Source organism: Pseudarthrobacter sulfonivorans, assembly GCF_024391045.1.
Classification (GTDB): Bacteria; Actinomycetota; Actinomycetes; order Actinomycetales; family Micrococcaceae; genus Arthrobacter; species Arthrobacter sulfonivorans_B.
This window is the reverse complement of sequence record NZ_JANFCZ010000016.1, coordinates 1-93,340: the sequence shown is the minus strand read 5'-3', so window position 1 is coordinate 93,340 and position 93,340 is coordinate 1. Positions and strand designations below refer to the sequence as shown.

General features: G+C 65.8%; 83 protein-coding genes, 2 tRNA genes and 1 riboswitch. Of the genes, 50 read left to right on the top strand and 35 right to left on the bottom strand.

The window, feature by feature from the left end; genetic code table 11:
- A partial coding sequence (locus NQJ30_RS12070; RefSeq protein ID WP_255770158.1) for a hypothetical protein occupies nucleotides 1-372 on the top strand: 372 nt, incomplete at its 5' end.
- A gap of 165 nt (nucleotides 373-537) precedes the next feature.
- On the opposite strand, the gene NQJ30_RS12065 is transcribed toward NQJ30_RS12070, so the two are convergent.
- Entirely contained in the window at nucleotides 538-1,581 is a 1,044-nt protein-coding gene (locus NQJ30_RS12065; RefSeq protein ID WP_255770157.1) for an LLM class flavin-dependent oxidoreductase, read from the bottom strand.
- A 179-nt stretch (nucleotides 1,582-1,760) separates the two neighbouring features.
- On the opposite strand from NQJ30_RS12065, the gene NQJ30_RS12060 reads away from it, so the two are divergent.
- The 5 genes from NQJ30_RS12060 to NQJ30_RS12040 all read left to right on the top strand — a co-directional run bounded on the left by NQJ30_RS12060 (nucleotide 1,761) and on the right by NQJ30_RS12040 (nucleotide 9,192).
- Nucleotides 1,761-3,524 (top strand): ABC transporter family substrate-binding protein, encoded by a 1,764-nt coding sequence (locus NQJ30_RS12060; protein WP_255770156.1) that lies wholly within the window; start codon nucleotides 1,761-1,763, stop codon nucleotides 3,522-3,524.
- A 274-nt stretch (nucleotides 3,525-3,798) separates the two neighbouring features.
- Nucleotides 3,799-5,484, top strand: coding sequence for a peptide ABC transporter substrate-binding protein (locus NQJ30_RS12055; RefSeq protein ID WP_255770155.1), 1,686 nt, complete (start codon nucleotides 3,799-3,801; stop codon nucleotides 5,482-5,484).
- A 126-nt stretch (nucleotides 5,485-5,610) separates the two neighbouring features.
- Nucleotides 5,611-6,540, top strand: coding sequence for an ABC transporter permease (locus NQJ30_RS12050; protein ID WP_255770154.1), 930 nt, complete (start codon nucleotides 5,611-5,613; stop codon nucleotides 6,538-6,540).
- A complete protein-coding gene (locus tag NQJ30_RS12045; RefSeq protein WP_255770153.1) occupies nucleotides 6,530-7,474 on the top strand; it encodes an ABC transporter permease in 945 nt (314 codons plus the stop codon). Before NQJ30_RS12050 ends, NQJ30_RS12045 begins: the two co-directional genes overlap by 11 nt.
- 11 nt (nucleotides 7,475-7,485) lie before the next feature.
- Nucleotides 7,486-9,192 (top strand): dipeptide ABC transporter ATP-binding protein, encoded by a 1,707-nt coding sequence (locus NQJ30_RS12040; protein WP_255770151.1) that lies wholly within the window; start codon nucleotides 7,486-7,488, stop codon nucleotides 9,190-9,192.
- Nucleotides 9,193-9,253: 61 nt separating this feature from the next.
- Here the strand turns inward: NQJ30_RS12040 and NQJ30_RS12035 are convergent, their stop codons facing one another.
- Nucleotides 9,254-10,087, bottom strand: a complete 834-nt coding sequence (locus NQJ30_RS12035; RefSeq protein ID WP_255770150.1) for an SGNH/GDSL hydrolase family protein — start codon at nucleotides 10,085-10,087, stop codon at nucleotides 9,254-9,256.
- Nucleotides 10,088-10,370: 283 nt separating this feature from the next.
- Between NQJ30_RS12035 and typA the strand changes: the two genes are divergently transcribed.
- A complete protein-coding gene (typA, locus tag NQJ30_RS12030; RefSeq protein WP_255770149.1) occupies nucleotides 10,371-12,299 on the top strand; it encodes a translational GTPase TypA in 1,929 nt (642 codons plus the stop codon).
- A gap of 129 nt (nucleotides 12,300-12,428) precedes the next feature.
- Here the strand turns inward: typA and NQJ30_RS12025 are convergent, their stop codons facing one another.
- Nucleotides 12,429-12,668 carry a putative acetyltransferase gene (locus NQJ30_RS12025; RefSeq protein ID WP_255770148.1) on the bottom strand — a complete coding sequence of 80 codons (240 nt, stop codon included), beginning with the start codon at nucleotides 12,666-12,668 and terminating at the stop codon, nucleotides 12,429-12,431.
- A 135-nt stretch (nucleotides 12,669-12,803) separates the two neighbouring features.
- Here NQJ30_RS12025 and fdxA point away from each other — a divergent pair, with 135 nt between their 5' ends.
- The 3 genes from fdxA to NQJ30_RS12010 all read left to right on the top strand — a co-directional run bounded on the left by fdxA (nucleotide 12,804) and on the right by NQJ30_RS12010 (nucleotide 15,804).
- Nucleotides 12,804-13,130, top strand: coding sequence for a ferredoxin (gene fdxA, locus NQJ30_RS12020; protein WP_013601705.1), 327 nt, complete (start codon nucleotides 12,804-12,806; stop codon nucleotides 13,128-13,130).
- 13 nt (nucleotides 13,131-13,143) lie between these two features.
- The gene (gene dapC, locus NQJ30_RS12015; RefSeq protein ID WP_255770147.1) at nucleotides 13,144-14,292 is read left to right on the top strand and encodes a succinyldiaminopimelate transaminase; all 1,149 of its coding nucleotides are present in this window, start codon (nucleotides 13,144-13,146) and stop codon (nucleotides 14,290-14,292) included.
- Nucleotides 14,293-14,520: 228 nt separating this feature from the next.
- Nucleotides 14,521-15,804 (top strand): citrate synthase, encoded by a 1,284-nt coding sequence (locus tag NQJ30_RS12010; RefSeq protein WP_255770146.1) that lies wholly within the window; start codon nucleotides 14,521-14,523, stop codon nucleotides 15,802-15,804.
- A 151-nt stretch (nucleotides 15,805-15,955) separates the two neighbouring features.
- On the opposite strand, the gene galE is transcribed toward NQJ30_RS12010, so the two are convergent.
- On the bottom strand, nucleotides 15,956-16,969 hold the full coding sequence (gene galE / locus NQJ30_RS12005) for a UDP-glucose 4-epimerase GalE (RefSeq protein ID WP_255770145.1): 1,014 nt from the start codon (nucleotides 16,967-16,969) through the stop codon (nucleotides 15,956-15,958).
- A gap of 65 nt (nucleotides 16,970-17,034) precedes the next feature.
- Here galE and NQJ30_RS12000 point away from each other — a divergent pair, with 65 nt between their 5' ends.
- Both NQJ30_RS12000 and NQJ30_RS11995 read left to right on the top strand, forming a co-directional pair.
- Nucleotides 17,035-17,646 (top strand): TetR/AcrR family transcriptional regulator, encoded by a 612-nt coding sequence (locus tag NQJ30_RS12000; RefSeq protein WP_255770144.1) that lies wholly within the window; start codon nucleotides 17,035-17,037, stop codon nucleotides 17,644-17,646.
- A gap of 91 nt (nucleotides 17,647-17,737) precedes the next feature.
- Nucleotides 17,738-18,349 (top strand): hypothetical protein, encoded by a 612-nt coding sequence (locus NQJ30_RS11995; RefSeq protein ID WP_255770143.1) that lies wholly within the window; start codon nucleotides 17,738-17,740, stop codon nucleotides 18,347-18,349.
- A 10-nt stretch (nucleotides 18,350-18,359) separates the two neighbouring features.
- Here NQJ30_RS11995 and NQJ30_RS11990 read toward each other — a convergent pair whose 3' ends face one another.
- Nucleotides 18,360-19,100 carry an aquaporin gene (locus tag NQJ30_RS11990; RefSeq protein WP_255770142.1) on the bottom strand — a complete coding sequence of 247 codons (741 nt, stop codon included), beginning with the start codon at nucleotides 19,098-19,100 and terminating at the stop codon, nucleotides 18,360-18,362.
- Nucleotides 19,101-19,145: 45 nt separating this feature from the next.
- Between NQJ30_RS11990 and NQJ30_RS11985 the strand changes: the two genes are divergently transcribed.
- Complete coding sequence (locus NQJ30_RS11985) at nucleotides 19,146-19,814, top strand: arsenate reductase/protein-tyrosine-phosphatase family protein (RefSeq protein ID WP_255770141.1); 669 nt, start codon at nucleotides 19,146-19,148, stop codon at nucleotides 19,812-19,814.
- Between the two features lie 39 nt (nucleotides 19,815-19,853).
- Entirely contained in the window at nucleotides 19,854-20,279 is a 426-nt protein-coding gene (locus tag NQJ30_RS11980) for an arsenate reductase ArsC (protein WP_255770140.1), read from the top strand.
- Nucleotides 20,280-20,286: 7 nt separating this feature from the next.
- Here the strand turns inward: NQJ30_RS11980 and NQJ30_RS11975 are convergent, their stop codons facing one another.
- Together NQJ30_RS11975 and dapD are read right to left on the bottom strand one after the other, a co-directional pair.
- A complete protein-coding gene (locus NQJ30_RS11975; protein ID WP_441339095.1) occupies nucleotides 20,287-21,138 on the bottom strand; it encodes a hypothetical protein in 852 nt (283 codons plus the stop codon).
- A gap of 4 nt (nucleotides 21,139-21,142) precedes the next feature.
- On the bottom strand, nucleotides 21,143-22,171 hold the full coding sequence (dapD, locus tag NQJ30_RS11970) for a 2,3,4,5-tetrahydropyridine-2,6-dicarboxylate N-succinyltransferase (RefSeq protein WP_255770139.1): 1,029 nt from the start codon (nucleotides 22,169-22,171) through the stop codon (nucleotides 21,143-21,145).
- Nucleotides 22,172-22,222: 51 nt separating this feature from the next.
- Between dapD and dapE the strand changes: the two genes are divergently transcribed.
- Complete coding sequence (gene dapE, locus NQJ30_RS11965) at nucleotides 22,223-23,359, top strand: succinyl-diaminopimelate desuccinylase (RefSeq protein WP_255770138.1); 1,137 nt, start codon at nucleotides 22,223-22,225, stop codon at nucleotides 23,357-23,359.
- Between the two features lie 63 nt (nucleotides 23,360-23,422).
- Here dapE and NQJ30_RS11960 read toward each other — a convergent pair whose 3' ends face one another.
- From NQJ30_RS11960 to NQJ30_RS11945, 4 genes are read right to left on the bottom strand one after another with little or no spacing between them, the layout of a single operon-like run.
- Nucleotides 23,423-24,274, bottom strand: coding sequence for an amino acid ABC transporter permease (locus NQJ30_RS11960; RefSeq protein ID WP_255770137.1), 852 nt, complete (start codon nucleotides 24,272-24,274; stop codon nucleotides 23,423-23,425).
- A complete protein-coding gene (locus tag NQJ30_RS11955) occupies nucleotides 24,271-24,918 on the bottom strand; it encodes an amino acid ABC transporter permease (protein WP_255770136.1) in 648 nt (215 codons plus the stop codon). The genes NQJ30_RS11960 and NQJ30_RS11955 overlap by 4 nt, the downstream gene beginning before the upstream one ends.
- Before the next feature lie 60 nt (nucleotides 24,919-24,978).
- Entirely contained in the window at nucleotides 24,979-25,878 is a 900-nt protein-coding gene (locus NQJ30_RS11950) for a glutamate ABC transporter substrate-binding protein (RefSeq protein ID WP_255770135.1), read from the bottom strand.
- A 55-nt stretch (nucleotides 25,879-25,933) separates the two neighbouring features.
- A complete protein-coding gene (locus tag NQJ30_RS11945; protein ID WP_255770134.1) occupies nucleotides 25,934-26,689 on the bottom strand; it encodes an amino acid ABC transporter ATP-binding protein in 756 nt (251 codons plus the stop codon).
- A gap of 116 nt (nucleotides 26,690-26,805) precedes the next feature.
- Between NQJ30_RS11945 and NQJ30_RS11940 the strand changes: the two genes are divergently transcribed.
- From NQJ30_RS11940 to NQJ30_RS11925, 4 genes are all read left to right on the top strand, one after another.
- Complete coding sequence (locus tag NQJ30_RS11940) at nucleotides 26,806-27,591, top strand: TIGR00730 family Rossman fold protein (protein WP_255770133.1); 786 nt, start codon at nucleotides 26,806-26,808, stop codon at nucleotides 27,589-27,591.
- A gap of 23 nt (nucleotides 27,592-27,614) precedes the next feature.
- Complete coding sequence (locus NQJ30_RS11935; protein ID WP_255770132.1) at nucleotides 27,615-28,034, top strand: DivIVA domain-containing protein; 420 nt, start codon at nucleotides 27,615-27,617, stop codon at nucleotides 28,032-28,034.
- The gene (locus NQJ30_RS11930) at nucleotides 28,031-29,278 is read left to right on the top strand and encodes a hypothetical protein (protein WP_255770131.1); all 1,248 of its coding nucleotides are present in this window, start codon (nucleotides 28,031-28,033) and stop codon (nucleotides 29,276-29,278) included. The genes NQJ30_RS11935 and NQJ30_RS11930 overlap by 4 nt, the downstream gene beginning before the upstream one ends.
- Nucleotides 29,279-29,511: 233 nt before the next feature.
- Nucleotides 29,512-29,679: a DUF3117 domain-containing protein gene (locus tag NQJ30_RS11925; protein WP_009357720.1), complete on the top strand. Its 168-nt coding sequence runs from the start codon at nucleotides 29,512-29,514 to the stop codon at nucleotides 29,677-29,679.
- A gap of 59 nt (nucleotides 29,680-29,738) precedes the next feature.
- Here NQJ30_RS11925 and NQJ30_RS11920 read toward each other — a convergent pair whose 3' ends face one another.
- On the bottom strand, nucleotides 29,739-30,371 hold the full coding sequence (locus NQJ30_RS11920; RefSeq protein ID WP_255770130.1) for an O-methyltransferase: 633 nt from the start codon (nucleotides 30,369-30,371) through the stop codon (nucleotides 29,739-29,741).
- Between the two features lie 229 nt (nucleotides 30,372-30,600).
- Here NQJ30_RS11920 and sigE point away from each other — a divergent pair, with 229 nt between their 5' ends.
- The 3 genes from sigE to NQJ30_RS11905 all read left to right on the top strand — a co-directional run bounded on the left by sigE (nucleotide 30,601) and on the right by NQJ30_RS11905 (nucleotide 32,549).
- Nucleotides 30,601-31,215 (top strand): RNA polymerase sigma factor SigE, encoded by a 615-nt coding sequence (gene sigE, locus NQJ30_RS11915; RefSeq protein ID WP_255770129.1) that lies wholly within the window; start codon nucleotides 30,601-30,603, stop codon nucleotides 31,213-31,215.
- Nucleotides 31,216-31,223: 8 nt separating this feature from the next.
- Nucleotides 31,224-32,072: an anti-sigma factor family protein gene (locus NQJ30_RS11910; RefSeq protein ID WP_255770128.1), complete on the top strand. Its 849-nt coding sequence runs from the start codon at nucleotides 31,224-31,226 to the stop codon at nucleotides 32,070-32,072.
- A 66-nt stretch (nucleotides 32,073-32,138) separates the two neighbouring features.
- The gene (locus NQJ30_RS11905; RefSeq protein WP_255770127.1) at nucleotides 32,139-32,549 is read left to right on the top strand and encodes a Sec-independent protein translocase TatB; all 411 of its coding nucleotides are present in this window, start codon (nucleotides 32,139-32,141) and stop codon (nucleotides 32,547-32,549) included.
- Nucleotides 32,550-32,567: 18 nt separating this feature from the next.
- Here the strand turns inward: NQJ30_RS11905 and NQJ30_RS11900 are convergent, their stop codons facing one another.
- The 3 genes from NQJ30_RS11900 to NQJ30_RS11890 all read right to left on the bottom strand — a co-directional run bounded on the left by NQJ30_RS11900 (nucleotide 32,568) and on the right by NQJ30_RS11890 (nucleotide 35,762).
- Nucleotides 32,568-33,695, bottom strand: a complete 1,128-nt coding sequence (locus tag NQJ30_RS11900; RefSeq protein ID WP_255770126.1) for an Mrp/NBP35 family ATP-binding protein — start codon at nucleotides 33,693-33,695, stop codon at nucleotides 32,568-32,570.
- Nucleotides 33,696-33,706: 11 nt separating this feature from the next.
- Complete coding sequence (locus tag NQJ30_RS11895; RefSeq protein WP_308215216.1) at nucleotides 33,707-34,354, bottom strand: DUF1003 domain-containing protein; 648 nt, start codon at nucleotides 34,352-34,354, stop codon at nucleotides 33,707-33,709.
- Nucleotides 34,355-34,478: 124 nt separating this feature from the next.
- On the bottom strand, nucleotides 34,479-35,762 hold the full coding sequence (locus NQJ30_RS11890; RefSeq protein ID WP_255770124.1) for a magnesium transporter MgtE N-terminal domain-containing protein: 1,284 nt from the start codon (nucleotides 35,760-35,762) through the stop codon (nucleotides 34,479-34,481).
- Nucleotides 35,763-35,838: 76 nt separating this feature from the next.
- Here NQJ30_RS11890 and NQJ30_RS11885 point away from each other — a divergent pair, with 76 nt between their 5' ends.
- Nucleotides 35,839-36,759, top strand: coding sequence for a general stress protein (locus tag NQJ30_RS11885; protein WP_255770123.1), 921 nt, complete (start codon nucleotides 35,839-35,841; stop codon nucleotides 36,757-36,759).
- A gap of 188 nt (nucleotides 36,760-36,947) precedes the next feature.
- Here the strand turns inward: NQJ30_RS11885 and NQJ30_RS11880 are convergent, their stop codons facing one another.
- The 4 genes from NQJ30_RS11880 to NQJ30_RS11865 all read right to left on the bottom strand — a co-directional run bounded on the left by NQJ30_RS11880 (nucleotide 36,948) and on the right by NQJ30_RS11865 (nucleotide 42,054).
- Nucleotides 36,948-37,781 (bottom strand): carbohydrate ABC transporter permease, encoded by an 834-nt coding sequence (locus NQJ30_RS11880; protein ID WP_255770164.1) that lies wholly within the window; start codon nucleotides 37,779-37,781, stop codon nucleotides 36,948-36,950.
- Nucleotides 37,782-37,861: 80 nt separating this feature from the next.
- Entirely contained in the window at nucleotides 37,862-38,848 is a 987-nt protein-coding gene (locus NQJ30_RS11875) for a carbohydrate ABC transporter permease (protein ID WP_255770122.1), read from the bottom strand.
- A 33-nt stretch (nucleotides 38,849-38,881) separates the two neighbouring features.
- Nucleotides 38,882-40,252, bottom strand: coding sequence for an ABC transporter substrate-binding protein (locus tag NQJ30_RS11870; RefSeq protein WP_374113255.1), 1,371 nt, complete (start codon nucleotides 40,250-40,252; stop codon nucleotides 38,882-38,884).
- Nucleotides 40,253-40,455: 203 nt separating this feature from the next.
- Complete coding sequence (locus NQJ30_RS11865) at nucleotides 40,456-42,054, bottom strand: aminopeptidase P family protein (protein WP_255770120.1); 1,599 nt, start codon at nucleotides 42,052-42,054, stop codon at nucleotides 40,456-40,458.
- A gap of 81 nt (nucleotides 42,055-42,135) precedes the next feature.
- Between NQJ30_RS11865 and NQJ30_RS11860 the strand changes: the two genes are divergently transcribed.
- The gene (locus NQJ30_RS11860) at nucleotides 42,136-42,984 is read left to right on the top strand and encodes a PHP domain-containing protein (RefSeq protein WP_255770119.1); all 849 of its coding nucleotides are present in this window, start codon (nucleotides 42,136-42,138) and stop codon (nucleotides 42,982-42,984) included.
- Between the two features lie 8 nt (nucleotides 42,985-42,992).
- Here NQJ30_RS11860 and NQJ30_RS11855 read toward each other — a convergent pair whose 3' ends face one another.
- The 4 genes from NQJ30_RS11855 to thiE form a co-directional block, all read right to left on the bottom strand.
- On the bottom strand, nucleotides 42,993-43,865 hold the full coding sequence (locus tag NQJ30_RS11855; RefSeq protein WP_255770118.1) for a DNA-methyltransferase: 873 nt from the start codon (nucleotides 43,863-43,865) through the stop codon (nucleotides 42,993-42,995).
- 8 nt (nucleotides 43,866-43,873) lie between these two features.
- A complete protein-coding gene (locus NQJ30_RS11850) occupies nucleotides 43,874-45,580 on the bottom strand; it encodes a DEAD/DEAH box helicase (RefSeq protein ID WP_255770117.1) in 1,707 nt (568 codons plus the stop codon).
- 291 nt (nucleotides 45,581-45,871) lie between these two features.
- A complete protein-coding gene (locus NQJ30_RS11845) occupies nucleotides 45,872-47,374 on the bottom strand; it encodes an RNB domain-containing ribonuclease (protein WP_255770116.1) in 1,503 nt (500 codons plus the stop codon).
- A gap of 63 nt (nucleotides 47,375-47,437) precedes the next feature.
- A complete protein-coding gene (gene thiE, locus NQJ30_RS11840) occupies nucleotides 47,438-48,181 on the bottom strand; it encodes a thiamine phosphate synthase (protein ID WP_255770115.1) in 744 nt (247 codons plus the stop codon).
- Nucleotides 48,182-48,208: 27 nt separating this feature from the next.
- A riboswitch (TPP riboswitch) is annotated at nucleotides 48,209-48,328 on the top strand.
- Nucleotides 48,329-48,380: 52 nt separating this feature from the next.
- Here thiE and thiO point away from each other — a divergent pair.
- The 4 genes from thiO (at nucleotide 48,381) to NQJ30_RS11820 (ending at nucleotide 51,469) form a co-directional block, all read left to right on the top strand.
- Nucleotides 48,381-49,637: a glycine oxidase ThiO gene (gene thiO, locus NQJ30_RS11835; RefSeq protein WP_255770163.1), complete on the top strand. Its 1,257-nt coding sequence runs from the start codon at nucleotides 48,381-48,383 to the stop codon at nucleotides 49,635-49,637.
- Nucleotides 49,634-49,870, top strand: a complete 237-nt coding sequence (gene thiS, locus NQJ30_RS11830) for a sulfur carrier protein ThiS (protein ID WP_255770114.1) — start codon at nucleotides 49,634-49,636, stop codon at nucleotides 49,868-49,870. The genes thiO and thiS overlap by 4 nt, the downstream gene beginning before the upstream one ends.
- Before the next feature lie 93 nt (nucleotides 49,871-49,963).
- Nucleotides 49,964-50,734: a thiazole synthase gene (locus tag NQJ30_RS11825; RefSeq protein WP_255770162.1), complete on the top strand. Its 771-nt coding sequence runs from the start codon at nucleotides 49,964-49,966 to the stop codon at nucleotides 50,732-50,734.
- Nucleotides 50,735-50,791: 57 nt separating this feature from the next.
- Nucleotides 50,792-51,469 carry a 4a-hydroxytetrahydrobiopterin dehydratase gene (locus tag NQJ30_RS11820; protein WP_255770113.1) on the top strand — a complete coding sequence of 226 codons (678 nt, stop codon included), beginning with the start codon at nucleotides 50,792-50,794 and terminating at the stop codon, nucleotides 51,467-51,469.
- Nucleotides 51,470-51,504: 35 nt separating this feature from the next.
- On the opposite strand, the gene NQJ30_RS11815 is transcribed toward NQJ30_RS11820, so the two are convergent.
- The 3 genes from NQJ30_RS11815 to NQJ30_RS11805 form a co-directional block, all read right to left on the bottom strand.
- The gene (locus NQJ30_RS11815) at nucleotides 51,505-51,807 is read right to left on the bottom strand and encodes a hypothetical protein (RefSeq protein WP_255770112.1); all 303 of its coding nucleotides are present in this window, start codon (nucleotides 51,805-51,807) and stop codon (nucleotides 51,505-51,507) included.
- A 74-nt stretch (nucleotides 51,808-51,881) separates the two neighbouring features.
- Nucleotides 51,882-52,106 (bottom strand): DUF3107 domain-containing protein, encoded by a 225-nt coding sequence (locus NQJ30_RS11810; RefSeq protein WP_255770111.1) that lies wholly within the window; start codon nucleotides 52,104-52,106, stop codon nucleotides 51,882-51,884.
- A 50-nt stretch (nucleotides 52,107-52,156) separates the two neighbouring features.
- Complete coding sequence (locus tag NQJ30_RS11805; RefSeq protein WP_255770110.1) at nucleotides 52,157-52,822, bottom strand: TetR/AcrR family transcriptional regulator; 666 nt, start codon at nucleotides 52,820-52,822, stop codon at nucleotides 52,157-52,159.
- An 86-nt stretch (nucleotides 52,823-52,908) separates the two neighbouring features.
- Between NQJ30_RS11805 and moeB the strand changes: the two genes are divergently transcribed.
- Nucleotides 52,909-54,108 carry a molybdopterin-synthase adenylyltransferase MoeB gene (gene moeB / locus NQJ30_RS11800; RefSeq protein WP_255770109.1) on the top strand — a complete coding sequence of 400 codons (1,200 nt, stop codon included), beginning with the start codon at nucleotides 52,909-52,911 and terminating at the stop codon, nucleotides 54,106-54,108.
- Between the two features lie 92 nt (nucleotides 54,109-54,200).
- Here moeB and NQJ30_RS11795 read toward each other — a convergent pair whose 3' ends face one another.
- On the bottom strand, nucleotides 54,201-55,523 hold the full coding sequence (locus NQJ30_RS11795) for a glutamyl-tRNA reductase (protein ID WP_255770108.1): 1,323 nt from the start codon (nucleotides 55,521-55,523) through the stop codon (nucleotides 54,201-54,203).
- 159 nt (nucleotides 55,524-55,682) lie between these two features.
- Between NQJ30_RS11795 and hemE the strand changes: the two genes are divergently transcribed.
- From hemE to hemL, 10 genes are all read left to right on the top strand, one after another.
- Nucleotides 55,683-56,801: a uroporphyrinogen decarboxylase gene (gene hemE / locus NQJ30_RS11790; protein ID WP_255770107.1), complete on the top strand. Its 1,119-nt coding sequence runs from the start codon at nucleotides 55,683-55,685 to the stop codon at nucleotides 56,799-56,801.
- A gap of 5 nt (nucleotides 56,802-56,806) precedes the next feature.
- The gene (locus tag NQJ30_RS11785; protein WP_255770106.1) at nucleotides 56,807-58,279 is read left to right on the top strand and encodes a protoporphyrinogen/coproporphyrinogen oxidase; all 1,473 of its coding nucleotides are present in this window, start codon (nucleotides 56,807-56,809) and stop codon (nucleotides 58,277-58,279) included.
- Nucleotides 58,280-58,380: 101 nt separating this feature from the next.
- Complete coding sequence (locus tag NQJ30_RS11780) at nucleotides 58,381-59,262, top strand: hypothetical protein (RefSeq protein WP_255770105.1); 882 nt, start codon at nucleotides 58,381-58,383, stop codon at nucleotides 59,260-59,262.
- Nucleotides 59,263-59,409: 147 nt separating this feature from the next.
- Nucleotides 59,410-60,111: a hydrogen peroxide-dependent heme synthase gene (hemQ, locus tag NQJ30_RS11775; protein ID WP_255770104.1), complete on the top strand. Its 702-nt coding sequence runs from the start codon at nucleotides 59,410-59,412 to the stop codon at nucleotides 60,109-60,111.
- Nucleotides 60,108-61,373 carry a ferrochelatase gene (locus NQJ30_RS11770; RefSeq protein WP_255770103.1) on the top strand — a complete coding sequence of 422 codons (1,266 nt, stop codon included), beginning with the start codon at nucleotides 60,108-60,110 and terminating at the stop codon, nucleotides 61,371-61,373. Before hemQ ends, NQJ30_RS11770 begins: the two co-directional genes overlap by 4 nt.
- Nucleotides 61,370-62,353: a hydroxymethylbilane synthase gene (hemC, locus tag NQJ30_RS11765; protein WP_255770102.1), complete on the top strand. Its 984-nt coding sequence runs from the start codon at nucleotides 61,370-61,372 to the stop codon at nucleotides 62,351-62,353. The genes NQJ30_RS11770 and hemC overlap by 4 nt, the downstream gene beginning before the upstream one ends.
- Nucleotides 62,340-63,221, top strand: coding sequence for a uroporphyrinogen-III synthase (locus tag NQJ30_RS11760; protein ID WP_308215213.1), 882 nt, complete (start codon nucleotides 62,340-62,342; stop codon nucleotides 63,219-63,221). Before hemC ends, NQJ30_RS11760 begins: the two co-directional genes overlap by 14 nt.
- Complete coding sequence (gene hemB / locus NQJ30_RS11755) at nucleotides 63,218-64,198, top strand: porphobilinogen synthase (protein ID WP_255770101.1); 981 nt, start codon at nucleotides 63,218-63,220, stop codon at nucleotides 64,196-64,198. The genes NQJ30_RS11760 and hemB overlap by 4 nt, the downstream gene beginning before the upstream one ends.
- Nucleotides 64,199-64,334: 136 nt before the next feature.
- Entirely contained in the window at nucleotides 64,335-65,363 is a 1,029-nt protein-coding gene (locus NQJ30_RS11750) for an LLM class flavin-dependent oxidoreductase (RefSeq protein ID WP_308215212.1), read from the top strand.
- A 110-nt stretch (nucleotides 65,364-65,473) separates the two neighbouring features.
- Nucleotides 65,474-66,793 carry a glutamate-1-semialdehyde 2,1-aminomutase gene (gene hemL / locus NQJ30_RS11745; RefSeq protein WP_255770099.1) on the top strand — a complete coding sequence of 440 codons (1,320 nt, stop codon included), beginning with the start codon at nucleotides 65,474-65,476 and terminating at the stop codon, nucleotides 66,791-66,793.
- Nucleotides 66,794-66,969: 176 nt separating this feature from the next.
- Here hemL and NQJ30_RS11740 read toward each other — a convergent pair whose 3' ends face one another.
- The 4 genes from NQJ30_RS11740 to NQJ30_RS11725 form a co-directional block, all read right to left on the bottom strand.
- Complete coding sequence (locus tag NQJ30_RS11740) at nucleotides 66,970-67,707, bottom strand: amino acid ABC transporter ATP-binding protein (RefSeq protein WP_255770098.1); 738 nt, start codon at nucleotides 67,705-67,707, stop codon at nucleotides 66,970-66,972.
- The gene (locus tag NQJ30_RS11735; RefSeq protein ID WP_255770097.1) at nucleotides 67,704-68,468 is read right to left on the bottom strand and encodes an amino acid ABC transporter permease; all 765 of its coding nucleotides are present in this window, start codon (nucleotides 68,466-68,468) and stop codon (nucleotides 67,704-67,706) included. The genes NQJ30_RS11740 and NQJ30_RS11735 overlap by 4 nt, the downstream gene beginning before the upstream one ends.
- Nucleotides 68,469-68,481: 13 nt before the next feature.
- Nucleotides 68,482-69,432, bottom strand: a complete 951-nt coding sequence (locus tag NQJ30_RS11730; RefSeq protein ID WP_255770096.1) for an ABC transporter substrate-binding protein — start codon at nucleotides 69,430-69,432, stop codon at nucleotides 68,482-68,484.
- A gap of 308 nt (nucleotides 69,433-69,740) precedes the next feature.
- The gene (locus tag NQJ30_RS11725) at nucleotides 69,741-70,451 is read right to left on the bottom strand and encodes a 3'-5' exonuclease (protein ID WP_255770095.1); all 711 of its coding nucleotides are present in this window, start codon (nucleotides 70,449-70,451) and stop codon (nucleotides 69,741-69,743) included.
- A 63-nt stretch (nucleotides 70,452-70,514) separates the two neighbouring features.
- Here NQJ30_RS11725 and NQJ30_RS11720 point away from each other — a divergent pair, with 63 nt between their 5' ends.
- From NQJ30_RS11720 to NQJ30_RS11710, 3 genes are all read left to right on the top strand, one after another.
- Nucleotides 70,515-70,931, top strand: coding sequence for an MGMT family protein (locus NQJ30_RS11720; protein ID WP_255770094.1), 417 nt, complete (start codon nucleotides 70,515-70,517; stop codon nucleotides 70,929-70,931).
- Nucleotides 70,932-71,026: 95 nt separating this feature from the next.
- Nucleotides 71,027-74,377 (top strand): ATP-dependent helicase, encoded by a 3,351-nt coding sequence (locus NQJ30_RS11715; protein ID WP_255770160.1) that lies wholly within the window; start codon nucleotides 71,027-71,029, stop codon nucleotides 74,375-74,377.
- Entirely contained in the window at nucleotides 74,374-77,907 is a 3,534-nt protein-coding gene (locus NQJ30_RS11710; RefSeq protein WP_255770093.1) for an ATP-dependent helicase, read from the top strand. Before NQJ30_RS11715 ends, NQJ30_RS11710 begins: the two co-directional genes overlap by 4 nt.
- Here NQJ30_RS11710 and NQJ30_RS11705 read toward each other — a convergent pair.
- Nucleotides 77,894-79,276 carry a macrolide 2'-phosphotransferase gene (locus NQJ30_RS11705; RefSeq protein ID WP_255770092.1) on the bottom strand — a complete coding sequence of 461 codons (1,383 nt, stop codon included), beginning with the start codon at nucleotides 79,274-79,276 and terminating at the stop codon, nucleotides 77,894-77,896. The two genes, NQJ30_RS11710 and NQJ30_RS11705, sit on opposite strands and share 14 nt — an antisense overlap.
- Nucleotides 79,277-79,444: 168 nt before the next feature.
- Between NQJ30_RS11705 and nudC the strand changes: the two genes are divergently transcribed.
- The 3 genes from nudC (at nucleotide 79,445) to NQJ30_RS19055 (ending at nucleotide 83,406) form a co-directional block, all read left to right on the top strand.
- A complete protein-coding gene (gene nudC / locus NQJ30_RS11700) occupies nucleotides 79,445-80,512 on the top strand; it encodes an NAD(+) diphosphatase (protein WP_255770091.1) in 1,068 nt (355 codons plus the stop codon).
- Between the two features lie 111 nt (nucleotides 80,513-80,623).
- A complete protein-coding gene (locus tag NQJ30_RS11695; RefSeq protein ID WP_255770090.1) occupies nucleotides 80,624-82,759 on the top strand; it encodes an ATP-dependent DNA helicase UvrD2 in 2,136 nt (711 codons plus the stop codon).
- Nucleotides 82,756-83,406, top strand: a complete 651-nt coding sequence (locus tag NQJ30_RS19055) for a M48 metallopeptidase family protein (protein ID WP_308215211.1) — start codon at nucleotides 82,756-82,758, stop codon at nucleotides 83,404-83,406. Before NQJ30_RS11695 ends, NQJ30_RS19055 begins: the two co-directional genes overlap by 4 nt.
- On the opposite strand, the gene NQJ30_RS11680 is transcribed toward NQJ30_RS19055, so the two are convergent.
- Nucleotides 83,403-84,911: a zinc-dependent metalloprotease gene (locus NQJ30_RS11680; protein WP_255770089.1), complete on the bottom strand. Its 1,509-nt coding sequence runs from the start codon at nucleotides 84,909-84,911 to the stop codon at nucleotides 83,403-83,405. The two genes, NQJ30_RS19055 and NQJ30_RS11680, sit on opposite strands and share 4 nt — an antisense overlap.
- Before the next feature lie 132 nt (nucleotides 84,912-85,043).
- Here NQJ30_RS11680 and NQJ30_RS11675 point away from each other — a divergent pair, with 132 nt between their 5' ends.
- The 5 genes from NQJ30_RS11675 to NQJ30_RS11655 all read left to right on the top strand — a co-directional run bounded on the left by NQJ30_RS11675 (nucleotide 85,044) and on the right by NQJ30_RS11655 (nucleotide 90,781).
- Entirely contained in the window at nucleotides 85,044-86,237 is a 1,194-nt protein-coding gene (locus NQJ30_RS11675) for a YlbL family protein (RefSeq protein ID WP_374113253.1), read from the top strand.
- Nucleotides 86,238-86,373: 136 nt separating this feature from the next.
- The gene (locus NQJ30_RS11670) at nucleotides 86,374-89,358 is read left to right on the top strand and encodes a UPF0182 family membrane protein (protein ID WP_255770088.1); all 2,985 of its coding nucleotides are present in this window, start codon (nucleotides 86,374-86,376) and stop codon (nucleotides 89,356-89,358) included.
- Nucleotides 89,359-89,435: 77 nt separating this feature from the next.
- Nucleotides 89,436-89,509: transfer RNA gene (locus tag NQJ30_RS11665), tRNA-Met, on the top strand.
- 132 nt (nucleotides 89,510-89,641) lie between these two features.
- A tRNA-Met gene (locus tag NQJ30_RS11660) sits at nucleotides 89,642-89,718 on the top strand.
- A gap of 130 nt (nucleotides 89,719-89,848) precedes the next feature.
- Complete coding sequence (locus NQJ30_RS11655) at nucleotides 89,849-90,781, top strand: cytochrome b/b6 domain-containing protein (protein ID WP_255770087.1); 933 nt, start codon at nucleotides 89,849-89,851, stop codon at nucleotides 90,779-90,781.
- 28 nt (nucleotides 90,782-90,809) lie between these two features.
- Here the strand turns inward: NQJ30_RS11655 and NQJ30_RS11650 are convergent, their stop codons facing one another.
- Nucleotides 90,810-92,258 carry a cryptochrome/photolyase family protein gene (locus tag NQJ30_RS11650; RefSeq protein ID WP_255770086.1) on the bottom strand — a complete coding sequence of 483 codons (1,449 nt, stop codon included), beginning with the start codon at nucleotides 92,256-92,258 and terminating at the stop codon, nucleotides 90,810-90,812.
- A gap of 128 nt (nucleotides 92,259-92,386) precedes the next feature.
- On the bottom strand, nucleotides 92,387-93,178 hold the full coding sequence (locus NQJ30_RS11645; protein ID WP_255770085.1) for a PspA/IM30 family protein: 792 nt from the start codon (nucleotides 93,176-93,178) through the stop codon (nucleotides 92,387-92,389).
- Nucleotides 93,179-93,340: the final 162 nt, after the last annotated feature.

The following is a 93,340-nucleotide window of genomic DNA, read 5'->3' as shown; positions in this document are numbered from 1 at the left end:
GGCCAGGAAGACATGCGAGAGCGCGAGCGCATGCGCAACGCGATCGTCCTACGACTGAACCCCTACAAGGATCAGAAAGCGGTCTGCCTGCTCAACAAATACGTCCTGACACCGACCCCCGAGGCTGGACGTGAGTTAGTTGAGCACTTCCACGAGATGCTCAAGCTCGAGTGGCAACGTGCGAAAAGAGAGTCCGGACTAATTCCATGGGGGGCGGGCTGGAGGGCCGGCCGTAGTGTGGAACGACAGAAGCGGCGAGTCGCGAGCTCCGGTTCCAGTGACGCGACCGACACGGCCTCCTCGCAGGTGACAGGTGCATCGGAGAGGCCCGAGCGCCGTACCCCCAACGCGGTTGTCAGTCGGACGATCTAGGCAGCAAAGCATACGTCCGTGCTCAGCCCTGTCGCCTCGGAACCATCTACTCCAAAGGTTATTCAGCTACGGAACGTGGTGGAGTTTCGCTTCAACGTCTAGCCACGGCTTCGAGAATCGCGCCCCGGCACAGCCCGGGGCGCGATTTTCGTACTCAGAACCAGCTCAGTGCCCTGCCGGACTCCATCCCAGGGCCGGCCCCAGTTTGGTGGCGATGTCGGTGAGGATCTGGACATAATCCTCATGCTCGAAGCTGAAGGGCAGCGCGAACGCCACTTCGTCGACCTCCTGAAACCCTGCGTGCGCGTACAGCTGTTCCGCAATCTGATCGCTGGTGCCCAGGAGGTCAGGGGCGAACAGCATGCCCCGGGGCCCCTGCGGCGCGTGGGTCCGGGGCGTGCGTTCATCGACGTACCGCTGGTATTTTTCCCGTTGTTTCGATGACGCCGAATCGGTCGGGATCACCACCAGGCCCTGCGAGGCCCTGGCCGGTCCGTGCGGCTGGGCTGCCGCGGCGGCCGCCTCGCGGTAGGCGCGGATCTGTGCCTGCTGGATCCGGCCAAACACGGGCTCCTGGTCCGCATCCGGGAAGATCACGCTGCTGGAGAGCAGGTTGAATCCGTTCGCCCCTGCCCACACCGCCGATTTCATGCTGGCTGCCCCATACCAGAGCCGTCCACGCAGCCCGGACGAGTGCGGTTCGACGCGGTTGGAGAATTCCTCGACCACCCCCTGCTTGCCGGAGAACTCGCGGACCGGTTCGCCCGCAATCAACCGCGCCAGACGATTGACCCGTGCGTAGCTGAAGTCCTCCAGTTCGGCGGTATCCGGGTACAACTCGTGCTTTACGGTCTCGTAATGCATTGGTTCACCCACGCTCAGGCCCGGATTGATGCGCCCGCCAGCCAGCAGATCAACGGTGGCCAGATCCTCCGCCAGACGCAGCGGGTTTTCCCAGCCCATCGGGGTCACGGCAGTTCCAAGCTCAATCCGGGAGGTGCGCTGGCTGGCCGCGGCCATAACCGCAATGGGGGAGGAGATCCCGAACTGCAGGTGGCGGTGGCGCAGCCAGGCGCTGTCGAACCCAAGACGTTCGCCGAGTTCGATGACCTGCAACGTCGATTCGTGCCCCTTGGCCGGATCCGCCGGATCGAACAGGCCAATGGTGAGGAAGCCAAGCTTGCGCAAAGGTTGTGGAGACTGGGGCATGGGCTTCCTTCGGGTCGGTGTGGGGCTGATCCTCATGATATCCAGGTGCCATTACGTTGCCGCCGGGGCAATTCCCTGAGCCGTTAGAATTCAATGAAAACAACGAGACTCAACGGCGTGTGGGTTGAAGAAGTATGTTCCGCGTCAACGTCTGATCCGGAACTGGCAAAGGAGACTGCGTGCCGCTGAGGCGTCTGATTCAGGTCATTACCGCTGCTGTGGCCGCGGCCCTTGTCATGTCGGGATGCTCCGGTCCGGGGGGAACCGCGCCTGTGGTGGTGGGCGAGACGAAACGCGGCGGCAGCGTCACTGTGGCCGAGGTGAACGCCTTCACCTCATTCAACCCGTTCAGTGCCGCGGGCAACACGGACATCAACACCAAGATCGGCCAGATCACCCATTCCGGGTTCTACTACATTGACAACACCGAAAAGGTGGTCCGCAACGAGAAGTTCGGCCGCTTTGAGAAGGTGTCCGACAGGCCGTTGAAAGTGAAATACACCGTCAACGAGGGTGTGAAATGGTCCGACGGCGCCCCCATAGACGCCGGGGACCTCCTCCTGGCATGGGCGGCCGGCTCTGGCTATTTTGACGACGCGAACGCCAAGTCCGGGACGGGCACCAGGTACTTTTCTGCCGCTTCCGACAGGACCGGCCTGGCTGCCACCGCGCTCCCGGAAATCGGGAGCGACGGCCGTTCGATCACCCTTGAATACCTGTCACCGTACGCGGATTGGGAAGTAGCGTTCGACGTCGGCCTTCCGGCCCATGTGGTCGCCGCCAAAAGCGGCCTGAACGACGAAGGCGACCTCATCGAGTTGCTCAAGGACTCGCCGCGCGGTGACCCGGACCGCCCCGCGGCGAATGCCGCATTGAAACGCGTCGGCGATTTCTGGAACACCGGCTTCGACACCAAATCACTGCCGCAGGACCCGGCGATGTACCTCTCCAGCGGTCCCTACATCGTCCGGGATATTGTTCCGGACGCGTCCATCACGCTCGTCCGGAACAAGGACTACGTGTGGGGAGCCGAGCCCTATCTTGACCAGGTCACCGTTCGCTTCACCGGTTCTGCCGGGGCCGCCGCAGAGGCACTCCGCGCGGGGCAGGCAGACATTATTGCGCCGCAGCCGAGCGCCGGAACCGAGGCCCTGTTTGACGGGCTGGCGGCGCAGGGAAACACCGTGGAACGGTACAACCAGTCCGGCTATGACCATCTGGATCTGAAGTTCTCCGGCCCCTTCGCTGAGAAGGATGTCCGTCAGGCGTTCCTCAAGACCGTTCCACGGCAGGAGATCGTCAACGACGTGGTGGGGGGCCCGGTGGCTGACGCGAAACCGCTGGATTCATACGTCTTCCTCCCGTCGCATCCCAAATATGCGGACACCGTCAAGAACAATGGATCCGCTGACTTTATAAAGGTCGATATCCAGGCCGCAGTTTCGCAGCTGCGCGGCGCGAGCCCGACAATCCGGATCCTGTACAACAAAGACAACCCCAACCGGGCCCGGGCGTTCTCCCTCATCCGGGACTCGGCCCGCGCCGCCGGCTTCACCGTTGAGGACGCAGGCCTGGGCAATGCCGACTGGGCGGCGGCACTGAACAAGGGTGGCTACGATGCCGCAATCCTCGGATGGATCGGCCCCAGCGTGGGTGTCAGCCGTGTTCCCCAGATCTTCAAGACCGGCGCCGGAAGCAACTTCAACGGGTTCTCCGACAACGAAGCGGACAAGGCAATGGATGACCTGGCAAGCACCACGGACCTGGGAAAACAGGACGAACTGCTGGCCAGCGTGGACAAGCGGATCTGGCAAAGCGCCTACGGCCTCCCGCTCTACCAAACCACCGGAACGGTCGCATACAGCCACCGAGTGACCGGAATTGTGCCAAGCTCCGGTCCGCTGGGCGTGTGGTGGAACGTGTGGGAGTGGCGCCTCAAATAGGCGGGGCAGCGGCCAACACGAAAGCCGGGGGAGCCCGGCAGGGCCGATTTCACGCTCAGTCCTACCAGCGAGTAGCATGTGACTTGCGCAACTTTCCGGGACAAGCTAGTTATTGGCCGTTAACTGATTACGGTTTGGCAACGGTGTACCAGTATTTGGACTTTGTGCAGTTAGGCTACTCATCATGGGCTGCGTCACAGTGTAATTCTGCGATGCGGCTGCCGGGGAGCAAAACGATTTCCCCGAACATCTCCCACAACTCATAGGAGGCGGAATGCGTTTCACGCGCACTTCCAAAGCACTCGGCATGGTGGCGATCGCCGCCCTTGCCCTGACCGGCTGCGGCGCTGGAGGCGGCAGCAATGACGGTGCCAGCCAATCTGCCGGTGACCCCAACAAGGTCATCACCGCTTACAGCAACGAGCCTCAGAACCCGCTGCTGCCGGCAAACACTAACGAAGTTTACGGCGGCCGCGTCGTTGAACTGCTGTTCGAAGGCCTCCGCAGCTACGATGCCGACGGCAAGCCGGTCAACGCACTGGCAGACTCCATTGAGTCCACTGACGCCCAGAACTGGACCATCAAGGTCAAGCAGGGCCACAAGTTCACCAACGGTGAAGCCATCACGGCCAAGACCTTCGTTGATTCCTGGAACTTCGCTGCGAACTCCAAGAACCTGCAGAACAACGGCTTCTTCTTCGAGTCCATCGCGGGCTACGAGGATGTCTCGGCTGTAACCACGGAGAAGGCTGCGGACGGCAAGACCACCACCACGCCCGCTCCGACCGCCGACACCATGTCCGGCCTGAAGGCCACCGACGACTCCACCATCACGGTCAAGCTGGCTCAGCCTGAAGCCGACTGGTCGCTGCGCCTGGGCTACTCTGCCTTCTACCCGCTGCCCTCCGCAGCACTGACGGACCCGAAGACCTACGGCGAGAACCCGGTGGGCAACGGTCCTTACAAGCTGGAAAAGGCCGGTGCGTGGGTTCACGACCAGTCCATTTCGCTCGTGAAGAACGCTGACTACGATGGTCCCCGCGCTTCCAAGAACGGCGGCGTAACCTTCAAGTTCTACACCGATCCGGGCCCCGCGTACACGGACCTGCAGTCCGACAACCTGGACGTCACGGATGTTCTTCCGTCCAATGCCCTGAAGACTTACACCACGGACTTCCCGGACCGTAACTCCACCAAGGCCGTTGCCACCGACTCCACGCTCAACATCCCGGGCTACAACCCGAATTTCCAGGGTGAAGCCGGCAAGCTGCGCCGCCAGGCACTGTCCTACGCCATCAACCGCGAAGAAATCGCCAAGGTGGTCTTCAACGGTACCCGTACCCCGGCCAAGGCCTTCGCACCGCCGGTCATCGATGGTTTCAAGGCCGACCTCAAGGGCAGCGAAGTCCTCAAGTTTGACGCCGCCAAGGCCAAGGACCTGTGGGCCCAGGCTGACAAGATCAAGCCGTACGACAGCTCCAAGCCGCTCCAGATTGCCTCCAACACTGACGGCGGCAACAAGGAATGGATCGACGCTGTAGCCAACGGTTTCAAGAACAACCTCGGCATCCAGGCTGAAATCCAGCCGTTCGCCAAGTTTGCCGAAGTCCTGAACCTGCGCAAGTCCCAGCAGCTCCCCGGCCTGACCCGCGCGGGCTGGCAGGGCGATTACCCGTCGCTGTACAACTTCCTCGGACCCGTCTGGGCAACCGGCGCATCCTCCAACTACGAGAAGTACTCGAACCCGGAGTTCGACAAGCTGCTCAAGGAGGGTCTGGCTGCCAAGACCACCGAAGAGGCGAACGCAAAGTTCAACCAGGCACAGGAAGTCCTCTTCCAGGACCTTCCGGGTCTGCCGCTGTGGGACCAGGCACGGCCGATCGTGTGGAGCAACAACGTTACGAAGGCCGAGACCGGCTGGAATGGCGGAATTCTCTACTACAACATCACCGCCAAGTAGTCTCCAGGATCTAAACTTGCCGTCAGGCAGATTGGGGGTCCGGCGTCAGCCGGGCCCCCATTGTCCTGTACGGCAGGAAGGCACACATGAAATCCCCCTCTTCGTTCCCCGAAAGCTGGTGATCCGGTGGTCCGCTTTATTCTGCGTCGACTCCTCCAGGTGATCCCTGTCTTCATCGGCACCACGCTTTTGGTCTACTACATGGTCTTCGCCCTACCCGGCGACCCCATCGCAGCCCTCTTCGGTGACCGCCAGCCCCCGCAGGCCGTCATTGACACCCTCCGCAGCCAGTACCACCTCGACCAGCCCTTCTGGGTCCAGTACGGACTGTTCCTGCAGAACCTCTTCACCTTCAACCTCGGTAACGACTTCACCGGGCAGCCCATCGCAGCCAGCCTGGCGCGCGTCTTTCCCGTAACGGCCATGCTTGCCGTTGAAGCGCTGGCCATCCAGGCCATCTTCGGCGTCGCCTTTGGCGTTTTCGCCGGCCTCCGCCGCGGCGGATGGTTTGACTCCACAGTCCTGGTGGCCTCACTCGTGGTCATCGCCGTGCCCACCTTCGTCCTCGGCTTCGTCTTCCAGCTGGTTTTCGGTGTCCAGCTGGGCTGGGCCAAACCCACGGTCGGCGCCAATGCCGACTGGGGCAGCCTGCTGCTGCCCGCAGTGGTCCTGGGCCTCGTGTCATTTGCCTACGTTCTCCGCCTGACCCGTGCTTCGGTGAGCGAAAACATGAACGCAGACTATGTGCGGACCGCCACCGCAAAGGGCCTGTCCCGGCCGCGGGTCGTGATTGCACACATCCTGCGCAACTCCCTGATCCCGGTGGTGACCTACCTCGGCGCCAACCTCGGCGGGCTGATGGGTGGTGCCATCGTGACGGAGGGCATCTTCAACGTTCCCGGCGTCGGCAACAAGCTCTATCAAGCGGTGCTGCGCAGCGAAGGGCCAACCATCGTCTCCATCGTCAGCGTCCTGGTGCTGGTCTTCGTGGTGGCCAACCTGCTCGTTGATCTCCTGTATGCCTGGCTAGACCCGAGGATCCGTTATGACCAGTAATAACAGCCACTTCGTGGCGCCCATCGACGAGACACCGCTGCTTGCAACGGATGCCGTCAAAACCGACCATGCGCCCGTGAGCCTGTGGTCGGATGCGTGGCGCAAGCTCCGCCGTCGGCCGCTGTTCATCATTTCCGCGCTGCTGATCCTTGCGCTCCTGGTCGTGGCGCTGTTCCCCGGCCTCTTTTCGTCCGTTGCACCGAATGACGGTTGCGAACTGTCCAACTCCGAAGGCGGTCCCTCCGCGGGCCACCCGTTCGGCTTCACATTCCAGGGCTGTGACATCTACTCCCGCGTCATTCATGGCACGCAGGCGTCCCTTTCCGTGGGTGTGCTTTCCGTGCTGTGCGTGCTTGTTATCGGTGTGACGATCGGCGCCATCGCCGGCTACTACGGCGGCTGGGTCGACTCTGTGCTTGCCCGCCTGGGTGACATTTTCTTCGCCCTGCCTTTGATCCTTGGCGCCCTGGTCATCACCCAGCTTCCGCTGTTCCGGGAAAACCGGAGCGTCTGGACGGTGGTTTTTGTCATCTCCCTGCTGGCATGGCCCCAAATGGCGCGCATCACCCGTGGCGCGGTCATCGAGGTGCGCAATGCGGACTTCGTGACGGCGGCCCGCTCGTTGGGCGTTTCGAGGTTCGGCGCCCTGGTCCGTCACGTCCTGCCGAACGCGCTGGCCCCGATCATTGTCCTGGCCACCTTGGAACTGGGTGTCTTCATCGTGGCGGAAGCTACCTTGTCCTTCCTGGGCATTGGCCTGCCGCAGGGCATCATGTCCTGGGGCAACGACATTGCGGGTGCCCAGGCATCCATCCGCACACATCCCCAGATCATGCTCTACCCGGCAGCCGCGCTGTCCATCACCGTGCTGAGCTTCATCATGCTCGGCGATGCCGTCCGGGACGCGCTTGATCCGAAGAGCCGTCAGCGATGAGAGACAAAGAGATGATGACCCCAGAAATCCACATCGACGAGGCGGGACGTGCGGGCGTGAAGCCCCTGCTGGAAATCCGCGATCTGGCCATTACCTTCAAGACCGGCGGCGGTGATGTCCAGGCGGTCCGCAATGCGCACCTGACCATCATGCCCGGTGAGACCGTGGCCATTGTGGGCGAATCAGGCTCCGGAAAATCCACCACGGCCCTTGCCGCCATCGGACTCCTGCCCAACAACGGTGCGGTGTCCGGCGGGCAGATCCTCCTCGACGGGGAGGACATAGCCCACGCCACGGAAAAGCGGATGATCGAACTGCGCGGCAATACCATTGGTATGGTTCCGCAGGACCCCATGTCCAACCTCAATCCCGTGTGGAAGATCGGTTACCAGGTCAAAGAGACCTTGCGGGCCAACGGGCAGCCCAGCGGTCCGGATGACATCGCCAAGGTGCTGTCCGAGGCGGGCCTCCCGGACGCCCACCGTCGCGCCGGCCAGTACCCGCATGAGTTCTCCGGTGGTATGCGGCAGCGTGCGCTGATCGCGATCGGGCTGTCCTGCAAGCCGCGGCTGCTGATCGCGGATGAGCCGACGTCGGCCCTGGATGTCACCGTCCAGCGGCAGATCCTCGATCACCTGGAAACCATGACCGCAGAGCTCGGCACCTCCGTGCTGCTCATCACTCACGATCTGGGTCTGGCTGCCGAGCGGGCAGACAAAGTGGTGGTGATGTACCGGGGCCAGGTGGTGGAAGCAGGTCCCTCGCTTGAGCTGTTGCGGAACCCGCAGCACCCGTACACCAAGCGCCTGGTCGAATCTGCGCCATCGTTGGCGAGCCGGCGTATCCAGGTCGCCAAGGAACAGGGCGTGGAAGCATCGGACCTGTTGGCGCCCGCCGCCGAGGTGGCTGCCGCGGACAACGTCCTGCAGATCCAGGACCTGCGCAGGGTCTACAAACTGCGCAGCGGATTGGGAAAGGCCACGGACTTTGCGGCCGTCGACGGTGTGAGCTTCGACGTCAGGCGCGGGACCACCACCGCGATTGTGGGGGAGTCCGGTTCGGGCAAGTCAACTGTCGCCAAAATGGTCCTGCAGCTCGAGAAGCCGACCGAAGGCAGGATTCTCTTCGACGGCGTCGACACGTCACTGCTCAAGCCCAAGGAGCTCTTCAAGTTCCGCCGCCGGGTGCAGCCCATCTTCCAGGACCCGTACGGTTCGCTGGACCCGATGTACAACATCTTCCGGACCATCGAGGAGCCCTTGCGGGTTCACAAGATTGGCGACCCTGCCAGCCGCGAAAAGAAGGTCCGCGAACTCCTGGATCAGGTGGCGCTGCCCCAGTCCACCATGCAGCGGTACCCGAATGAACTGTCGGGCGGGCAGCGTCAGCGTATTGCCATTGCCCGGGCACTCGCGTTGGATCCGGAAGTAATCATTTGCGATGAGGCCGTGTCCGCCTTGGACGTGCTGGTTCAGGCCCAGGTGCTCAATCTCCTGGCAGACCTGCAGGCCAACCTGGGGCTGACCTACCTCTTTATCACCCATGACCTTGCGGTGGTCCGGCAGATTGCCGACCATGTGTGCGTGATGGAGAAGGGGAAGCTGGTGGAAACGGGGTCCACGGATGACGTTTTCGAATCCCCCCAGCAGGATTACACCAAGGCCCTGCTCAACGCCATTCCCGGGGCGAAGCTCATGCTTCCGCCGGAAGTGGCCTGAGAAGCACAGGGAGTGAGCGGAGCCGGTGCCCGGAAGGGCGCCGGCTCCTGCGCTTAACGCCCTACAACTGAAGGTTGAGTTTCCGAAGGTTGTCCCCGAGCAGCCCGCCCAGTGTTTTGCGGCCTGCTGTGTTCATGTGGACGGCATCGGCCAGGTTCCTGGCGAGGTTGTACTTGGTCAGCCAGTCACCCACCCCAACAAACGGTATGCCGTTCCGGGCCGCCAGGTTCCCCAGCAGCGCATCCACCTGCGTCCTGCGGCCGCCCCCGTAGTTGGCACCGCGGGCCAGCGTTCCGATCATCGCGAGCCGGGTGGCCGGATAGCGCTCCCTGAGGGCACTGATCAGTCGCTCGGCGTTGGCCACGATTTGCGCGTCCGAAGCACCCTGGGCTGCATCGTTGCCGCCGCCCTGGATGACAATCAGGGCCGGCGTCCCGTAGGGCAGCTTCCAGTCGCCCCGCTGCAGGGCGTCGATGTAGTTGCCTGTCTTTCCGTTGGACGCCACAAAGCCGGTTCCGCCGAGGCCGCAGAAGTGGACTTTGTAGCCGACGGCGGCGAGGCCAAGACGCGGCCAGCCGTCGGCGGGTTCGGACTGTGAATCGCCGATCAGCAGCGCGGTATGCCTGATGTCCGGGACGACCACTTCGTCGCGGCCATTGGCGGGATTACGGACAACGGAACCGGCCGGCAGGCTTTCCGGATCAGCGCCGCGCTCAATGTAGCGGCCCGCAGCACCACCCGCCGCCCCCGGACCTGCCGCTGCAGGCGCGCCCGCGGCAGCAGCACCCGCTGCTTGCGTGGCGGACGCGGGGGACCCGGCAGGGGGTGCAGTTGGCTGCCCGCAGCCGCAGAGGAGGACGCCGGCAGCGATTCCCGATGCGACTAAGCGGGACATGGCCGAGGCGTTTCGCATCAGGGGCTCTCCGGGCTTGAAGTATCACAGCAATAATGAAGCATCAAGTCATGAAAATCCAGTGACTTTGCCCACGGCGCAGGAGCGCCGGTGAGTGATTCGCCGGGATTGCCGCGTCTTGGCCCTTGGTCGATTTTTAGGCGCCTTAGGCCGCAGCGTTTAGAATAATGGAAGGCGCCCTGTGTTAATGGGCCAATCCGTCGTGGACTCCGGTTGGAAATGCGGCGAAACAACAGCTGACTCACACTGAATCGAGCAATAACGCATGTCTGAAACCACCACCAACACTGCGGTAGCCACTGCATCACGCAGTGACCTGCGTAACGTCGCGATCGTGGCCCACGTTGACCACGGCAAGACCACCCTGGTCGATGCCATGCTCAAGCAGACCAACTCCTTTGCCGAACACAACCACCTCGAAGACCGTGTGATGGACTCCGGTGACCTGGAGCGCGAAAAGGGCATCACCATCCTGGCCAAGAACACCACCGTGGCCTACAACGGACCGTCCTCCCACGGTGAAACCATCACCATCAACGTCATCGACACCCCCGGCCACGCCGACTTCGGCGGCGAGGTGGAGCGCGGACTGTCCATGGTGGACGGCGTTGTCCTCCTGGTTGACGCGTCCGAGGGCCCGCTGCCCCAGACCCGCTTTGTGCTGCGTAAGGCTCTCGCCGCGCACCTGCCGGTCATCCTGCTGGTCAACAAGACTGACCGCCCCGACGCACGCATCGAAGAAGTTGTCCACGAGTCCATGGACCTGCTCCTGGGCCTCGCCTCGGACCTCGCCGACGAAGTTCCGGACCTGGACCTGGACAAGATCCTCAACGTCCCCGTGGTCTACGCCGCCGCCAAGGTCGGCCGCGCATCCTTGGACCAGCCCGCCGACGGCTCCGCCCCGGACAACGAAGACCTCGAGCCGCTGTTCAAGACCATCATCGACCACATCCCCGCGCCCACGTACAACCCCAACGGCGTCCTCCAGGCCCACGTGACCAACCTGGACGCCTCGCCCTTCCTGGGCCGTCTCGCCCTCCTCCGCATCTACAACGGCACCCTCCGCAAGGGCCAGCAGGTTGCCTGGGCGCGCGCCAACGGCGAGCTCAAGACCGTGAAAATCACCGAACTGCTCGCCACCAAGGCCCTCGACCGCGTTCCGGCCGAATCAGCCGGACCCGGTGAGATCGTCGCCGTCGCCGGCATTGAGGAAATCACCATCGGTGAGACCCTCACCGACGTCGAGAACCCGCAGCCGCTGCCGCTGATCACCGTGGACGATCCCGCGATCTCCATGACCATCGGCATCAACACCTCGCCGCTGGCCGGCAAGGTCAAGGGCGCCAAGGTCACGGCCCGCCAGGTGAAGGACCGCCTGGACAAGGAACTGATCGGTAACGTCTCCCTCAAAGTCCTGCCCACCGAGCGTCCTGACGCCTGGGAAGTCCAGGGCCGTGGTGAGCTCGCACTGGCCATTCTGGTTGAGCAGATGCGCCGCGAAGGCTTTGAACTGACCGTCGGCAAGCCCCAGGTGGTCACCAAGACCATCGACGGCAAGATCCACGAGCCGATGGAACACATGACCATCGACGTGCCCGAAGAGTACCTCGGCGCCGTCACCCAGCTGATGGCAGCCCGCAAGGGCCGCATGACCAACATGGCCAACCACGGCACCGGCTGGTGCCGGATGGAATTCATCGTCCCGGCCCGCGGCCTGATCGGTTTCCGCACCAAGTTCCTCACGGACACGCGTGGCGCCGGCATCGCAGCGTCCATCGCCGAGGGCTACGAGCCCTGGGCCGGCCCGATCGAATACCGCACCAACGGTTCGATGATCGCCGACCGCGCAGGTGTTGTGACGCCGTTCGCCATGATCAACCTGCAGGAACGCGGCTCCTTCTTCGTCAAACCCACCTCCGAGGTCTACGAGGGCATGATCGTCGGCGAGAACTCCCGCGCGGACGACATGGACGTCAACATCACCAAGGAAAAGAAGCTCACCAACATGCGTGCAGCCTCCTCCGATACCTTCGAGAACCTGACGCCGCCGCGCGACCTGACCCTTGAAGAGTCGCTCGAATTCGCCCGCGAGGACGAATGCGTCGAGGTGACCCCGGATTCCATCCGCATCCGCAAGGTCATCCTGGACACCAACGAGCGTGCCAAGGCCAACCGCGCCCGCGCCAAGGTCTAACAACAGGCCGCACAGCCCAACAGAATGCCACCGGCTCCCTCCCGGTGGCATTCTGCGTTGTACCGGCAGGGGCGCCGATCGCCGTGTCTTCAGATCGTACGGGCGGCCCCGGCGCTGTGAAAGCTGCCCTTAGCGCGCGGCCGTGCGCCGCGGCGGGGCGGGCGGGACCGCTTTCGCGGCGACCACGAGGTGCAGGGGGATCACGACGTCGGCCTTCCGCGTCCTGACTGTGCACTCGCCGTCGTCCGTGGTCACCAGGTGCCCCAGCGCGTCCGTCAGGCCGCCGTCGATCCGGTACCGCACCACCACCCTGGTTCCGGGCGTGGCCGCGGCCAGGAATTCACGGGGCGTAGGCTGGGCGGGACTCACCAGTTCATACTAAGGCGGCCCGCTAGGTTCGCGGGAACGGGCTGGGAGATAATAAGCTCAGTAGTCAATAGTCCGGATATTGCGCCGGATTCAAGTGCCGGCGGTCGCCGGAAACAACGTGGAGAGGCAAGGGACGTGACGTACGTAATCGCGCAGCCGTGTGTAGATGTCAAGGACAAGGCATGTATTGAGGAGTGCCCGGTCGACTGCATCTATGAGGGTGAGCGTTCGCTGTACATCCACCCCGATGAGTGTGTCGACTGTGGTGCCTGCGAGCCCGTGTGCCCCGTGGAGGCCATCTACTACGAGGATGACACCCCTGAGGAATGGGCCGACTACTACAAGGCAAACGTCGAGTTCTTCGATGACCTGGGCTCACCCGGCGGTGCCGCGAAGATCGGCAACACGGGCAAGGACCACCCGATGATCGCCGCCCTGCCGCCCCAGAACCAAGACCACTGAGCCGGACGCCCCGGTGACATCAGCGGTGAACACTTTTGGCCTGAGCCTGCCCGATTACCCGTGGGAGGCCATGGCACCGTATCTCGCCAAGGCGTCGGAGCATCCCGGTGGGGCCATCAACCTCTCCATCGGCACCCCCGTGGACCCGACGCCGGTCCTGATCCAGGAGGCCCTCAGGGCCGCCGCTGACGCCCCCGGTTACCCCACCGTGCACGGTACCGCCGGGCTGCGCGAAGCCATCGCGACGTGGTTCGACCGCCGCCGCGGCGTTGCGGGACTCGACCCCAAAAACGTCATGCCTACAGTTGGTTCCAAGGAACTGGTGGCGTGGCTGCCGCTCCTGCTCGGACTCAAGCCCGGCGACGTCGTCGTCCGCCCCAAGGTCGCGTACCCCACCTACGACATTGGCGCTACCCTTGCCGGGGTCACCTCAGTGGCGACGGACCACCTGGACGAGCTCGACGCCGCCACCCTCGCCCGGGTGCGCCTCATCTGGGTCAACTCCCCGGGGAACCCCACCGGAAGCGTGCGGGACGTCGAGTCGCTGAAGGCGCTGGTGGCCCAGGCGCGCGAACTGGGCGCTGTGGTGGCCTCGGACGAATGCTATGCGGAGCTGGGCTGGGGCGCCTGGGATGCCCAGCGCGGCGGCGAACCGGTCCCCAGCATCCTGGATCCCCGCGTTGCCGGCGGGTCCCATGACGGGCTCCTGGCCGTCTACTCCCTCAGCAAGCAATCCAACGTTGCCGGCTACCGGGCCGCCTTCGTGGCCGGCGATCCGGCCATCATGGCCAACCTCGTCAACAGCCGCAAGCATGCAGGCATGATCGTGCCCTACCCGGTGCAGGAAGCCATGCGGGTGGCGCTGGGCGACGACACCCACGTCCTGGCCCAGAAGGATCTCTACCGCGGACGGCGGGAACGCCTGGTGCCCGCACTGCAGCACTTCGGGCTCGAGATCAAGGAATCCGACGCCGGACTGTATCTGTGGTCCACCGCGGGGGAGGGCACCTGGGAAACCGTGGCGCGACTTGCCGGCTTGGGCATCGTGGTGGGTCCGGGCGTGTTTTACGGCGACGCCGGCAACGGTTTCGTGCGGGTGGCACTCACCGGAACCGACGAGCGCATCGACGCCGCGGTAGCCCGGCTGACCTCCGCTCCGTAACAATCTTATGACTCGCGCCACAAAGGTGGCGTTTTGGGGGGATTTCGGCAGCCGCCGATTAGTGCCACCAGTCCATCGGGCGGTACTTTTTAAGTGACTATCAATGGTGGCTTTCTACAAGAAGGCAGCCCGGGTGTTGGATTTCCTGGATGAACAGGGACAGTGCCACGGCTCACCGGTTGGATCAAGCTTTCGACAGAGGCCCAAGCGCCTCATGAAGGGGACTCCATGACTGAGACCAACAGCGCAACCCTGCACCATGCAGGAGGCGAGCTCAAGCTCCCGCGCATCAAGGTTGTTGAAGGAAACGAAGGATACGACGTTTCCAAGCTGCTCAAGCAGACGGGCGCAGTCACCTTTGACCCCGGCTTCATGAACACTGCAGCAACCACCTCCGCCATCACCTACATCGATGGCGATGCGGGCATCCTGCGTTACCGCGGATACCCCATCGAGCAGCTGGCGCAGCACTCCAGCTTCCTCGAGGTTTCCTACCTCCTGATCTACGGCAACCTGCCCAGCGCCACCGAGCTGGAAGCCTTTGACCAGAAGATCCGCCGCCACACCCTGCTGCACGAAGAACTCAAGGGTTTCTTCAGTGGCTTCCCGCGCGACGCCCACCCGATGCCCGTGCTGTCCTCGGCCGTCTCCGCGCTGTCGACGTTCTACCAGGACTCCCTGGACCCGTTCAACGCCGAGCAGGTGGAGCTGTCCACCATCCGCCTCATGGCCAAGATGCCGGTCATCGCCGCCTACGCGCACAAGAAGTCCATCGGGCAGCCCATGCTGTACCCGGACAACTCCCACAACCTCGTGGAGAACTTCATGCGACTGAGCTTCGGCCTGCCGGCCGAGCAGTATGAAGTGGACCCGGTCATTGCCAAGGCGCTGGACCTGCTGCTGATCCTGCACGCGGACCACGAGCAGAACTGCTCCACCTCCACCGTGCGCCTGGTTGGCTCCTCGAACGCCAACCTCTTCGCTTCGGTGTCGGCCGGCATCAACGCCCTCTTCGGCCCCGCCCACGGCGGCGCCAACGAGGCCGTGCTCAAAATGCTCCGCCAGATCCAGGCCGACGGCACCAAGCCCGAGGACTACATGGAGAAGGTCAAGAACAAAGAAGACGGCGTCCGCCTCATGGGCTTCGGACACCGTGTCTACAAGAACTACGATCCGCGTGCCAAGATCGTCAAAGCCACGGCACACGAGATCCTCAGCAAGCTCGGCGGCAACGACGAACTGCTGGAGATCGCCCTGCGCCTCGAAGAGAAGGCGCTGAATGATGACTACTTCATCCAGCGCAAGCTCTACCCGAACGTGGACTTCTACACCGGCCTGATCTACAAGGCCATGGGCTTCCCGGAGAAGATGTTCACTGTCCTGTTCGCGATCGGCCGCCTGCCTGGCTGGATCGCCCAGTGGCGTGAAATGATCACCGACCCCAACACCAAGATCGGCCGCCCGCGCCAGCTGTACATCGGCGAGCCGGAGCGCGACTACCCGGTCCGCTAACCTCCGCGCGTGGACTGACTGAATTACGACGGCGGCCGCTCACCTTTCACAGGTGAGCGGCCGTTTCGCGTTAACCACCATCCATTGCTGAGTAACTGCCCTTTTGGGGGCTCAAAGGGCAGTTACGGAGCAATCGATGGGGAAGGCAGGGTCAGGAGGCGTAGCCCTGGGGGTTGTTCTTCTGCCAGCGCCAGTGGTCTTCGCACATCTCGTCCACGGTTTTGGTGGTGGACCAGCTGAGGTCGGCCAGGGCGGAGGTGGCGTCGGCCCAGAACGCGGGGAGGTCGCCCGCCCGGCGCTCGGTGATCTCGTACGGAATGGGCTGGCCCACGGCCTTCTCGAAGGAGCGCAGGACCTCCAGGACGGAGGAGCCCTTTCCGGAGCCGAGGTTCCAGCGGAAGACGCCCGTGCGGTCGGCGACGTGGTTCAGGGCGGCCACGTGGCCTTGGGCGAGATCCACCACGTGGATGTAGTCGCGCAGGCAGGTGCCGTCAGGGGTGCCGTAGTCGCCGCCGAAGATCATGAGCTTCTCACGGCGGCCCACGGCCACCTGGGCGATGAACGGGACCAGGTTGTTGGGGATGCCCTGGGGATCCTCGCCGATCCGGCCCGACGGGTGGGCGCCCACCGGATTGAAGTAGCGCAGCAGGGCGATGTGCCAGCGGCTGTCCGCGGCGCCGAGGTCCGCGAGGATGTCCTCGATCTGTTCCTTGGTGCGTCCGTAGGGGTTGTTGGCGCCGATTTCCATTTTTTCCACGTAAGGGATGGGGTTGTGCTCGCCGTAGACGGTGGCGGACGAACTGAAGACGATGGAGCGCACGTCATGGCGGTCCATGACCCGGATCAGGTTCAGTGTGCCCACGAGGTTGTTGTAGTAGTACTTGAGCGGCTCGCGGACGGATTCGCCCACCGCCTTGAGTCCGGCGAAGTGGATCACCGCCTCGATCCCGCTGCCGGCGAAGACGGCGTCCACGGCGGCTTCGTCCACGAGGTCCACGTGGTGGAATTCCGCGGCCTTGCCGCTAAGTTCGGCGACGCGGCGCAGGGACTCCTCGCTGGAGTTCACCAGGTTGTCGATCACCACCACCTCATGGCCGGCTTCCTGCAGGGACAAAACAGTGTGGGAGCCGATGTAACCGGTGCCACCGGTGACCAGAATTTTCATGGGTCCAACGCTATCCCAAGTCGTCCGGTTCGCGGATTTAAGCACGGGTGTGCTAAATAATAAGGGTGCCTAAAATTGTTGACGCCGAAGCCCGGCGCGCGGAAATTGTCGACGCCGTCTTCCGGATTATCGCGGTGGACGGGCTGGAGCGCGCGTCCCTGCGCGAGGTGGCCGACGAGGCCGGGCTGGCCGTCGGTTCGGTCCGGCACTACTTCGCTGGCAGTGAGGCGATGCTCCGGTTTGCGTTTGCCACCGTCGTGGACCGGATCGTGGTCCGGCTCACGGCGGCCCTTCCGGCGATCGGGGCCAGCGGGCGCGGCACGGCCGCGCGGCACGAGGCCGTTTTAACCCTGCTGGGTGAATTCCTGCCGCTGGACGAGGAGCGGGCCGTGGAGGCCTGCGTCTGGATGGCCTTCAAAAATGCCGCCAGGATCCGGCCCTACCTTGCCGCGGAAGGTGACCGCAGCCACCGGGAGGTGGCCGCCGTTGTCGGGCAGGTGATCACGGCCCTGGTCAGCGACGACGTCGACGGTCAGCAGTCGCTGATTGTCGAGGCAGAGAGGCTCCTGGCGATGCTCGACGGGCTCTGCATGCACGCCCTCCTTCAGCCCGGCTGGATGACTGCGCAGATGTGCCGTGACGTCCTGGACCGGCACGTGAGGAGCTTGGCCGGCTGACATTACCGTCCGCTGGCATCGGGAATAGACTGGGATTCGGGGAAGCAGAGCGGCCGGACGCCGGAAACGGCAGGCCAGAGGAGGAATTGGGATGCAGCAGACAGGTGGTTCTGGTTGGCAGATCACGACGGACACGTCCGGGCCCCTGATGATCGCGCTCTTCGTCCGTGATGCGGCAGGCCTGGACGGCGCGGGCCACCCGGCAGTCTCACACGCAGCGCCCAAGGTTCGCCACGCCGACCACCAGCATCTCACCGCCGACGTGGGCGGTATGAGCGCCCTCAAAACCGAGTGGGAAGCTTGGTGGGAACAATTGCTCAAATCGCATCCGCAGACCGCGCCGGAACTCTCGCCGCCGGATTTTGAGGCCTTCGGCAACTCCCCGGCGCTCCAGCGCGTGCTGCAGGCGCACTTCGGCTCAGCCCTGGTCTGGGCGCGGGAACGCCGGAGCGAATACGCCCGGCTGGAGGCGGAACGGATAGCCAGCGGGTCGGACCAGCTGTTAGGCGACATGGTGGATGACCGCCTGATGGAGGTGGGCCGGGAGGCACGGGACTTCAACCTGACGATCATCGAATTGCCGTTGAACGAACAGCGTGCCTGGTACTTGGAACCGGACAAAATCATCATGAGCCACAACCTCATGTCGCAGCCGGAACTCTTCCGCAGCTACGTCCAGCCGGTGGTGGAAATCCTCGCCTAGGGGGAGCGGGCTACGAGCGGGCCGCTTGCGTTCCCTGCGGCGCAACCACGTCAGGATGGACGCGGTCAGCAGCCGGGAACAGGGCCAGCAGCAGCCCGGTGCCAACGGCTGCACCCACCAGCTGGGCGATCACGAAGCCGGGAACCGATGCGGGCGCGATGCCGGCGAACGTGTCGCTGAAGATGCGGCCAACCGTTACGGCGGGGTTGGCGAACGACGTCGACGAGGTAAACCAGTACGCTGCACCGATATAAGCGCCCACGGCGGGGGCTGCGAGGGCGCTCCGCCGGGTGGCTGCCAAGGCGAAGATCAGCAGGACGAGCCCCGCGGTGGCCACGATCTCTCCGATGAGGTGCCCCGTACCGGCCCGGTCTTTGGCTGAGATGGACGTGCCGACCTCGAACATCGCGTTCGCGACCACACTGCCGCTGATCCCGCCCACGGTCTGGGCAAGGACGTAGGTTCCCAGCTCCGGCAGGCTCAGGCCCGTCCCGTTTCGCCGGTGCAGGATCCAGTCTGCAAGGGACACCACGGGGTTGAAGTGAGCCCCACTGACTGGCCCCAGAACGAGAATCAGCACCGTCAGACCAAATACGGTGGCGGTGCTGTTTTGCAGCAGCTGCAGGCCTACATCATTGGGGGAGAGCTGCTGGGCGGCGATCCCGGAACCTACAACGATCATTACCAGCACGCCGGTGCCGAGCAATTCGGCCCCGGCGCGGCGCCACAGCGGTGGTTGGTGAGAAGTCATGCAAACAGCTTGACGGACAGAATTAGCTCAGTCAAAATTGAGGCAATGGAGACTGATGCAGCCTTTCGTGCGCGGGTGGCCAAACATGCGGCCCTCGCCGATCCGGCGCGCCTTCGCATCGTGGACCTCCTGACGCTGGGAGACTCTTCGCCCACGGAGCTGCAGGCCGAGCTGGGCATGGCCTCAAACCTGCTGTCCCATCATCTGCGCACCTTGGAGGGCGCAGGACTCTGCAGGCGCCACCGTTCGGAGGCGGATAAGCGCCGCACCTACATCCGGCTTGCCCCGGGTGCGTTGGACGGGCTGGTGCCTGGCCGCGACCATGCAGCCCGCCGCGTCCTGTTCGTCTGCACCCACAACAGCGCGAGGTCGCAGCTGGCCACCGCGCTCTGGCAGCAGATGAGCCACATTCCGGCAGCGTCCGCGGGGACGCATCCCGCAGACCGCATCGCCCCCGGTGCCATCAGCGTTGCAGGCCGCCACGGCGTCGAGCTCGCGGACGTGCCCCCGCGCCGGCTCGGCGACGTGGCCCGCGCTGAAGACTTCGTGGTGACCGTGTGCGACAACGCCCATGAGGAACTCCCGGACCTGGGCCGGATCCACTGGTCCGTCCCCGATCCCCTCAGGCTCAACACTGACGCGGCCTTCGAGGGCGCCTACGCCGACATTGCCGGCCGCATCAGCGACCTCGCGCCCAGGCTGCACGCCGCCTGAGCCCTCATCCGCCACCATCTATCGAGAAGGAGAAACCACGTGAGCACCGAGACCGCCAGGAAGCCCTCCGTTTTGTTTGTCTGCGTCCACAATGCCGGCCGTTCGCAGATGGCCGCGGCCTTCCTTACGACCATGGCCAAGGGCGACATTGAGGTCCGCTCCGCCGGGTCCCGGCCCGCCGGCAAGGTCAACCCGGCCGCCGTCGAGGCCATGGCGGAACTGGGCATCGACATGTCTGCTGAGATCCCCAAGGTTCTGACCACCGAAGCTGTGCAGGAATCGGACGTCGTGATCACCATGGGCTGCGGCGATGAATGCCCCTACTTCCCCGGAAAGCGTTACGAGGACTGGGTCCTGGAGGATCCTGCGGGCCAGGGCCTGGAATCCGTCCGCCCCATCCGTGACGAGATCAAGGGCCGGATCGAAGGACTCATCCAGTCCCTCATCCCTGCCCCTCGGGCCTGACCTCGCTCTAGGGCGCAGGCGCCACGGTGATCCGGACCTGTCCGTCCGGCGCGTCCGATTCCTCCCAGCCGGCCTGGTTCTTGCGGAGCCAGCGGTGCCCGGCGACATCGACCTGTACTACAGCCAGGTCCTTGGCGTTGGCCACAGCCCACTGGGCCACAGACCATGCCTGGCTGCCGCCGGCCTCCACCACCAGGGACCCGCCCTCCACAGCCGTGGTGAGCTCTCCATAGGCCAGTGACAGCTCCACGTCCACCGTATCCGGCTGGCCGGCCGCGTCGGGAGCACGCAGCGTACACTGCAGGGCAGCCGTGCTCTGGCCGGACAAAGCCGACGCGAACGACCGGGCCATCACCTCGTGCTGCGCATAAGCGGCGGGAAAGGCGGAGCGTTGGACGCGCTGGGCGGCGTCCGTGATGTCCAGGGATTCGTAGCCTGGTATTTTGACCAGGGCGTCGTAGAACGCATTGGCGGCAAAGTACGGATCCATAATCTGCTCCTGGGTTCCCCACCCCTGGGACGGACGCTGTTGAAACAGCCCGCGGGAGTCAGGTCCCGCCTGGTCCCCGCGGCCGATGTTGCGCAATTTCGATTCCTGCATCGCAGTGGCCACCGCGATGCTGGCTGCCCGCGCAGGGAGCCCCCGCCGGACCGCCACTGCCGTAATTAGGGCGGCATTGGCAGCCTGATCGGTGGCAAGCTCCGCTGACTGTGCGCCGGTGTCGGCCGTGCAGCGTTCCGAAACCAGTGTTTCGGAACGCTGCACGATGGCCACCACCGTGTAGACGCCGCCCGCTATCAGTGCCAGGGCAAGCAGAAGCACTGTGGCACGCCGGAAGCCACGTCCCCTCGGCGCCACCGCGTCAGTTGGCGTGGAGGGCGTCGTTCAGTTCCACCGTCTGACCCTTGCGGGGCAAGGCTTCGACGGCGCCGGTGGTGGAGTTGCGGCGGAAGAGGAGATTGGGAACGCCGGACAGCTCAGCCGCCTTGACGATCTTGGTGGTGTCCTCGCCCACTTCGTCCTTGGGTCCGGGAACGCGAACGCGGGTGCCGGCAGTCACGTAGAGGCCGGCCTCCACCACGGAGTCATCGCCGATGCTGATGCCTACGCCGGAGTTTGCGCCCAGCAGGACGCGCTCGCCTACGGCGATCCGCTCCTTGCCGCCGCCCGAGAGGGTACCCATGATGGAGGCACCGCCGCCGACGTCGCTGCCGTCGCCGGTGACCACACCGGCGGAGATGCGGCCTTCCACCATGGAGGTTCCGAGTGTGCCGGCGTTGAAGTTCACGAAGCCTTCGTGCATCACGGTGGTGCCTTCGGCGAGGTGGGCGCCGAGGCGGACGCGGTCGGCGTCGGCAATCCGGACACCGGAGGGTACAACGTAGTCCACCATGCGCGGGAACTTGTCGATCCCGTACACGGTGACGGCGCCGCGGCGGCGCAGCCGGGCCCGGGTCAGCTCGAAGCCTTCCACGGCGGCCGGGCCGAAGTTGGTCCAGACAACGTTCGGGAGCTTGCCGAAGATGCCGTCCAGGTTGATGGTGTTGGGCTGCACCAACCGGTGGGAGAGCAGGTGCAGGCGAAGGTAGGCGTCTGCCGTGTCGGCCGGGGCTTCATCGAGGTTGATCTGGACGAAGACCACTTTCTGCTCAGTGCCGCGGTCCTGGTCGATGCCGTCCTCGGCGAGCTGGACCAGGGCGGCGTCGGCGTTTTCCACGGCACGCAGGCTGTCGGCCGCGATGCCCAGGGCCGGTGCCGGGAACCATACGTCCAGCACCGTGGCATCGGCGGTGCCGGTGGTGATGGTGGCCAACCCGAAGCCGTACGCGGAGCGGTCGTCGGAGGTTGTGTTCTGGTCTTCGGGCGCGGCGGAGGTAGCGGTGTCAGTCATGCCCCCCAGTCTAGCGAGAGGCGGGCGCGCGGTTCGAACTAGACTGGCAACGTGACTGCCGAGACCGCTCCAGAACCGACCACCGATCCTTTGGACCTCCGCCAGGATGTCGCGGTGCTCACCGCCACCCTGATGGACATCAACAGTGTGTCCGGGAATGAGGGGGAACTGGCCGACGCCGTCGACGTGGCCCTGCGTGCGATTCCTCAGCTTCGCGTGGTCCGCGACGGTGACTCCATCATCGCCCGCACCGAACTGGGACGGACGGAACGTGTCATCCTGGCCGGGCACCTGGACACCGTGCCTTTGCCCGCCACCGATGGTGCCCGGGGCACCGTCCCTTCGATGTGGGAATCCGGCATCCCGGGGGAAGGCGTCCTCTATGGGCGCGGAGCGACCGACATGAAGGGCGGAGTCGCGGTGCAGCTTGCGCTCGCGGCCACAATGTTCGACGGCGGTGCCTCGCCGAAGCGGGATGTCACCTTTGTCTTCTATGACCATGAAGAAGTGGAAGCGGTCAAGAGCGGACTGGGCCGCCTGGTCCGCAACCACGGCGACCTCCTGGACGGCGATTTTGCCATTCTCCTGGAACCGACACACGGCACCGTAGAGGGCGGTTGTAACGGGACCAGCCGCTTTGAGGCCACCACCGTGGGGGAGGCCGCCCATTCCGCCCGGGCCTGGATGGGCAGCAACGCCATCCACGCCGCCGCGCCCATCCTCGCCCGGCTGGCCGCCTACGAACCGCAGACCATCAACGTTGACGGGCTCGACTACCGCGAGAGCCTCAATGCCGTGAAGATCAACGGCGGCACCGCGGGAAACGTCATTCCGGACCGGTGCGTGGTGGAAATAAATTACCGCTTCGCTCCGGACAAGTCTCCCGACCAGGCAGAGGCAGTAGTCCGCGAGCTTCTGGCGGGCTTCGAGGTAGTGCGCACCGACGCCGCCGCCGGCGCGCGTCCCGGACTTAACCACCCCGCCGCCGCGTCCTTCGTGGCCGCCGTCGGCGCTGAGCCCAAACCCAAATACGGTTGGACCGACGTCGCGCGTTTCAGCGAACTGGGTATCCCGGCGGTCAACTTCGGCCCCGGCGATCCGCTGCTGGCCCACAAGGATGAAGAGCACGTCGACGCCGACGCCATTCGCGAATGCCTGCGGGCGCTCCGGAGCTGGCTCGCAAACTAAGCACGGGCAAGCAAAGGGCGCGGATCCTGAGGATCCGCGCCCTTTGCTTCTGTACTCCAGCCCCTAGACCTCCTGCGGGACAGCCGCCGCCGGAATAACGGCCGCGCCGGGTTTGCGCGACAGCCGCTTCTCGAGCCATTTGGCAAAGGCGGCCAGTATCAGGCACATGCCCACATACAGTACGGCGGCGACAATGGCGGCCGGGATGATCGGCGAGCCGTACTGGATCTGGCTGCCGAAGTATTTCGCCTGGAACAGGATCTCGTTGTAGGTAACGATGAAGCCCAAAGCCGTGTCCTTAAGGATGACCACCAACTGCGAGATGATCACTGGGAGCATGGCCCGGACGGCCTGTGGGAGCAGGATGCTGGTCATGACAGCGCTCTTGGGGAGACCGATGGCATAGCCAGCTTCGCTCTGCCCTCGCGGCAGTGACTCAATGCCCGCGCGGAATACCTCGGCCAGGACGGAGCCGTTGTAGAGGACCAGACCGGCCACTACAGCGGTAAATGGTGTGATCCCCTGGACGCCCACTGTGGGCAGGCCGTAATAGAAAATCATCATCAGGATCAGTAGCGGCACCGCGCGGAACAGCTCCGTAAACCCGTAACAGGGCAGGCTGATCCATTTGCGGTCCGACAGGCGCCCGAAAGCCAGCAGAATGCCGAGGACCAGGCTCAGAACAGCTGCGGTGGCGAACGCGGACAACGTGGCACCCACGGACTGGGCGATGGTCTGCTGCACCAGCGGGAACGTAAATATTTGCCACTTCTTGGCGTCAAACTGGCCGCTTTCGGCGAAGCGCAGGATCACGAAGCCGATTATCAGCAGGATCACCAACGCAGTGAGAACACCGAGCAGCCGGTAGCGTGTCCGGGCTTTCGGGCCGGGGGCGTCGAAGAGAACGGAGCTCATCGGGTGACCTTCCACTTCTGTTCAAGTTTTCGCTGAAGCGCGGAAAGCATGAATACGAGGATGATAAAGACCAAGGCGACCCAGAGCAGCCCGGTCAGGGCAGGCTCTCCGCGTTCTGAAAGATTCGCCCGGATGGCGCCCGCTTCAAAGACCGAAAAACCTGCAGCGACGGTGGTGTTCTTGAGCAGCGCGATGAAGACACTGAACATCGGCGGAATCACTGCCCGGAACGCCTGGGGCAGGATCACCAGGGTCAGGGTCTGAGTGAAGGGGAGCCCGATGGCGCGGGCGGCCTCGGCCTGACCCACCGGCACGGTGTTGATTCCGGACCGGACTGCTTCTGCCACGTAGGTGGCTGTGTAGAGGCTCAAGCCGATGATGGCCGCCGTCGTGAAGTCGATGGGGACGAGTCCGAGCTTGGGGTAGCCGAGGGCGAAGAAGAAGAGCACCAGAGTCAACGGGGTATTGCGCACGATGTTGACGTACGCGGTGGCCACGGCCCGCATGGCCGGAACCGGCGAGACCCGGAGGCTGGCCACAATGGTGCCGAGAATCATGGCAAAGATCGCCGAGAAGAAAAACAGTATGAGCGTATTCCGAAACCCCGTGATGAAGAGATCAGAGTTATTCAGCAGCGTATTCACAGAATCGTCGCTTTCAGCAGGTGTTGTGGGGCGGCGCAATGGCCGCCCCACAACGTTGGTTTAGTAGTTATCTACTGCGGGCTGCTGGACTTTGGTGCCCGACTGGCCGAGGGTCTTGTCGTAGATCTTCTGCCAGACCGAACCGCCGTCGGTGAGCGTCTTATTGATGAACTGGCGAAGGGCGGTATCGCCCTTCTTGAGTCCCACACCGTACTTTTCGGTGGTGAACGGTTCGCCCACTACCTTCAGGTTGTCAGGTTCCTGGGCGGCGTAGCCGAGCAGGATGGCCTGGTCCGTGGTGACCGCGTCAACCTGGCCGCTCTTGAGGGCCTCGACGCACTGCGAGTAAGTGTCAAACTCAGTGGTCTTCGTGTCCGGGAAGTTCGCCTTGATGTTCTGAATGGGCGTGGATCCCGTGGCAGAACAAACGTTCTTGCCTGAGAGATCCTTTTCGGTCTTGATGGTTGAGTTGTCCTTCTTGACCAGGAGACCCTGCCCGGTGACAAAGTACGGCCCGGCGAAGTCGATCAACTGTTTGCGCTTGTCAGTGATGGAGTACGTGCCGACGTAGTAGTCGATGTCACCGTTGGTGATGGCAGACTCGCGGTTTGCCGAGGGAATCGGCTTGAACTCGATCTTGTCCTTGGCGAGTCCGAGGGAGGCTGCGATCCACTGCGCGATTTCAATATCGAATCCGGAGTATTCGCCGGTTGCTGCGTCCTTGAAGCCCAGCCCGGGCTGGTCCTGCTTGACGCCGATGCGTACCTTGCCGCTGGACTTAATGGTGTCAAACGTCGGGCTGCCGGTGATTGAGACGTTGTCGGCGACCTTGTAGGGAGCTTCGTCCGCGCCCGAGGGGGAAGTACCGCCGCCGGTTCCGCCACAGGCGCTGAGTCCGAGCGCCAAAGCCGCAGTTGCTGCCAGCAGCATCGGCCTCTTCCGGAGTGAAAATGTCTTCATCAGGTACCTTTCATTGGTGGCCGCCGGTAAGCGGCCGGGTGCGTGGGTGAAGCTGTCAGTGGGTGAGGAGCTTGGACAGGAAGTCTTTGGCCCGGTTGCTTTGGGGATTGGTGAAGAACTCCTCGGGCTTGGCGTCCTCCACGATCTGACCGTCCGCCATGAAGACCACACGGTCAGCAGCCTTCCGGGCGAAGCCCATTTCGTGGGTGACCACAACCATGGTCATGCCTTCCTTGGCCAACTGGACCATGACGTCCAAGACTTCATTGATCATCTCGGGGTCCAAGGCAGACGTGGGCTCGTCGAAGAGCATGACCTTGGGTTTCATGGCCAGGGCGCGGGCAATGGCCACGCGCTGCTGCTGGCCGCCGGAAAGCTGTGCCGGCAGTTTGGGAGCCTGCGCGCCAACCCCGACACGTTCCAACAACGCCATGGCCTCTTTGTCCGCCTGCGCCTTCGGCGTGCCCCTGACCTTGATCAGTCCCAAGGTGACGTTCTCAAGGATTGTCTTGTGGGCGAACAGATTAAAGGACTGAAACACCATGCCGACGTCGGCCCGCAGCCTGGCAAGCTCCTTGCCTTCGTCCGGGAGCACCTTGCCGTCAATGCTGATGGTGCCGCCTTCAATCGTTTCCAGCCGGTTGATGGCACGGCACAGCGTGGACTTGCCCGAGCCTGAGGGCCCGATGACAACAACCACTTCGCCCTTCTTGACCTGGAGATTGATGTCCTTCAGAACGTGCAGCTGACCATAATGCTTATTCACACCGTTCAGGGAGACGAGCGCGTCGCCGGGCACATGAGTAGTCATAAGAAGAATCTAGCGAACAAAGACCGCCTATGACGGGAATCACGCCATGTTCCCGCTGAATCGTGATTCAAGAGATACCTGCCGCCGGCACGGCACGGGGGCACTAGCCTAGGGGGATGAGCATCAACGCAGATCCGGCAAAATCCACTCAGCCGCGCCGTAAGGGTCCCCTCGAACTACGCCGCAAGCAGGCAGCTGTGGAAATGTCCGATCAGCATCTGCTCGATACCAAGGGCGCCGGGCAGTTCGTCCATTCTGATCCGTGGCGGGTGCTGCGGATCCAAAGCGAATTCGTCGAGGGTTTCGGAGCGCTCGCTGACCTGGGGCCGGCCGTGAGCGTGTTCGGGTCTGCGCGCACCAAACCGGGGAGCCCGTTCTACGAAATGGGCATGGCGGTGGGGCGGCACCTCGCAACCGCCGGCGTGGCGGTCATTACCGGCGGCGGGCCGGGCTCCATGGAAGCCGCCAACCGCGGCACCGTGGAAGGAAACGGCGTCTCTGTTGGCTTGGGCATCGAACTGCCCTTCGAACAGGGCCTGAACCAGTGGGTGGACCTCGGCATCAACTTCCGCTATTTCTTTGCGCGGAAGACCATGTTCGTCAAATACGCCCAAGGCTTTATTGTCCTCCCCGGCGGACTGGGAACCCTGGACGAACTGTTTGAGGCGATGGTCCTGGTCCAGACCCGGAAAGTGACGTCGTTCCCGATCGTGCTCCTGGGCGTTGACTTCTGGGGGCCGATGATCGAATGGATCCGCGGCACGCTGGTAGCTGAAGGGATGGTTTCCGAAAAGGACCTGGACCTGATCCAGGTGGTGGACGATCCCGCCGAGGCTGTGGAGCGTGTGCTGCACGGCACGGTCCGGGCGCCCTCAACCAACGGGGACCAGCGGCCCGAATAGCCGGGTCGCCCGGATCTGGCACGATGGGTGCTGTGAGTTTTTTCCTCGTCTTCCTCGCCGTTGTGCTCATCGGCGCCGCCCTGTGGGCCGGCACCGGTGGTTCCCGCGGCATCCTGAGCCGTGTCCGCCGTAACCCGGGCCGTGGCATCAATTCCGCCGCCGCCCCCGCGGACGAAGACTCTCCGGCGGCGGGACTGCTCTACGCCGGGTTCGCCCAGCCCCCGGCCAACCTTCCGCCGGTGTTGTTGCCGGCGGAAGCCGCACCGGCGGACGTCGATCACATCAGGTTCTCCCTGGGTCTCCGCGGCTACCGGATGGACCAGGTGGACCAGGTCCTCGACGAACTGCGCGACCAACTGGCAGCCAAAGACGCGGAACTGGGAGAGCTCCGGACCAGGCTGCTGGAAGCCGAACGGGCGGCGCCGCCGGAGACCGGCACTTGAGCACTCGAACCGGTGACAGGACAGGCCCGACGGCGTCCCTCACCGCCCTTGGCGCCCGCGCCACGGGTGCCGTCCGCGGCTGGCCGTGGTGGCTGCAGGTAGCAGCCCTTTACATCGCGGCCCGCCTGGTCAGTGCCTGCATCTTTATCGCCGCCGCCCGGCACCAGGGACCAAATCCCTGGTTTCCCCCCAACCCTGATTACTGGAACTTCATCAACATCTGGGATGCCCGCTGGTACGCCCGGATCATCACTAACGGATACCCCTCCACCCTGCCCACGGACGGCGCGGGCAACGTGCAGGAAAACGGATGGGCCTTCTACCCGCTCTTCCCTGCCCTCGGCCGCGGGCTGGCAGGCCTGACGGGAGCCAGCCCGGCCGCGGCGCTGACGGTGGTGGCCATGGTGTCCGGACTTGGTGCCGCCCTGGCCGTGTATTGCCTGTTCAGGCACAAGGCACCGCACGCTACGGCGATGTGGGGAACGGCGTTTTTCGCGACTTTTCCCGTCTCGGCCATCTTGCAGGTCCCCTATGCCGAACCCCTCACCATCTTCCTGCTGGCCACCACACTGTTGCTGGTGCTCCGGCAGCACTATCTGTGGGCCATGCCGGCAGTGGTGCTCCTGTGCCTTTCCCGCCCGGTGGGCGTCCCGTTGGCAGCCATGCTGGGAATCCTCCTGATCGCCAGGGCGGCGCACCGGGTCCGAACCGGGGCGGCAGGATCCCATAGCGTTCGCGAACTGGTTTCCCTGGCCGGCCTCACCGCCGTGTGCAGCGCCGCCGCCTTGTCGTGGCCGGTGGCGGCCTGGATTTCCACCGGCGACATCGCGGCCTACACCAAGACCGAAACGGTGTGGCGGGGGCAGGACCTGGTGCCCTTCAAGCCGTGGTTTGACACCGGCGTGGACCTTTTCGGCCCGGTCCTGGGCATCCTGGCCCCGTTCCTCTTCGCGGGCCTCTTTGCGCTCCTGCTGTTCACCAAACCGGTGGTGCGGCTTGGCCCGGAGCTGCGCCTGTGGTGCGCCTGCTACATGGGGTACCTGCTGCTGTTCCTGCACCCGCAGACCAGCACCTTCCGGATGCTCCTTCCGTTGTTTCCGCTGGCGCTCGGGGCAGCGCTGGTGTCCCGCTCGCGGGCGTTCCGCGGCACAGTCGTGGTGATGTTTGTCCTGCTCCAGGTCGTGTGGATCGTCTGGCTGTGGGCGTGGGCGCAGCTTCCGGGCGGCGGCGATTATCCGCCGTGACGGTCCACTGCACCGGGCCCGCAGCTCAGGGAATCCGACGCGGCCGCAAATGTCCATCGATTAGCTACGTGCGGGTAATTACAGGATAATAGGGAGTAAGCAGGGACAACAGGATTCAAAATGTTCAGCAATGGCGGCATCAGTACGGGCCGCCACGGCGGCTTGATTTGACCATGCGGACACAGCCCGCCCGGGCTGCTATGTCCTGGGACTAAATGGAGGGGAAATTCCTCATGGCGGCTATGAAACCACGCACGGGCGACGGCCCTATGGAAGTCACCAAGGAGGGCCGCAGCCTGATCATGCGCGTACCGCTCGAAGGCGGCGGACGGCTTGTGGTGGAACTGAACGCTGCGGAGGCGGCCAACCTTAAGGAATGCCTCGTGGGCGTTACCGAATAACTTCGGGACCGGAAAATCCAGTGGGACAGGGTGCGCGGCTACAGGCTGCGGGCCCTGTCCTATTTCTTGACGGCGACCAGCAGGCCGCTTCCGGTGGGCAGCATCGCTGAGGCGAGCCTGTCGTCGTCGCGAATTGCCTTCCCCACCTGGCGCAACACCACCGTATTGGCATCCCGGGCGGCAGGGTTGGCCACCCGGTCCTTGTCCAGGGCGTCGTTGATGATCAGCAGTCCGCCGGCCTTCAGGAGCCGGGTGGCCTGCTCCACGTAACCGGGCAGGCCGGGCTTGTCGGCGTCGATAAACACCAGGTCATAGGCGGCATCGGTGAGGCGCGGCAGGACATCGCCCGCACGGCCGGAGATGGTCCGGGTACGGTTGGCCGGGCTGCCGGCCTCCGAAAACGCCTCCCGTGCGGCCTTCAGGTGCTCCACATCCACGTCGATGGTGGTGAGTACCGCGTGCGGACCAAGGCCGCGCAGGATGCAGACCCCGGAGACGCCGGCCCCCGTTCCGATCTCCACCGCGGTCTGGGCCTTGGACCCGGCAGCGAGCACGGTCAGGACCGCGCCAACGCCCGTCCCGATGGGGGTAACACCCAGTTCGAAGGAACGCTCCCGGGCACGCAGCATGACCTCGTCCTCGGCGGGCAGATCTTCTGCATAGGACCAGCTCGTGGACTTGTCGGCGCTCATGGGGAATTCGCTTTCTGGGCGGCAGGGGAGTGTCTAGTACAGCCTACTGTGTCCGGTGGTGCCAGCCGCGGAAGGAATCCGTTGCGCCGTCGGCTGAAGGGCCCCGCCGATCAGGAAATTCCCAGCCAAATTTGAAATGATGGAGATCCGCTCATCCGCGAGGTGGTCGGCGCCGAACCAGAGATGTCAACAGTATCCGGGCGATAGCAATCCACGAGGGGAGTGGACGATGTCATCAGATGTGGCACCTGTCCCTGCAACAGAACTTTCCGCCGCCGCATGGGTCCGGCCCACCTGGGAAGAAGTGGTGTCCAACCACTCCGCCAAGGTGTACCGCCTCGCGTACCGCCTGACCGGAAACAAGTTCGACGCCGAGGACCTCACCCAGGAAGTCTTCGTGCGGGTCTTCCGTTCCCTGGAAAACTTCAAGCCCGGAACCCTCGACGGCTGGCTGCACCGGATCACCACCAACCTGTTCCTGGACCAGGCGCGGCGGAAGAGCCGCATACGCTTCGACGCGCTGGGCGAAGACGCGGAATCCCGGATCCCCGGGCGCGAGCCAGGTCCTGAACAGAGTTTCGAGCTAAACAACCTCGACCTGGACGTCCAGGCCGCCCTCGAGGAACTGCCGCCGGACTTCCGCGCCGCCGTCGTGCTCTGCGACCTGGAAGGCCTGTCCTACGACGAAGTGGCCGCCGCGCTGGGAGTGAAACTTGGCACGGTGCGTTCGCGGATCCACCGGGGCCGCACCATGCTGCGCGAGAAGCTGGCACACCGTGACCCCCGCCCGCAGCAAGGCCGGAAGCCAAAGCTGTCGCTGCCGCGTATCGCCGGCATCCTCTGATCGGCACCATGACGATCCAGAACCCCTTTGGCCGCCGGCACAACCGCGGCTCTGAACACCTCCAAGGCTGCCCCGAGTGCGCGGCGGCCGTAAAGCGCGAACGCCAGTACATCGAGCGGCTCCGCGAGGCAGCCGTGCCGCCGGCCAGCGACGACCTGACGGCCCGCCTCCTGGCCAGGACCGAGCTCCTGGCCGCCACTCCGGAGCCAGCCCCGAGGCCGCACCCCGGCGTGCGGGCACTTGCACTCACGGCCGGCGGCACGGCCGCCGCAGCCGGAATGCTTGCAGTCAGCGCCTTCGCGCTGGGCGGGGACGCGCTTCCGGCGGCAGGGGCTGCCATGAACGGTAACCTGATGCAGCACGCAGCCCAGCTGCCCGCGGACGGCAGTGCGCTCACTCTCGGGCAGCTGTCGGCGCTCCGCACGGAGGGATGGGTGTGCCCGGGCTTCGAGTCACTTGGCTTTCAGATCCGGAGCGCCAACGCCGTCACCGTCAACGGCTTGCCGGCCGTGGAGCTGCACCTCTCCGACGGGCAGCATTACGCAACGGTGGTGGAACAGCATCATGCCGCGGCGGGGCCCGGGACCGGAAACGCGGTGGTCAGCAGCCTCGCGCCCTGGACGGCCACTTATGCCACGGCCGCAGCCACGTTTACCGTGGAGTCCGACCTCCCCGCCGACCAGGCGGACGACACGCTCCCGGTGCTCCGGCAGCTGAGTTCCGTCGCCGCTGAGGGCATCGACGCAGGCGCCAGTGCAGCGTCCGGCACCGGCCCCGCAACGGCCGCGGACGAATCGCCGGCGGCGCGGATGGAACGCGGAATACACAAAATCGGGGAGATGCTGGCAGGGCAATGACGGCAGGTTTTCAGCCCGCCAGGCCCGAATCGTCAGAGCGGCTTCGGAGAGGGTAATCTTCCTAAAGTGTTTGGAATCAACGGCCCCGAGTTCTTCCTGCTCCTGATCATTGGCATCTTGGTGATCGGTCCCAAGAGGCTGCCCGAATACACCCAGAAACTGGCGAACCTGGTCAAGGAAGTCCGCCGGATGGCTTCCGGTGCGCGGGAGCAGATCAAGGAAGAAGTCGGGATCGACATCGAGGATGTCGACTGGAAGAAGTATGATCCCCGGCAGTACGACCCCCGCCGCATTATCCGGGAAGCCCTCCTGGACGACGACACCAAGCCGGTCAGCCCCGGGGCGCCCGCCGCTGTGGCCGCCGTCGCAGGCGCCGCTGCCGCCGGCAGCACGCCAGGAGCTCCGGCCCGGCCCGAACGGGTGGTTCAGTCCCTGCCGCCGGGCGTGCCGGCTCCGTTCGACACCGAGGCCACCTAGCGGACCGCGGCCGCCGCCTCAGCGGGGCTGCAGTCCCAGTTTCAGGCCCGCCAGGCCGCGTGGCTTGGCCGCAAGTTTTCCGGCGATCCCGTTCAGGGCAATGGCGGCCGGTGTTTCCGGCCGGCCAAGCACAATGGGAGTACCGGCGTCGCCTCCCTCGCGCAACAGGATGTCCAGCGGGATCTGCCCCAGCAAGGGAACATCGGCGCCCACCGTCGCCGTGAGCCGCTCGGCGAGGACAGCCCCGCCGCCGCTGCCGAACAGTTCCATCCGCCCGCCGTCGGGCATTTCCAGATAGGACATGTTTTCGATGACGCCGGCCAGGGACTGCCCCGTTTGGGTGGCGATGGCACCGGCGCGTTCGGCGACGTCGGCTGCCGCGGCCTGCGGGGTGGTGACCACCAGGATCTGTGCCTTGGGCAGCAGCTGCGCGACGGAAATCGCGATGTCCCCGGTGCCCGGCGGAAGGTCGAGGAAAAGGGCGTCAAGATCACCGAAGTAGACGTCGGTCAGGAACTGCTCCAAGGCTCGGTGGAGCATCGGGCCACGCCAGGCAACAGGCTGGTTGCCGGTGACAAACATGCCGATCGAGATCACCTTGACGCCGTATGCCACCGGCGGGAGGATCATGTCGTCCACCCGGGTGGGCGCCTGCGTAATGCCCATCAGGGCAGGAACCGAGAAGCCATGGACGTCAGCGTCCACGATCCCCACGCGGAGCCCTTGCGCGGCGAGGGCGCAGGCCAGGTTGACCGTGAGGGAGGACTTCCCCACGCCGCCCTTGCCGCTGGCAACCGCGTACACCTTGGTCAGCGACCCGGGCTCGTTGAAAGGAATGCCGCGCTGGCCCCCGGGCCCCCGCAGTTGCTCCTTCAGGGCATCCCGCTGGGCCTGGTTCATCACCTTCAGTTCAACCTCGACGGCGGCCACTCCGGGAACGGCGGACAGGGCACGTTCGGAGTCGGCTGTGATGGTGCCCCGTAGGGGACAACCGGCGATGGTGAGGAGGACGGCCAGCCGGACTGTTCCGTCACTCGTGATGTCCACCGACTCCACCATGCCCAGTTCCGTAATGGGGCGGCGCAGTTCAGGATCGATGACGGTAGCCAGCGCAGCGTGGACTGCCTGCTCCAGGGTGGCGCTCATTCGGGCAGTGCTCAGCTTTCGGAGGTAGGGATGTGTTTCGGGGCGGTGGGTTCCTTGGCCCCGCCCGTGGCGGGGCCTGTGGCGACGTGGCTTGGCTTCACTTTCGGTATCTGCTGCGTGCGGGGGCCCCGCTGTTTGTCGCGCTTTTCCTTGAGTCTTTCCTTGACCTTGTCGCGGGGTGACTCGTGGCTGCCGGACCCGGCGGGGTCATGCGTGCGCAATTCCTCCTGCGCTTCGAGCATGTCTTCCAGGAGTGAGCGCAGTTCCGCCCGGACGTAATCGCGGGTGGCCACTTCGCGCAGGGCAATCCGCAGCGACGCCAGCTCCCGGGTGAGGTATTCGGTGTCGGAAAGGTTGCGTTCGGCCCGCTGCCGGTCCTGCTGGAGTGAGACGCGGTCGCGGTCGTCCTGTCTGTTCTGGGCGAGCAGCAGCAGCGGGGCCGCATAGGAGGCCTGGAGGGACAACATGAGCGTGAGCAGCGTGTAGCCCAGCGCCTGCGAGTCGAACTGCCACTGCTCCGGAGCGAAGGTGTTCCATACCAGCCAGAAGACGCAGAACACCGTCATGTAAACCAGGAACTGCGGCGTGCCCATAAACCGGGCAAAGCCCTCGGTGGCGTGGCCGAACGCGTCAGGGTTGGGGGAGAACTTCGGCAGCATCCGCTGGCGGCCGCTCAGGGGTGTGTCGAGGCCGCCTTTGACCGGTGGTTTGGCAGCCCCGCGTTGGGCACCTTTGGGCTGTCCGACACCCTTGGGCTGAACGGAATTCTTGGAGGGGCCGGTCTCAGCCAATGCGGCCTCCCAGTTTTCTTATCGGAACTTCGCCATCATTGGCTCGCCAGTCGTCGGGCAACATATGATCCAAAACGTCATCAACAGTCACCGCCCCCACAAGCCGGCCGTCATCGCTGACCACGGGAAGCGAATTCAGGTTGTAGGTGGCAAGCGTGCGCGCCACTTCACTGATATGGGCCTGGTCAGACAGCGGCTCCAGGTTCTTATCCACCAGGTTGCCCAGGGGCTCGAACGGCGGGAACCGCAGCAGTTGCTGGATGTGGACCACGCCCAGGAAGCGGCCGGTGGGGGTTTCCAGGGGCGGCCGGGCGACGAAGATGGAGGAGGCCAGCGCGGGGGACAGCTCCTCGCGGCGGACATGGGCCAGGGCTTCCGCGACGGTCGCCTCCGGCGGCAGTATGACCGGAACCGGAGTCATCAGGCCGCCGGCGGTGTCTTCGTCGTACTCGAGCAGCCGCCGGACGTCCTCTGCGCCCTCAGGTTCCATCAGCTGCAGCAGCTGCTCCGCCTGGGCGGAGGGCAGCTCGCCGAGGAGGTCGGCGGCGTCGTCCGGATCCATCTCTTCCAGGACGTCGGCCGCGCGCTGGACGTCCAGGGCGGACAGGATTTCCACCTGGTCATCCTCCGGGAGCTCCTGCAGCACGTCCGCGAGCCGCTCGTCCTGGAGTTCGCTGGCCACCTCAAAACGCCGTTTGTCGCTCATTTCCTGCAGGGCGTCGGCGAAGTCCGCAGGCTTGAGGTCCTCATGGTTGGCCACGAACTGGGTGGCGGCCTGCGGCTCAGTCCGTGCGCCCTGCAGGGCGTCGGCCCAGTCGATGATCATGGTCTCGTTGCGCCGCAAACGGCTCAGCGGGGAAAGCGAATGGCCGCGGCGGACAAACAGCTTGCTCACGAACCAGTCGCGGGAGCGGTGCTGGTCCATGGCGATGTCCTCGATGGTGGCGTCGCCGCTGCCGTCCCGGAGGGTGACGCGACGGTCAAACATTTCCGCGACCACCAACGTCTCCGCGCCGCGCTGCTCAAAGCGGCGAAGGTTAACCAGTCCGGTACAGATGATCTGCGTCTGGTCGATCGAGGTGATGCGGGTCATCGGCACAAAAACGCGCTTCTTGCCGGGAACTTCGACGACGATGCCCACCACGTGCGGGGCACCCCGGCTACCGCGGGAGAGCACCACAACATCACGAAGCCGCCCCAGGCGGTCGCCCAAGGGGTCGAAGACATCAAGACCCAGAAGGCGGGCCACAAAGACGCGCGAAAGATTTGTGCTCACGCCTACAGGCTACCGAGTCTGCTCTCTTTTAGCTGAATTTCAGGCGGCACACATGCTGATGGGCAACAATGGGTGTATGTCAAACATTTTTGGTGCCCCTAAGGCTGGCAGCCCCAACGGGCCGGACGACGCCCGCATGGTTCCGTCCGGTGACACCGTCGGCTCGTACACCTCCTATCTGGATGCCCAGAAGGCGGTGGACTACCTCGCTGACCAGCAGTTCCCGGTCCAGATGGTTTCCATCGTGGGCAACGAACTCAAAATGGTGGAGCGGGTAACCGGTCGCCTCAGCTATCCGCGGGTGGCACTGTCCGGTGCGCTCAGCGGTATGTGGTTCGGCTTGTTTGTCGGCGTCATGCTGTCCTTCTTTGCACCCTCGCCCGGCTACTTCTCGATCCTGGCGTCGGTACTGATGGGCGCGGCATTCTTTATGCTGTTCGGCATCGTCACTTACGCCATGCAGCGCGGGAAGCGGGACTTCACCTCAACCAGCCAGGTGGTGGCCACCAACTACGACGTCATTGTTTCGGTGGAGGCGGCCCATGAGGCCCGCCGGCTGCTCCAGCAACTGCCCATGACCCGATCCGACGCAGCCGGAGCTCCCTACGGACCGCAGGGTTACCAGAACCAGCACTACGGCCAGCCGGGCCAGCACGGTCAGCCGGGCCAGCAGCCCGGGCAGGCACCGGCACGCCCCGCGGGATGGAACGATCCCTACGGCCAGCAGGGCGCCGCTCCGGCACCAGGCACCCAGGGACAGCCTTCCGGCCACGCCGCAGAGCCCGGGCAGGGCATGCAGCCGGAGGGTGCGCAGCAGACGGCCAAGACGCCCGTGTCGGCGGTCCGCTACCCCGACCTTCCGGACGGCCGGCCCCAGTACGGGGTCCGCGTCAGCGAGCAGCCAGCCGCGGGAACTGCCGCCCAGGGGCAGCCTGCTTCAGCCGAGCACCAGGCGCGTAACGACTCCGCGGACAACGCCGGAGAACCTACACCGTAGTCGGCTACACCCTAAGCGGGGATGCTGCGGGAACCGGTTCACGAACCGGCGCCACGGCAGTGCCCACGCAAAAGAACTCCGTCCGAACCTGGCTGTCGCCGGTTCGGACGGAGTTCTTTTTGCCTGCTGGGACGTTCCCGCCTGTTTAATTGACACTGCTTATGTGACCGCCGCTTATTTGACGCTCCTTATTTGACGCTGCCCGCTGTCAGGCCGCCGACGAGGTACTTCTGGAACATGAAGTAGAGCACCACCACGGGTACGGCACACACCAGCGATGCCGCCATCATCTGCGAATACACGGGGATTGCGCCGCCTTCAACCGCCGATGCGAAGACCTGCAGGGCCACGGCCGCGGTGTGGGTGTCCGGGCGGGTGAAGACCGACGCGAACAGGACGTCGTTCCAGCCGAGTAGGAACGCAAAGATCGCGGAAACGATGATTCCGGGCCAGCTCAGCGGAATGATGATCTTGAACAGGATTCCGAGGTTGGAGGCGCCGTCGATGCGGGCCGCCTCCTCCAGTTCCCGTGGCAGGCCCCGGAGGTAGGTGACCATGACCCAGGTGGAGAACGGGAGCGCGAAGGTCAGGTAGGCGATGAACAGGCCCCAGAGGGTTCCAATGACTGTCACACCCAGGTAGGTTCCCGCAGATGAAAACAGCACGAAGACGGGGAGGAGCATCAGGGTTCCGGGGATGGACTGGAGTCCCAGCAGGCCACGCAACACGGTCAGGCGGCTCCGGAATTCAAACCGGACCAGCACGTAGGCCGTTCCGATGGCCATCAGGGCAGAAACAATCGCCGTGGCACCGGACACGATCAGGCTGTTCCCGATGGCCTTCGCCAGGCCCACCGAGTCCCAAATCTTGGTGTAGCTGTCCAGGGAGAAGCTGCTCGGCCAGAACTCGCCGCTGGCCACACCCACGTCCGTGTTCAACGAGGCCAGGAAGATGTAGAGGATGGGGATCAGCACCAGGGCGCACAGCAGGACCGTGATGATGGCCAGCAGCGGCCTCGGCATCAGGCGCGTGACTTCCAGGGCGGCATCACGCCGGATGGGCTGTTTAGCCTGCCGCTCGATCGGGTTCGCTGCGTCGATGGTCATTTCTTTCCTCCCTCGTGCACGTCAAGCCGTACCGCACGCAGGTAGATGAAGAGCGGAATGGCGATCAGGACCAGTGAAACGACAGCCATCGCGGCACTCAGCCCGAACCGGAAGCTCTGGAAGCTGGTGACGTAAACCAGGATGGGCAGCACGTTCACGTCCGACGGCGCCGGTGCGCCGAACAGGACATACGGGAGCGTGAAGTTGTTGATGTGGTTCAGTGTGGCGAGCAGGAAGGCGAGCGAGACCGGTCCCTTCAAATAGGGAAAGATCACGTAGCGCAGCTTGTTCCACCACAGGGCACCGTCCAAGGCTGATGCCTCGTGGACTTCATGGTCAACTGCCTGCAGGCCGGAGAGGGCAAGCAGGTAGATGAACGGCCAGGCCGCCCAGATTTCAACCCAGACCAGCGTCCAGTACGAGCTGGGGCCGTTGAGCCACAAACCGCCGTTCATGCCCATATTGGTCAGCGTCACGTTCACGATGCCGTCCGGCTGCAGCATGGTCCGCCACACGCTGGCCACCACGAATGACGGCAGGACGTAGGGGATAAGGAAGACCGAACGCACCAGGGCGCGGCCGCGGTAGGCGTTCTGGGTGACGACGGCGGCCGCCACGCCCAGCGGGATGGTCACCACCGTGGAGATCACCGCGAAGGACACGGACAGCCAGATCGACCGGAGCAGGTCGCTGCTCGTTGCCGCTTCGATGTAGTTGTGGATACCGATGAATTCGGCACTGACCCACCGGCGCAGGGAGTACTGGTCCAGGTCTATCACGGACATCCAGATGCCCATGGCCAGCGGGATGAGGATGACCACCGTCATCAGGAAGCCGCCGGGAATGAGCAGCCACAGAGGCCGGTTCTTTTCGCTTAGCCCCTTTCGGCGCTTATCGCCCGGCATGGGCCCGCCGGATCCGGCGGGCGCCCCGGCCGCCGGACTGCTGTCCGACGGCCGGGGCTCGGTAACGCTACTTGCCATGTTCCGTAACCTTCCGCGGTTGTCCGGCAGGTCTTACTTCTTGGCCCGGTCCAGGGCAGTCTGCGACTTCGCCTGTTCGTCCTTCAGCCGCTGGGAGAGGCTGGCATCGCTGACCGCGCCGGCGGAAAGGTCCGGAATGGACTGGACCACCACGTTGGTCAGCGACAACTGGACATCGCCCCAGGCACCGCTGAACGGCGTGGCGACGGATTTTGCACCGGAGTCAAGGGCAGGCGCGATCACTTCATTGCTGGCGAGCTCCTTGGCAGCGTCCGCGTTGGCGGGAAGCTGGCCGAAGACCTTGAAGTAGTTGAGCTGGACATCCTTGTCAGTGATCATCTTGATGAACGCGAAAGCGAGATCCTTCTGCTTCGAGTAGTCCGCAACCACCAGGTTGTCACCGGAAAGAATGCTTGACGCGGGCTTCCCACCGGACGGGTTGGAGGTGGCGCCCGGCGGAACGGTGGGCATCAGGGCGTACTTGTACTTGCCCTTGACTGCCGAGGCGTCCAGCGCGGGTATGGACAGCGGGGAGGTCATGGGGAAGTAGGCTGCCTTGCCGGCCGCGAAAGCGGCCAGGGCCTGCGGGTTGGCCCAGCCAACCGAGGCAGGGTCAACCACCTTGTCCTTGGTCACCCAACCGAAGTAGGTTTCGTAGGCCTTTTTGGTGATGGGATCGTCCAGGCGGACCTTGTCCCCGTCGATGAGGGGGTTGCCGGCCTGGATGGACATTCCCCAGATGTACTTCCACGGATCGAAGTTGTCCTTGTAGGCCACCGCGACGCCGTACTGGTCGCCCTTGGTGAGCTTCTTGGCCTGTTCGGTGAATTCGTCCCATGTGGTGGCCGGCTTATCGATGCCGGCCGCGGCCAGCAGTTCGGTGTTGTAGGCCATCACGAAGGGCCGGCTCACGAAGGGGATGCCGATCTGGTTGTCCTTGTCCGGGCCGGAAATGCCCAGGGCGGCGGGAACGAACTTGTCCTTGCCGCCAAGCTGGTTCCACTCGTTGTCACCGAGCTTCACGAAAGCCCCGGTGGAGTAAGCCGTGGGGGTGAACGTGGTGCCCAGCCCGTAGACGTCAGGGCCCTGGCCGGACACCACGGAGGTCTGGATCCGGGTCATCTCGTCGTTGGCGGTGGCGAACGTCTCCCATTGGATGTCGGCTCCCGTTTCCGCCTTGAACTTGGTGCTCATCTCCTTGAACCAGGCCTGCTGCTCCTGGGGATACTGCGCGGTCACGTTCATCAGGACGTTGAGCGTTTTACCGGCGCCATCCACCTTGCCGCCCGTGCCACCAGTGCTGGTGCCGCCGGACCCGCCCGAACCGCCGCACGCGGCGAGCAGCAGGACGGAAATTGTCGCGGCGGCAACAGCACCCAGGCGACGTGGTTTGGACATACCCATGAGACTTCTCCTTTGAAGGCATACGTTGCGGCAGAGACCCGAGACTTAGATCACAGTCTATGGTTTTCATTCTCCGCGGCTAGCGTATTCACCGGAGTCAAACTCTGGCAAGCGATTGCCAAAAACTGTTACCGGAGCTTCATCATGGGCAGGCGTTCCCCGGCAGGAGTTCCCTGTCGGGGAGGCGGGACGGCCACCTCCCGTTAGACGGCACCCCCGTGGGTGGCTGTGTGCTCCACCTCGGCGTAGATTCCCGCCATCCACGCTTCGACGTCGGCAGCCTTACGGGGGAGTTCGGCGCTGAGGTTGACCGGACCGTCGGCCGTCATGAGGATGTCGTCCTCGATCCGCACACCGATCCCGCGGTACTCGGCCGGGATGGCCAGGTCTTCGTTCTTGAAGTAGAGGCCGGGCTCGATGGTGAAGACCATGCCCGGAGTCAGGATGCCATCGAGGTAGAGCTCACGCTTGGCCTGGGCGCAGTCATGGACGTCGAGGCCCAGGTGGTGGCTGGTGCCGTGCGGCATCCAGCGCCGGTGCTGCTGGCCCTCCGGGCTGATGGCTTCCTCCACGCTGACAGGCAGCAGGCCCCATTCGGCAAGCCGTTCGGCCAGCACGGTTGTGGCGGCAGTGTGGATGTCGCGGAACTTGGTGCCGGGCTGCGCGGCGGCGAATCCGGCGTCCGCCGCATCCAGGACGGCTTCATAGATCTTCCGCTGGACATCGCTGAACGTGCCGTTGACGGGCAAGGTCCGGGTGACGTCGGCCGTGTACAGCGAGTCGGCCTCTACGCCAGCGTCCAGGAGGAGGAGTTCGCCGGCGTTGACCTGGCCGGTGTTTCGGGTCCAGTGCAGCACCGTGGCATTGTTCCCTGCGGCCGCGATGGTGTCGTAGCCGAGTTCGTTGCCCACTTCGCGGGCCCGTGCAAAGAAGGCACCTTCCACCACGCGTTCGCCGCGGGCGTGGGTCAGTGCCCGTGGAAGGGACTTGACTACTTCCACAAACCCTTCGGCCGTGGCTGCCACGGCCGTCTTCATCTGTTCGACTTCCCAGTCGTCCTTGAGGAGCCGGAGTTCGGACAGGGATTCGGACAGTTTCTCGTCGAGGGCATCCAGGACGGCAAGGTCCAGGTTCTCCGGATCCTTGGCCGTGTTGTAGCGGGCAGTGTCCACCAGGGCGTCGATGTTCTCGTCCACCTTGCGGACCAGCCGGATGGAGATGCCGCCAATCTCGGGAGCGCCCACGTTCTTGGTGATGGCGGTTTCCAGCTCATCGATGTGCGCGGTGGGCAGGCCCAGGCGGGTCTCGAACTCCTCAAGCGTGGGGCGGGCACCGATCCAGAATTCGCCGGACCTGGAGTCCGCATAGAACTGTTCCGTGTCCCGGCCGGCCAGGGGACGGAAGTACAGGGTGGCGCGGTGGTTCCCGCCGTCGTCGCCCGTTCCTTCCCCTGCCGGTTCCAGGATGAGGACCGCATCCGGCTCGTGGTCGAGGCCGAGGCCGGTGAGGTGGGCGAAGGCGGAGTGGGGGCGGAAGCGGTAATCGCAGTCGTTGGACCGGACCTTCAGCGGGCCTGCGGGGATGACCAGCCGTTCGCCTTTGAACTGGTCCGAGATAGCCTTGCGCCGGGCCGCAGCATAACCGGCCACCGCGTCGCGGGCCGGCATCGCCTGGCCGGTGGGCGCCCAGTTGCTGGCCATAAAGGCCTTGAAGGCATCGGAACTTGGCCGCTGCGAGCGGTTGTTGACGCGCTCGTCGAGGGGCTGGGAAGCAGAGTTTTGGGTGTTTTCGGCATCGTTCACGGCACCATCGTCTCACCAGCGGCCGGGCATGCGCGACAACGGAGCCAATACCGGGCAGGCACGGTCAACTAGGCTGGGCAGGTGAAGATTGACCTGCATGCCCACTCCAACGTTTCCGACGGTACGGAAACACCCGCCGACGTCATGGCTTCAGCTGCCCGGGCGGGCCTGGATGTCATCGCGCTGACGGATCACGACTCGACGGACGGCTGGGCAGAGGCCTCCCCCGCCGCGCTGGAAGAAGGCGTAGCCCTCGTCCCGGGGATGGAAGTCTCCTGCCGGACGGACCAGGGGATCAGCGTGCACCTGCTGAGCTACCTGCACGATCCGGCGCACCCTGGACTGCTTGAGGAGATTACCAAGTCCAAGGACGCACGCCTGACCCGGGCCGAACGCATGGTGACGCTCCTGGCCGAGGACTACCCCCTGACCTGGGACGACGTCATCCACCACGTCGCCCCGGGCGCCACGCTGGGGCGCCCGCACATCGCCGATGCCCTGGTGGCGGCGGGCGTTGTTTCGGACCGGTCGGAAGCGTTCAGGTCCATCCTTACCTCCCGTTCGCGCTACTTTGTCCAGCACTACGCACCCGACCCGGCCGCCGCCGTCGAACTTGTCCGCGCGGCAGGCGGCGTCCCCGTCTTCGCGCACCCCGTGGCGTCCTCTCGCGGACGGATCGTGGGGGAGCGCACCTACCGGGAGATGATCGACGCCGGCTTGGTGGGACTGGAGATCAACCATCGCGACAACCCGGAAGAAGGGCGCGAGTTCCTGCGCCGCCTGGCCGCCGAACACGGGCTCCTGATCACGGGATCCTCCGACTACCACGGCACCGGCAAGCCCAATCTGCTGGGGGAGAACCTCACCGCGCCGGCGGTACTCGACCGGATCGAGGCACTCGGCACGGGAACCGTCGTCGTCCGGCCTTAACCAGCGACCTACTTGGGCGGGAAGGACGTAAAGGTCGCGTGGGCACCCAACCGCTTGGCCATGACGTCGATGGCGGGCTGGTTCTGGTCCACGCAGACAAACTTCCGGCCGAGCTTGGCCGCCACCGCACCGAGCGTGCCGGAGCCGGCGAAGAAGTCCAGGCACCAGTCACCGGGCCTGCTTGAGGCGGCCACCACCCGCCGGATGAGGCCCTCGGGCTTCTGCGTGGGGTAGCCGGTTTTTTCCTTGCCGGTGGGGGAGACGATGGTGTGCCACCACACGTCGGTGGGCAGTTTCCCGAGTTCCCGTTTGGCAGGCGTGACCAGGCCGGGGGCCATGTAGGGCTCGCGGTCAACCTCGGCGCTGTCGAAGTGGTATTTCGACGGGTTTTTGACGTAGACGAGGATGTTGTCGTGTTTGGTGGGCCAGCGGTATTTGGCGCGTGCACCGTAGTCGTACGCCCAGATGATCTCGTTCAGGAAGCACTCGCGGCCGAAGATCGCGTCCAGCATCACCTTGGCGTAATGGACTTCCCGGTAATCCAGGTGGAGGTAGAGCGTGCCGTCATCAGCCAGCAGCCGCCAGGCCTCCACGAGCCGGGGTTCCAAGAAGGCCCAGTAATCGCTGAAGGCGTCATCGTAACGGTGCAATGCCCCCTTGATGGTGTCGTAGGAGCGGCCCTTGAAGCCCACGCGGTCGCCGTCACCGTCAGTGTTGAGCACCATCCGGGTTTCCTGGCGGGTCTGGGCCCGGCCGGTGTTGAACGGCGGGTCCACGTAAATGAGTGTGAAGGCGCCGTCCGGCAGCGAGGGGAGGTACTCCGCGTTGTCCGCGTGAACCACCAGGTTGCTGCCGTCCGGCGCCCAGACGGTGTCAGTCATCGAGGCTGTTAGGCCTCTGTGCTGCCGGGCTGCGTGCCTTTGTCGGCGCCGGCCACCACTTCGCCGTTGCGGCGGCGGGTGCGGGTCCGGCTGCGCCGGGCGCGGGGGTCCACTTCGCCGGCGGTCGCAGCCGGAGCCGCGGATTCGGCGGCCGGCCCGGTGCCGGCCGTCGCCGCATCAGACGTACGACGGCGACGCTCGCCTGAGCGGCTGCCCTCACCTGAGCGGCCACCTTCTGAGCCGCCGCGGCGGCTTCCTTCGCGCCCGCCTGAACGGCCGGCGTCGCGTCCGCGCTCATGCCCGCCGTTTTTTCCGCTGGCGCGGGAGTTCTTCTTGCCGGTTTCGCCCAGGTCCTCGAGGACTTCGGCGTCAACACCGGCGAGGGTGCGCTTGTTGCGGGGGAGACGGCCTTTGGTGCCCTCGGGGATGTCCAGCTCTTCGTAGAGGTGGGGCGAGGAGGAGTAGGTTTCCACCGGCTCCGGAACGCTCAGGCCAAGCGCTTTGTTGATCAGGCCCCAGCGTGGCATATCGTCCCAGTCAACGAAGGTCACGGCGGTGCCCTTGTTGCCGGCGCGGCCGGTGCGGCCCACACGGTGCAGGTAGATCTTCTCGTCCTCAACGCACTGGTAGTTGATCACGTGCGTCACGTCGTCCACATCGATGCCGCGGGCGGCGACGTCGGTGGCCACCAGGACGTCCACTTTGTTGTTGCGGAAGGCGCGGAGCGCCTGCTCGCGGGCACCCTGGCCGAGGTCGCCGTGGATGGCGGCGGCCGCGAAGCCGCGGTCCACCAGTTCCTCGGCCACCTTCGCGGCGGTCCGCTTGGTCTTGGTGAAGATGATGGTGCGGCCGCGACCCCGTGCCTGCAGGATGCGGGCAACAACTTCAACCTTGTCCATGCTGTGGGCACGGTAGATGAGCTGGCGGATATCGCGCTTGGTGAGGCCCTCGTCCTGGGGATCGGCCGCGCGGATGTGGGTGGGCTGGGTCATGTAGCGGCGGGCCATGGCAATAACGGGGCCGGGCATGGTGGCGGAGAACAGGAGCGTCTGGCGGACGGCGGGGGTGCCGGCGATCAACGTTTCCACGTCCGGCAGGAAGCCGAGGTCCAGCATTTCGTCAGCCTCGTCGAGGATGACGATCTTGACGTTCTTCAGGCTCAGGTGCTTCTGCTTGTACAGGTCAATGAGGCGGCCGGGGGTGCCCACCACAATCTCGACGCCCTTCTGCAGGGCCTCGACCTGCGGCTCGTAGGCACGGCCACCGTAGATGGTGGCGATACGGGCGTTGCGCTTGAGTGAGGCAGTCTGGAGGTCGTTGGCCACCTGGACCGCCAGCTCGCGGGTGGGCACGATCACCAGGGCCTGCGGCGCGCCCGGAACGGCGAGCTTATCGAAGCCGGCATCGTCCCGGCCCACCACGCGCTGAAGCGCGGGGATGCCGAAACCGAGGGTCTTGCCGGTGCCGGTCTTGGCCTGGCCGATGATGTCGTGGCCCGCCAGGGCCACCGGCAGGGTCATGGACTGGATGGGGAACGGGTGCGTGATCCCGGCGTCTGCCAGGGACTCGACGATGTCGGCGCGGACGTTGTAGTCGGCGAAGGACTTTTCCGCGATTTCGTGCGGCTTCTCGTCGGAGATGATGGTTTCTTCAGGTTCGATCGTTTCGACGCCGGAATCGTCCATTAGGAGCTGGTGGGTATGCAATTCACTCACAGGTGAGTTTCCTTATTCATTTGGGCATTGGCGCTGCCTGCTCAACGGGCCGGCCAACGCGGCCGCTCCGGAGCATGCTCAGGCGCACAAGCTAATCCAGTGGAAGCCGATCGCGGGCTATCTAAATGCTGGCACTGGTGACCAGCGGGTGTATCTCAAGATCGCGTAGGGGCGGGCTTGTTGAATTCAAAATCAAGGAAATCAACGACCGGGCATCCATTTCTACATCTTCAGTCTAGCCGTACGGATCCCGAATCCCGGCTTTTGGCCCTCGAAGCAGGGGCAGCCGGCTCAGGGCAGGAGCTCGAAGTGGACCTCTCGGGCGGCGATATCGGAGGAGATCAGGCGAACGCGGACCTGGGTACCGGATTCGAGGTCGCCGGCGCACCGGGCCGTCACGGCCGGCTCGGCGATCTGGACAATCCCCGAAGGACCGCTGCCGTTCTTGCCATTGCCGTTCTTCGCACCGTTGCCGTTTTTGGCGCCGTTGCCGTTCTCCTTCTGCGGCTTGGACCCCGAAATGACAATGGCATCAAACTCCTGGCCGATGTGGTTGACCAGGAGGGCGGCCTCCACCGTGTCCAGTGCCATGCGTTCCATGCGGCTTGCCAGCTGATCGGAGGCGGCCATGATTTCCGGGAGGGTGGGCAGAGCTTCCCGTGCCCAGTCAGGGACCGGCTTGCCGTTGCTGAGGGCTTCGCAGATCACCAGGACAAACCTGTCGATCAGCCGACGGAGGGGTGCCGTGGTGTGGGCATAGGCGGCCCCGATGGCCGACTGGATGGCGTCGTCAGGAACGGTACCGTCAAAGGCGGTGTAGCTGGCTCCGCGGAACAGCATGCCGGCGGAGTGCAGGATGGCCAGTTGCCGGGGTTCGGTGGGATCGAGGCTGCGAAGGTACTCGCCGTAGCTGATCTTCCCGTCCCATGGCTTGCCGAGGGCCACGGTCTGGAGCCGGAAATGCCGGAGCGAGCGCTCGTCCGGGGCGGGCATGGTGCGCAGGATGCCCACCTTCCCCGCCAGCATCATGTCCGCGGCCGCCATTCCGGTCATCAGGGAAATCTGGGCATTCCAGTCCTCCACCGGGAGCTGGGGCGCGGCGGCAATCCGGTAGCCGCCGTCGGGCAGCTGGACGATTTCCTGCTCCGGCATGTTCAGGCTGGCACCGCCGCGCTGGCGTTCCAGTTCAACGCGCTTGAGCCCCACTTCCTTCAGGAGTTGCAGCACGGGGTTGGCCGTTCCGGCATCGATCTGCGCCTGAACACCCTTGTAGTCCAGCTTTGACCGGCTGCGGATGGTGGCGCGCCGAACGGACACACTGCTTACGTGGGCGGCGTCGTCGAGCCCGAATTCCCAAACAAACGCGGCACACAGCTGGTCGGCCAGCAAGCTGCCGGCGCCCTCGCTGATCACCTCGGGGTGCAGCGGGATCCGGCCGTCCGGGGCGTAGAACGTCTGGCCGCGCCTGCGGGTTTCGGCGTCCAGGCTGCCGCCGGGACGGACAAAGGAGGGCACGTCCGCGATGGCGTACAGCACCCGGTAGCCGGCGTCGGAACGCTCGATGAACAGCGCCTGGTCAAGGTCCGTGGACGACGCCGGATCGATGGTCAGGAACTCCACGTCCGTGAGGTCCGTGGCGGGCAGCTGATGGGCGGCCACCGCGGCCTCTGCGTCACGGACCGCCTCAGCGGGGTAGGGTCCGGGCAGTTCCAGCTCGGTCCGCAGTGCGCTCAGGGCTGCCTCGAGAGCGTTCGTCTTCTCGTGGACGTTAGGGGCCAACCGATGATGGGACACAAAAGTCAGGTTAGCCCGATTCCCCGGGATCGCGCACGCCCCGCCCCGCCGCGGGCCGGATTCCTAGGCCGCGCCGGCATCCAAGGCGGCCAGGAGGGCCTGGGCCGCTGCGGCGGGATCGGCGGCTTCCGTGATGGCCCGCACCACAACAATCCGGCTGGCACCCGCCGCCACCACCTGCTCGACGTTGTCCAGGTCGATCCCGCCGATGGCAAACCAGGGCACGGCGCTTTGGGCATCGGCGCCGGGGGCGGCAGCAACGGCATCCGCTGCATACCGCACGAGGTCAAGGCCGACGGCGGCCCGGCCCGGTTTGGTGGGGGTGGCCCACACCGGTCCCACACAGAAATAGTCGAGGCCGCCGTCGGCGGTTACCGGGGACGACAACCGGATGGCTCCTTCCACCTGTTCGGCGGTGTGGGTGGAAAGCCCCACCACGGCGCCGGCGCCCAGCAGCGTGCGGGCGGAGGCCACGGGCAGGTCCTTCTGGCCGATGTGGAAGACCGGCGCACCGGACAGCATGGCAATGTCAGCCCGGTCGTTGACGGCCCACAGCCGTCCGTGGCGGGCGGCGGCCGCCTGCAGGACAGTCAGCAGCTCCAGCTCTTCGGCGGCCTCGATGTCCTTGTCACGGAGTTGGATGATGTCCACGCCGCCGGCAAACGCCGCATCCACAAACTCAGCAAAGTCCCCGCGGTCGCGGCGTGCATCAGTGCACAGGTACAGCCTGGCGTTTCGGGGCAGGCCGCCGGCGGGCTCTTGGGCGGTGGGGCTGGGGAGGATGCTGGGGCTGGAAGACACGTTCATGGAAACCACCATAGTTCCCCTAAACTGGGCGAGTACTGCGGGAGCCCGTTGCAGCCGTCACAAAGCGGCCGGGCTGAGAGGGCGTCAGAGCCGACCGCTTGACCTGATCCGGCTAGTACCGGCGTAGGGAAGGAAACACATGGTCCCTCCATCCGGCGGCGCGTCCGCCAGCACACCTGCGACTGCCGCGGGCAGCGAAATGAACAGCCCCACCGTCCTGCACGCCGACGTTGCGGTGATCGGTGGCGGCGTCGTCGGCCACTGCATCGCCTGGGAAGCGCGGCGCTCCGGCCGCTCCGTGGCAGTGATCGACGACAAACCGGGTTCGGGGGCCAGCTGGGCGGCCGCCGGCATGCTCGCCCCCGTCAGCGAGCTGCACTACCAGGAGGAAGACCTCCTGGAGCTGATGCTCGAGTCCTCTCACCTTTGGCCCGCATTCGCGGCCGGCCTCGACCAAGCCGGAGCAGGGGATTTTGGCTACCTGACGACGCCGACCCTCGCCGTGGGTGCCGACGCAGCGGACCGCCGCGCGCTGATGGACCTGCGGGCCGTGCAGCAGGCAAACGGCCTGGTCGTGGAGCCGCTGACGGTCCGGGAAGCGAGAGCCAGGGAACCGATGCTGAGCCCGGCCATCTCCTGTGCCCTGGACATTCCGGCGGACCACCAGGTGGACCCCCGCAGGCTGGTAGCAGCCTTGCGTCACGTCCTCGCCATCCACCAACCGGGCACCGGGACCGCCGTGACCGGCGCCCGTGACGGGTTCGCCGTTGAGGATTGCGCCACCGCACTTCGCTGGGAGAATGACCGGGTCAGCGGGGTTGAACTGGCCGGCGGCTGCACCATCCTGGCGGGGGAGACCATCGTGGCCAACGGCCTCCAGGCCGCGGCCCTGGGGAGCCTGCCGGACCGGATGCGGCTGCCCTTGAGGCCCGTCTACGGCGACATCCTGCGCCTCAACGTTCCCCGGCACTTGCGCCCGTTGCTGACGTCCACCGTACGGGGCCTGGTCCGCGGCGTGCCGGTCTACATCGTCCCCCGGCAGGACGGCACGGTGGTGATCGGCGCAACCCAGCGCGAAGACGACCTGCCCGCAAGGGGGGACGCAACCGCTGCCGTCTCGGCGGGCGGCGTGTACCAGTTGCTGCGTGACGCCCAGGTCCTCGTGCCGGCCGTTGCCGAGCTGGAGCTCCTCGAATGCACCGCGAGGGCCCGTCCCGCCACGCCGGACAACGCACCGTTGCTGGGCCGCGTCCCGGGTCCGGGGCCGGGACACATTTCGGGGCTGATCATTGCCACCGGTTTCTACCGCCACGGCGTGCTGCTGGCCCCGGCAGCGGCAGCCATCTGCCGCGACCTGCTGGACGGCCGGGAAGACCCGCGGTGGCAGGCCCTCAATCCGGACAGGTTTTCCGGCCAGCCTCAAGCCACGTTTCACTTCAGGAAGGAAACAGCATGAACATCACCCTTAATGGCTCGCCACATGCCGTGCCCGGCGACGCGTCCATCACCACCCTGGTGGTCCAAATCACCGGTCGTCCCCTCGCCGCCAACGGCCAGGCCGCCGACGGGCAGAAACTCGGTGTCGCCGTCGCCCGCAACTCGGAAGTTGTACCGCGCAGCCAGTGGTTCGCCACGGCGCTCGCCGATGGCGACACCATTGAACTCGTCACAGCAGTGCAGGGAGGCTGAACCATGACCGTCATAAACAGCTCTGGCACCGGGACCACCCCGGCGAAGACCGAAGTGCTTTCGGCCGACGCGCCTGTCGCCGGCATCCCTGCCATGGACGCGCTTGTCATCGACGGCGTGGAACTCGGCTCCCGCCTCATCATGGGCACCGGGGGCGCTCCCAGCCTCGACGGGCTCGGGGCAGCGCTGCTGGCCTCCGGAACGGAACTCACCACCGTGGCGATGCGGCGGTACTCGCCCGCCGAGTCCGGCTCGCTCTTCCAGCTCCTGGTGGACCATGGCATCCGCGTGCTGCCCAACACTGCCGGCTGCTTCACTGCACGGGACGCCGTTATGACGGCCGAACTGGCCCGGGAAGCCCTGGAGACGGACTGGGTCAAGCTGGAAGTCATTGCCGATGAGCAAACGCTGCTTCCGGACGCCGTCGAGCTCGTTGACGCCACGGAACAGCTCGTGAACCGGGGCTTCAAAGTGTTCGCTTACACCAACGACGACCCCGTGCTGGCCCTGCGGCTGGAGAACCTGGGTGCCGCGGCGGTAATGCCACTGGGGGCGCCGATCGGTACCGGTCTGGGGATCCTGAACCCGCACAACATCGAACTGATTGTGTCGCGCGCTTCAGTTCCAGTGGTACTGGATGCCGGCATCGGCACGGCGTCGGATGCGGCCCTGGCCATGGAGTTGGGCTGCGATGCCGTCCTGCTGGCCACCGCCGTGACTCGCGCGCAGAATCCAGCGCTGATGGGTGAAGCCTTCAAGCACGCCGTCATCGCCGGTAGGCTGGCGAGAGCGGCCGGCAGGATACCGCGCCGCGAGCATGCCTTGGCGTCATCGGCGATGGAAAACCGGGCTGAGTTCCTCTAGGCCGGTACCAGCTGCCGGCCGCCACGACTGCTCAGGGAACAAACCGAGGAGTCCGCTGTGGCCGGCACGCAAGATGTCCTTACCCGCGAACAGCTCGACGCCGCCCTGGCCGTGCTGCCGGACTGGCGGTACCGGCCGGGCGGGCTTGTCACCGTCTACAAAACGCCGACGGCGGCCGCGGCGCTTGAGCTGATTGCCGCCGTCGGGCGTTTTGCGGAAGAACAGAACCACCATCCAGACCTCGACTGGCGATACAACCGGGTGTTCATTCGCTACACCTCCCACGATGCGGGCGGAGAGGTCACTGAGCGGGACACCGCGGCTGCCGCTGCGGCAACCGCAGCGGCGGCCGAGGTTGGGGCGACTGCCCAGCCTGGCCTGTTCAGGACAGTGGAGGTGGGCATTGATACGGCGGACCCGGCGGCAATCGCGGAGGTGTGGCGGGTGGCGCTGGGCTATAAGGAAGGCCCGGGCGGTGACCTGGTGGATCCCTACGGCCGCGGACCGGGCATCTGGTTCCAGGAAACAGCGACACCCAACAGCAGCAGACTGCACGTTGACGTCCACTGGAGCCTTGCCGAATCGGAGGCCGCCCTCGCGAAAGTTACTGCAACAGGGGCCTTGATGAACCATGACCATGCGCCCGACTGGGTGGTGGTCACGGACGCGCAGGGAAACCGGCTGTGCATCTGCACCGAGGCGGGCCACCGGCCTGAGGCAGCGTCCGGACAATGACTGGGCCGGTACCGTGAGGGCTGGTGCCCGGCGGGCTACAGCTTCAGGGCCTGGGTGAGCCGCTGGACGTCGTGGCGTTCGCGGACCCGGCCCAGGTAGATGACGGCGCCGATGGCTGCCGCCGTGCCCAGGACCATTGGGAGGATCCAGGGGATCCAGGTCAGGCCGGGCAGGTAGCCAAAGCCTGCCGTCATGGCAATGATCCAGCTGAGCGCACCCACCGCGACGGCTACACCGGCGGGCAGCACCATGCCGTACCTGGTATGGCGCCTGTCATTTGCCCAGACAATAAAGCCTGCAGCGGCGGTGACCAGGACAACGATGGTCAGCGAAAGCATGGAATCTCCCTTGGAATGCAGAGGGCCACCGCCAGTTGGCGGTGGGCCCCTGCTTGTGTCTTACAGCTCCGGGCTTAGAACTGGCCGAAACCAACCTTGCGGGCTTCTTCGGCACCGATTTCCACGTAGCCCAAGGCGTTGCCGGGAACAATGATGATGCGTCCCTTGTCATCCTTGAGCCGCAGTTCGGTGCCCTTGGTGATGGCTTCTTCAACGATCGTGGCTACGGCGTCAGCATCCTCAGCCGATTCCAGTACGATTTCGCGGCCAATGTTCTGAATGCCGATTTTAATTTCCAAAAGGGGGCCTCCCAGCCAATCAACGTTTGTTCAGGTTCTCTATTTGTAGTCTAGGACTCTTTGGGAAAGCGCGAGATTCCGCGCCAAGCTAAACGGTAAATGAGGTCGCTGGCAACGTCGAGGTCCAGGTTCCCGTCCGTTTCCAGCCAGTAACGTGCGCTGACCTGCGCCATCCCGGCCAGCCCGCGTCCCAGCAGCTGCGCCTCCAGATGTGGAAGCTTGGTGTCCTCGGCAATGACGTGGGCAACGGCGTCGGCAAAGGTCTTATTGAAGGTTTCCAGCCTGGAACTGACATCGGGATCGTTGATGAGGTCAGATTCGAAGACCAACCGGTGGGCCTGGTCTTCGCTGGCGATGTAGCGGAAGTACGCACGCATTACGGCCTGGACCCGTTCGTCATTGTCCGACGTCGAATTCAGGGCGCCCAGCATCAGCTCGGTCAGGGACGTCAGGTGGCTGTCCAGCAGGGCAAGGTAAAGCTCGCGTTTGGACGGGAAATGCTGGTAAAGCACGGGTTTGCTCACATGGGCCGTCTCGGCGATCTCGTCCATGGCGGCACCGTGGTACCCGTTGGCAACAAACACCTCATGGGCAGCCGCCAGAAGCTGCGCGCGCCGTTCGTCCCGTGGCAGCCGTCCGGACCGCTGGCCCCCGCTGCGTTGAGGTGCGGGCGGTTCCGCGTCGGACGCCCGGTCAGCCCGTGTTTCATGCGCCACAGTATTGCCCTACTTTCACTTGCCGTTATATACACAATACTGCGCGGTAATATGACCGGGCGGTATCTCGGGGCCTACATTGAAGTATGGCTTCGACTTTGACCGTAAATGATTCCCCCGTCTCGCTTAAGCCCCTTGTAGAGCCCGCCGCCGAGCTCACACCGGCCGAAGTTGAGCGCTACTCGCGGCACCTCATCATTCCGGAAATCGGTACGGTGGGGCAGCGGCGGCTGAAAAACGCCAAGGTGCTGGTCATCGGCGCCGGCGGCCTGGGCTCACCGGCCCTGCTTTACCTGGCGGCCGCCGGGGTGGGGACCTTGGGAATTATCGACGACGACGCCGTTGACCTGAGCAACCTGCAACGTCAGGTTATCCACGGCGTGGCCGATGTCGGCCGCCCGAAGATCGAATCCGCCCGGGACGCCATCACGGCGCTGAACCCGCTGGTGGACGTCCGGCTGCATAACGTCAGGCTCGACGCGTCCAACGCATTGGATCTGTTCGCGGACTACGACCTGATCCTCGACGGGGCGGACAACTTCGCTACCCGCTATCTGGTCAACGACGCCGCCGCCATCCTGGGCAAACCGTACGTCTGGGGGTCGATCTTCCGTTTCGACGGCCAGGTGAGCGTCTTTTGGGAAAAGCACGGCCCCACCTACCGTGATCTGTACCCCGAAGCCCCGCCGGCCGGCTCCGTTCCGTCCTGCGGCGAGGGCGGTGTCTTTGGCATGCTCTGCGCTGCGGTGGGCTCACTCATGGTGACGGAGGCAGTCAAGCTGATCACCGGCGTCGGGCGTTCCCTCCTGGGCAGGGTGGCACTCTTCGATGCGCTCGGCGGCAGCTGGCGCGAGATCCGCGTGTCCAGGGACCCGGCCACGGCGCCCATCACGGAACTGACCGACTATGAGGCCTTCTGCGGTATCACTCCCGCCGTCTCCCCGGACACGGAGCACACGGTCACGGCGACGCAGCTGGCCACAATGCTCGCGTCGCGCAAGGCCGGCCTGAAGGACTTTGAACTGGTGGACGTCCGTGAGACCGGCGAGCACGACATCGTCAGCATCGACGGCTCGGTGCTGATTCCGCAGGGCAGGATTCTGGCCGGCGAAGCCTGGGCGGACCTGCCGCAGGACAAGGACATTGTGTTCCACTGCAAGGCGGGGACCCGGTCAGCGAACGTCCTCGAGGCCGTGCGGAAGGCCGGGTATGAGCGCGTCAGCCATCTCGACGGCGGGATCCTGGCCTGGGTGCGCGACGTGGAGCCCCAGAAGCCGGTCTACTGACACCTTTGCTCTATCACTTTTGGTCGTCAAAAGGCACGGTTGAGAGCCAGAAGTGATAGAGCAACCGGGGAGTGGCCCGGCGCCGGAGGAGGTCAGGCGGTTGCGGTTCCGCGGCGCCCGGCGGCGGGGACGGGGCATTCAGCCTGCGGGGCAGCGGCGGGCTGCTCCACGGTGATTCCGTAAAGCGTTTCGAGCGCCGAAACGTAGTCGTCCTGCTGGCCGTTTGCTGCGAGCTCGCGAGCGCGGACCGTGGGCACGTGCAGGAGCTGCTTGACCATCCGGCGGAGCGCGAACTCCACTTCCTCGGCGGCAGCGGTGCAGCCGTGCCGGGCACGGACACGCTCCATCTCGGCGTCCAGGACACTCATGGTGTGGCGGCGCAGCGCAACGATGGCGGAGTCCACAGAGCGGGCTTCCCGCTCCTGCTCAAAAGCCTGCGCGGCTCCGGAGACGATGCCACTGGCCTGGGCCAGGGACTCTGCCTGTTCCTGCGGGGCCGCCAGTCGAACGGATTCCAGCGTCAGCAGCTCAACGCCGTCGAGCTGGCCCACTTCGGGGTCAAAGTCATGCGTCAGGGCCAGGTCGATGGCAATCAGCGGCTGGGGGGATCCAGCGCGGACCTGGGCAAGTTCATCGGCTTCAACGCGGGTGTCTGAACCGCTGCAGCCAATCATTACGTCGGCCGCGGCCACCGCGGGCGAGAGGGTTTCGGCGTCCAGCGCGGTTCCGCCGCGGCTGGCGACGAAGGCTTCAGCGCGGCCTGACGAGGAGAAGACCGAGATGTCCGTGCAGCCGCGGTCGCGCAGCAGCGCCATGGTGGCGCCTGCGTAGGCGCCGGTGCCGAACAGGACAACTTTCTTGCCGGACCAGTCGGGATTCTCGGACAGATCAGTGGCAAGGTCCAGAGCCACCGAGACGATGGACAGGCCACGCGATCCGAGTGCGGTCTGGGCGCCAACCTCCTTGGCCGTCTTGGACGCGGCCTGGAACAGGCGGACCAGGCCGGCACTGGCAGTGCCCTCGTGCTGGGCGTTGATCAGGGCCCGGCGGACCTGTCCGGCAATTTCGCGTTCACCCACCACGGCGGAGTCGAGTCCGGAACTCACGGCGAAAAGGTGCTGGCTGACTTCCGGTCCGGTGCGCGTACTGAAGGCACGGGATACAAGCTGCTCGTTGAGCCCGCTCAGTCCGCTGATCTCGGAAACCAGGGCCGCGCGGGCCGCCTCGACGTCGTCAACATGGGGGGCTTCGCCGTAGATTTCGTAGCGGTTGCAAGTGGCCAGCACAACGGCGCCCGTCACTGCCGGCGATCCGGAGAGAGCGGACGTAGCGATCTCTGAAGCACCGTTGCTCAGTTGAGCGACGGTCTCTAGATCGATGTCGGCGTGTGTAGCCACCAATGAGAAAAGAACCACAGCACGTACATCATAGCTTTTTCGTGGCGCCGTAGAACAACCCCGGAGCGCAGTTCCCGGGTGTTGGGCCCGTGATTCGTGCCACCCCGGGCCCAACCACGCTGTACGTGGAAGGCTGTGCGTTATCTTTTGGATCCGTTTTTGGGCACAATCAGAGGCATGACTTCCAGCTCCGTCGCGTCCAACACCGCGTCCAACGCCCCGTCTAACGACGGCGCCCTTGCCGCCAGCCACCCGCTGATGGACGGCCGCACCGCCGATTCCCCGCTGATCACCGCCTACCGCGGCGGCAAGCCGTCGCGGCGGCCGGTGTGGTTCATGCGCCAGGCCGGCCGGTCCCTGCCCGAGTACCTGAAGGTCCGAGAAGGCGTGGCCATGCTCGATTCGTGCCTGCGGCCGGAGCTCGCTTCCGAGATCACCCTGCAGCCCGTGCGTCGCCATGATGTTGACGCGGCAATCTTCTTCTCCGACATTGTGATCCCGTTGAAGCTCGCCGGTGTTGGAGTGGACATTGTTCCCGGCGTGGGACCCGTTCTGGACAAACCCGTCCGCACTGCGGCGGACGTGGCGGCCCTGCCCCAGCTGACCTGGGAGGCGCTGGAGCCCATCCGCGAAGCCGTCCGGCTGACAGTGGCTGAGCTGGGAAAGACTCCGTTGATCGGGTTCGCCGGCGCGCCGTTCACGCTTGCCGCCTACATGGTTGAAGGCAGGCCCTCCCGGGACCACCTGGGCCCGCGCACCATGATGCACGCGGACCCGGAGACCTGGGCAGCGCTGGCCAACTGGGCCGCCGACGCGTCCGGATTGTTCCTCCGCGCCCAGCTCGAGGCAGGCGCCTCCGCCGGCCAGCTCTTTGACTCCTGGGCGGGGTCGCTGGGCCTGGCCGACTACACCAAACACGTTGCACCGGCCTCCGCCAGGGCCCTGGACCACGTCCGCCACCTCGGCGCGCCGCTGATCCACTTCGGCACCGGTACCTCGGAACTCCTGGTTGCCATGCGGGACGTCGGCGTGGACGTGGTGGGTGTCGACTATCGACTGCCGCTGGACGAAGCCAACCGCCGCCTGGGCGGAAGCGTCCCGCTGCAGGGCAACATCGACCCCGCCCTGCTGTCCGCCCCGTGGGAGGTCCTGGAGGCGCACGTTCGCGAAGTCATTGCTGCAGGGTCCTCGGCCCCCGGACACGTCCTCAACCTTGGCCACGGAGTGCCGCCCGAAACGGACCCCACGGTCCTGACCAGGGTCGTTGAACTCATCCACTCCATCTCCCCGGAGTAAAGCGCATGGGCAGCACCGCGACGCCGTCCCGGACCGCGATCGTTCTGGGCGGCGGCGTCTCCGGCCTCCTGGCGGCACGGGAACTGGCTGCGGCGGGCCACGCGGTGACCGTCCTGGAAGCCACAGCCGCCTGGGGCGGCTGCGTGGGCAGCCACGTGGTGGCCGGCCTCACCCTGGACAGCGGCGCGGAGTCCTTCGCCACCCGCTCCACCGCGGTGGCAGACCTCGCCGCCGAGCTTGGGCTTGCCGGCAGGATTGTTGCCCCGCGCCCGGGCGGTGCCTGGGTGCAGCTCCCGGACGGACCCCGCGAACTGCCCAAGACCGGGGTCCTGGGCATTCCCGCCAATCCATGGGATCCGGAGGTCCGACGTTCCCTTGGCCTTGCCGGCTCGCTGCGGGCGTCCCTGGACAAATACCTCCCGGCCCGCGTCGGTGCGTCCGCGGAAGTTACCAGCGTCTCGGCCCTGGTGCGGGCGCGGATGGGCCGCCGTGTGCTGGAACGGCTCGTTGCCCCCGTGGTGGGCGGGGTGCATTCCGCTGACCCCGGGCTCCTCGACGTGGACATGGTGGCCCCCGGGCTGCGCGCCGGAATCAGAGCGCACGGATCCCTGGCGGCCGCTGTGGCTGCGCAGCGTCGCAGCGTCGGCGGATCGGCGGCGAAGGCAGGTTCCGCCGTCGCGGGTCTCGAAAACGGCATGCACACCCTCGTTGCCGCACTGGTGGACGATCTCCGGGTGCGCGGCGTTGCGCTGCGCAGCGGCGCTGCGGCGAGTGCTGTGGAGCGGACCGCGGACGGATGGCGCGTCACCACGGGTGAGGGAACGTACGACGGCGGTCTGCTGGTAGTTGCGCTTCCGGGCCCCGCCGCAGTCGGGCTGCTTGAGGATGCGGTCCCCGCACTGGCGGGCAGGAGCCCGGGGCACGGGCCCGACGTCCGCCTCGTCACGTTGGTGGTGGACGTGCCTGAACTCGACCGCAGGCCACGCGGCACCGGCGTCCTGGTGGCACCGCAGACACCTGGCATCGAAGCAAAAGCACTTACCCATGCCACCGCAAAGTGGGACTGGCTGGCAGCAGCCGCCGGGCCCGGGACGCACGTGCTTCGGCTCTCCTACGGACGCCTGGAAGCTGCCGACGCAGCCCATCCAGCCGCCGCGGGCGGCGATGGCTCGCCGGTCTCCAGACCCGGTGATGCGACGCCTGTTGCAGACCGGGATCTGCTGGCCGCAGCCCTGCGGGACGCTTCCGCTCTCTTGGAGGTGCCGGTGCAGGACAAGGACGTGGTTGGCTGGGACGTCGTCAGGTGGCAAGGCGCCCTCCCCTTCGCAGCAGTGGGCCACAAAGCGCGGGTGGCCGAAATACGGACTATCTGCTCGGCCGAAGAAGGCCTCAGGATTGTGGGCGGCTGGGTTGCCGGCAACGGACTGGCCGCTGTTGTGTTCGACACACGCAAGGAAATCCGCGCCCTGCTCGGTTAAGCATCGCTCCTGTTCAGCGGAAGATCGTCCTGGCCCGTGCTCCGCAACGGCCGGGATTCCCGTTTCCAATCCGTCCGAGCCTGTGGCTAGGGTCGATGACTATGGTTATTCACAGGTCCGAGCCTTCCCGTGCCCAAACCAACGTCCAGGGGGGACTTCGACGCGGTGGGGCGGCAGCGGCCCTCGGAGTGGCCCTGGTGCTTTCTGCAGGCGTTCCGGCGTCCCACGCTGTCGAAGGAAATGACACGCCCGGCAGGCCGGCCCACGTCCAGGTCAGTCTGGACGACTCCGTCATCGGTGGGGTGCTGCGGGGTCTCCAGAACGGTTCGGCCAGCCGTTCCAATGCCGGCACGGCGCCCTCGGAACCGGCCCCGGCGTCTGCCAGCGCGGCACCTGCCAGCGCGGCCTCGTCCCGTCCGTCCCGGCCTTCGGACCCGGATCCGACCACCCCGGCCCGGCCCTCGGATCCCGCCACGCCCACTCCCACTCCTGTGGCCCCTGCGCCGGCGTCGCCCACGTCACCCGCCTCGCCCACCGCACCGGCAACAGCGCCGCAGGACGTCCCCACCCAGGGATCGCCTTCCCCGGGCACAGCGACCCAAGGTGCCGCGGCACCATCGGCGGCCGCCACGCCCACAAACACACCCAACGGTTCAGCGGCGGACGGAATGGGGCTGGACCGGTCCGCTGGAGCGCGACCCGGGGCAAGAACAGGACGGGGCGCAGAAACGGCCCGGCAGGAGCCCGGGGAACAGGGCCCGCAATCCGTCGCCTCCCAGAGCCCGGCCCCCACTGCTGACGAAACCACGGCCGGCGCCGCCGTTGCCGCCGGTCATCCCACTGCCGCTGCCGCGCCCTCCGCCCACCACGAGATGACCGACGGCGGACCCGCGCCGGAGACCACCAAGGTGTGGCTCGGCGTCGGCCTGGTCGGTTCAGCCGGAGCAGCCGGCCTCGTGTTTGCCCGGATCCGCAAGTTCTGAGCCTGGTCAAAAGGACCTGTCAGCCAGCGGAGGCTCCACAGACCGCCGGATCACCTACGCCCCAACACGTGTGAAATTACTCACTTCTACGTCTTGTAGAACTCGCCGGTTTCGACTTGGGGGTAGGTAACGGGCAAACTGGTAAGCATGAGCCACACTTCTGCCGAATCTGTCACTAAAACCGAAGAATCAGCCGAGCAGTTCTTCACTCTCTGGACGGTCTTCAAACGCTCCGAGCAGGTGGTGCGCAGCGTTGACGCTGCCGCCGACTTCGATGCCCTGCTCTCCCGCCTGGCCGACGGCGGGGTGACCCACCGCGGCAGCTATGACGTCTCCGCCATGCGCGCCGACGCCGACGTCATGGTGTGGCTCCACGGCCCCAAACCCGAGGACCTCCAGAAGGCCATCCGCGACATCCGCCGCAGCAAGCTCTTCGCGGGCACCGAGATCGTCTGGTCGGCCATGGGCGTGCACCGCGAAGCCGAATTCGCCAAAAACCACACCCCGGCCTACTCCCGTGGCGTGGCCCCGGCCGAGTGGCTGTGCGTCTACCCCTTCGTGCGGTCCTACGAGTGGTACATCCTCCCCGAGGCGGAACGCGGCAAGATGCTCCGCGACCACGGCATGCTGGGCCGGGACTTCCCGCAGGTCATCTCCAACACTGTGTCCTCCTTCGCGTTGGGTGACTGGGAGTGGATCCTGGGCCTCGAGGCACCGGAGCTCGTTGACCTTGTGGACCTGATGCGCCACCTGCGTTCCACCGAGGCACGCAACCATGTGCGCGAGGAAATTCCCTTCTACACCGGCCGCCGCGTCACCTCGACCGAGGTCGCAGAGGTCCTCGCATGACCGGGTCCGATCCCCAGGCGGCCACCTCGGTCACCGCACTCAACGCGGTCACAGAAGCCGGCCGCATGGCGCCCAAAGACTACGACGCAGTCCTCCTCGCGTCGTTCGGCGGACCCGAGGGCCAGGACGATGTCCTTCCGTTCTTGCGCAACGTCACCCGCGGCCGCGGCATCCCGGACGAGCGCCTTGAAGAGGTGTCCCACCACTACCGGGCCAACGGCGGCATCAGCCCCATCAACCAGCAGAACCGCGAACTGAAAGCTTCCCTCGAGGCAGAGTTTGCGGCGCGCGGCATCAGCCTTCCGGTGCTCTGGGGCAACCGCAACTGGGACCCGTACCTTCCGCAGACCCTGCAGGACGCGTACGACGCCGGACACCGCAAACTCCTGATGGTCACCACGAGTGCCTACTCCTGTTACTCCAGCTGCCGCCAGTACCGCGAGGACATCGGCGTGGCCCTGACGGAGACCGGGCTGGATGGCCGGCTGGAAGTTGACAAGGTCCGGCAGTACTTCGACCACCCCGGCTTCGTGGAACCGTTCATTGAAGGAACGGCGGCTGGGCTTGCGGACGTCCGCTCCCAGCTGGCCGCCGCCGGCACGCCGGAAGCCCCGGTCCACATCCTCTTCGCCACCCACTCCATTCCCACCCGTGACGCCGAAGCGGCCGGTCGGTCCGAGGGCGAGCCGCGCGAGTTTGAGGAAGGCTCGGCCTACGTGGCCCAGCACCTGGCGACAGCCACGGCGGTTATCGACAGGGTCCAGGCTGAGTCCGGCCTGACTGCGCCGTGGTCCCTGGTCTACCAGTCCCGCTCCGGCGCCCCGCACGTGCCGTGGCTGGAACCGGACATCAACGATGCCATCGAGGAGTTGGCGGCCCAGGGGATCAAGGGCATCGTCATCGTCCCGCTCGGCTTCGTCAGCGACCACATGGAAGTTGTGTGGGACCTGGACACCGAAGCCATGGAGACCTGCCGCAACCTGGGCCTCGCCGCGACGCGCGTTCCGACACCGGGTACCCACCGGAAGTTTGTGAACGGCATCGTGGACCTCATTTCGGAACGCACCCGCGCCAACAACATCAGCGACCGGCCTGCCATGACGGCCCTGGGCCCGTGGTACGACGTCTGCCGCCCCGGCTGCTGTGCCAACTTCCGCGGCGAAAAGCCGACCATCGCCGGAGCCGACACCACCGTTGGAACCGGACATGACGAGTACCCGGCAGGCAGCGCAGGCGCCGCCGGGGGAGAAGGCGCATCGTGACCGTACGGATCGGAACACGGGCCAGCAAACTTGCCCTGACCCAGACCCAACAAATGGCTGACCAGCTGGCCGCCGTGGGCGGCTTCCCGGTGGAACTGGTGCACATCACCACCGAGGGCGATGTCAAGACGGGCTCGCTGTCCCAGATGGGTGGCACCGGCGTGTTTGTGGCCGCGCTCCGCGATGCACTGCTGCAGGAAACCTGCGATGTCGCCGTTCACTCGCTCAAGGATCTCCCCACGGGCGCGGCCCTTGGCCTGACCATCGCAGCTACGCCCAAGCGGGTGGATGTGCGGGACGCCCTGTGCGCGCGCGACGGACTCAAGCTGGCCGACCTGCCCCAGGGGGCCAAGGTGGGCACCGGCTCACCGCGCCGCGCCGCCCAGCTTCGGGCTGCCCGTCCGGATCTTGATGTGCAGGACATCCGCGGCAACGTGGATACGCGCCTGGGCCGCGTGCCCGGCCTGCCCGGCAACGCTGAAACCGCGCCGGGCGACCTCGACGCCGTCGTCCTGGCAGCAGCCGGACTGGAACGCATCGGCCGCCTGGACGCCGTCAGCGAGTTCTTCGAGACGGACGTTATGCTCCCCGCACCCGGGCAGGGCTCGCTGGCCATCGAGTGCAGGACAGCCGATGGCCCGCGCAAGGCTGGCTCCACCGAAGGGTCCCAGGGTGTCCTTGCCCAGGCCCTGGCCGCGCTCAACGACGAGGACACTCGCCTCGCTGTGACCGCTGAACGTGCCGTGCTGGCGCGCCTGGAGGCCGGCTGCGCCGCCCCGGTGGGGGCCTTCGCTTCCCGCAGGGGCAGCATGCTGTACCTCGAGGCGGCGGTGTGCGCCGTGGACGGTACCAAAATCGTGCGCGAAAAGAAGGCGACCGACGGCCTGACCGAAGTTGGCGCCACCCTGCTTGGCATTGAGGTGGCCGAACTGCTGCTCGCTGCCGGCGCCGCGGAGATCGCGGACCTTGCCGCGTCCTGACGACTTTGCCATGGCCGGCGCTTTGGGTGGCAGGCGGGTCCTGATCACCCGGAGCGCCGACCGTGCCCGGCCGTTGGCGTCGCTGCTCAGAAGCCTGGGCGCCGAACCGGTTGTCCTGCCGCTGATCGATTTTGAACGGGCCACGGACCAGGCTGCGCTGGACGCCGCCCTGGATGATTTAGCGGCCGGAGCCTTCGACTGGCTTGTCATCAGCAGCATCACGACGGTGCGCATGCTCATCGAAAAGGCGGCCGGACGCGGTACCACGCCGGCTGCCCTGGTGCCCGCCGGAACGAGGGTGGCCACTATCGGGCCGTCCTCCCGGCAGGCCCTTGAGGCCGTGGGCATTCCGGTGGCGCTCGCCCCGGAGGACAACCAGTCCGCCGAGGGCCTGGTGGCGCTCTGGAGCGGAGCCCGGGAAAGTGTGCTGCTGCCGCAGGCAGACATCGCCGCGCCGGGTTTGCGCGATGGACTTGCCGCCGCGGGCGCCGACGTCACCTCCGTCGTTGCGTACCACACCGTGGATTTCCCGGCCCGGGCGGAACTCCGCCTGACAGCGGAACTGCCCGCCGACGTCGGCCGTTCCACCCACGCGGCAGCGCCCGAGCTGAGCCCGCCGCAGGTCCGGAGCGAGCTCGATGACGGCACCATTGACGCCGTCGTGGCCGCCTCACCGAGTGCCGCCCGCCGCATCGCCGCAGCATTAATGCCATTGAACGGCTGCCGCTTCATCGCCATCGGGCGTCCGACGGCGGACCAGGCCATTGCGCTCGGCATCCCGGTGGCCGCCACCGCCAAAGTACCCACCCCGGACGGAATAGTCGCCGCCCTGGAGACCGTATTCGCCAACGAAGGGAACACCCGATGAGCTTTCCGAACCACCGCCCCCGCCGTCTGCGCACCACGCCCGCCATGCGCCGGCTGACCGCCGAGAACCGGCTGGCCCCGGCGGACCTGATCCTGCCGGCGTTCATCCGCGAAGGCATCAGCGAGCCCAGCCCCATCACTTCGATGCCCGGCGTGGTCCAGCACACCACCGATTCGCTGAAGCGGGCGGCCGCCGAAGCTGTGGAACTTGGCATCGGCGGAATCATGCTCTTCGGCGTACCTGCCGTGCGGGATGCCCGCGGCACCGCGTCCCTGGATCCGGACGGAGTCCTCAACCAGGGCATCCGCGACATCCGTGCCGAGGTGGGCGATGACTTGGTCATCATGAGCGACCTGTGCCTGGACGAATTCACCGACCACGGCCATTGCGGGGTCCTCGACGCCGACGGCTACGTGGACAACGACGCCACCTTGGAAATCTACGGCCAGATGGGTGTGGCCCAGGCCGAGGCGGGGGCGCACATCGTGGGCCCCTCAGGCATGATGGATGGCCAGGTGGCTGTCATCCGCCAGGCCTTGGAGGACGCCGGCCACAAGAACACCGCCATCCTGGCGTACGCGGCAAAGTACGCTTCACCCTTCTATGGACCCTTCCGGGAGGCTGTGGACTCGCAGCTCACCGGCGACCGGCGCACCTACCAAATGGACTCAGCCAACCGCCGTGAAGCCATCCTTGAGGTGGAACTGGACCTTGAAGAAGGCGCCGACATGGTCATGGTCAAACCGGCCATGAGCTACCTGGACATACTGGCGGACGTTGCCGGAATGAGCCCGGTACCTGTCTCGGCCTACCAGGTCTCGGGGGAGTACGCCATGATTGAGGCCGCCGCCGCGAACGGCTGGATCGACCGGCGGGGTGCGATCATGGAGTCCGTCCTCAGCATCAAACGTGCCGGCGCCAACACCGTCCTGACCTACTGGGCCGCCGAGCTTGCCGGCTGGCTCAAGGAGTCCTGACCCGCGGGAATTCTCCCGGCGCGGGAATGATTCCGGCAGCCCGCACGTTTGAATGCGTATGCATGAAAACAGCGCAGCTTCCGGAACCAGTCCTTCTACCCAGGCCAACCCCACCGCCCCCGTAGGGGGAGACACCATGTTGCTTGGTGTCAGCACCTTCGGCGACGTGGACCTCACCGCCGACGGCACCCCCAAGCACCACGCCCAGGTGCTGCGGCAGGTGGTGGAACAGGCCAAGGTGGCAGACGCCGTCGGCCTCCACTCCTTTGGTGTGGGGGAGCACCACCGCAAGGACTTTGCCGTCAGCGCGCCGGACGTGGTGCTGGCCGCCATCGCCACGGCCACGGAAAACATCCGGCTGGGCAGCGCCGTGACGGTCCTGAGCTCGGACGATCCCATCCGCGTGTTCCAGCGCTTCGCCACGCTCGACGCCGTCTCCAACGGCCGTGCCGAAGTGATCCTGGGCCGGGGTTCCTTCACGGAATCCTTCCCGCTGTTCGGCCAGGATCTTGCCGATTACGACATGCTGTTCGAGGAGAAACTGGATCTTTACGACCGGGTCCGCTCGCAGAACCCGGTGAACTGGGACGGCCGCACCCGGGCAAGCCTCCACGGCCAGATGGTCTACCCCCACGTGGAAGGCAGGCTGCTGCCCACCTGGATCGGCGTGGGCGGCTCTCCTCAGTCCGTGGTCCGCACAGCCTCCTACGGCTACCCGTTGGTGCTGGCGATCATCGGCGGCGAACCGGAGCGCTTCCGTCCCTATGCCGACCTGTTCCGGCGCACCCTGGCCGAGACCGGCAAGGAACCGCAGGCGCTCTCCGTGCACTCGCCCGGGTACGTGGCGGACACCGACGAGCAGGCCCTTGAGGAGTACTACCCGCACTGGCTCGCCAGCAGGAACAGGATTGGCGCGGAACGCGGCTGGGGCCCGGCCGGACGCGGCGAGTTCGAAGCCGCTGCCGACGAAGACGGTGCCTTGTTTATCGGCTCTCCGGAAACAGTGGCCGCGAAGGTGGTCCGGCTCAAGGCTACGCTCGGCGCGGACCGCTTCGAGATGAAGTACAGCAGCGGCACATTGCCCCACGCCCAAATGATGCACTCGATCGAACTCTTCGGCACGAAGGTGGCCCCGCGCGTCGCGGACATGCTCGCTGGCAGCTAAGGCTTGTTTTCGAAGCTGAAGCCGGACCCGAGGCTGAACCCGAACCTGGAACCGGGGCCCGCGCGTGGCGTGGGCTCCGGTGGGTGCGGGCGGGATGGGAGAATAGGGGCATGACTCGTTCCGATGCCCTCTTCGCCCGTGCCCAGACCCTGATGCCCGGCGGCGTCAACTCGCCCGTCCGCGCTTTTGGATCAGTAGGCGGGACGCCGCGGTTCATGGTGTCCGCCAAGGGGCCCTACCTCACGGACGCCGACGGCACCGAGTACGTGGACCTGGTCTGCTCCTGGGGCCCGGCCCTCCTGGGCCACGCCCACCCGGCAGTGCTCGAGGCCGTCCATGCGGCCGTGGACCGGGGCCTGTCCTTCGGCGCCTCGACCCCTGACGAAGCGAACCTTGCGGCCATCGTCCAGGAACGTGTGCCTGCTGCGGAACGGGTCCGGATGGTTTCAACGGGCACCGAGGCCACCATGACGGCGGTCCGCCTGGCGCGCGGCTTCACGGGCCGGAACCTGATCATCAAGTTTGCCGGCTGCTACCACGGCCACCTCGACGGCCTGCTGGCCGCCGCCGGCTCCGGTGTAGCCACCCTGGCACTGCCCGGTTCGGCCGGCGTCACCGCGGCCACCGCGGCCGAGACACTCGTCCTGCCCTACAACGACCTCGCCGCCGTGGAGGCCGCCTTCGCCGCCCACGGGCCCAACATTGCGGCCGTCATCACCGAGGCCGCTCCGGCCAACATGGGCGTTGTCACCCCGGGGGAGGGCTTCAACCTCGGGCTGTCGCGCATCACCCGCGAGCACGGCGCCCTGCTGATCGTCGACGAGGTCCTGACCGGCTTCCGCACCGGCTACTCAGGATATTGGGGCCTGACCGGCGGTGCCGCGGATGCGGCCGAGCCGTGGACCCCGGACCTTCTTACCTTCGGCAAGGTCATCGGCGGGGGAATGCCGACGGCGGCCCTCGCCGGCCGTGCGGACGTGATGGACTACCTCGCACCGCTTGGCCCGGTCTACCAGGCCGGCACCCTTTCCGGGAACCCCGTGGCCATGGCAGCCGGCGTCGCCACACTGACGCACGCCACCCGCGGCGTCTACGAGTTCGTGGACGCCCGTTCGCTGGAGCTGTCCTCGGCTTTGTCCGAGGCGCTGGACGGAGCAGGCGTTGACCACTCCATCCAGTTCGCCGGAAACCTGTTCTCCGTGGCCTTCGGGACCTCGGCAAACGGCGTGCACAACTACGCCGATGCCCAGGCCCAGGAAACCTTCCGGTACGCACCCTTCTTCCACTCCATGCTGGACTCCGGGGTGTACCTGCCGCCCTCCGTCTTCGAAGCCTGGTTCCTGTCCGCAGCCCACGACGACGCCGCCATGAACCGGATCTTCGACGCGCTCCCCGCCGCCGCAAAAGCCGCAGCCGCGGCGAAAGCCTAGCCCCGGCAAAGCCTAGCTCCGGCACAGCCTAGCTTCCGGCACGACGGCGGGTGCCGCCGTCGTGCGCTGCTTGCTGGCTTGACTGACTGGCTTAACCGAAAATCCCCGCCTCCCGGACAAATCCCCTCGTATTGCGAGGGGGAAATGTCCGGGAAGCGGGGATTTTCTGCGTCGGGCTAGAGGACGTCGGAGAGGAAGCCTCTCAGGCGGTCGGTCCGGGGAGCCGTGAACAGCTGCTCCGGCGGGCCGGACTCCACCACGACGCCCGCATCCATGAACGTCACAGTGTCTGAAACGTTGCGGGAGAAGCCCATCTCATGGGTCACCACCACCATGGTCATGCCGCCCTTGGCGAGATCGGTCATGAGCGCCAGGACGCCCTTGACCAGCTCAGGGTCCAGAGCAGAGGTGGCCTCGTCGAAGAACATCACCTCGGGCTTCATGGCCAGCGCGCGGGCGATGGCCACGCGCTGCATCTGGCCACCGGACAGGTTCGCCGGACGCACATCGGCCTTGTGCTTGAGGCCCACCAGGTCCAGTTGGCCGAGCGCTTCTTCCCGGGCCTGGTCCTTGGGCATACCGCGCAGCTTCCGCAGCGCCAGGGAGACGTTCTCCACCACGGTCTTGTGCGGGAAGAGGTTGAACTGCTGGAATACCATGCCGATCCGCCGCCGCAGTTCATCCGGGTTGTCCTTCAGCACCGAACGGCCGTCCAGCAGGATGTCGCCCTGATCCGGTTCGATGAGCCGGTTCATCACCCGAAGGAGCGTTGACTTTCCCGAGCCCGAGGGGCCGATGACCGAAGCCGTGGTTCCCTTCTCGACGTGCAGGTCGATGCCGCGCAGGACCTGGTTCGACCCGAACGCCAGATGGATGTTCTTCGCCGTCAATGTTCCGGAAGCGAATTCGCTCATGCTTGGGCTCCCTTTCCGACGACGGCGGCTGCCTCGTCCGGTTCCTTCTTCTCCGGCCGTCCGGAGCGCAGCCTGCGGTCAATCCAGTTCACGACATGCGTCAACGGAACAGTAAGCGCCAGGTAGAAAACAGCAGCGGCAACATAGGGGGAAAGATTTCCGCTGTTGGACGCCGCGTCCTTGCCGATCTGGAAGATTTCGCGTTCCGCGGCGAGAAGGCCAAGCATGAAGACCAGCGAGGATTCCTTGATCAGGGCAATGAACTGATTGACCAGGGCGGGAAGCACCCGGCGAACACCCTGGGGTACGACCACCAGGCGCATGGCGGGGCCGTAGCCGAAGCCCAGCGCGCGGCTGGCCTCGAGCTGTCCCTTGTCCACACTCTGGATGCCGGAGCGGAAAATCTCGCCGATGTAGGCGGCCGACATCAGCGACAGGGCCGCGATGGCCATCGGATACGGGCTGCTGGATCCGGTGACCTGACGGAAGATCGGTCCGAAGCCCAGCCCGATCACCAGGATGGTCAGGATGGGCGGCAGTCCACGCAGGACATCGGTGTAGATGCGCGCAATCCAGCGGGCGGCGGCGTTCCGGGAGATCCCCATGAGGGCAAGCACCATGCCGAGTACAGTCCCGATGACGCCCGAGGTGACGGCCAAAACCAGCGTGTTCGGCAGCCCGACGGCAAACATCTTGGGCAGGACTTCGCCGATCGCCTTCCAATCCAGGAAGGTATCAGAGAGCAGTTTGAGGATATCCACGGAACGCGCCGGCTTACTTGGCGGGAACCTGGACGGCCTTGCTGCCCGGCTTCCAGCCCTGCGGTGTCTGCTCGGCAGGCGTCGGCCGGTCCGTGTACCACTGGGCCGTGAGCTTGGTCCAGGTACCGTCAGCGATCACGGCGTCGAGGCCGGCGTTCAGGGCATCCATCAGCGGCTGGTTGTCCTTGTTGACGGCATACGCGGTGAAGTTCTGCGTGTTGACGACCTTTTCGGCGATCTTGGTGTTGTCGCCGTCCTTGACCTGGCCGGTGGCCTGCTGCGAGGGCGCCACCCAGGCGTCCACCTGGCCGCTCTTCACGTTGGCGTACACAGTGTTGTAGTCCGGGAAGCGAACCGGCTCGAGCTTGAGCGTGTTGGTGACGTAGTCGTCCTGCACGGTGCCCTGGACAACGCCGATGCGGACGCCATCTTTGAGGTCAGCGAAACCCTTGACCTTGGCATCGCTCTTGGTGACCACGGCCATGTAGCCGAAGTCGTAGCCGTTGGTGAAGCCAACAGTCTCGCGGCGCTTGTCCGTGGTGGAGATCGATGAGGATCCGACGTCGAACTGTTTGTTCTTGACCTGCGAGAGCAGCGCGGAGAAGTCCGTGGAGGCGAATTCGACCTTGAGTCCAAGCTTGTCGCCAATGGCCCGCAGGAGCTCGTTGTCATAGCCGGTGAACTTGCCGGACGGATCAATGAAGATGTTGGGAGGCGCGTCCGAAAGCGTGCCAACACGGAGGGTGCCGTCGGTGATGAGGCCGAGCTTGGTCTTGTCGATCTTGTCCAGCGGCGTGACGTCGGCGGTGGTGTACTTGTCCAGCGTCTGCTGGTCGCTGCCTGCCAGGGCGTCAGTGGGGGTACCGCTGGGCTGGGCTGTGCCCGAGCCGCAGGCGGCCAGCGAAACGGCCAGGGCGAGGGCCACTGGAACGCTGGTGAGCCACTTCATGGCTTTAGTCTTCATGAGCTAGTCACTTTCATCTGAGTCATAAGTTCAACCGGGCCGAAATGGCTGCGCGGGGGGCGTCTGGAGCCTTGCTCCCAGACTGCCGGCCGGCCGGGACGGGTTTACCGCAGAACTTAATCATCTCATTACCGGCCTTCCGACAATTCCCTCGAACAATGGCATGGAATTATGCGTAATATGCCGAATTTCCGGCGGCTCTTCGCATTGGCTTAACGTTCGGTGAACGGTAGTTGTTGACGGTGCCGAATCAGGAAATTCGGGGGCGGCTGCTCAGCGGCCCCCGGGGGAAAGTGAGTTAGGTCTCGCTAGAAGTCGCCGCGGCTGGCGTCCTCCGGCGGCAGGACGGGCCATTCACCTTCGATGACGGCGGTGGGCTTGGTTTTGCGCAAGTAATTCTGGAAGTCGGCTGCCTGGCTCACGGCCCAGTCCTTCTGGAGTTCGTGAAGCTGGCTGGCCGGCATCTTCAGCTTGGGGAACTTGATGGCCATGGCGTCCAGCATCCGAAGCGTGGCCAGGGCGTCCGCAGCCGAGGTGTGGGCGTTGTCCAGGTTGATTCCGTACTCCTCGCAAAGCGCGGTGAGCGTGCGTTTGCCCTTGCGGTAGCGGTCAACCTGCTTGTTCATAATGTACGGGTCCAGGACCGGGAACCGGGTGAGCTGCCGCACGCCGTAGCGGGCGGATTCCGCGGCCAGGACGGTGAAATCGTAACTGGCGTTAAAGGCAATGACGGGGACGCCGGCGTCGAACAGTTCCTGCAGAACGGTGGCGAGTTCGCCGGTGACCTCGTGCGCGGGGCGGCCCTCGCTGCGTGCCTTCTCCGTGGTAATGCCGTGGACCTCACTCGCCTCGGCGGGTATCTCCACGCCCGGGTCTGCCAGCCACTCGTGCTCCTTGATCACGTCCCCCTTGTGGTCCACCACCGTGACCGAAGCCGTGACGATGCGGGCCGCACGTGAGTTGCGGCCAGTGGTTTCGAGGTCGAAGGCGGCGCGGGGGAGGGTGTTCCAGGTGGTCATGGTACAACGCTACCGGCAGGCACCGACAGGATCCGGCAACGCCACTGCGGCTAGTCTGGATCCATGCGGATTGAGTACGTTGAGGCGGTGCTGGCCGTAGTTGAGCTGGTTCCACCCGGCACGGCTCTGGCCTACGGTGACGTTGCCGAACTCCTGGGCTCCGGCGGTCCCCGGCAGGTTGGCCGGGTCATGAGCCACTACGGCAGTTCCGTCCCCTGGTGGCGCATCCTCAAATCCAGCGGGCACGGTCCCGACGGCCACGAAACCGAAGCCCTCCGGCAATACCTCCAGGAGGGGACTCCGCTGCTTGGCCGTCCAGAGGAATTTCTCCGCACCGGCGAAGGCCGCTGGCGTGTTGACCTGACCGCAGCACGCTGGTCACCGGGCGAGGACGATTTCGACCGGATCGACGTGATCGCCGAGCGCCTCGAGCTGCGGCTGCACAGATTGTCAGTGGCTGATGATGGAATGTCTGTGTGACCCTAACAATTCCCGATCTTGATCCCGCCGAGCACTCCGGTGCAGCGGACAGCCCGGCTTCCGCATATGGAGAATCCGGCGGAACGGGCCTCAGGCTGCTCCCGCCGCGCCAGGTCCACGCGGAAGTTCCCGTGCTTTCGACGGACCAGCGGGAGGCAGTGGAGGTGCCGCATGGCTCCGGACCCGTGCTGGTGCCCGGCGCCCCGGGAACCGGCAAATCCACGGTCCTGATCGAAGCTGCCGTCCGCCGTGCGCTGCAGGACGGCGTGGATCCGGAAAGGATCCTGATCCTGGCCCCGGGACGCCTGGCGGCAGACTCGCTCCGGGACCGGTTTACCGCACGGCTGGACCGCAGCCTGAGCACCACACCCGCACGGACCTGGGCTTCCTATGCTTTTGACCTGATCCGCCGGGCGAAAGCCGAAGGAATCCTTCCGCTCCCGCGGGCACCGAGGCTCCTGTCCGGCCCGGAACAGGACCTGATCATCCGGGAACTGCTGGAGGGCCACCGACTGCCCGGGCTGGACCTGCCCTGGCCGCCGGACCTGGAGGCCGCCCTGGAGACCCGCGGTTTCCGGCACGAGGTCCGCCTGCTTTTTGACCGCATCATCGAATCCGGCCGCACAGCAGCCGACCTCGCGGACCTCGGGCGCCAATGCGGCCGGCCGGACTGGGTCGCGGCCGCATCCCTATACTCCGAGTACCGGGATGTCCTGGACCTGCGCATGCCCGAGGCGTTCGACCCCGCCGGCATCATCACCACCGCACGGCAGATCTTCCAGGACGAGCCCGGCTTCCTCGCCGCTGAACGCGAAAGGCTGCAGTTGGTGCTGGTGGACGACGTCCAGGAAGCGAACCCCGCCGTCTACGAACTGCTTGCGGACATTGCCGCGGGAAAGGACTGCTACGTCGCCTTCTCCCCGGACACTGTGGTGCAGGGCTTCCGCGGGGCCAGGCCGGATCTTGTGGCCGACCTTCCGCGGCTGCTGGCAGCCGGGTCCGGCGTCCTCGAGCGCCCGTTGTGGCACACCCACCGGCACGCGCCCGCCATCGCCCAGGCGTGGCTCGGCGTAGCCGCCCGGATCTCACAACGCGCCGGAGGGCAGCTGGCCCGGCGGCTTGAGCAGCCCGCACCCGCGGCAGTCTCTGCGGGCGCAGGGACTGCCGTCGACGACTCCCACGGAGCGCCCACGGGAACAGTGGAAGCGCACCTCGTCCCGTCCCCCGTGCACGAGCTGCGCTATGTCGCCCAGCGCATCCTGGACCAGCACGTTAACCATGGCCGGGACCTCGCCGAGGTTGCCGTGATCGTGCGAAACGGCGGCCAGCTCAGCGAGCTGCAGCGGTACCTGTCGGGGCAGGGTATCCCGGTCCGCGTGCCGGTGGCCGAGTCCGCGGTACGCGACGAAGTGGCGGTGCGCCCGCTGCTCGACGCCTATGCCATCGCACTGGACCCCTCCCTGCTGACTCCGGAAGCGGCGGTCGCGCTGCTGACCTCCCGGATCGGGGGCGCCACCTCGATCGAACTGCGCCGGCTCCGGCAATCCCTCCGGCGCGAGGAACTGCAGGGCGGCGGCGGGCGGACCAGTGACGCCCTGCTGGTCGAGGCCCTGCTGGAACCGGGGGCGCTGCTGACCCTGGGTGTGGAGGGCAGGTCCGCGCGCCGGACGGCCCGCATGATCCAGGCGGGGCAAACCGCTGCATCCCGTCCCGGAGCCAATGCCGAGTCTGTCCTCTGGGCTCTTTGGCACTCCACCGGGCTGGCCAACTCCTGGACGGAATCCGCCCTGTCCGGCGGCTCCCACGGCGCACGGGCAGACCGCGACCTGGACGCCATGATGGCCCTGTTCCACACAGCAGAGCGCTATGTGGACCAGATGCCCGGCGCCGGCCCCGAGCAGTTCCTCGAATACCTGCTGAACCAAGAGCTGCCCATGGACACGCTCGCCGCACGGGCACAAGTGGACGACGCCGTCGAACTGATGACCCCTGCCAGTGCGGCGGGACGCCAATGGCCGGTGGTCATCGTGGCGGGGCTGCAGGAGGGCGTCTGGCCCAACACCAGGCTTCGCGGCGAGCTGCTGGGCAGCAGCCTGTTCGCTGACGCAGTGGAACACGGGGTCAGTTACGCCCTGCAGTTGGATCCGCTGAGCCGGCTGCGGGAAATCCGCTACGACGAACTGAGGAGCTTTTCCACCGCGGTTTCGCGGGCCGGGCAGCTCCTGATCTGCACGGCGGTCTCCTCTGAGGACGATCAGCCCTCGTCCTTCCTGGACTACGTGGCGCCCCTCGAACCGGGCCGGGAGGGCAGGGGATTCACGCAGGTGGAGCGGCCCATGACGCTAAGGGCATTGGTTGCCGAGTTGCGCCAGTATGCCCAGCTGGAAGGAAGGTTTGAGCCGGAGGCCGCGGAGGCTGCCAGGGTCCTCGCCGGACTGGCAACCGCGGAACCGCCCGTGCCCGGCGCCCACCCGGACAGCTGGTGGGGTTTGTTGCCGCTGAGCACGTCGGAGCCGGTGGTCCCGCCCGGCGGGACGGTATACGTCTCGCCGTCGAAGGTCGAGTCGGTGCAGAAGTCCCCGCTCGACTGGTTTGTGCAGGCCGCCGGAGGCGAAGCCGCCACCGATTTCGCCCGTAGCCTGGGAACCCTGGTCCACGCGATCGCGCAGGACATGCCGGAGGCGTCCGGAGGGCAGTACGTCGAAGAACTGTTGCGCCGGTGGCCCACGCTGGGCATGAAGGACAACTGGGAGGGCAAACTCGACTTCCAGAGGGCAGAAACCATGGTCCGCAAGCTCGCCCAGTACGTTCTGGTCATGCGCAGCGAGGGCCGGAGCCTCTTGGGCGTCGAACAGGACTTCGAGGTTCGGCTGCCGGACCTTCCGCCGCTCCAGTCGGACAGCGGGGATGGCCACAGCCTCGCCGGCGGCCCCGAGACTGCCGGCCCGGACCCGGCCGGCCCCGACCCACAGGCAGGTATCAGCGGGTCGCGGGCCGCGGTCCTCCGCGGCCAAGTGGACCGCCTGGAGGTCGACAATGAGGGAAGGCTGGTGGTTGTGGACCTTAAGACCGGAAAGCGGCAACCCGGCAAAGCAGAGGTGTCCCGCCATCCACAGCTGGGGGCCTACCAGGCAGCCATTCTTGCCGGCGGTTTCGCGGCCGCACCGGGTATGGCCGGTCCCCCCGATTCGGGAGCAGCCGTTCCGGGCGGGGCGGTGCTGGCCCAGTTGGGCACCACCACCAAGAGCCCCGGAATTCAGCAGCAGGAACCGCTGGATCCGCAGGAGAACTGGGCGTTGGACATGGTTTCTGAGGCGGCCGTACTGATGTCCGGGAACAGCTTCGAAGCAAGGCATGATCCGTCGAAGGGCAGCCACGGCGGGCACGGCTGCCGGCTCCCGGAAGTCTGTCCGCTCTGCGTCCGCGGAAAGCAGGTCACCGAATGAGCCGGCAGCGATCTCCCGAGCCCCTCTTCACCCCGGAACAGCTGTCCGCGCTCCTGGGCGAAAAGAACACCCCCACGCCGGAACAGTCGCCCATTATCTCGTCCCCTCTGGCCCCCCGGCTGGTGATTGCCGGTGCAGGTTCCGGCAAGACCGCCACCATGGCCGACCGCGTGGTCTGGCTTGTCGCCAACGGGTGGGTCAGGCCCGAGGAAGTCCTTGGTGTCACGTTCACCAGGAAGGCTGCTGGCGAGCTGGCCACCAGGATCCGGGCCAAGCTGGCCGCTTTGCAGCGGATCGCGGCGCAGGACACCGGGCATGCCGTGTTCCCGGAAGGCCTGCTCAGCAGCGACGCCCTTGAACCCAAAGTGTCCACGTATCATTCCTTCGCGAGCGGAATCGTCTCCGATTACGGGCTGCGGCTCGGGGTGGAACGGGACGTGGTGCTGCTCGGCGGTGCCCAGGCCTTTCAACTGGCCAGTGAAGTGGTGGAAGCATTCGACGGCGACTATCGCCACTTCAAGGCCGCCAAGTCCACGCTTATCAAGGCGGTCATCCAACTGGCGGGGGAGTGCGCCGAGCACCTGCAGGAGCCGGCCGACGTCGAAGCCTGGCTGATGGCGCGGCTGGGCGAATTCGAGGCGCTCCCTTACCTTGCCGGTGTCGCGAAAAACGCCCCGCAGGCCGCGGCCGACCTCGCTGCCATGTTGCGCACACGGGCCAGCGTCGCCGATATGGTTGGCCGGTACACGGACGCCAAGCGGGCACGGGGGGCGCTGGACTTCGGCGACCTCGTGGCGCTCGCTGCCCGCGTGTCCCGGGAGGTGCCGCTGGCCGCGGAACTGGAACGCCAGCGCTATAAGGTGGTGCTCCTGGACGAGTTCCAGGACACGTCCTACGCCCAGCTGGTGCTCTTTTCCCGGCTCTTCGGTGAGGGACACGCGGTCACGGCGGTGGGAGATCCCAACCAGTCCATCTACGGATTCCGGGGCGCCTCCGCAGGACAGCTGTTCCACTTTGTCCGCGAATTCCCGGTCCGCTTGGACCGCGATGCGGAGCAAGATTCCGATCGCGGTGGAGACAACATCGGCGACGGCCCGGCAACGTACCAGCCGGCGCCCACGTCCTATCTCACCACCGCCTGGCGCAACGGCCGGGCCATTCTGTCCGCGGCCAACATCATGTCCGAGGCCCTCGGCCGGGCCGAGGCGCACAAGGCTCCGGCCGGCACCACCCCGGACGCGGCGGCGGTGCCTCCGCTGCAGCCCAGCCCCTTTGCCGTGCAAGGCCAGGTGGTGTTGGGCCGCTTTGGGACTGACGTCGAGGAAGCCTCGGCTTTGGCCGCCGACATCCAGAAGTACCGGGTCACGGACTTCGAAATTGAAGCCGACGGCACGCCGGTGCCGCCGGCGCTGGCGGTGCTCTGCCGCCGCCGGGCCCAGATGGAGACCATCCGCCGCGAGTTCGAGTCGCGCGGGATTCCGTACGAAATCGTGGGGCTCGGCGGGCTGCTTGACACCCCGGAGATCGTGGACCTCGTGGCAACCCTGCGGGTGTTGGCCGATCCGGGGCGTTCGGACTCATTGATGCGCCTCCTCGCCGGGGCGCGGTGGCGGATCGGCCCGGCGGACCTGATGGCCTTCCGCGACTGGTCCAGCCAGCTCGCGCGCCGCCGCGGACACCGGGCCGGGGCACCATTTGCGGATGCGGATGCTGTATCGGCCGACGCCGGGGAGACTCAGGCCGAGGCCGTCATTGAAAGCGACCTGACTGACGGTTCCAGTCTCGTCGAAGCGCTGGACTGGCTGCCGCGCGAAGACTGGGTCTCCGCCCATGGCCGGGCACTCACAGGTGCGGCACGTGAACGGCTCGGCAGGCTCTCTGCAGAGCTCCGGCAGTTGCGCGGATACCTCGGCGACGACCTCACCACCCTGCTCGGTGAGGTGGAACGCGCCATGCTGCTGGACATTGAAGTAGCGGCGCGGCCCGGCATCACCATTCATCAGGCGCGCCGGAACCTGGACGCGTTCCAGGACGCGGCAGCGGGATTCCTGCGGACTTCCCAACGGGTGGACATCCTTGCTTTCCTCGCCTGGCTGGAGGCAGCCGCGGCCGAAGAGAACGGTTTGGAGGCACCGCCGCCGGACATCAACCGTGAGGCGGTCCAACTGCTGACCGTCCACGCGTCCAAGGGCCTCGAATGGGATGTCGTTTTTGTCCCGGGGCTGAATGCGGGAGCCTTCCCGAGCAACAAGGATTCCCGGTGGAGCAGCGGTGCGGCCGCACTGCCCTGGCCGCTGCGCGGGGACCGGTCGGATCTGCCCCAGTGGGACACCGATCAGCCCGACCAAAAAGGGTGGCTGGATGCCGAGAAGGATTTCAAATCGGCAGTCCAGGTCCACGGAGAGGGTGAAGAACGGCGCCTGGCATACGTGGCCTACACCAGGGCCAAGCACGTCCTCTGGGTTTCCAGCGCAGCCTGGGTCGGATCCCGGGCAGGCCGCGCGGAAATGTCGCCCTTCCTGGCTGAGCTGGAGCAACTCACCACCGGCACAGAACAGATGCTCGATACTGCCGGTGCGGTGGTCCACCCGTTGTCGGTGGAGGAGGACTCTCTGCCGGAGAAGAGCCCGTTAACCACCGAAACCGAACTGGCCACCTGGCCGTATGACCCGCTCGAAGGTCCGGTGGATCCCCGTACAGGCGAACGACGACGACTGGTTGCCGGCAGGCGGTTGGCCATGGACCGTGCCGCGGAGCGTGTCCGGGCGGCGTTGGTCGCCGCCGGCGGCGGGGATGCTTCCGGTGACGGTTCCGGCTCCGCCGGGGAGAACCGCCAGAGACTCCGGGGCAGCGCGGCCGAGTGGGCCCGTGAGGCTGCCCTGTTGCTGGAACGCCGGTCCAGGCGGGCAGGCGGACAGGACGTGCACCTGCCGGGCCACATCTCCGCGTCCACACTGGTGGACCTGGGTGAGGATCCCGACGGGGTTGTCGGCCGGCTCCGGCGTCCCGTTCCCCGTGAGCCTGGCATGTCGGCACGGAAGGGCACCGCATTCCACGCATGGGTGGAGGAGTACTTCGGCACTGCCGGAATGCTGGACCTGGGTGAGGCCCCCGGTTCGGATGATCATATTGACGCCGCCTATGACCTGGACGCCATGGTCGCGACGTTCAAGGCCTCGGAATGGAGTGACCGGTCGCCCGCGTTTGTGGAAGTCCCGGTGGAAACCCGCGTCGGTGAGGTGGTGGTACGCGGCCGTATCGACGCCGTCTTCCGTGATGCCGACGGCCGCTGGGACCTGGTGGACTGGAAGACCGGCCGCCGGCCCTCCGCGTCCCAGCTGCGGGCAAAGTCCGTCCAGCTCGCGGCCTACCGTCTCGCCTGGGCAAGGCTGAAAGGGGTCCCGGTCGAGGAAGTCCGGGCTGCGTTCTTCTATGTGGCGGACAACCAGGTGGTACGGCCGCACGACCTGGGTTCCGCCGCCGAGCTGGAGCAGATTGTGGCAGCGGCGCTGGGAGCTAGTGCTTCCTGACGTCCACGATGCTGATTGCCGCGGTTGAGGTGTCTTCGGCCGACTGCTCCGCGGGCGCCTCAACGTCACGTCCCGCGGGTTCCGCTGCGTTGCCGTTGGACGCCCCATCAGCAGGGGGCTCATTGGCGGCCTCATCCGCCGGCGCCTGATCCGCCGCCTCGCGATCTGCTGGCGCCGCGCCGGGGAGGGGTGCGACGCCGGGCACCCCGGGCGCAGATGTATCCGGAACCGGAATGACCGTCACGGCCGGAACGGGGCTTACCGTCACCGCGGGAACCGCAGCAACCGTGACGGACGGTGCCGGGCTGACGGAAACGGCCGGAGCAGGCGACCCTGGCAGCACCGGTGACGCAACGCCGTCGGCCGTTACACCGCCCGCGGCAGGCAGCCCGGGGGAGGCAACAGCTGCGGGAGGGGCCTGGCCCTGCAGTGGCTCAAGGCTGATCGCCTGGCCACCGTACTCCTCGACGTCGGCTGCCAGGGTTTCCAGCATGCCTTCAGCCTCGGCCACCATGCCGGCGTCACCGGCGGCGATGCCCTTGACGAGGTATTGCGCCAAAGCGAACTCCGCGGAGAGAGCGGCCCGCCGCAGCAGGTGCTGGTCGGGGGCGTCCCGGCGGCTGAACGTGTAGCCGGCCAAAACAGCTTCGATGAAGTCCTGCTCGTTGGAGGCAACCAGCCAGGCAAAGTCATCGGCGGGGTCGCCGATCCGCAGATCGGTCCAGCCCGTCACCGCTGTGACGCGTGTGCCTTCCACCAGCAGATTGTCCTCATGCAGGTCGCCGTGGACAACGCTGGGGTTGAACCGCCAGAGCGAGACGTCTTCCATGGCGTGTTCCCAGCGGCGCAGGAGCGAGGCGGGAATTTTGCCGGTGGTGGCGGCCTGATCGAGCTCATTGAGACGCCGCTGGCGGAACTCGTTGGGGGTGTAGCTGGGCAGGTCGGCGTTGCTGACCAGGGCGTGCGGAAGATCGTGGATGGCGGCCAGGGCCGTTCCGATTTCGCGGGCAAGCGCTTCGGGGCCGGCGGTCAGTTCCTCCACGCTGCGGGTGCTGCCGCCGAGGTGCGAGTACACAAACGTGCTCAGGCTGCCGAGGCGGACACTGCCGGCAACAGTCGGCATGAGGAAGGGCAGCTCGGCCCGGATGGCCGGTGCGAACGCGCGGAGTACAAGGAATTCCGTTTCGAGCCTGGCGCTGGCTTCCGCATGCCGCGGCGACCTCACGCGCCAGTGCTTCCCCTCGGAATCAAGGAGCAGGGCGGAATCGAAATCGGCGGGATCGTCCGCAGCGGAGCTCACGGCGGTGGGTGTCAGGCCGGGGACTGCTGCGGTTGCAACGGCTGCCAGTTCGATCGGTTTTCTTCTCACCGTTCCACGGTAGATTGGCTGGCGTCCAACACAACGATGTACCGCGGCGAGTCTCCAGATACCATGCAAATGTCGACCCATTCGCCCGGCCCTGAGGTTCTGCCCACATGTGCTGCCGATTTGCCCGGCCAAATGTAAATTGTCGGTCCGAGTCAGTACGGTGGAAGCATGAGTTACGCGGAGTCCGCTACACCGGCCTACCAAGCACAGTCCGAACAGGCGCAGTCCGACCAAGCGCAGTCCGAACAGGCGCAGGCAGCCCGGCTGCCGGCCAACCACCTGTTCGACACTGTATTGCCGGTGCGGCCGGCGGCGGTGGACCGCGGCTCCGTTGAACGCGCCCGCCCGGGCATGGTCGAGGACCTGCTGGCCAATAAGGAAACGCTCGCGCTCGTCTTGGCCGGACGGCAGGCCCTAATACAGTCCAACCAGCTGTTCATGCCGGCGGCACACGGACTGCTGGAACGGCTCCGGGAGCTGGGGACCGCCGCCGACCACGTCATTTACCTCGGCGCCGCGGTGCCGGAGTCGGATCTGCCCGCCGGCACGGAAATTGTCCTGATCATCCTGCCCGGGACCGTGGAGCCGGGCGCAGCAGGAATTCCCTCGGACGCCGAGTGGGCCGGATTCCGGGACATCGCCGCAGTCCTGAACCCCACAGACACAGCGTTGTTTGTTGAAGCCAGCGCCATCGCCAACTGGCACGCCACCCACACGCACTGCCCCCGCTGCGGTGTCCCCACGGTGGTGGAGTCCGGTGGCTGGGTGCGCCGCTGCCCGGAGGACAACTCCGAGCACTACCCCCGGACGGACCCCGCCATCATCGTGACGGTGATGGGACCCGACGGGCGCCTCCTCCTGGGCGGCGGCGGCCCTCTGGACGCCAAGAATTACTCCACGCTTGCCGGATTCGTGGAGCCCGGCGAATCCCTCGAGCAGGCCGTGATTCGGGAAATCCACGAGGAAGTGGGCGTCAAGATCACCCGTTGCCAGTACCTGGGCTCACAGTCCTGGCCGTTCCCGGCCTCCCTGATGCTTGGGTTCTCCGCCATCACCGAGGACACCGTGGCAACGCCCGACGGCGTGGAGGTCACCAGGGCACGCTGGTTCAGCCGGGCAGAACTGCAGGCTGCCGTGCTCGCCGGAGAGATCACCATATCCAGCCGGCTGTCCATCGCCCGCTCCCTGATCGAACATTGGTATGGCGGCCGGATCATGGACCGCGCCGACACCTGACCACCCTGACAGGGAGGCATGCCTTGCCCGCCGCCGGCAGAGTAGGCGTCCCGCACCGCAGTCCCGCACGGCAGTCCCAACATTGGCAGTCCCAACGACAGAGCAGCAGAAGTGACCACAGAGAATTTTGACAGTGCACAGTCCCTCGAGGAACGCATCCTCGGGGGACTCGATGCCGAGCAGCGGGAGGTCGCCAGTACCCTGAACGGCCCGTTGTGCGTCCTGGCCGGCGCGGGGACCGGAAAGACCCGTGCCATTACCCACCGGATCGCCTATGGCGTGCACTCCGGTGTCTACAGTCCGCAGCGGCTTCTGGCCGTCACGTTTACTGCCAGGGCCGCGGCGGAGATGCGCAGCCGGCTCCGGGACCTGGGTGTAGGCAACGTGCAGGCCCGCACGTTCCACGCCGCCGCCCTGAGGCAGCTGCAGTTTTTCTGGCCCCAGGCTGTGGGCGGCACACTGCCCAACCTGCTGGACCACAAAGCCCAGATGATCGCCGAAGCATCCCGGCGCCTCAGGCTGAGCACGGACCGCGCTTCCATCCGTGACCTCGCCTCGGAGATCGAGTGGGCCAAGGTTTCCATGCTGACTCCGGCCAACTACCTGGAGAACGCTCAGGGCCGGGGAACGCCCGGCGGGTTTGACCTGACCGCCGTCGCCCGGGTTTTCCAGTCCTACGAAGACGTCAAGACGGACCGCAACGTCATCGACTTCGAGGACGTCCTGCTGATCACGGTCGGCATCCTGCAGGAGGACCAGAAGGTTGCCGCCACCGTCCGTGAGCAGTACCGCCATTTTGTTGTGGATGAATACCAGGACGTTTCCCCGCTGCAGCAGCGCCTCCTGGAGCTGTGGCTCGGCGGCCGGGATGAGCTGTGCGTGGTGGGCGATGCCAGCCAGACCATTTACTCCTTCACCGGCGCTTCCCCCAAGCACCTGCTGGGGTTCAAGGCCCAGTACCCTGAGGCCAATGTGGTGAAGCTGATCCGCGACTACCGGTCCACGCCGCAGGTGGTGAAACTGGCCAACGACCTCCTGGCAGGCCGGCGAAGCGGAGGCCCCGCCGCCGACGCGGCCTGGGCAACCCCGCTCCAGCTCGTGGCCCAGCGCCCGGCCGGGCCGGTGCCCCAGTTCACCGAATGCTCGGACGATGAAGCCGAAGCTGCCACAGCGGCGGTCAAGATCCGGGAACTGCTCGACGCCGGCACACCCGCCAGCCAGATCGCCGTCCTTTTCCGCACCAACGGGCAGTCCGAAGCCTATGAACAGGCCCTCGCGGCCGCCGGTATCGGCTACCAGCTCCGGGGCGGTGAGAGGTTCTTCGCCCGTAAGGAAGTGCGCGACGCCATCCTGCAGTTGCGCGCCGCCACCCGCGCTGTGGCCGAATCAGCCACGCCTGAACCGGTGGGCCAGCTGGTCCGCGACATTGTGGCGTCCCTCGGCTACACGGAAGCCCCGCCCCACAACGGCGGCGCCCTCCGCGAACGCTGGGAATCCCTGGCGGCGCTGGTCGCGCTTGCCGACGAACTGGCCCAGGTCAGGGGCGAGCACTTCGGGCTGGCGGACTTTGTCAACGAACTCCAGGAACGGTCCCTGGCGCAGCACGCCCCCACCGTCCAGGGCGTGACCCTTGCTTCCCTGCATGCCGCGAAGGGCCTGGAGTGGGACGCTGTCTTCCTCGTCGGCCTCAGCGAAGGCCTGATGCCCATCTCCTTCGCCGACACTCCCGAGGCCGTGGATGAGGAGCGGCGACTCCTGTACGTGGGAATCACCCGGGCGCGCGAGCACCTCGCCCTGTCGTGGTCCACGGCGCGGACACCAGGCGGCCGGGCCAACCGGAAACCTTCACGCTTCCTTGACGGGCTACGGCCCAACTCGGTAGCCAGCTCTACTGCGCGCGGCAAGGGGCCTGCCGCCCGCCGCAAAGCTGCAGCCCCCGCTACCTGCAGGGTCTGCGGGAGCATGCTGGCCAGCGGCGCAGAACGCAAGGTGGGCCGCTGCAACGACTGCCCGCCCAGCTACCAGGAACAGACCTTTGAGGCATTGCGGCAGTGGCGCAAGGAGATCGCTCTGGCCGCCGAAGTCCCGGCTTTCGTGGTCTTCACAGACGCGACGCTGACGGCCATCGCCGAGGCCAAGCCGTCCTCATTGGAGGAACTGGCTGCCTTGGCCGGCGTGGGTCCGGCCAAGCTGGAGCGCTACGGCGAAGACGTCCTGCGGGTGCTTGTCGAGAGCACCGTCCTGTGACGCCCGGCAAGCGCAGCCGGCAGGCAGTCCTGACAACTGCCAACGGGGCGCCGGTGGAGGTCCGGCGGTCGGCCCGGCGCACCCGGACCGTGGCCGCCTTCTGGGAAAACGGAACCGCTGTGGTGGCCATCCCGGCCCGTTTTACGGCCGCCCAGGAGTCCGAATGGGTCCACCGGATGCTCGAGAAATTGCACCGGCAGGGGGAGCGGCGCGCAGACAAGGGACGCAGGCAGCCTGCCACGGACGCTGCCCTGGCGGCCCACGCCGCGCACCTGTCGGCCCAGTACTTCGGTGGCAGGGCAGTGCCGACGTCGGTCCGCTGGGTCAGTAACCAGAACTCACGCTGGGGTTCGGCGACGCCTTCGGAAGGAACCATCCGGCTCTCCGACAAGCTCCGGGCGATGCCGCAATGGGTCGTTGACTACGTGCTGCTGCACGAGCTCGCCCACCTGCTCGTGGCTGGCCACAACGCGGCGTTCTGGAAGCTGTTGGAAGCCTATCCGGACACCCTGCGCGCCAAGGCGTTCCTGGAGGGCGTCTCATTCGCCACTTCCCGGGGCTGGGCGCCGGGGGAGCCGGGCCGGACGGGAACCCCGTGGCTGCCGCCGGAACCGGCGGCAGCCACGGGGACGCCGACTAGGCCCTAGCCTTCTTTGGGCTGGTCCTTACCGTCGTCGTCGGATTCCCCGCCGGTGCCTCCCGTGGTGGCATCATCGGGACCGGCGTCAGCGGAGCCATTATCGCCGGAGCCCGCGTCGGCGGAGCCCGCGTCAGCGCCGTCGGAACCCGTGGAGTCCTGGGGGCCGTCATCGAAGCCGCCGCTGAGGAGCTTCTGCAGCGCGTCGTCCACTTCGCTGTCGCTGGCTTCGGCCAGCTTGCGGCGGCCTCCGAAGCCCTTGGGGTCATCGAGGTCCTCTGCCGTCGGAAGCAGGTCCGGGTGCTGCCAGATGGCGTCGCGCCCGGCAATGCCGCGTTCCTCCTTGAGGGCGGCCCACAATGTGGCTGCGTCCCGCAGCCGGCGGGGGCGCAGCTCCAGCCCCACCAGGGAAGCGAAGGCATGTTCGGCCGGACCGCCGGTGGCTCGGCGCCGCCGGACCGTCTCACGGAGGGCGGCAGCGGAGGGCAGCATCTTCTCGGTGGCGGAAGCCGTGAGCTCGTCCACCCAGCCTTCGACGAGGGCAAGCGCAGTTTCCAGTTTTTCGAGTGCCTGCTCCTGGGCAGGTGTCCGCTGCGGCATAAAGACGCCCTGGGACAGTGCTTCCTGGATCCCTTCGGGGTTGCTGGGATCCAGGTCCCGGGCCAGTTCCTCGATGCGGGAGGTGTCAATGTGGATGCCGCGGGCGTAGGCCTCGATGGCGCCGAGCAGGTGGCCACGCAGCCAGGGCACCTGGACAAACAGGCGTGCGTGGGCCGCTTCGCGCACGGCGAGGAACAAGCGGATGTCGTTCGCAGGCAGGCCAAGCCCTTCGCCGAAGGACGCAACATTGGCCGGCAGGAGGGCCATTTCGAGGTCCGCCAGCGGCACGCCGATATCCGTTGAACTGACGACGTCGGCCGAGAGGGCGCCGATGGCCTGGCCCAGCTGCATCCCGAATATTGCTCCGCCCATGTTCTGCAGCATGGACGATGCCCCGCCCATCATGGACTTCATCTCTTCGGGCATTTGTTCGGTCATGGCACTGGAGAGGGCGTTCGCGATGCTGTTGGCGACGGGTTCGGTCAGCCGCTTCCATGTCCCGAGCGTGGCTTCCACCCACTCGGCCCGGGACCAGGCCCGGCCGATCAGGCCCGTGGCAGGAAGGTCCGTGACCGGATCGAGCCAGAGTTCGGCAAGGCGCAAGGCTTCGTCCACTTCCCGGCTTTGCTGGGACGTGACGGACGGGTCCGCGCTGCCGGCTGCGACGCGCCGCGCATTTTCGTGGGCGAGCTGCCAGTTGACAGGCCCTTCCGAGGGGGCGCTCATCATGGCCTGGACCTGGGAGAACATCTGGGCCAGCAGGTTGGGGTCATCCGGCAGGCCGGCAGCTTTCGCCAGTTCGGCGGGGTCGAAGTTTTCCATACCCTTGCCGCCCATCAGGTTCTGCAGCATCTCGGTCAATGGATCCTTTGGCGTGTCATCGCCATCGGACGGATTGAGTGGGTTGGAGGTCATGGTCCCGCCGATCGTCAGTTTGAGCGTTCACTTCACGGTACCCCGGGCCGGGGCGGCTGTCTGCCGGACGGGGTGGTCGTTCGCTCTAGGCAAAGAGCGGGCAGGCAGGCGCCACCGCGTAGTGTTGTTTCAGTGACTACAACCCGTGGCGAACACCCACACGAGGACCACACCCGCAAGCCCGACGTCGGCGCTAACGTGCCCTCGGATCCTCCGGGAGGGCATTCAGGCAGCGTCGCCCCTGCCGGGCATTTTGCCCCCCGGCCCCCGGGGCAGGGGGACAAGCGGGTGTCCGTCATGATGCTCTCCGGAGCATTGGCTGTGGGGCTGGGGATAGCGGCTGCCACCATTCCGGTGCCCTATGTAGTGGAAAGGGCAGGCCCCACGTTCAACACGCTCGACAGGTCCGGAGACACCCCCGTCATCACCGTCACGGGACACGAGACCTACCCGGCGAAAGGCAACCTGGACCTGACCACTGTTTATGTCGAAGGCGGCCCCACCAGCCCGGTCAGCATCTTTGGTGCCCTGGGAGCGTGGCTGGACGGGTCCAAGTCGGTGTACCCGCAGGAGCAGATCTACCCCACCGGTACCACCAAGGAGCAGGCGGAAGAACAAAGCTCCGTGGCCATGACCACCTCCCAGGAGAACGCCGTCGCGTCGGCACTCAAGGAGCTCAACATTCCCTTTGGCCAGCAACTGCAGGCCGCCGGGCTCTCCTCCGGGTCGCCGTCGGCCGGCAAGATCGAGAACGATGACATCTTCGAAACCATCAACGGAAAGCCCATCACGTCCCTGGCCGTAGTGCAGGACGAACTTGCCGCAGGCAAGGGCGCTCCCGTAACTCTCGTGGTGCAGCGGGGAGGGCAATCCGTCACCCAGACCATCACCCCCAAGGACAACGGGTCCGGCCGTTACATCCTCGGAATCATGCTGAAATCGCTCTTTTCGTTTCCCTTCGATGTGAAGATTTCGCTGGACAAGGTGGGCGGTCCCAGCGCCGGGCTGATGTTCTCGCTGGGGATCATCGACACCCTCACGCCGGGCGACATGACCGGCGGCAAACACATCGCCGGTACCGGAACCATCTCTCCCGACGGGAGTGTGGGTCCCATCGGCGGGATCCGGCAGAAGATGCTGGGGGCGCGCGCGGGCGGAGCCACGCTGTTCCTTGCCCCGGCCGATAACTGCGATGAGGTAACGGGCAACGTGCCGGCAGGAATGCAGGTGGTGAAGGTACAGAACCTTGACCAGGCACGATCCGCCGTGGAGCTCGCCGGATCCGGCCAGGACACGGCCGGCCTTCCGTCCTGCGCCAACAACTAGACTGAGGCCAGGAACTAAGCTTTACCGCCACTCGTGGCAGATATGACGGACGGCGCCACACGCTTGACCGGTGCCGGACGTCAACCGCACGCGCTCTCCTAATGTAAATCTGACGATTAGCTATGAGGTACCGAGTTTGTCCCGTCCCAGCAGCCCCATCCCGCCCGGAAGACCCCCATCACGACGCGGGGCCCTGACACCCACCCTGATAGTCGTTGCCCTGGTAGTAGTGGGCTTCATCTTCTTCGCCAATGTGTGGACTGATGTCCTGTGGTACCGGCAGCTCGGTTACTTCGAAGTGTTCCTCACCGAGAACCTCTCCCGGATCCTGATCTTCCTTGTCGGCTTCGCGCTGATGTTCGCGGCGGTCTTTTTTGCCATCCGGATCGCGTACCGGGCCAGGCCCGTGTACGCGCCGGACTCCGAGATGCGTGACAACCTCAACCGGTACCAGGCACAGCTTGAACCGGTCCGCCGGGTCGTGATGGTGGGCCTTCCCATCCTTTTTGGCCTCTTCGCCGGCAGCGCGGCCGCAAGTCAGTGGCAGAAGGTGCTGCTCTTCTTCAACCAGGTGCCGTTCGGCCAGACAGACCCGCTCTTCAACCTGGACATCAGCTTCTACGTGATGACGTTGCCGTTCCTGGGCTTCATCACGGGCTTCCTCATCAGCGTGGTGGTGGTGGCCGGCATCGCCGGAATCCTCACCCACTACCTCTATGGCAGCATCCGCCTGATGGAACGCGGCGTGTTCACCAGCAGGGCGGCGCAAATCCATCTCGCCGTTACGGGTGCGAGCTTCCTGATCCTGCTCGGCGCCAATTTCTGGCTGGACCGTTACTCTGCGCTCCAGAGTAACGGCGGTCGCTGGGCCGGCGCCCTGTACACCGATGTCAATGCCGTCATTCCCACCAAGGCCATCCTCGCCGTCGCTGCCGTACTGGTGGCCATCCTTTTCATCGTCGCCGCCATCATCGGCCGCTGGCGACTGCCCGTCATCGGGACCGCCATGCTGGTCATCACCTCGATCCTCGCCGGCGGCGTGTACCCGTGGGTCATCCAGCAATTCCAGGTCCGGCCTTCCGAGCAGACGCTGGAAAAGGACTACATCGACCGGAACATCAAGATGACCCGGGCTGCGTACGGCCTGGACCAGATCCAGGTGGACCGCTACAACGCGACGAACACGCCCAATGCCGGAGCGCTTGCCCCGGACGCTCAGACCACCGCCAACATCAGACTCCTGGACCCCAACCTGATCTCTGATGCGTTTGCCCAGCTGGAACAGTACCGGCCGTACTACCAGTTCCCCGCATCGCTGAATGTTGACCGCTACGAGGTGAACGGCAAGATCCAGGACACGGTGATTGCAGTACGCGAGCTGAACCCGGTCAACGTCGCCACAAACCAGCAGGGCTGGCTCAACCAGCACGTCGTCTATACCCACGGTTATGGCGTGGTCGCAGCCAAGGGAAACAAGTTCACCGTTGACGGCAAGCCCGAGTTCCTCCAGTCCGGCATTCCGTCCACCGGTGTGCTCGGCGACGACTCGACCTACCAGCCGCGGATCTACTTCGGCGAAAATTCCCCGGAGTACTCCATTGTTGGTGCGCCCGCCGGCGCCACCCCCCGCGAGCAGGACAGGCCCTCGGGCAAGGAAGGCGAGGCAGACAACCAGTACACCTTCGAAGGCAACGGCGGCCCGAATGTGGGCAGTTTCTTCAACAAGATCCTCTACTCGATCAAGTTCCAGTCCTCGGACCTGCTGTTGTCCGATGGCGTCAATGCCGAGTCCCAGATCCTCTATGACCGCAACCCCCGGGATCGTGTCGAAAAGGTTGCGCCCTACCTGACCGTTGACGGCAACGCCTACCCTGCTGTTGTGGACGGCCGGGTCAAGTGGATCGTGGACGGATACACCACCAGCCAGTACTACCCGTACTCGCAGCAGGAACAGCTCTCGGCGGCGACTGCAGACTCGCAGACCTCCGCGGGGCGGTCGGTGGCGCTGCCCAACAGCTCCGTGAACTACATCAGGAACTCCGTCAAAGCCACCGTCGACGCCTACGACGGTTCGGTGACCCTGTACGCGTGGGATGACCAGGACCCGGTCCTGAAGGCATGGCAGAAGGTTTATCCCACGTCCCTGAAGCCGTATTCGGAGATGTCCGGCGATGTCATGAGCCACGTCCGTTACCCTGAGGACCTCTTCAAGGTCCAGCGTGAACTCCTGGGCCGCTACCACGTCACCGATCCGGGCAGCTTCTACCAGTCCAAGGACGTCTGGAGCGTTCCCAACGATCCCACCGTGTCCACGGATGTGAAGCAGCCACCGTTCTACATGTCGCTGCAGATGCCCGACCAGAAGGAACCAGCATTCCAGCTGACGTCCTCCTACATTCCGCAGATCGTGAACAACACAGCCCGGAACGTCCTGTACGGCTTCCTCGCGGCCGACTCTGACGCCGGTAACCAGAAGGGCGTGAAGGCCGACAGCTACGGCAAGCTCAGGCTGCTCCAGATTCCGCCGGAGATCCAGGTCCCCGGGCCGGGTCAGGCGCAGAACAAGTTCAACTCGGACCCCACCGTGTCCCAGGCGTTGAACCTCCTGCGCCAGGGTGCGTCGGAAGTCCTCAACGGCAACCTGCTGACGTTGCCCGTCGGTGGCGGCATCCTGTACGTGCAGCCTGTTTACCTGAAGTCCACAGGCGAGACGTCGTACCCGACGCTGCAGCGCGTGCTGGTGGCCTTCGGTGACAAGGTGGGCTTCGCGCCAACGCTCGACGGCGCGCTGAAGCAGCTCTTCGGCGGCGACTCCGGTGCGGCTGCCGGTGACTCCGCCAACACGGGTCAGACGCCCCCGACGCCGGGAGAGACTCCTCCTGCCAGCGCTGGCGCCCAAGCTGATCTCAAGGACGCCCTGGATGCAGCGAACGCCGCCATCAAGGCAGGCCAGGCAGCCTTGGCCGGCGGCGACTTTGCCGCCTACGGGGAAGAACAGAAGAAGCTGGCAGCCGCACTGCAGAAGGCGCTCGACGCCGAGGGGAAGATTCCGGTGCCGGCACCTACCCCGGCGCCGGAAGCCACACCGTCAGCCACGCCCTCGCCGTCACCAAGTAAGTAACGGCGGCCCAGCGAGACACACATCACGCCACCAGGATTTGGCCTCCCGTTCACCGAACGGTAGAGTTGATCTTGCGACGCGGGGTGGAGCAGTTCGGTAGCTCGCTGGGCTCATAACCCAGAGGTCACAGGTTCAAATCCTGTCCCCGCAACTGGCGGAAAGTCCGGATTCTGGAAACAGGATCCGGACTTTCCTGTTTAACAGACTCGTTTAGCGCAGTCGCAGGGGGCGTGGGCACGGTGGTAATTCTCTGCTCCAAAGTAGGGTAGAGTTGATCTTGCGACGCGGGGTGGAGCAGTTCGGTAGCTCGCTGGGCTCATAACCCAGAGGTCACAGGTTCAAATCCTGTCCCCGCAACCATATGAAAGACCCCGACCGGGAGTTACGCCGGCCGGGGTCTTTTTTTGCCCGATTAGTGGTGGTTCCTAGTATTCTCGTTCGCAGAGCCGTTTGAGCGCTGGTCAGTCATTCTCGAGAGGAATGTTTTTCGATGTCCACACCCACGAAGAAGCCTGCCTCCGGGACGGGCAAGCGGTCCAGGCTCTACTGGGGTGTCCCGGCTGTTCTTGTTGCGCTGGTGCTGGTGGTGCTGCTTGCCAAGTGGATGACGGGGCTCCCTGCGGTGGCCTCGTTCCTCGCGGACTACCCGGGTCGCTCGGAGCTCCCTGACGGTGCGCCTGTGGGCTTTCCGGCCTGGCTGGCCTGGCAGCACTTCCTGAACGGTTTCTTCCTGCTGCTGATCATCAGGACAGGCTGGCAGGTACGGACCACCACCCGCCCCAGCGGGCACTGGACGCGCAACAACAAGGGCCTGCTCAAGACCAGGAACGCGCCCACCAAGATCACCTTGGAGCTGTGGCTGCACCTGACCCTGGACGCGCTCTGGGTCCTGAACGGTGTGGTGTTCGTGATCCTGCTGTTCGCCTCGGGCCAGTGGATGCGGATTGTCCCCACCAGCTGGGATGTCATTCCCAACGCGCTCTCGGCGGCACTGCAGTACGCCTCGCTCAACTGGCCCACGGAGGACGGCTGGGTCAACTACAACGCGCTGCAGCTGCTGGCTTACTTCACCACCGTGTTCATCGCCGCGCCGCTTGCCTTCATTTCCGGTATCCGGACGTCTTCCGCCTGGCCCAAGAAGGCAGCGGGCCTCAACAAGGCCTACCCCATGGAACTGGCCCGCGCCATCCACTTCCCGGTCATGATCTATTTCGTGGCCTTCATTGTGGTGCACGTCTTCCTGGTTCTTGCTACGGGTGCCCTGCGGAACCTGAACCACATGTACGGTGGCAGTGACGACGCCGGCTGGTTCGGTTTCTGGGTCTTCGTTGCGTCGGTCGCCGCGATGGTTGCGGCGTGGTTCCTGGCGCGTCCGCTCTTCCTGCGGCCCATTGCCTCCCTGATGGGCAAAGTCAGCCGCTGACGGCCCGCCTCCGCCGCCTGCAGGTCCCTCAGCTGTCCAGCTGGTCCTTGAGCTTCTGATAGGTGGCAAGCGCCCGTTCGCGGGACTCGGGGAGCCCCACCATGGGTGCCGGATAGTCCTTCATGTCATGGTCTTTCCAAGGTTCGTGGATCGCTTTGCCGTCCAGCCCGGCCAGTTCCGGCACAAACTCACGGAGGTACCGGCCTTCGGCATCGAACTTCTTGCTCTGGGTGACGGGGTTGAAGATCCTGAAATAGGGAGAGGCATCGGCTCCTGAGCCCGCCACCCATTGCCAGTTCGCCGGATTACTGGCCGAATCGGCGTCCACGAGGGTGTCCCAGAACCATGCCTCGCCAAGCCGCCAGTCGGCAAGGAGGTTCTTGACCAGGAACGACGCCGCCGCCATCCGCACCCTGTTGTGCATCCAGCCCGTCTGCCACAGCTGCCGCATCCCGGCGTCCACCAGCGGATACCCTGTGCTGCCCTGCTGCCACGCCTCGAGTTCCGCAGCGGTGGGTTCCTGCCAGTCGAAACGGTCAAACTCGGGGCGGTAGTTGCGGGTGGCCAGCTGCGGGTTGGCATAAAGAAGCTGCCAGCAGAATTCCCGCCAGCCAAGCTCGGACCGGAAGATTCCGACGTCGGGCGTTGCCTCACGCGGATACCGGAGGCGAATCTCGTGCCAGACCCGGAACGGACTGATTTCGCCGAAGCGCAGGTGCGGGGACAACCTGCTGGTGCCTTCCACCCCGGGAACGTCCCGGCCGGTGCCGTAGTCCTCCAGCGGACCGGCCAGGAAATCGTCCAGGCGGCTGTGGGCCCCGGCCTCACCGGGTTGCCAGGTCCGGGCCAGGCCGCCGCTCCAGTCCGGCGACACAGGGAGCAGGGCCCAGTCTGCCAGGGCGTCACTGTCCACCTGCCCCGGGCCTGTTCCGGCATGGCTGCCGGGGGAGGGGAGGCGGCCCGGTGCGTCCAAAGGCGTGCGGGGTTCGCCGGCCGCCGTGCAGGCGCGCCAGAAGGGCGTGAAGACCTTGTACGGACCTCCGCTTCCGGTGGTGATGGTCCACGGCTCGTGGAGCAGGTTGGCCTGGAAACTTTGGGCCTCGATGCCGTTCTCCGCCGCCCAGGCCTTAATGCCTGCGTCCACGGCCCGCTCGGGCCCGCCATAGCGGCGGTTCCATAACAGGTGCTGCGCTCCGGTTTCCTTCGCCAGCCGGCGGATCACGTCGCCTGCCGGCCCCCGCCGGAGCACCAGCGTTGACCCGGCTTTGGCCAGGGCCGCATCGAGCGAAACCAGGGAGTGGTGCAGCCACCATCTGACCGCACCGCCCAAGGGCCGGACGCCCGGTGATTCCTCATCGAGAATGTAGACCACGGTGAGCGGCCGGCCGATGTCGACGGCGTGCAACAGGGCGGGATTATCGTCCAGCCGGAGGTCATCACGGAGCCAGACGATGGTGGATGCACTGGGGGAGGCCATGCCTTCCACGCTACACACCTCAGCGTGCCGCCGCGGAGAGCGCCGCCGGGCTGCCAAAACAGCAGGGGCCGGAGTTCAGCGCGAACTCCGGCCCCTGCAGGACCCGCCCAAGGGGCGGCGTCTACTGGCTACAGCTTGTCGAAATCAGCTTCGTCAACGGTTGACCCGGACGGGACTGAAGCACCCGACGCGCCGAGCGCCGGCTTGGCGCCACCGGACTTCAGGGCGGCGAGGCGGGCCTCGATCTCCGTCTGCTCGCCGAGGTCCTCGAGCTGGTTGAACTGGGCGTCCAGGCTCGACGCAGCAAGTTCCTGCTGGCCGCGCACCTTGGCCTCTTCGCGGCGGATCTTCTCTTCGAAGCGGCCGACCTCGCTGGTGGGATCCATGAAATCGATGCTCTTGATGGCGTCGTGCACCTGGGACTGCGCTGCGGCAGTCTTGGAGCGGGCCACCAGTTCGTTGCGCTTGCTGGTCAGCTCGTTGAGCTTGCCCTTCATCTGGTCCAGCCCGGTCTTGAGCTTGTCCACCACTTCGCGCTGCGAGGAGATGCTGGGCTCCGCTGACTTGGCCTCATTCTCGGCGGACATCTGGCGCTGCAGCGCCACTTTGGCGAGGTTGTCGAACTTCTCGGCGTCGGCGGTGTCGCCGCCGGCCCGGTACTCATCGGCCTTGCGTGAGGCCGCCAGGGCCTTGTTACCCCAGTCCTGCGCGTTCTTGATGTCCTCGCGGTAATCGTCCTCGAGCATCCGGAGGTTTCCGATGGTCTGGGCAACTGCCGACTCAGCCTCGGCGATGTTGTTCGTGTAGTCCCGGACCATCTGGTCCAGCATCTTCTGCGGATCCTCGGCGTTGTCCAGCAAGGAGTTGATGTTCGCCTTTGCGAGCTGCGCGATGCGGCCGAAAATGGACTGCTTAACCATGGTTGTTACCTTTCGTCCTGCTCAATGGTGGCCACTGAATTCAGTGAACAGTTGTTGTACCGCTGATGTCCGTCGCCGGAGGAAGCCCCGACGACCAGCCTCTTGGGGCTAGAAACTGCCGGAGTCGCCTCCACCGAAGTCGCCGCCGCAAAAGCCGCCGCC

Coding starts and splice junctions, on each gene's coding strand:
- NQJ30_RS11885 (WP_255770123.1), top strand. CDS start 35,839: ATGTCAAACATTTTTGGTGCCCCTAAGGCTGGCAGCCCCAACGGGCCG.
- sigE (WP_255770129.1), top strand. CDS start 30,601: ATGTCATCAGATGTGGCACCTGTCCCTGCAACAGAACTTTCCGCCGCC.
- NQJ30_RS11750 (WP_308215212.1), top strand. CDS start 64,335: ATGTTGCTTGGTGTCAGCACCTTCGGCGACGTGGACCTCACCGCCGAC.
- NQJ30_RS11725 (WP_255770095.1), bottom strand. CDS start 70,451: ATGACCACCTGGAACACCCTCCCCCGCGCCGCCTTCGACCTCGAAACC.
- NQJ30_RS12065 (WP_255770157.1), bottom strand. CDS start 1,581: ATGCCCCAGTCTCCACAACCTTTGCGCAAGCTTGGCTTCCTCACCATT.
- NQJ30_RS11730 (WP_255770096.1), bottom strand. CDS start 69,432: ATGAAGACTAAAGCCATGAAGTGGCTCACCAGCGTTCCAGTGGCCCTC.
- NQJ30_RS11825 (WP_255770162.1), top strand. CDS start 49,964: ATGGACGCGCTTGTCATCGACGGCGTGGAACTCGGCTCCCGCCTCATC.
- NQJ30_RS11880 (WP_255770164.1), bottom strand. CDS start 37,781: ATGCCGAGGCCGCTGCTGGCCATCATCACGGTCCTGCTGTGCGCCCTG.
- nudC (WP_255770091.1), top strand. CDS start 79,445: ATGAGTTACGCGGAGTCCGCTACACCGGCCTACCAAGCACAGTCCGAA.
- hemB (WP_255770101.1), top strand. CDS start 63,218: ATGAGCTTTCCGAACCACCGCCCCCGCCGTCTGCGCACCACGCCCGCC.
- hemL (WP_255770099.1), top strand. CDS start 65,474: ATGACTCGTTCCGATGCCCTCTTCGCCCGTGCCCAGACCCTGATGCCC.
- thiS (WP_255770114.1), top strand. CDS start 49,634: ATGAACATCACCCTTAATGGCTCGCCACATGCCGTGCCCGGCGACGCG.
- NQJ30_RS12010 (WP_255770146.1), top strand. CDS start 14,521: ATGACTGAGACCAACAGCGCAACCCTGCACCATGCAGGAGGCGAGCTC.
- NQJ30_RS11940 (WP_255770133.1), top strand. CDS start 26,806: ATGAGCATCAACGCAGATCCGGCAAAATCCACTCAGCCGCGCCGTAAG.
- NQJ30_RS11645 (WP_255770085.1), bottom strand. CDS start 93,178: ATGGTTAAGCAGTCCATTTTCGGCCGCATCGCGCAGCTCGCAAAGGCG.
- thiO (WP_255770163.1), top strand. CDS start 48,381: ATGAACAGCCCCACCGTCCTGCACGCCGACGTTGCGGTGATCGGTGGC.
- NQJ30_RS11895 (WP_308215216.1), bottom strand. CDS start 34,354: ATGCTGCCGAAGTTCTCCCCCAACCCTGACGCGTTCGGCCACGCCACC.
- NQJ30_RS11875 (WP_255770122.1), bottom strand. CDS start 38,848: ATGGCAAGTAGCGTTACCGAGCCCCGGCCGTCGGACAGCAGTCCGGCG.
- NQJ30_RS11780 (WP_255770105.1), top strand. CDS start 58,381: ATGGTTATTCACAGGTCCGAGCCTTCCCGTGCCCAAACCAACGTCCAG.
- NQJ30_RS12035 (WP_255770150.1), bottom strand. CDS start 10,087: ATGTCCCGCTTAGTCGCATCGGGAATCGCTGCCGGCGTCCTCCTCTGC.
- moeB (WP_255770109.1), top strand. CDS start 52,909: ATGGCTTCGACTTTGACCGTAAATGATTCCCCCGTCTCGCTTAAGCCC.
- NQJ30_RS11935 (WP_255770132.1), top strand. CDS start 27,615: ATGGGTGCTGTGAGTTTTTTCCTCGTCTTCCTCGCCGTTGTGCTCATC.
- NQJ30_RS12055 (WP_255770155.1), top strand. CDS start 3,799: ATGCGTTTCACGCGCACTTCCAAAGCACTCGGCATGGTGGCGATCGCC.
- NQJ30_RS11855 (WP_255770118.1), bottom strand. CDS start 43,865: ATGACTGACACCGTCTGGGCGCCGGACGGCAGCAACCTGGTGGTTCAC.
- NQJ30_RS11650 (WP_255770086.1), bottom strand. CDS start 92,258: ATGGCCTCCCCCAGTGCATCCACCATCGTCTGGCTCCGTGATGACCTC.
- NQJ30_RS11870 (WP_374113255.1), bottom strand. CDS start 40,252: ATGGGTATGTCCAAACCACGTCGCCTGGGTGCTGTTGCCGCCGCGACA.
- NQJ30_RS11950 (WP_255770135.1), bottom strand. CDS start 25,878: ATGAAGACATTTTCACTCCGGAAGAGGCCGATGCTGCTGGCAGCAACT.
- NQJ30_RS11945 (WP_255770134.1), bottom strand. CDS start 26,689: ATGACTACTCATGTGCCCGGCGACGCGCTCGTCTCCCTGAACGGTGTG.
- NQJ30_RS11995 (WP_255770143.1), top strand. CDS start 17,738: ATGCAGCAGACAGGTGGTTCTGGTTGGCAGATCACGACGGACACGTCC.
- NQJ30_RS11990 (WP_255770142.1), bottom strand. CDS start 19,100: ATGACTTCTCACCAACCACCGCTGTGGCGCCGCGCCGGGGCCGAATTG.
- NQJ30_RS11680 (WP_255770089.1), bottom strand. CDS start 84,911: ATGACCTCCAACCCACTCAATCCGTCCGATGGCGATGACACGCCAAAG.
- NQJ30_RS11920 (WP_255770130.1), bottom strand. CDS start 30,371: ATGAGCGCCGACAAGTCCACGAGCTGGTCCTATGCAGAAGATCTGCCC.
- NQJ30_RS11710 (WP_255770093.1), top strand. CDS start 74,374: ATGAGCCGGCAGCGATCTCCCGAGCCCCTCTTCACCCCGGAACAGCTG.
- NQJ30_RS11740 (WP_255770098.1), bottom strand. CDS start 67,707: ATGAGCGAATTCGCTTCCGGAACATTGACGGCGAAGAACATCCATCTG.
- NQJ30_RS12040 (WP_255770151.1), top strand. CDS start 7,486: ATGATGACCCCAGAAATCCACATCGACGAGGCGGGACGTGCGGGCGTG.
- NQJ30_RS11910 (WP_255770128.1), top strand. CDS start 31,224: ATGACGATCCAGAACCCCTTTGGCCGCCGGCACAACCGCGGCTCTGAA.
- NQJ30_RS11770 (WP_255770103.1), top strand. CDS start 60,108: ATGACCGGGTCCGATCCCCAGGCGGCCACCTCGGTCACCGCACTCAAC.
- NQJ30_RS11655 (WP_255770087.1), top strand. CDS start 89,849: ATGTCCACACCCACGAAGAAGCCTGCCTCCGGGACGGGCAAGCGGTCC.
- hemE (WP_255770107.1), top strand. CDS start 55,683: ATGACTTCCAGCTCCGTCGCGTCCAACACCGCGTCCAACGCCCCGTCT.
- NQJ30_RS11900 (WP_255770126.1), bottom strand. CDS start 33,695: ATGAGCGCCACCCTGGAGCAGGCAGTCCACGCTGCGCTGGCTACCGTC.
- NQJ30_RS11925 (WP_009357720.1), top strand. CDS start 29,512: ATGGCGGCTATGAAACCACGCACGGGCGACGGCCCTATGGAAGTCACC.
- NQJ30_RS11720 (WP_255770094.1), top strand. CDS start 70,515: ATGCGGATTGAGTACGTTGAGGCGGTGCTGGCCGTAGTTGAGCTGGTT.
- thiE (WP_255770115.1), bottom strand. CDS start 48,181: ATGAACGTGTCTTCCAGCCCCAGCATCCTCCCCAGCCCCACCGCCCAA.
- galE (WP_255770145.1), bottom strand. CDS start 16,969: ATGAAAATTCTGGTCACCGGTGGCACCGGTTACATCGGCTCCCACACT.
- NQJ30_RS12045 (WP_255770153.1), top strand. CDS start 6,530: ATGACCAGTAATAACAGCCACTTCGTGGCGCCCATCGACGAGACACCG.
- NQJ30_RS11815 (WP_255770112.1), bottom strand. CDS start 51,807: ATGCTTTCGCTGACCATCGTTGTCCTGGTCACCGCCGCTGCAGGCTTT.
- dapD (WP_255770139.1), bottom strand. CDS start 22,171: ATGACTGACACCGCTACCTCCGCCGCGCCCGAAGACCAGAACACAACC.
- NQJ30_RS11985 (WP_255770141.1), top strand. CDS start 19,146: ATGGAGACTGATGCAGCCTTTCGTGCGCGGGTGGCCAAACATGCGGCC.
- hemQ (WP_255770104.1), top strand. CDS start 59,410: ATGAGCCACACTTCTGCCGAATCTGTCACTAAAACCGAAGAATCAGCC.
- typA (WP_255770149.1), top strand. CDS start 10,371: ATGTCTGAAACCACCACCAACACTGCGGTAGCCACTGCATCACGCAGT.
- NQJ30_RS11785 (WP_255770106.1), top strand. CDS start 56,807: ATGGGCAGCACCGCGACGCCGTCCCGGACCGCGATCGTTCTGGGCGGC.
- NQJ30_RS11960 (WP_255770137.1), bottom strand. CDS start 24,274: ATGAGCTCCGTTCTCTTCGACGCCCCCGGCCCGAAAGCCCGGACACGC.